The 115343-nt window shown below is 59.8% G+C and carries 95 protein-coding genes (2 of these 95 only partly in view); 61 read left to right on the top strand and 34 right to left on the bottom strand.

Going from position 1 to position 115343, the window contains the following annotated elements:
* Positions 1–494, top strand: partial view of a tRNA uridine-5-carboxymethylaminomethyl(34) synthesis enzyme MnmG gene (mnmG, locus tag HDF16_RS09160; RefSeq protein WP_184215720.1) — the end only. It extends 1519 nt beyond the left edge of the window; the window shows 494 of its 2013 coding nt (coding positions 1520–2013); the start codon falls outside the window, past its left edge; its stop codon occupies positions 492–494.
* A gap of 145 nt (positions 495–639) precedes the next feature.
* Positions 640–1260, top strand: a complete 621-nt coding sequence (msrA, locus tag HDF16_RS09155) for a peptide-methionine (S)-S-oxide reductase MsrA (protein ID WP_246408913.1) — start codon at positions 640–642, stop codon at positions 1258–1260.
* An 8-nt stretch (positions 1261–1268) separates the two neighbouring features.
* On the opposite strand, the gene HDF16_RS09150 is transcribed toward msrA, so the two are convergent.
* The gene (locus HDF16_RS09150; protein ID WP_184215718.1) at positions 1269–1811 is read right to left on the bottom strand and encodes a hypothetical protein; all 543 of its coding nucleotides are present in this window, start codon (positions 1809–1811) and stop codon (positions 1269–1271) included.
* Between the two features lie 91 nt (positions 1812–1902).
* Positions 1903–2202, bottom strand: a complete 300-nt coding sequence (locus HDF16_RS09145; RefSeq protein ID WP_184215716.1) for a DUF5076 domain-containing protein — start codon at positions 2200–2202, stop codon at positions 1903–1905.
* A gap of 190 nt (positions 2203–2392) precedes the next feature.
* On the opposite strand from HDF16_RS09145, the gene dnaB reads away from it, so the two are divergent.
* On the top strand, positions 2393–3778 hold the full coding sequence (gene dnaB / locus HDF16_RS09140) for a replicative DNA helicase (RefSeq protein WP_184215714.1): 1386 nt from the start codon (positions 2393–2395) through the stop codon (positions 3776–3778).
* Positions 3779–3800: 22 nt separating this feature from the next.
* A complete protein-coding gene (gene mnmE, locus HDF16_RS09135; RefSeq protein WP_184215712.1) occupies positions 3801–5189 on the top strand; it encodes a tRNA uridine-5-carboxymethylaminomethyl(34) synthesis GTPase MnmE in 1389 nt (462 codons plus the stop codon).
* Between the two features lie 153 nt (positions 5190–5342).
* Here mnmE and HDF16_RS09130 read toward each other — a convergent pair whose 3' ends face one another.
* The gene (locus tag HDF16_RS09130; RefSeq protein ID WP_184215710.1) at positions 5343–5624 is read right to left on the bottom strand and encodes a hypothetical protein; all 282 of its coding nucleotides are present in this window, start codon (positions 5622–5624) and stop codon (positions 5343–5345) included.
* A 236-nt stretch (positions 5625–5860) separates the two neighbouring features.
* Between HDF16_RS09130 and HDF16_RS09125 the strand changes: the two genes are divergently transcribed.
* Together HDF16_RS09125 and HDF16_RS09120 are read left to right on the top strand one after the other, a co-directional pair.
* Entirely contained in the window at positions 5861–7468 is a 1608-nt protein-coding gene (locus HDF16_RS09125; RefSeq protein WP_246408911.1) for a GH39 family glycosyl hydrolase, read from the top strand.
* 217 nt (positions 7469–7685) lie between these two features.
* Positions 7686–11030 carry a TonB-dependent receptor gene (locus HDF16_RS09120; RefSeq protein ID WP_348641280.1) on the top strand — a complete coding sequence of 1115 codons (3345 nt, stop codon included), beginning with the start codon at positions 7686–7688 and terminating at the stop codon, positions 11028–11030.
* Positions 11031–11151: 121 nt separating this feature from the next.
* On the opposite strand, the gene HDF16_RS09115 is transcribed toward HDF16_RS09120, so the two are convergent.
* Positions 11152–11349, bottom strand: a complete 198-nt coding sequence (locus tag HDF16_RS09115) for a hypothetical protein (RefSeq protein ID WP_184215706.1) — start codon at positions 11347–11349, stop codon at positions 11152–11154.
* Positions 11350–11796: 447 nt separating this feature from the next.
* A complete protein-coding gene (locus HDF16_RS09110) occupies positions 11797–16521 on the bottom strand; it encodes a protease pro-enzyme activation domain-containing protein (RefSeq protein WP_184215704.1) in 4725 nt (1574 codons plus the stop codon).
* Positions 16522–17306: 785 nt separating this feature from the next.
* Between HDF16_RS09110 and HDF16_RS09105 the strand changes: the two genes are divergently transcribed.
* Together HDF16_RS09105 and HDF16_RS09100 are read left to right on the top strand one after the other, a co-directional pair.
* Positions 17307–21293 carry a DUF1800 domain-containing protein gene (locus tag HDF16_RS09105; protein ID WP_184215702.1) on the top strand — a complete coding sequence of 1329 codons (3987 nt, stop codon included), beginning with the start codon at positions 17307–17309 and terminating at the stop codon, positions 21291–21293.
* 58 nt (positions 21294–21351) lie between these two features.
* Complete coding sequence (locus HDF16_RS09100; protein ID WP_184215700.1) at positions 21352–22695, top strand: DUF1501 domain-containing protein; 1344 nt, start codon at positions 21352–21354, stop codon at positions 22693–22695.
* 87 nt (positions 22696–22782) lie between these two features.
* Here HDF16_RS09100 and HDF16_RS09095 read toward each other — a convergent pair whose 3' ends face one another.
* The 4 genes from HDF16_RS09095 to HDF16_RS09080 all read right to left on the bottom strand — a co-directional run bounded on the left by HDF16_RS09095 (position 22783) and on the right by HDF16_RS09080 (position 27398).
* Entirely contained in the window at positions 22783–24432 is a 1650-nt protein-coding gene (locus HDF16_RS09095; protein WP_184215698.1) for a hypothetical protein, read from the bottom strand.
* Between the two features lie 129 nt (positions 24433–24561).
* On the bottom strand, positions 24562–25722 hold the full coding sequence (locus HDF16_RS09090; protein WP_184215697.1) for an acyltransferase family protein: 1161 nt from the start codon (positions 25720–25722) through the stop codon (positions 24562–24564).
* Positions 25723–25815: 93 nt separating this feature from the next.
* Positions 25816–26646 (bottom strand): 2OG-Fe(II) oxygenase, encoded by an 831-nt coding sequence (locus HDF16_RS09085; protein WP_184215695.1) that lies wholly within the window; start codon positions 26644–26646, stop codon positions 25816–25818.
* A 515-nt stretch (positions 26647–27161) separates the two neighbouring features.
* On the bottom strand, positions 27162–27398 hold the full coding sequence (locus HDF16_RS09080) for a hypothetical protein (protein WP_184215693.1): 237 nt from the start codon (positions 27396–27398) through the stop codon (positions 27162–27164).
* Between the two features lie 386 nt (positions 27399–27784).
* Between HDF16_RS09080 and HDF16_RS09075 the strand changes: the two genes are divergently transcribed.
* Both HDF16_RS09075 and HDF16_RS09070 read left to right on the top strand, forming a co-directional pair.
* Entirely contained in the window at positions 27785–28675 is an 891-nt protein-coding gene (locus tag HDF16_RS09075; protein WP_184215691.1) for a glycosyltransferase family 2 protein, read from the top strand.
* A 156-nt stretch (positions 28676–28831) separates the two neighbouring features.
* Entirely contained in the window at positions 28832–29725 is an 894-nt protein-coding gene (locus tag HDF16_RS09070) for a hypothetical protein (RefSeq protein WP_184215689.1), read from the top strand.
* A gap of 80 nt (positions 29726–29805) precedes the next feature.
* Here HDF16_RS09070 and HDF16_RS09065 read toward each other — a convergent pair whose 3' ends face one another.
* Entirely contained in the window at positions 29806–30687 is an 882-nt protein-coding gene (locus HDF16_RS09065) for a glycosyltransferase family 2 protein (protein WP_184215687.1), read from the bottom strand.
* Positions 30688–30849: 162 nt separating this feature from the next.
* Between HDF16_RS09065 and HDF16_RS09060 the strand changes: the two genes are divergently transcribed.
* The 7 genes from HDF16_RS09060 (at position 30850) to HDF16_RS09030 (ending at position 41455) form a co-directional block, all read left to right on the top strand.
* Complete coding sequence (locus tag HDF16_RS09060; RefSeq protein ID WP_184215685.1) at positions 30850–31884, top strand: glycosyltransferase; 1035 nt, start codon at positions 30850–30852, stop codon at positions 31882–31884.
* Between the two features lie 41 nt (positions 31885–31925).
* Positions 31926–33119: a glycosyltransferase gene (locus HDF16_RS09055; protein ID WP_184215683.1), complete on the top strand. Its 1194-nt coding sequence runs from the start codon at positions 31926–31928 to the stop codon at positions 33117–33119.
* Between the two features lie 470 nt (positions 33120–33589).
* Positions 33590–35845, top strand: coding sequence for a GumC family protein (locus tag HDF16_RS09050; protein WP_184215681.1), 2256 nt, complete (start codon positions 33590–33592; stop codon positions 35843–35845).
* The gene (locus tag HDF16_RS09045; protein ID WP_184215679.1) at positions 35832–36779 is read left to right on the top strand and encodes a polysaccharide biosynthesis/export family protein; all 948 of its coding nucleotides are present in this window, start codon (positions 35832–35834) and stop codon (positions 36777–36779) included. Before HDF16_RS09050 ends, HDF16_RS09045 begins: the two co-directional genes overlap by 14 nt.
* Before the next feature lie 151 nt (positions 36780–36930).
* Entirely contained in the window at positions 36931–38280 is a 1350-nt protein-coding gene (locus HDF16_RS09040) for an O-antigen ligase family protein (protein ID WP_184215677.1), read from the top strand.
* Positions 38271–39569, top strand: a complete 1299-nt coding sequence (locus HDF16_RS09035; protein WP_184215675.1) for a flippase — start codon at positions 38271–38273, stop codon at positions 39567–39569. Before HDF16_RS09040 ends, HDF16_RS09035 begins: the two co-directional genes overlap by 10 nt.
* Positions 39570–39769: 200 nt before the next feature.
* Positions 39770–41455, top strand: coding sequence for a glycoside hydrolase family 28 protein (locus HDF16_RS09030; RefSeq protein ID WP_184215673.1), 1686 nt, complete (start codon positions 39770–39772; stop codon positions 41453–41455).
* Here HDF16_RS09030 and HDF16_RS09025 read toward each other — a convergent pair.
* Positions 41452–42264, bottom strand: coding sequence for a glycosyltransferase (locus tag HDF16_RS09025; protein WP_221312617.1), 813 nt, complete (start codon positions 42262–42264; stop codon positions 41452–41454). The genes HDF16_RS09030 and HDF16_RS09025 overlap by 4 nt on opposite strands.
* A gap of 224 nt (positions 42265–42488) precedes the next feature.
* Between HDF16_RS09025 and HDF16_RS09020 the strand changes: the two genes are divergently transcribed.
* From HDF16_RS09020 to HDF16_RS08990, 7 genes are read left to right on the top strand one after another with little or no spacing between them, the layout of a single operon-like run.
* Positions 42489–43370: a hypothetical protein gene (locus HDF16_RS09020; protein ID WP_184215668.1), complete on the top strand. Its 882-nt coding sequence runs from the start codon at positions 42489–42491 to the stop codon at positions 43368–43370.
* A complete protein-coding gene (locus HDF16_RS09015; protein ID WP_184215666.1) occupies positions 43367–44734 on the top strand; it encodes a methyltransferase family protein in 1368 nt (455 codons plus the stop codon). Before HDF16_RS09020 ends, HDF16_RS09015 begins: the two co-directional genes overlap by 4 nt.
* A 21-nt stretch (positions 44735–44755) precedes the next feature.
* The gene (locus tag HDF16_RS09010; RefSeq protein WP_184215665.1) at positions 44756–45838 is read left to right on the top strand and encodes a hypothetical protein; all 1083 of its coding nucleotides are present in this window, start codon (positions 44756–44758) and stop codon (positions 45836–45838) included.
* A 3-nt stretch (positions 45839–45841) separates the two neighbouring features.
* Positions 45842–46873 carry a DUF4129 domain-containing protein gene (locus HDF16_RS09005; RefSeq protein WP_221312615.1) on the top strand — a complete coding sequence of 344 codons (1032 nt, stop codon included), beginning with the start codon at positions 45842–45844 and terminating at the stop codon, positions 46871–46873.
* Entirely contained in the window at positions 46870–48078 is a 1209-nt protein-coding gene (locus tag HDF16_RS09000) for a DUF4350 domain-containing protein (RefSeq protein ID WP_184215661.1), read from the top strand. The genes HDF16_RS09005 and HDF16_RS09000 overlap by 4 nt, the downstream gene beginning before the upstream one ends.
* A gap of 11 nt (positions 48079–48089) precedes the next feature.
* The gene (locus tag HDF16_RS08995) at positions 48090–49067 is read left to right on the top strand and encodes an AAA family ATPase (RefSeq protein WP_348641279.1); all 978 of its coding nucleotides are present in this window, start codon (positions 48090–48092) and stop codon (positions 49065–49067) included.
* Positions 49068–49073: 6 nt separating this feature from the next.
* Positions 49074–50489, top strand: a complete 1416-nt coding sequence (locus HDF16_RS08990; RefSeq protein ID WP_184215659.1) for a DUF58 domain-containing protein — start codon at positions 49074–49076, stop codon at positions 50487–50489.
* A 15-nt stretch (positions 50490–50504) separates the two neighbouring features.
* Here the strand turns inward: HDF16_RS08990 and HDF16_RS08985 are convergent, their stop codons facing one another.
* On the bottom strand, positions 50505–51215 hold the full coding sequence (locus HDF16_RS08985) for an SGNH/GDSL hydrolase family protein (protein WP_184215657.1): 711 nt from the start codon (positions 51213–51215) through the stop codon (positions 50505–50507).
* A 44-nt stretch (positions 51216–51259) separates the two neighbouring features.
* Positions 51260–52252, bottom strand: coding sequence for a stage II sporulation protein M (locus HDF16_RS08980; RefSeq protein ID WP_184215656.1), 993 nt, complete (start codon positions 52250–52252; stop codon positions 51260–51262).
* A 19-nt stretch (positions 52253–52271) separates the two neighbouring features.
* On the opposite strand from HDF16_RS08980, the gene HDF16_RS08975 reads away from it, so the two are divergent.
* Complete coding sequence (locus HDF16_RS08975; protein WP_184215653.1) at positions 52272–53138, top strand: RDD family protein; 867 nt, start codon at positions 52272–52274, stop codon at positions 53136–53138.
* 84 nt (positions 53139–53222) lie between these two features.
* Positions 53223–54710: a GH1 family beta-glucosidase gene (locus HDF16_RS08970; protein ID WP_184215652.1), complete on the top strand. Its 1488-nt coding sequence runs from the start codon at positions 53223–53225 to the stop codon at positions 54708–54710.
* Between the two features lie 49 nt (positions 54711–54759).
* Here the strand turns inward: HDF16_RS08970 and HDF16_RS08965 are convergent, their stop codons facing one another.
* Positions 54760–55095 (bottom strand): winged helix-turn-helix domain-containing protein, encoded by a 336-nt coding sequence (locus tag HDF16_RS08965; RefSeq protein WP_246408909.1) that lies wholly within the window; start codon positions 55093–55095, stop codon positions 54760–54762.
* A gap of 211 nt (positions 55096–55306) precedes the next feature.
* Here HDF16_RS08965 and HDF16_RS08960 point away from each other — a divergent pair, with 211 nt between their 5' ends.
* The 3 genes from HDF16_RS08960 to HDF16_RS31215 all read left to right on the top strand — a co-directional run bounded on the left by HDF16_RS08960 (position 55307) and on the right by HDF16_RS31215 (position 59959).
* The gene (locus tag HDF16_RS08960) at positions 55307–56050 is read left to right on the top strand and encodes an SDR family NAD(P)-dependent oxidoreductase (protein WP_184215647.1); all 744 of its coding nucleotides are present in this window, start codon (positions 55307–55309) and stop codon (positions 56048–56050) included.
* Positions 56051–56280: 230 nt separating this feature from the next.
* Complete coding sequence (locus HDF16_RS08955; RefSeq protein WP_184215645.1) at positions 56281–57582, top strand: hypothetical protein; 1302 nt, start codon at positions 56281–56283, stop codon at positions 57580–57582.
* Positions 57583–57739: 157 nt separating this feature from the next.
* Complete coding sequence (locus HDF16_RS31215) at positions 57740–59959, top strand: hypothetical protein (RefSeq protein ID WP_184215644.1); 2220 nt, start codon at positions 57740–57742, stop codon at positions 59957–59959.
* Here HDF16_RS31215 and HDF16_RS08945 read toward each other — a convergent pair.
* The 4 genes from HDF16_RS08945 to HDF16_RS08930 are packed head-to-tail and all read right to left on the bottom strand — an operon-like array spanning position 59956 to position 66547.
* On the bottom strand, positions 59956–62487 hold the full coding sequence (locus HDF16_RS08945) for a glycoside hydrolase family 95 protein (protein WP_184215642.1): 2532 nt from the start codon (positions 62485–62487) through the stop codon (positions 59956–59958). The two genes, HDF16_RS31215 and HDF16_RS08945, sit on opposite strands and share 4 nt — an antisense overlap.
* Before the next feature lie 35 nt (positions 62488–62522).
* Positions 62523–63836 carry an L-fucose:H+ symporter permease gene (gene fucP, locus HDF16_RS08940; protein ID WP_221312612.1) on the bottom strand — a complete coding sequence of 438 codons (1314 nt, stop codon included), beginning with the start codon at positions 63834–63836 and terminating at the stop codon, positions 62523–62525.
* 60 nt (positions 63837–63896) lie between these two features.
* Positions 63897–64895 carry a zinc-binding alcohol dehydrogenase family protein gene (locus HDF16_RS08935; protein WP_184215640.1) on the bottom strand — a complete coding sequence of 333 codons (999 nt, stop codon included), beginning with the start codon at positions 64893–64895 and terminating at the stop codon, positions 63897–63899.
* The gene (locus HDF16_RS08930) at positions 64892–66547 is read right to left on the bottom strand and encodes an alpha-L-fucosidase (RefSeq protein ID WP_246408907.1); all 1656 of its coding nucleotides are present in this window, start codon (positions 66545–66547) and stop codon (positions 64892–64894) included. Before HDF16_RS08930 ends, HDF16_RS08935 begins: the two co-directional genes overlap by 4 nt.
* Positions 66548–66707: 160 nt before the next feature.
* On the opposite strand from HDF16_RS08930, the gene HDF16_RS08925 reads away from it, so the two are divergent.
* The 4 genes from HDF16_RS08925 (at position 66708) to HDF16_RS08910 (ending at position 71092) form a co-directional block, all read left to right on the top strand.
* Entirely contained in the window at positions 66708–68252 is a 1545-nt protein-coding gene (locus HDF16_RS08925; protein ID WP_246408905.1) for a sialate O-acetylesterase, read from the top strand.
* Positions 68253–68385: 133 nt separating this feature from the next.
* The gene (locus HDF16_RS08920) at positions 68386–69420 is read left to right on the top strand and encodes a substrate-binding domain-containing protein (protein WP_184215636.1); all 1035 of its coding nucleotides are present in this window, start codon (positions 68386–68388) and stop codon (positions 69418–69420) included.
* 134 nt (positions 69421–69554) lie between these two features.
* Positions 69555–70796: an ornithine--oxo-acid transaminase gene (gene rocD / locus HDF16_RS08915; RefSeq protein ID WP_348641278.1), complete on the top strand. Its 1242-nt coding sequence runs from the start codon at positions 69555–69557 to the stop codon at positions 70794–70796.
* Positions 70797–70861: 65 nt separating this feature from the next.
* A complete protein-coding gene (locus HDF16_RS08910; protein WP_184215632.1) occupies positions 70862–71092 on the top strand; it encodes a DUF3606 domain-containing protein in 231 nt (76 codons plus the stop codon).
* Positions 71093–71137: 45 nt separating this feature from the next.
* On the opposite strand, the gene HDF16_RS08905 is transcribed toward HDF16_RS08910, so the two are convergent.
* Positions 71138–72175, bottom strand: coding sequence for a nucleoside hydrolase (locus tag HDF16_RS08905; protein ID WP_221312610.1), 1038 nt, complete (start codon positions 72173–72175; stop codon positions 71138–71140).
* Positions 72176–72320: 145 nt separating this feature from the next.
* Between HDF16_RS08905 and HDF16_RS08900 the strand changes: the two genes are divergently transcribed.
* Positions 72321–74168, top strand: coding sequence for a diguanylate cyclase domain-containing protein (locus HDF16_RS08900; RefSeq protein WP_184215630.1), 1848 nt, complete (start codon positions 72321–72323; stop codon positions 74166–74168).
* 87 nt (positions 74169–74255) lie between these two features.
* On the opposite strand, the gene HDF16_RS08895 is transcribed toward HDF16_RS08900, so the two are convergent.
* The gene (locus tag HDF16_RS08895) at positions 74256–77024 is read right to left on the bottom strand and encodes a TonB-dependent receptor (protein WP_184215628.1); all 2769 of its coding nucleotides are present in this window, start codon (positions 77022–77024) and stop codon (positions 74256–74258) included.
* A gap of 70 nt (positions 77025–77094) precedes the next feature.
* On the bottom strand, positions 77095–77457 hold the full coding sequence (locus tag HDF16_RS08890; protein ID WP_221312609.1) for a hypothetical protein: 363 nt from the start codon (positions 77455–77457) through the stop codon (positions 77095–77097).
* 179 nt (positions 77458–77636) lie between these two features.
* On the opposite strand from HDF16_RS08890, the gene HDF16_RS08885 reads away from it, so the two are divergent.
* From HDF16_RS08885 to HDF16_RS08870, 4 genes are read left to right on the top strand one after another with little or no spacing between them, the layout of a single operon-like run.
* Complete coding sequence (locus HDF16_RS08885) at positions 77637–78233, top strand: hypothetical protein (protein WP_184215624.1); 597 nt, start codon at positions 77637–77639, stop codon at positions 78231–78233.
* A 21-nt stretch (positions 78234–78254) separates the two neighbouring features.
* Entirely contained in the window at positions 78255–78887 is a 633-nt protein-coding gene (locus tag HDF16_RS08880; RefSeq protein ID WP_184215622.1) for a hypothetical protein, read from the top strand.
* Positions 78880–80271: a Dyp-type peroxidase gene (locus tag HDF16_RS08875; protein WP_184215620.1), complete on the top strand. Its 1392-nt coding sequence runs from the start codon at positions 78880–78882 to the stop codon at positions 80269–80271. The genes HDF16_RS08880 and HDF16_RS08875 overlap by 8 nt, the downstream gene beginning before the upstream one ends.
* A 35-nt stretch (positions 80272–80306) precedes the next feature.
* A complete protein-coding gene (locus HDF16_RS08870) occupies positions 80307–80882 on the top strand; it encodes a cob(I)yrinic acid a,c-diamide adenosyltransferase (RefSeq protein WP_184215618.1) in 576 nt (191 codons plus the stop codon).
* A gap of 13 nt (positions 80883–80895) precedes the next feature.
* Here HDF16_RS08870 and fabF read toward each other — a convergent pair whose 3' ends face one another.
* The 3 genes from fabF to rmuC form a co-directional block, all read right to left on the bottom strand.
* The gene (fabF, locus tag HDF16_RS08865) at positions 80896–82164 is read right to left on the bottom strand and encodes a beta-ketoacyl-ACP synthase II (protein ID WP_184215616.1); all 1269 of its coding nucleotides are present in this window, start codon (positions 82162–82164) and stop codon (positions 80896–80898) included.
* A gap of 2 nt (positions 82165–82166) precedes the next feature.
* On the bottom strand, positions 82167–82412 hold the full coding sequence (locus HDF16_RS08860; RefSeq protein WP_020715918.1) for an acyl carrier protein: 246 nt from the start codon (positions 82410–82412) through the stop codon (positions 82167–82169).
* A gap of 176 nt (positions 82413–82588) precedes the next feature.
* A complete protein-coding gene (gene rmuC, locus HDF16_RS08855) occupies positions 82589–84085 on the bottom strand; it encodes a DNA recombination protein RmuC (protein ID WP_184215614.1) in 1497 nt (498 codons plus the stop codon).
* 91 nt (positions 84086–84176) lie between these two features.
* On the opposite strand from rmuC, the gene HDF16_RS08850 reads away from it, so the two are divergent.
* Entirely contained in the window at positions 84177–84884 is a 708-nt protein-coding gene (locus HDF16_RS08850) for a YukJ family protein (protein WP_184215612.1), read from the top strand.
* A gap of 153 nt (positions 84885–85037) precedes the next feature.
* On the opposite strand, the gene folP is transcribed toward HDF16_RS08850, so the two are convergent.
* Positions 85038–85943 (bottom strand): dihydropteroate synthase, encoded by a 906-nt coding sequence (folP, locus tag HDF16_RS08845; protein ID WP_246408903.1) that lies wholly within the window; start codon positions 85941–85943, stop codon positions 85038–85040.
* Between the two features lie 146 nt (positions 85944–86089).
* Here folP and dacB point away from each other — a divergent pair, with 146 nt between their 5' ends.
* From dacB to frr, 10 genes are all read left to right on the top strand, one after another.
* Positions 86090–87694, top strand: a complete 1605-nt coding sequence (gene dacB, locus HDF16_RS08840) for a D-alanyl-D-alanine carboxypeptidase/D-alanyl-D-alanine endopeptidase (protein ID WP_184215610.1) — start codon at positions 86090–86092, stop codon at positions 87692–87694.
* Between the two features lie 69 nt (positions 87695–87763).
* A complete protein-coding gene (locus tag HDF16_RS08835; protein ID WP_184215608.1) occupies positions 87764–88285 on the top strand; it encodes a hypothetical protein in 522 nt (173 codons plus the stop codon).
* 177 nt (positions 88286–88462) lie between these two features.
* On the top strand, positions 88463–88816 hold the full coding sequence (locus HDF16_RS08830; protein WP_348641277.1) for a c-type cytochrome: 354 nt from the start codon (positions 88463–88465) through the stop codon (positions 88814–88816).
* Positions 88817–88837: 21 nt separating this feature from the next.
* Positions 88838–89206, top strand: coding sequence for a hypothetical protein (locus HDF16_RS08825; RefSeq protein WP_184215606.1), 369 nt, complete (start codon positions 88838–88840; stop codon positions 89204–89206).
* Complete coding sequence (locus HDF16_RS08820) at positions 89203–89697, top strand: DUF4442 domain-containing protein (protein WP_184215604.1); 495 nt, start codon at positions 89203–89205, stop codon at positions 89695–89697. The genes HDF16_RS08825 and HDF16_RS08820 overlap by 4 nt, the downstream gene beginning before the upstream one ends.
* Positions 89698–89854: 157 nt before the next feature.
* Positions 89855–90313: a helix-turn-helix transcriptional regulator gene (locus HDF16_RS08815; protein WP_184215602.1), complete on the top strand. Its 459-nt coding sequence runs from the start codon at positions 89855–89857 to the stop codon at positions 90311–90313.
* A gap of 130 nt (positions 90314–90443) precedes the next feature.
* Positions 90444–91001, top strand: coding sequence for a DUF4199 domain-containing protein (locus HDF16_RS08810; RefSeq protein WP_184215600.1), 558 nt, complete (start codon positions 90444–90446; stop codon positions 90999–91001).
* 13 nt (positions 91002–91014) lie between these two features.
* Positions 91015–91950 carry a lipoyl synthase gene (gene lipA / locus HDF16_RS08805; RefSeq protein ID WP_184215598.1) on the top strand — a complete coding sequence of 312 codons (936 nt, stop codon included), beginning with the start codon at positions 91015–91017 and terminating at the stop codon, positions 91948–91950.
* Between the two features lie 4 nt (positions 91951–91954).
* Positions 91955–92215, top strand: a complete 261-nt coding sequence (locus HDF16_RS08800; RefSeq protein WP_184215596.1) for a hypothetical protein — start codon at positions 91955–91957, stop codon at positions 92213–92215.
* A gap of 111 nt (positions 92216–92326) precedes the next feature.
* On the top strand, positions 92327–92899 hold the full coding sequence (gene frr, locus HDF16_RS08795; protein ID WP_246408901.1) for a ribosome recycling factor: 573 nt from the start codon (positions 92327–92329) through the stop codon (positions 92897–92899).
* Between the two features lie 81 nt (positions 92900–92980).
* Here frr and HDF16_RS08790 read toward each other — a convergent pair whose 3' ends face one another.
* Together HDF16_RS08790 and HDF16_RS08785 are read right to left on the bottom strand one after the other, a co-directional pair.
* Entirely contained in the window at positions 92981–93454 is a 474-nt protein-coding gene (locus HDF16_RS08790) for a YybH family protein (RefSeq protein WP_184215592.1), read from the bottom strand.
* Positions 93455–93472: 18 nt separating this feature from the next.
* Positions 93473–94099 (bottom strand): TMEM175 family protein, encoded by a 627-nt coding sequence (locus HDF16_RS08785; RefSeq protein ID WP_184215590.1) that lies wholly within the window; start codon positions 94097–94099, stop codon positions 93473–93475.
* Between the two features lie 82 nt (positions 94100–94181).
* On the opposite strand from HDF16_RS08785, the gene HDF16_RS08780 reads away from it, so the two are divergent.
* The 7 genes from HDF16_RS08780 to HDF16_RS31790 all read left to right on the top strand — a co-directional run bounded on the left by HDF16_RS08780 (position 94182) and on the right by HDF16_RS31790 (position 104420).
* On the top strand, positions 94182–96380 hold the full coding sequence (locus HDF16_RS08780; RefSeq protein ID WP_184215588.1) for a molybdopterin-containing oxidoreductase family protein: 2199 nt from the start codon (positions 94182–94184) through the stop codon (positions 96378–96380).
* Positions 96373–97383: a threonine dehydratase gene (locus HDF16_RS08775; RefSeq protein WP_221312608.1), complete on the top strand. Its 1011-nt coding sequence runs from the start codon at positions 96373–96375 to the stop codon at positions 97381–97383. Before HDF16_RS08780 ends, HDF16_RS08775 begins: the two co-directional genes overlap by 8 nt.
* A complete protein-coding gene (locus HDF16_RS08770) occupies positions 97380–97805 on the top strand; it encodes a hypothetical protein (RefSeq protein WP_184215586.1) in 426 nt (141 codons plus the stop codon). The genes HDF16_RS08775 and HDF16_RS08770 overlap by 4 nt, the downstream gene beginning before the upstream one ends.
* A gap of 38 nt (positions 97806–97843) precedes the next feature.
* Positions 97844–98029, top strand: a complete 186-nt coding sequence (locus tag HDF16_RS08765; protein ID WP_184215584.1) for a CPXCG motif-containing cysteine-rich protein — start codon at positions 97844–97846, stop codon at positions 98027–98029.
* A 196-nt stretch (positions 98030–98225) separates the two neighbouring features.
* Entirely contained in the window at positions 98226–101246 is a 3021-nt protein-coding gene (bamA, locus tag HDF16_RS08760) for an outer membrane protein assembly factor BamA (protein ID WP_221312607.1), read from the top strand.
* A gap of 130 nt (positions 101247–101376) precedes the next feature.
* Positions 101377–103227 (top strand): transglycosylase SLT domain-containing protein, encoded by a 1851-nt coding sequence (locus tag HDF16_RS08755; RefSeq protein ID WP_184215581.1) that lies wholly within the window; start codon positions 101377–101379, stop codon positions 103225–103227.
* Between the two features lie 242 nt (positions 103228–103469).
* A complete protein-coding gene (locus HDF16_RS31790; RefSeq protein ID WP_184215579.1) occupies positions 103470–104420 on the top strand; it encodes a histone H1-like repetitive region-containing protein in 951 nt (316 codons plus the stop codon).
* 132 nt (positions 104421–104552) lie between these two features.
* Here the strand turns inward: HDF16_RS31790 and HDF16_RS08745 are convergent, their stop codons facing one another.
* Positions 104553–105095: a peroxiredoxin gene (locus HDF16_RS08745; RefSeq protein WP_184215577.1), complete on the bottom strand. Its 543-nt coding sequence runs from the start codon at positions 105093–105095 to the stop codon at positions 104553–104555.
* A gap of 46 nt (positions 105096–105141) precedes the next feature.
* Positions 105142–106017 carry an LpxI family protein gene (locus HDF16_RS08740; RefSeq protein WP_184215575.1) on the bottom strand — a complete coding sequence of 292 codons (876 nt, stop codon included), beginning with the start codon at positions 106015–106017 and terminating at the stop codon, positions 105142–105144.
* 121 nt (positions 106018–106138) lie between these two features.
* Between HDF16_RS08740 and ruvX the strand changes: the two genes are divergently transcribed.
* Positions 106139–106624, top strand: coding sequence for a Holliday junction resolvase RuvX (gene ruvX / locus HDF16_RS08735; protein ID WP_348641276.1), 486 nt, complete (start codon positions 106139–106141; stop codon positions 106622–106624).
* Positions 106625–106667: 43 nt separating this feature from the next.
* Here ruvX and HDF16_RS08730 read toward each other — a convergent pair whose 3' ends face one another.
* Positions 106668–107033, bottom strand: coding sequence for a hypothetical protein (locus tag HDF16_RS08730; RefSeq protein ID WP_184215571.1), 366 nt, complete (start codon positions 107031–107033; stop codon positions 106668–106670).
* Positions 107034–107255: 222 nt separating this feature from the next.
* Between HDF16_RS08730 and efp the strand changes: the two genes are divergently transcribed.
* Positions 107256–107831 (top strand): elongation factor P, encoded by a 576-nt coding sequence (gene efp / locus HDF16_RS08725; protein ID WP_184215569.1) that lies wholly within the window; start codon positions 107256–107258, stop codon positions 107829–107831.
* Between the two features lie 111 nt (positions 107832–107942).
* On the opposite strand, the gene HDF16_RS08720 is transcribed toward efp, so the two are convergent.
* Positions 107943–108518, bottom strand: coding sequence for an AAA family ATPase (locus HDF16_RS08720; protein ID WP_184215567.1), 576 nt, complete (start codon positions 108516–108518; stop codon positions 107943–107945).
* Between the two features lie 201 nt (positions 108519–108719).
* Between HDF16_RS08720 and HDF16_RS08715 the strand changes: the two genes are divergently transcribed.
* Positions 108720–111026 (top strand): protease pro-enzyme activation domain-containing protein, encoded by a 2307-nt coding sequence (locus HDF16_RS08715; protein WP_184215565.1) that lies wholly within the window; start codon positions 108720–108722, stop codon positions 111024–111026.
* A 193-nt stretch (positions 111027–111219) separates the two neighbouring features.
* On the opposite strand, the gene HDF16_RS08710 is transcribed toward HDF16_RS08715, so the two are convergent.
* Genes HDF16_RS08710 through HDF16_RS08700 form a run of 3 tightly spaced genes read right to left on the bottom strand, consistent with a single transcriptional unit; the run spans position 111220 to position 114247 of the window.
* Positions 111220–112947 carry a hypothetical protein gene (locus tag HDF16_RS08710; RefSeq protein ID WP_184215563.1) on the bottom strand — a complete coding sequence of 576 codons (1728 nt, stop codon included), beginning with the start codon at positions 112945–112947 and terminating at the stop codon, positions 111220–111222.
* Positions 112944–113375, bottom strand: a complete 432-nt coding sequence (locus HDF16_RS08705; protein WP_184215561.1) for a c-type cytochrome — start codon at positions 113373–113375, stop codon at positions 112944–112946. Before HDF16_RS08705 ends, HDF16_RS08710 begins: the two co-directional genes overlap by 4 nt.
* Positions 113372–114247, bottom strand: coding sequence for a hypothetical protein (locus HDF16_RS08700; protein ID WP_184215559.1), 876 nt, complete (start codon positions 114245–114247; stop codon positions 113372–113374). The genes HDF16_RS08705 and HDF16_RS08700 overlap by 4 nt, the downstream gene beginning before the upstream one ends.
* Positions 114248–114502: 255 nt before the next feature.
* Between HDF16_RS08700 and HDF16_RS08695 the strand changes: the two genes are divergently transcribed.
* Positions 114503–114994 carry a GreA/GreB family elongation factor gene (locus tag HDF16_RS08695; RefSeq protein WP_184215557.1) on the top strand — a complete coding sequence of 164 codons (492 nt, stop codon included), beginning with the start codon at positions 114503–114505 and terminating at the stop codon, positions 114992–114994.
* A gap of 74 nt (positions 114995–115068) precedes the next feature.
* Positions 115069–115343, top strand: the 5' end (the start) of a protein-coding gene (locus tag HDF16_RS08690) for a CDP-alcohol phosphatidyltransferase family protein (RefSeq protein ID WP_184215555.1). The gene runs 364 nt beyond the window's last position; 275 of the gene's 639 nt are visible here — the first part of the coding sequence; it begins with the start codon at positions 115069–115071; the stop codon falls past the right edge of the window.

The following is a 115343-nucleotide window of genomic DNA, read 5'->3' as shown; positions in this document are numbered from 1 at the left end:
CTCCCCTGGTGGAAAGACTCGACGGCAATACCTCCACTATCTCCGGGCAGACATTTGCCCAGTTGCTGAAGCGGCCCGAGCTCGAAATCTCCGATATGGCCCCCCTCCTGCTCCCGCGCCTCGAAATCGAGGGCCCGATCTTTGCCGAGTGGACTTCGGCGATGCAGGGAGCTGGCCGCTTGCGCGCCTGGGTGCGGAACGAGATGAAGTCCGTCGAGACGGAGATCAAGTACGCCGGGTATCTCGACAAACAGCGACGCTCGATCGAGAAGATGAAGAAGGCGGAAGACCGCCGCATTCCCGAGTGGTTCGACTACAAGGTCGTGAGCGGGCTCTCTCGCGAAATGCAGCAGACGCTCGAGCGGGTGAGGCCAATGACGCTCGGACAGGCGAGCCGGATCGCAGGAGTTACCCCGGCGGCGGTGACGCTGGTAAACATCTTTATCGAGATCCAGGGCAAAGGTCGGCAGGCAATCCAGCGTCAGACTGCCTGATCCGAATCTGCGATGTAACCTCGCGCGTCTTATCAGAGTCAGAGTCAGAGTCGGTGAGGTTGCGATGAGCGATATGGTTTCAACGGGGATCAAGCTGGCAATTGGAGCGCTGATATTGGGCGCGGTTTTCATAGGAGTAAGGCAGATGGCAATTGGACAAGCAACACGCAAGGCGCCGATTCCGGCTCCATTGGTCGATGAGGCGCATACTGCGGCGAAGCAGGAGACGGCGGTCTTCGCCGGAGGATGTTTCTGGGGAGTGCAGTCGGTCTACAACCGTGTGAAGGGCGTGGAACACACGACGGCGGGCTACTCCGGCGGCGATGCCCATACGGCGACCTACGGTCAGGTGACGACTGAGACCACAGGCCACGCCGAATCGCTGAAGATCGTCTACGACTCGTCGAAGATCAGCTATGGCACGCTGCTGCGCATCTTCTTCAGCGTGGTGCATGACCCGACGCAGCTGAATCGGCAGGGGCCGGATGTGGGCACTTCGTATCGCTCGGCTATCTTCTACACCAGCGAAGACCAGAAGAAGGTCGCGGAGGCGTATATCGCGCAGCTCGACTCGGAGAAGATCTACCCGGCGAAGATTGTCACCCAGGTGGTCCCGCTGAAGGGGTTCTACGATGGCGAGGCCTACCACCAGGACTACGCCGACCATAACCCGAACAATCCGTACATCCAGGTCTGCGACGTGCCGAAGATGGCGGCGTTGAAGGTGCAGTTTCCGGACCTTTTCAAGGAATACAACGGGCACTAAATAAATGCCTACTGCTGGGCAGGTGTAGGCGGCGGAATCGTCGCCTGTCCCAGAAGAGTCTGAATATCCGCGACCAGGAGCTTTACCGAATCGGTAAAGGCAAGGTCGCGGTTTTTCTTTCGGAACTTGAAGTCGACCTGTTCGACGAAACCCCACAGATTGATGTGGGTCTTGGCGTCCATGATGCCAACGCGAATTTGAGGTACGACGCCCACCGGATCTACGAAGCGAACGGCGAAGACGACATCCGCATCGTTCGGGTCGGATACGAGGTCGTACCGGCCCCAGGTCTTCATCGCCGAGTAGAACTCGCCATAGGCGCGCTCTGGACCGCCGCTGTAGGCGTCCGGAAAGGCTGTGACATCGCCCAACTCATAGGAGATGAATGCCTTCTTCCCCGCGACTAGAGGTGTGGGAACGGGTGCGTGGACGGAGTTGACTCCTACGTCTGCGGAGCTCTTCTTCGGTGTTCCGATACGGATCTGTGCCTGTGAGGAGAGGGCAACGACGAGAATGAAGCTAGCAGACAATATCTTAGGCGGGCGAAGCATGATGTCTCCAGGGCCAGCAAATGCGGTGCGCTGGCTGGCTTAGAGACGCAGTCCTAGTCGGTGAAGCCGCATCAATCCGGAGCGGCTCCGCCTACTGTGTGATTTCGCCCTCGGGTTCATCCGTCGGGTTATCGATCTCCGCCTGAAAGCCTTCGAGCAGCCTCTCCATGAACGCCTCGGGATCCACCTTGCTGTTCTGCATCTGGTGCGACAGCGCAATATGCCGGGCGAGGTCTGCGAGGACGATGCCCCAGGCGAAGGGGTCGTCCCATGCTCCGCTCTGGATGGAGACATGCTGGCCATGCTCGGCGATCCAGACGCGCATTACCTCGAAGGAGGCCTTATCGCGCTGTGCAGCCGGCGGGATGTCGAGGATCTTTTGCGAGGCCATGGTGTCTCCTGTGGGAAAAGCTCGGCTGGGATTTGTCGATTATGGCATCTGGAGGCCCGGTGGCGCGAACCCACTCATCGCGAAAGGTAGGAGTCCTATGAATAGGAGCGGGTTGTGCGGGTTTTCCGCAGATGGCCTCTATCTCCACAGCAGGCGATCGCGTCGTGACAGATAAACTCAGAGAGTCCCTATGGCTTCCTTCGCGCAAATCTCGGCAAACGACGATCTCCCCGCATCGCTGCAGGCGGAGACGGCGATCCTGGGCGCGATGATGCTCGATTCGGTAGCGATCTCGGACGCGACCGAGAGGTTGCGCGCCGATGACTTCTCACTCGACTCGCATCGCCGCGTCTTCAACGCAATTCTGGAGCTGACGCAGACCGGCCACGGCGTGGACTACATCACCGTCCGCGAGGTGCTATCGCGGCGCAAGGAACTCGACTCGATTGGCGGTCCGGCTTACCTCGCCTTCCTGAGTGAGGGAATTCCGCGTAACTTCAACATCGAGAGCTACGTCCGCATCGTCAAGGACAAGAGCCTACTGCGGCAGTTGATGACCATCTTCCACGACGGAGCGACACGCGCGTCGGACCAGGGCGAAGAGGCGATCAATGTTCTCGGAGACGTCGAGGCGAAGCTTGCCGAAGTCGCTGACAGCGCGATTCAGCGCGGCTTTTCTGGGATTGCGGAGATCGTAGCTTCGAGCTTTGGGTCGATCGACAAGCTCTACGAGCAGGGCCGAGAGATCACCGGCCTGAAGACGCACTATCTGGAGTTCGACCGCATGACCAGCGGGTTGCAGGACTCCGAACTCATCATCATCGCCGCCCGTCCCTCGATGGGCAAGACGGCCTGGGCGATCAACATCGCTCAGAACGCATCCGTACACGACGGCAAGGTGGTGGCTGTCTTCTCACTCGAAATGTCGAAGGAGAGCCTGCTGCGACGCATGCTCGCGAGCGAAGCGCTGGTGAACTCGCGCAAGATCCAGACGGGCTTTTTGCCCAAGGAAGACAAGGGCAAGCTGCTGGCGGCGCTGGAGCGGTTGATGGAGTCGAAGATGTTCATCGATGACACGCCAGGGATCAGCCTTGCCGAGATGCGGGCTAAGGCCAGAAGGCTCAAGCAGCAGGAGGGGCGGCTCGATCTGATCGTGATTGACTACCTCCAGCTGATGACCGGTTCCGTTGGAGCTAATCAGAAGAAGTTCGAGAACCGGACGCAGGAAGTCTCGGCGGTCTCGCGTGGATTGAAGGCGCTGGCAAAAGAGATGAAGGTTCCGGTGGTCGCGCTGTCGCAGCTCTCGCGTGGATCGGAACAACGCACCGGCGACAAGAAGCCGCTATTGAGCGACCTCCGAGAGTCGGGATCGATCGAGCAGGATGCCGACGTGGTCGCCTTCATCCACCGCGAGGAGTACTACGACCGCGAGAATGAAGACCTCAAGGGCAAGGCCGAGATCATCATCGCCAAGCAGCGTAACGGGCCGACCGGCAGCGTGCAGATGGCGTACCTGGCGGACTACACGCGATTTGAAAACCTCGCCGAAGGCGGCGGAGGCGGCGGAGAGTACTAGTCACTCGCGCTAGTCTGGATCGATGACGCACGTAAACGACACGATAGCCGCAACCTCCACACCGCCGGGACGCGGCGGTATCGGGATCGTTCGACTCTCCGGGCCAGAAGCGAAGACGATTGTCGAGGGAATGGTGCGTCTGAGGCGGCCTCTTGCTCCCGGACGAGCGCGGGTTGCCGAGATCTTTGAAGTGGGTGCGGAAAGCATACTTGATGAGGCCGTCGTAACGTGGTTTGCTGCGCCCAACTCCTATACCTCCGAGGATGTTATAGAGATCGCCGCTCATGGCTCCCCTGTACTGTTGCGGACGCTCCTGAAGCAGTGCATTGCGCTCGGCGCGCGCCTGGCTGAGCCGGGCGAGTTTACCGAGCGCGCCTTCCTATCCGGACGCCTTGACCTGACGCAGGCCGAGGCCGTGCAGGGGCTGATCGACGCAACCACTCTGCAACAGGCAAGAACAGCCGCCCAGCAGATGGGTGGCGCACTCTCGCGGCAGATCTCACCGGTGAAGCGGGACTTGATCCAATTGATTGCGGCGCTCGAAGCAGGAATCGACTTCGCCGAGGACGATCTCGATCTGATGGACGACCTGGAGATCGCACGACAGCTAAAGGCAATCGCGACTCCTCTGGCCGCGCTCGAGAAAAGCTTTGCGTATGGCAAAGTGCTTCGGGATGGCTTCCGGCTTGCGGTTGTCGGCAGACCGAACGCCGGCAAGTCATCTCTTTTCAATCGTCTGGTCGGTCACCAGCGCGCCATCGTGACCGCGCAGGCTGGAACTACGAGAGATACGGTTTCGGAGCGCGTGGATATCGGCGGAATCCCAGTCGAGTTGGTCGACACTGCGGGCCTTCGCAAAGAGCTGGCGGAAGGCGGCATGCTCGATGAGGCGGAGGCAATCGGGGTTGCGCGCTCGCGGGAGGCAATGGCCGACGCAGATGTCCTTCTCCTGGTCGTAGCGGCTGATGGAATGGATGGCGGCATGCTCCACAGCGACGATCAGGCGGTGATGGCCGGTGCCGCGGGCCGAAGACTGATCGTCGCGCTAAACAAGATCGACCTGGTAGGAGATCAAAGAACTCCGATGAGCCTCGAAGCAAAGTTCATCGCCACCTCGGCTCTGAACGACACCGGGGTTGAAGATCTGAGGGGGGCAATTCTGGAGGGGCTGAGAGCATCTTCAGGAACGACGGACAGCATCACGGTGACCAGCGCGCGGCAGCAGGATGCGATTGCGGAGGCCTTAAAGGCGGTTCGGTCGGCTCAGGAGGGATTTGACGGTAGTATGCCTCACGAGATGCTTCTACTGGACTTACATGAAGCTCTCGGAGCGCTCGATAGACTCACCGGAGCCACGCACACAGAGGACATTCTTGGCGTAATCTTCGGGAGTTTCTGCATCGGTAAATAGCCGAGACCAAGGTTCGCTCGGCGTTCGCAGGAGTTGCGAGCGCTCATCAAAATCAGTCCGCTTCCGATCAGAGGAACTCTCGCTAGTGCAATTCCTTGTCGTAGATAGCGGCGGTACAGCGTATTCGAATAAAGGACGACTCGACGCGTTTCGTTAGTCGATGAAATAGCCGATGCCTTGAAGAGTTTCGTCGCTAAGTTCAACACCGAGCAGCCGAGCCTTGGCCTTGGCGCAAGCATCGCTTAGAAAGCGCCACACGACAGCATCGGGAAGATCGGTTCCGTTCTTCAATAGCTGGCGAAGGCTGCTGCTGTCGGTCGGGAACGTATAGTCGCCGAGGATGCCACAGGCTGGACGAAGGGTGAGGGAGAGCGAAAGTGCTCCGGGAATTCCAGGCGTCTGAATTGAGGGCTGAGTTACAAGATTGAATCGCATGCGGAATCGTGACACCCGGATTTGGTGGTCGCAATGACCCATGCGAGGCTTTTCGCGATACAAGTTGGTCATGCCTGCTCCCGGGGTAGAGGCCGGCTATGACCCGAAACCTTTTGTCTTGTACCCCCTCCGGGGAAGAGAGCATGATTCTCACTACGAAAGCGGCCTCGACCGTGTGCCTCTCCACGGCATCCTAGAGAGTGGTGTAAAGTTCGGGGCAGGTCTCAGGAGAGAAGATGAAGTCTCATTTGCTACGTCGTTGCGTCACTACATTTGCAAGATCGATGGCGGTCGCGAGCGCGCTTTCAATCGCTAGCCTGATGGTTGCCCAGAATCCGGCTGTCGAGGTGAGCGTGGACGCCAAGGCGCCTGCCACACCGTTTCCCCACTTCTGGGAGCAGACCTTCGGATCGGGACGTGCCATTCTCTCTTTGCGTGATGAGTATCGACAGGATATCGACGCCGTCCACGAAGCCACGGGATTTCAATCCATACGGTTCCACGGCATCTTCAACGACGAAGTCGGCCTCTACGATCCAGCGCGGAAGTACACCAATCCCGGGCAGGCGACCCAGGCAGTCGCGACGGACGGCATCTACAACTTCTCCTATGTCGATCAGATCTACGATGGCCTCCTCGAGCACCATGTCCGGCCATTTGTCGAACTGAGCTTTATGCCGAAGGGCCTTGCCGCCGATCCGAACGATTTCCACATCTTCTGGTACCACCCCAACGTCTCGCCTCCTGCGGACTACGCGAAGTGGGACGACATGATGTCCGCCTTCGCGCGGCACCTGATCGCCCGCTACGGAATCGAAGAAGTCTCTACCTGGAGCTTCGAGGTATGGAATGAGCCGAACCTGGACTTCTGGGACGGCAAGCCGAAGCAGGCAACCTATTGGGAGCTCTATGACCACACCGCGAAGGCGCTGAAGGCGGTCAACGCAAGGATTCGCGTAGGCGGACCTTCGACAGCGCAGGCCGCGTGGGTGAGTGAGTTCCTTCAGCATTGCCACGACAACAACATCCCCGTGGACTTCGCATCGACCCATGTCTACGGCAATGACGACAATGTGAACGTCTTGCATACCGATGCGAAGATCCCGCGTGACAAGATGGTTCCGCTCGCGGTGGCCAAGGTTCATAAGGAGATCCTGGCTTCGCCGTATCCCCAGATGCCGCTCTACTTCTCTGAGTACAACGCCAGCTATGCGAATGAGCCGAACGTGACCGACAGCTACTTCATCGGGCCGTGGCTGGCAACGACGATCTCGCAAGTCGATGGTCAGGTCCAGGCGATGAGCTACTGGGACTTCGCGGACGTATTTGAAGAGCAGGGCGTGACCCGCACGCCGTTTTACGGGGGCTTCGGTCTGATTGCCGAGGACCGCATCCAGAAGCCGGCGTTTCATGCCTTCGCGATGCTGCACAAGCTCGGAGATCAACGAATCGCTGTTGCAAACGACTCTATCCTTGCGACGAAGACGAAGGAGGGTGGTCTAGCCTTGGCGCTGTGGAACTACCTGCCTCCTATCGGCGAGGGTGACAAGTACACGCCAGAGCCCTCGGTAGTTGGGGAGAACAAGACCTTTGAGGTCGAGATGAAGGGGCTGCCCTCCGGATCGAAGGTGGAGTTGTGGCGCGTGGACGGGACTCACGGCAATGCGATTCCTGCTTTCGACGCAATGGGAAGACCACAGACGCCAACCCGGGAGCAGCTTGCAGAACTCCGCAAGGCGGGCGCAGCCAGTCCTCCGGAGAGTCTGAAGCTGAAGAACGGCAAGGTCACAGTCTCTGTGCCTGCGCGAGGCTTGGTGGTACTGGTCGCCGGACCAGCGCTCTGACCTCGCGGGGTGTGGGGGCGATCTTCCACACCCTGTCTTTCGATTCATCCCCCGTACACAGTGTCTTCACTGCGTGTTGATGAAGTCGGCTTGCTGAATACCTATCGTTTTAGGTATGAGAAAAATTGGGTTTCTACGCGCTGGCAGTTATGTGCTTGCCGCGCTTCTAACAATTATGGGAGTGTCAGCAAGAGCGCAGTTTGACAATGGCAGTCTTGTGGGCACGATCCATGATGCAACCGGCGCGGTGATCCCCGGAGCTGCCGTCACTGTAACCAACGATGCGACCGGAATTGTAGCGAAGACGACGAGCAATGGCTCGGGCGACTACGAGCTTCCATCGCTGCGCGTGGGAACCTACACCATCGCCGCCTCCGCTTCGGGATACGCGGACGCGATTGCCAAAGATATCGCCATCTCGGTTGGCGGCCGCCAGCGCATCGACCTCTCGCTTAGCGTCGGCGCGACCGCGACGACCGTCGAGGTAAGCGGCACCGCTCTACAGCTTGAGACCGAGAGCAGCGAACGTGGCCAGGAGATCTCTGGCTACCAGAGCGCTGCCCTGCCTCTCGTGACCCGCAACTACGCCGATCTCCTCGGCCTGGTCACCGGCGTCCGCCAGGCACCCACCGCCGCGACTACTAGCTCGATCAACAGCCTCACCCGCGCCGGCGCGTACAACGTAAACGGCCAACGCAGTATGTTCAATAACTTCCTGCTCGACGGCATGGACAACAACGCCTACGGCGAGAGCAATCAGGGCTTCGACAACCAGATCATCGCCGTTCCGCCAGACTCCGTCGCCCAGTTCCAGGTGGTCACAAATAACGAGAGCGCCCAGTTTGGCCGCAGCTCCGGCGCGACCGTCAACGTCGCTACCGCCAGCGGATCAAACCGTATCCACGCCACCGCCTACGAGTTCATCCGCAACACCGACCTGAACGCTACCGGCTACTTCAAGCCGACGCTCGGCAACGTGGCCTTCAAAAAGCCCACCTTCAATCGCAACCAGTTCGGTGGCAACTTCGGCGGCCCCATCATCAAGGACAAGCTCTTCTACTTCGTCGACTACGAAGGATTTCGCCAGACACTGAAGCCCCTCAGCGTGCTTACACTGCCCACGCAGAACGAGATCAACGGCATCCTCGTCGTCCCGGTCAAGAACGCCACCACCGGCGCTACCTATGCGGCCGGCACGCCGATCCCGACGGCGGCGATCAACCCTCTCTCCGCCCAGGTGCTTACATACTTCAAGCAGATTGAGAGCGTTCTGCCAGTCTCTGGTTCCGCGACTACCGGTCTGGCCTCCAACGACTACTCCGTGCAGGTGCCCTTCACCGACAAGTCCGACAAGGGCGACCTTCGCCTCGACTTCCAGCAGAACCCCACCACCTCCTGGTTCCTCCGCGTCAGCGACCGCAAGGAGACCGGCGTCAACTTCCCGGCGATCGTCGCACCGCTTGATGGCCAGACCAACGGAACGATTCGTGTGCTCGACCAACAGGTTGCTGCCGGATTCACCAAGCTGATCGGCGCAAACCAGGTCATTGAGGGCCGCCTCGGCCTCTCCCGCACCAAGGCCGGCAAGTACTCGCTCTCGATCGGCAACAACGCTCTCAACATCCCCGGCCTTCCCACCAACCCCATCGTCGCTGGCGGCTTGCCTACGACCAGCGTCTCCGGCGGCTTCACCGGCTTTGGCCGCCAGAGCACCAATCCGCAGTGGCAGGACCCCGCCCTGCTCGACCCCAAAGTCAACTACACCTTCATCAAAGGCAAGCATTCGCTCAAGTTCGGCTACGAGTACGAGCACGTCTGGATGGCCGTCAACGACAATAACCCCCTCTACGGGGCTTTCAGCTACGGCGGCGCCTACAGCGCCGTCGGCACGGCGGTCGCCGATTCCTACTGGGCTGACTTCCTTTTTGGAACCACCAACTCCTACCAGCTGGCAAACTACTTCGTAGCCCACGTCCGCCAGACGATGCACAGCGCCTACATACAGGACGACTGGAAGCCCACTCCTAAGCTGACTTTGAATCTTGGCGTCCGTTGGGAGTACGGCTCGCCTTACTCTGAGCAGAACAACTACATCTCCAACTTCGACCCCACCACCCAGACCGTGCTGACGACCACTCCCGGCGCGACAGCGGGCAACGGCATCACGCCTTTCTCGGGCGGAGGTGTCTACGGCAAAACTCTCGTCAATCCTGACCTGAGCGACTTCGCTCCCCGCGTCGGATTCGCCTACGCTCTCACACCCAGGACGGCCCTGCGCGGCGGCTTCGGCACCAGCTACATCCACTACACCCGCGCCGGCTCGGGTGATATCCTCGCTATCAACGCTCCCCAGGCGCAGTTCGCCGCAGTCACACAGATTACCCCGACGACGACCAACCAGTGCGGCACCGTCCCGGCGCAGATTATCGCGGTCGGCTCCACGACCGAAAGCTGCTACGTGACTGCCGACAAGGGCTTCCCTTCGGCCCTCACCTCGACCTTCAACTCAGCCACCGACAACATCACCTGGGTGCCCAAGGACACCCGCGACAGCTACGTCGAAAACTACTTCCTTAGCGTGCAGGAGCAGCTCTTCAAGAACTCCGTCCTCGATATCGCTTACGTCGGCAACCACGGCCTGAAGCTTCAGGGCTTCGTCAACGGCAACCAGAAAAACCCGTCTAATGGATTCGCCCGGCCTTTTGCTAACTGGCCCAGCGACATCACCTTAGCGAGCAACGAGTTCTACTCCAACTACAACGCGCTTCAGGTCCGCTACGAGCAGCGTATGGCCGCCGGCCTCACCTTGCTGAACTCTTTCAGCTGGGAGCACGCTCTTGATAACGCCAGCGCCTCGCTCGAAGGCAACACGCCTTCGCTCCAGGACGCCAACAACCCCCGGGCCGACTACGGCCAGTCAGACTACAACCTGCCCATCGCCAACGTCACCAGCCTCGTCTATGAGCTTCCCGTCGGTCACGGTCGCCGCTTTCTCGCCAACAGCAACGGCGTCGTCGACAGCCTCCTTGGCGGCTGGCAGTTGAGCGGGATCAACACCATGCAGGCCGGAACTCCCTTCAACCTCACCTACACTCCCAAGAGCGGAAACGCGGGCAATCAAGTCTCGCAGCAGATCACGGCGAGCTATCGCGGCGCGAACCTCTATCGTCCTAATCGCGTCCCCGGCCAGCCGATCACGGAGCATGTGAAGATCGCGGGCACCGGCTACATTCAGTACGTGAACCTGGCCGCGTTTGCACTGCCGGCGACCGCTGTCGGCGGTGTCACTCAAAGCCCCTTCGGCAACGCCGGTCGCAATCCCGGTCGCACCCCGGCCTTCTATCAGACCGACCTCTCCCTCAACAAGAAATTCTCGACGCCGATCGAGAGCCTGAAGGTCGAGTTCCGGACCGAGGCCTACAACATCTTCAATCACACCAACCTCTATCTGCCCGGTGGTGCCCTGAGCGGAACCCTCGGCGGAGCGCCGACCAGCGGCGGTGTGGTCAACAGCACCTTTGAGCCACGCATCTTCCAGTTCGGCCTGAAGGTTCTTTACTAGGTCGAAGCAAGCCGCTATACCCCTTGGCCCCGTGTCTCGATCACAGAGACTCGGGGCCATTTTTGGTGGCCTGCAATAGAAGAATCCGCTCAGGATCACACCGTTCACCGCTTCATTGAAGTCACCTACGGAGTGCGAAGTAGCGATCATCGGCGGCGGCCTGGCGGTGATCGCCACTGCCGCGCGGATCCAGCGCATAGCTCTCCAACATCGTCCTTGAACCAGTGTTCTCCGGGTCGTCGGAGGTGAACTGCCCTGCGAGATAGGCATCGCATCTGTCGAGGTGAGTCAGTACCGCTCTGTAATGCTGTCGACCCACTGCAGCGTCGAAGAGTGGAAGGGACTGGATAGGGAGACATCTGGCTCGCGAAAGGCGGAGATTGCGGAGCGCCTGCTTGGCTTAGCTCGACGAATGTATCGAACCTTGGAGAGAACGGCACTCTTTGAAGTCGCGACGCCGCAAACCTATGAATGCTACACCCGGCGCCCGCGAGGAGCGGGGGCAGGCTCCCGGCTGTATCTCGGCAATTGCAACCAAAGAGCGATTCCGCACGATATTGGCATCGAAGGGTTCTGGTTAGGCGAAGATCCTACCTGGCCGGGTCTCGTTACCGTTGCCTGTGTGTTGGGAAGTAAGGCAATCAGCAGGCGCGCGATGAAGCTCAGTCGAACGTGATCTTTCGCGCCGCAAAATAAATCGCCCCGGGTGCATGCGATGAGGCTTCGATCGCATACGCCCGGGGCGCTTGTTGACTTGCTGTTGCGGTTAGTTCACGGTGACTGTGATCATCGTGTTCGCCGTGGTCGATCCGCTGGTACCGGTTACGGTGAGGGTGTAGGTGCCGGTGGTCGTTCCGCCGCTCGGAGGAGGAGTGCTCGAACTGCCGCCGCTTCCGCATCCGATCGCCGCGCCTGCCGCCAAGGCGAACAGAACGGCCAATGACAGCATACGCAGCGCTCGCAGCGACTTGATCTGCTGTTTGCGCCGCCGTCCGAACGGTACGCCGAAGAGCAGGATCGCCCCCAGGGCTACTCCGCCCCCGGCAGTGAAGACGCCCTTACCGTTCAGCTTGAACGACGGCAGATCGAGCTTCGCGGTCTGAGCGGTGGTGTTGATTGTGAGGGTTGCAGTCGCAGCGCTCGCTGCGGTAACGCTGGCCGAGGCAGCCGAGCAGGTTGGGTTATCAGCAGTCAAGGCTCCGCTAGGAGACGAGGTTACGGAGCAGGTGAGAGCGACTGTGCCGGTGAAGGCATTTGCCGGGGTTACGGTGATGTTTGAGGTTCCAGTCGCTCCTTGCGAGGCGATCGTGACCGCTGTTCCCGCCAGCGTGAAGCTGGGTGCCGCCGGTGTGCCTACGACAAGTGAGAACGGGGCTATGGCCTCCAGGCTTCCAGAGGCTCCGTTGACGACTGCGGTGTAGCTCCCGGATGTGGTCGAGGCGTCAGTGTTGATCGTGATGGTTGTGGTGACAGTGCTGGTTCCGGTTACGTTGACAGAGGTCGCGGCACAGGTTGGATTGACGCTTGTGGTAGGGGCGCCGGTAACACCGGAGATGGTGCAGGTCAGGGCTACCGTGCCGGTGAAGCCATTTGCCGGGGTGACCGTGACCGTGGAGTTTGCGGAACCTCCGGGTGCGGCGATGGTGACCCCGGTGGCCGTGAGTGTGAATCTTGGTATCGACGCAGTCTGCGTGGTTACGGCCGTTAGACCGAGGGTGTGGATGATGGTACCCGCGGTATTCTTTCCGGTCACAACCACTTCATAGCTTCCAGGAACGGTTATGGAGCCCGTGTCGACGAGGAGGGTTGTGGTGGCGCTTCCGGCGCTTGACAGGGTTGCCGAGGTGGGACTCAACGAGCAGAGCACCCCCGACGCGCCCGTGCAGCTAAGTGAGACCGCATCGGCGAAGCCGTTGACAGAGGAAAGGTTGATGACGTCAGTCTGAAATCCAGCACCTGTTCCGGTTGCCGGCACACTCAAGATGGTCGATAGCGGCACCATTGTAAAGTCGCTTAGCGGGTTGGTGATCTGTACTACGGCCGCCGAAGATTGGAAGTTGCTGGTGGTGAGCGGAATGTACTGTACCGACACCTGATTGACGCCTTGGGGAAGAAGTGCGCTGTTGACGCCGAGTGTAGCGGAAGAACTGTTCCCGGAACCCGTGGCAAGCAGCGTATAGGTGAGTTGTTTTCCCGACGCAAACAGTACCACGTAACCAGTAGGCGCGGCGCTGTTGGAGCTGGTGACGGTAGTAGACACCAGGATCTGGCTCGTGGGTGAGGTTGCGGCGGCCGATACATTTGCGGTGGTGGTTGTTGCTACACTGCCCGCGCCTATGTCGAAGATGACGGAAGTGGTTTGTGTGACCGCCTTATAGTTGGTGTCTCCTGAGTAACTGAAGGTGATGTTGTACGTATTCAACGCGGAGGAGGGAACAGCGAAGTAAGCGGTCCCCTGTGGAGAGTGTGTGAACGGATCTACTCCCGATACCAGAGTCGCCGAGGTGGGCGTTGTGCCGGAGGGTGCTCCCGACAGGATGGAAAGGGTTCCAGTGGGAGGGAGTGCCAGACCGCTGAAGCTAAGAGAGTTCTCCACTTCCATTTGGATATACGTCACTTGGCCGTTGACTGGGTTGCCGCTAGCGTCCGCATTGGACTCGGAGATATAGATGACAGGCGTGTTCTGTATCACCGTGAAGTTTGTAGACGCCGAGTTGGATGCACCGTAGCTAGCGTCACCGGAGTACTGCGCCTTAACCGTGTGTGCGCCGATCCCGAAGGCCCCATTATATTCAGCGTAGCCATTGGCCGTAACCACCGCCGTGTTGACCGTGGCGCTTCCGTCGAGGAAGGCAACGCTTCCCGTCGGGGCGGTCGTAGTCTTGGTGCTGTCCGTGGAGCCCGGCGCCGCGTGGAGGATCGTCGGCTCTCCGTATTGCACGGTGCCTCCTGATGCAACTGCGCCTTGAGCGGTAAGGACAGTCAGCACAGTCGCACTGCTTTCAGGTGTTACGGTCAGGGGGACTGGAGTCGAAGAACTGGGGCCATTGGTGCTATTGCCCGCGTAGTAGCCGGAGATGTCGTAGCTGCCTCCAGGCAGATTGCTGGCGCTGCCCGTAAAGGCACCACTACTCAGCGGGAAGGCCGCCTGCGTATTAGGAACGGGTGAAGTTGTTACCAGCGCTACATCTCCGGTCGGAGTCGAGCTACCGGTTACAGTGCCCGAGACATTGATGGCTGTGCCATGCACGAAGCTTGTCATCGAAGGAGTCAACGTCGTTGTTGTGGAAGCCAGAGTGATCTTGCCCCAATTGGTAACCAGGTTGTTCGCGTCGAGGGTTCCGAGACCGGTTGCGTAGTCGTAGCCAGTGCCAGCGTTGTAGGATGCGTTCGTTCCGTCTACGCTGATTTCGCCTTCCGTTGTAATTCCAAATTCGGGATCGGCGTTACTACTGCTAAGCGTGATGCCTCCGCTGACTGACTTGCAGTCGACCGGAGCGATTGGAAGGTTATTGTTATAGGCGTCAAACACAGTCGTAGTGGCGCAGGGCACGGTGTTCGTTCCTCCCGTCACATCGTGGAATGTGGTGGGATACTGCGCGGCCAGTGGATAGAGGATGTAGTTGGCCTGACCTTGCGGTCCGTACTTTTGATTGACGAGTGCCATCATGCCCGCGAATGCGGGCGTGGCACCCGAGGTTCCACCGACACCGGTGATCTGCACGGTTTGACCGCTCGACACGGGCTGGCAATCGCCGTCATCGGAGCAGATCGGGTAGTAAGTAAGGTTTATTCCATCGGCGGCGAACAGCGAGACGTCGGGGAGGTCACGCGCTCCGTCTGCCGGAACGCCGACGCCGCTCTGCCAGGAGGGTTTGGGATACGGGCCGTAGGTTACGTTGCTTCCGCTTCCCGTTGCGAGTCCAGCGGTGCTTGGACCTCCGCTTCCCGCTGCGATGGTGGTCACGCCGTCATTGTCGTAGACGCTGATGAGGTTCTGCCCATACTGGCTGTCATTCCAGGGTTGCTCTGGGACAACGGACTTCAGGGAGACCGTGGGTGTCGTGTTGCTCACGGTGGTATTCCAGTAGGTGCTCAAGGAACTTTCACCACCGCTGTAGTAAAAGTCTGTGCCCCCCACCGCCACGTTATAAGGAGTTGAAGCGAGCCCATTCACCGCCTGTCCGAAGACGGCGAACTCCGTGTTGCCGTCGCAGCCCGCTGATCCCTGGTCGCCGGTCGACACCATAACTGTCTGTCCCTGCGCCGCTGCCTGCTCCCAAAGTCCGCTGATAAAAGTGTTGAAGCTGCCCTGGTTAGCTTCGCAGCCGCCAAAGCTCAGACTGATGACGGGGGCTACGTTCGAATAAACGGCATGCTCCATCGCCAGGGTCAAACCGTTATCGACCGCGGTATCGTTCGCGATCACCAGATCGATCTGCGCGTTGGGGGCGACAGAGCCCGCGACCTCGACATCCAGATAGGCCTCGATGGACGCGCTATTCGGCCCATACGGGCTGTTGATGCCGTCGACACCAGGGTCACTGCCGTCGATGATGACCTGTGGTGTATTGGCGGGGAGCCCAAAGAGCGACCGGTAGTTGTTCACCAGGGCGACGTTGATGTTCGATTCGTTCACGATGGCGATCGTTTGACCATCGCCCTTGACCCCGGCGGCATAAAGCGGATTCAAGTCATATTGCACCGCGAAGTCGCCTGGTGCCAGGGGTAGCCGGAAGTTGGTCGAACTGCCCCGTGTCCACTCCGCCTTTGACTCATGCGTGACGGAATTGAACTGAGCCTTGCCCAGGAGCTTTGCGTGCTGCTTCAGGGGGAAATTGTTCAGAGAGACGAATCCGCCAAAGACCGGAGCCAACGCGGCTGGAATCTCCGGGGAGTTCGCATTGGCATAGCGCGTCACTCCCTGTATCGAGTATTGGTGCATCTCCGTGTTGAAGGTGCTCTTCAGCTGGTTGGCCGTGCCAGCGACTTCCAGAACCTGCCGTCCGGGAGCAAGCTTGGTCACCGTGAAGCCCTTCGCCTGAAGCCAGGTCTCCAGCTTGGCCAAGTCATCGTCCGAAGGTCCGAACTGTTTGCCAAATTGCTCCGGCGTCAGCCACTTGTGATAACTCGCGGACCCGGGGGAATGGAGATCATTCACCAGGCGCTTCAGGGAGCTCTCCTGCTCGTCGCTGCGCTTGAGGACGATCTGCATCCGCTCCAGCTTCGTGCCGTCCGGTATTAGTCCGCGATCATTCGCCTTGTTCGCAAGCGGGTGTACCGCACCCTGGAGGGTGACACGCGAAGCTTCAACGATCGGGGAGGTGAGACGGCTTGCAACACCCGTAACGGGACGCACTGCATCCGCTGTCTGGGCCCGGGTGGGAGCCGCAATGGCCAGCGCGAAGCACAGAAGTGCGGATGCGGCGAGTTTCAATAAGGAAACTTTCGACGAAGTAGCGGCGACGGAGACTAGATTCTTGGGCAGCATGGGTCATCCTGAAGGGTGTAAGGGGAGAGATATGGAGAGACGCCTATTTATATAGGTCAATCTCCGCACGGAGGCCGAATGGTGAGAGCAGACTATCACCGCCATGCGAGGCGAAGCATCCTAATTCGCTTGCCTGACTCAACCTAGTGTTCGCAGCATTGCATCGACGAATGTCGGGACTCAGGCGTGCCGGCACTTGATCCTCGCCTCATCTCGCAACGTCAACCAGCCGTCGGAAATCTGCTTTGGTGTGCAACGGATGTCAGTCAGGGGGGACCGTGACCGTGCGGGAGTTTCAGACGGACTTCGCTTACGGATCGATCACGAGCTAAATTCTTCAACTTTTCTCTGCCCAGATCTCTGCTTTGAGCTCGAGACTTGAAAGCTCACGGAGTCAGGGAAGAGTTGCCAAAATGGGGAAATTATTTCCCGTTGTCGAATGCCGGTGCAGTCGATAGCCTTCAGGAACAGACAATCACCAAGAGCAATCGCCGCCGGGAATCCACTGGACGCAGTTCGTCCGGAACTCGCGGAGTCGTGTCTAAAACCGGTTCTAGCAGCGCATAAAGCCTGCTCGATCCCGTATCAGGCCAACAATTCCTCGGAAGTTGCAGAGGTACACCGCAAGGTAGGATGTCGGCGCTTGCCGTCAATCTGTAGAACTTTGAGTACGGGCTGCCAGATAGAGAGCTCCGGAAGAGCTGGATGCACGTGATCAGCCCTGTACGACTAAGTTTCAAACCTTGTTCATTTTTCAGATCTCGTCTTTTTTTCGGGAGATACGAATGCTTGCTTACCTGAATCGTTTTGGGTTTTCTTTTTTCTTTGGGCTCGTTGTATTACTGGGCTGTGGCAGTGGGGTTTTGCAGGCAAGCGGAGCATCGCCTGCGGCAGCGACAACCAGCAGCGCCTCCTCTGCGATCGCCGTCGCTGTAATCGGGTCTTCCATCGCGACCGCCGGAACACCCGTGCAATATGCGGCCTCGCTGACCGGAACCTCGAACACCAGCGTCAGTTGGTCGATCCGCGGCGCGTCCACAAGCGAAAACTACGGCACAATCTCCGCTTCCGGTGTGTATGTCCCGCCAGCCGTGGTGCCGGTTCATAACGTCATATCGATCGTTGCAACCAGCACGGCCGACCCCACCAAGAGCACGGCAACCACCGTCACCATCATGAATCCGGTTCCCGTTGTCTCCACGGTAACCGCGACCCCCGCATATCACAGCACCTTCCTGGTGAACGTTTCGGGCAGTAACTTCCTGCCGTCGTCTGTCATCCTTTACGGAGGTTACGGAGTTACGACTACTTTTGTAAGCTCAACCAATCTGAAGTTCACGCTGTCGAGTCCGCCGGCTGCGGGCACCCTTGTGTCCATCTCGGTTGCGACACCAGCTCCGGGCAAGACTGTATCCGCCAACTACAGCTTCTCCGTTCCAGCGACGGTAGGCGTCACGGTTACTGGTCCCGCGCAGTCTACCGTCAGCTCGCCTGCGCAGTTCAAGTCGGCCGTAACCGGCACGGACAATCAGGCCGTGACCTGGGCAGTTGCGGGAGCCAGCTCCAGCGAAAACTATGGCACCATCAGCGCTTCGGGCGTTTACACCCCGCCAGCCGTCGTGCCGTCACACAACATTATTGCGGTGATCGCCACCAGCGTGGTCGATACCACCAAGACCGCGACAATGACCACAACTCTTTCTTCCGCAGTGCCAACGATCTCCTTGGCATCGTTGACGGCAGCTGCGAAGGGCACCTTCCTGGTAGACGTTCAAGGCTCCAACTACATCTCGACTTCGTATGTTCAGTACCTCGGTTACGGAGTTCCCACGACGGTCGTCAGCGCCAACGAAGTGAAGTTCACGCTGACCTCGCCACCCGCTGCAGGCAGTTCCATCTCTCTGATCGTCGTCAGCCCGGGAATCGGGAAGACTCAGTCCGCACCATATACCGTTACGATTCCAGGTGCGGTTGCCGTATCCGTAACAGGATCGGCTACGGTTGCCATTGGTACGCCAGCGCAGTTCAGCGCCGCTGTAACCGGAACTTCAAACACCGCCGTCAACTGGAAGATCACAGGGGCTTCGGCCAGCGAGAACTACGGGAACATCTCTGCCGCAGGACTCTACACTCCGCCGCCTGCAGTACCTGTTCATGGTCTGATTTCGATCTCTGCCACCAGTCAGGCAGACACCAGCAAGAGCAATTCTCTGACCGTCACGATCAGCAATCCGGTTCCAGCGATCACCTCTGCAAACCTGACGCCTGGCAGCAAAAACACTTTTCTGGTCGACGTATTAGGAACTAACTTTATGTCGGGCTCGGCAGTTCTCTATGGAGGCTATGGCGCGGCGACGACCTATGTGAGCTCCAGCCACCTTCAGTTCACCATCACGAACAACCCGCCTGCCGGCTCGGTCGCGGTCCTTGGCGTCATCAACCCCGCTCCAGGGCGGACGCAGTCGGCGAACTTCAATGTGACGATTCCGGGCGCTGTCGGAATCACGGTGAACGGCAATACGACGGCCTATCTCGGCAATCCGATTCAATACACTGCAACGGTTACCGGCACGTCGAATACGGATGTAACCTGGTCGCTCGCCGCAGGTTCCGCAGCAGACAACTATGGGACGATCTCCTCTACCGGGCTGTATACGCCACCACCCACGGTACCCATACACCCCGGCGTGACCGTCGTCGCGACCAGCAAGGCAGATACGACAAAGAAGGCTTCGCTGGCTGTCGGGCTGCTCAACGCGATCCCAGTCATCACCTCAGCAACAGCGGCAACCAGCGGCAGGAACATCGCCCTTGTTGTGAATGGCAGCAACTTCATCCCCACGACGTTTCTGCAGTTCGAGGGAGTCAATCTGGTCACGAAATACGTGAGCCCGACGCAGATCAGCGCGACGGTGACAACGTCTCAGACAGCAGGTGGAACCGGTCCGGTCATCGCGATCACACCCGCTCCCGGTATGACACAGTCATCCATTTTCACGGTTCAGCTGCCCGGCGCGGTCGGCGTAACCATAGTCGGCGCAAGTCAGGTCGCAGCTGGAGAGACGACCCAATACGCCGCAACTGTGACCGATACCACCAACACGGCGGTGACCTGGTCGGTAGCGACTGCGAATGGCGCAAATCCCGGCACGATCTCTTCGACGGGCCTTTACACGCCGCCGGCTACGGGAGGATCCAATCTTCCTGTAACCATCACCGCAACCAGTCAGGCGCAAGCGACAAGCTCCGGATCGGAAGCCGTTACCGTGGTCGGTGTGTCGGTAGTCGCTGCGGGCCGTCTACTCGATCAGAGCACCTTCGGCCCCACTGAAGACCTTGTCGCTCACGTTCAGGCGGTTGGCTTGAGCAACTTTATCGATGAACAACTGGCGATGCCAGCAAGCCTCCTGCCGGTGCAGAGCCAATTCCCCGCAGCTTGCTTGAGCAACCCGTACATCTGCATCGATGAATACTGGTGGGCTGACGCGGTGGCCGGGCCAGATCAACTGCGGCAGCGGGTTTCGATGACGCTCATGGAGATGCTCGTCGTGAGCTATGAAGAAGCGAACGCAGCCATGGTCGGCGGCTATTCGAACGTCATGACCCGTGACGCCTTCGCAAACTGGTCGACCATCCTGCACGATATGACGCTATCGCCTGCAATGGGACAGTACCTGAATATGGTCAACAGCGGAAAGCCGGCAGCTGGTGCCATTGCGAACGAGAACTTCGCTCGCGAGAACATGCAGCTCTTCAACACCGGCCTGTACCTGTTGAACCAGGACGGGACACTGCAGATGGATAGCAGCGGAAATCCGATCCCGACCTACAGTGAGGCCCAGGTCGAAGCGTTCGCCCGCGTCTTTACGGGATGGACCTATGACATGGGAACTGGGAAGACGGTATTCCCCAACTGGAGCGGAAGTCTCTACAACCCGATGGTGGCTGTCGAATCGGCGCACGTCACCTCGGCTAAGACCTTGCTGAATAGCACGCTTCCGGCAGGGCAGACCGCGGAGCAAGATCTTGACGCGGCCATCCAGGATGTCTTCAATCATCCGAATGTGGGACCGTTTGTCACCAAGCAGTTGATCCAGCACCTGGTGAAGAGCAACCCATCACCGGAATATGTGGGACGTATCGCCGCAGTCTTCGCGAACGACGGTAAGGGAGTCCGCGGGAATATGGCAGCGGTGATCAAAGCTCTGCTGCTCGATCCCGAGGCCCGCGCGGGTGACACCGCGGAGTCGGCGACCGACGGCTACCTTCGCGAACCAATTATCTGGACAGCAAACATCCTTCGCGCTCTGAATGCAGTTCCGAAGGCTGGGTACAACGACTACACCGCCTACACCGCGATTGATACCTTCGCCAACAGCCAGGGACAGAGGGTCTTCAACTCTCCAACCGTCTTCAACTTCTATCCTGCGGAATGGCCGCTGATGAATACCGGGTTGAATGCTCCCCAGTTCGCGCTGGAGGACACGGCCACCATCATGCAGAAGCTGACGCTGTCGAGCAACGTGGTGAACAACCAGCTCGGCAGGCTCACGATCGACCTAACAGCGACGGGCCGGCTGGGCAAGATGGCTGCGGCAAGCAACGACGTTCTCATGCAGGAACTGAGCAATCTCTTCCTGCACGGAAATATGTCGAGCCAGATGCGCACGACTATCATGAACGCGATCTCCGGAACCAGCGATCCCGCACAACGGGTTCGGACCGCTGTCTACCTGATCATCAGCTCGCCGCAGTACAGAGTCATCCACTAGAAACACATTGCGCCACCTGTCAGCTTTTTGTCCGCAGTTTATTGGGAGGATCTGAATTATGCATATCCAGCGCAGAAGCTTCTTACGCTACATCTCTCTTGCCGCAGCCGGCTCAGCGGCGGGAATCGGGCCATTCGGCGCACTCAATGCGTTCGCACAATCTACCTCGTCGGACTACAAGGCGCTGGTCTGCATCCAGCTCGACGGAGGGAACGACGGCAATAATCTCCTGGTGCCGACCGATAGCGCCGGCTATCAGAACTACGCGAAGCTGCGTGGACCTTTGAGCCTCGCGCAGGGCAGTCTGCTTCCGATGAACGGTCTGAGCTATGGGATGAACGGAAACCTTCCCGGAATTCAATCACTGTTTAACAGTGGCCATGCCGCTGTGCTTGCGAACGTTGGAACACTAGTCGCACCCACCACGCGCCAGCAGTACATCAGCGGAACCGCGGTAACTCCGCACAATCTCTTCTCGCACATCGACCAGGAGACGCTCTGGCAGAACTCTGCGCAGAATGTAACCTCGAGCACCGGCTGGGGTGGCCGCATCGCGGACCTGCTTCAGGGCGGAAACTCAGCGGCAAAGTATCCGGTGGTCACTTCGGTGACCGGATCGCATGTCTTCTGCAACGGTGTCAGCACTTCGTATGCGTCTGTCATTCCCGGCAACACCGGCAACGTGTTGTGCACAGAGAAGTCCGGATGCGACATCCGGCTGCAGGCGGCACAGGATCTGCTTACCTTCAATAGTGGTCTGACGCTGGTCCAGGCGGACGATACGCTGACGCAGAATGCCTACAACTACTCCAAGGTATTGCAGGATGCTGTCTCTTCAGCGCAGCCCATCTCCACCGTATTCCCAACGGGCCCCGTGACCTCCCTGGCGGCACAACTCAAGCAGATTGCGCAGATCATCCAGGTGCGTTCGGCGTTGGGAACTGGCCGACAGATCTTCTTCGCGACCCAGACCGGATACGATCTTCATGCCGACCAGGTCTCGCTGCACCCAAGTCTCCTGCAGGACATGAACGCGGCCATCAGCGCGTTCTACCAGGCCACGGTGGAACTCGGCGTCAGCGAGCAGGTGACGACCTTCACCACCTCCGACTTTGGCCGAGCCTTGCAGCCGAACTCTGCTACCGGCAGCGATCACGCCTGGGGCGGTCACCACATCATCGTTGGCGGAGCGGTCAAGGGTGGCAAGCTCTACGGGACCTATCCCACGCTTGCTCTCGGTGGTCCGGACGACGCTGGAGTCAATGGCCGGTGGATTCCTACCACCTCGGTTGCCCAGTATGCGGCGACTCTCGCCAGCTGGTTCGGTGTCGCCGATGGAAACCTCAACAGCGTGCTTCCCACGCTCGAAAACTTCCAGACTCGCAATCTGGGATTCATCTAGGGCCCTCCCTCGTACCAAGGCAAAGGCCGCAAGGATCGCGAGAGTTTCGCGATCCTCGCGGCCTTCAGCTTTTGCGCCTCTAAGTGTTCAGCGGTAGGGACAGTCGTTGCGATAGAGCGAGGTCGACGTCACCGGCACCACGCTCAGCTTGTCCGGATATTTCTCGGCTACGTCCTTTCGTATGAACAAAGCGCGGTCGAGATCTATGTACGGAGCATTCGTCACAAAGACATACTGCTTCTGGAAGGTGGGGTCATCCTTCATCTCGTCGATCATCTGCGCACGGTCGTTGTTCTCGAGCGGGCACTGTCCGTCCACGATCCTCTGGCCGCTGATGTATCCATCGATGAACTGCGGATGCTCTGACATAACATAGCCCATATCGGACTTCGAGTCCACGATGCCGCTGGTTAGTTGCAGATGTCCATGCTTCGCGATGTACGCATCGTTGAGGCCGAGGTTATCAATGTAGTTTCCGGGAACGTAAAAGGGCCACTCTCCGGCCAAGCTGACTGAAGAAAGGGCGTCGGGAGCAGCAAACTGTCTCAGCCACGCGTAGAAGGGGTTAGGTGGCTCGAGCTTGAAAGGGCCATACCGCGCAAGCACCTTCTCCTGCCGCGGGATGAGTAGCTTGTGCCGCAGCGCGAGCATCTCCGCGTCGGTCAGCAGGATGAGACCGACCGCGAAGATCAGTGCCTTGCGCCGGTCAGGCACGAGCAACACCAAGCTCACTGTGAGGTAAAGGATCCAGATTGGGGCAATGTGGGCAAACTGTCGTGAGAATGGAAATGCTGTCTCAGGATCTCCGCCAACCTTCAAGATGTAGAACGCATACAACGCGAAGAATCCGAGCAGGAATACGTGCAGGCTCAGGGTGAACTTACGCCGCACCGCCGCAAACGCGCCAAGCAAGAACACGATCGTGAACGGAGCCACCGCCATAAAGAAGTGCCGCACGTAGCGGACTCCCAACATAAGGCGATGCGAGAGCGTGCCTCCGGTGGCCTTCGCAAAATAAGTGTTTGGTACGAGTTCGCCGAAGTGATGAACGCGGTAGGCGGTCATCGCCGCAAGCATGGCAATCGCGCTTCCAATGGCGAACGCCGGCCACTGGCTCTTGCGGCGAAAAGCGTACAGCCAGTAGCCATTTACCAGCACCGCAATCACGATCCCCTCCGGCCGCGTGAAGACGAGGGATAGCGCCAGCAGCGACGACCAGATCGCGCGACTGCTGTTGCTGCGCCATAGAAATGGCGTCAACAGCGTTGCGGCTACCTGCACGCACACGAAGGTCACTTCCATGCCGGTCATCGAGTAGTAGAGCAGGGGAAGATAGAGAGCCGAGATGATCGCAGCCAGGAAGAGCGACTGCTCCGCGTTCTCAGCAAGCGCGCTCTTGTCGCGCTCACGGATGGAGGCGATCAGGAAGAGCAGAGAAGTTAACGCGTAGCTCAGATAGCCGGCGAGCTTTGAGACAAAGAAGGGCGTGAGTCCAGCCTTCTCCCCGAAGCCGATGAGAAACATCCAGAGGCTGCTGCTGAATCCCTCGACCGGAGGCTGGCCCACATTCCACGCACCGATGCCTTCACCCACGGCGAAGGCATGGGAGTAGTGAAAGGTTATGTAAGCGTCCTCGAGCGTCAGCGGATAAAAAAAGATGACCGCGAGCGTCCCAGCGAGCAGGCAGGCGAAGTAGAGCAGCAGGGGATTGGCGCGGGGGCGTTCTACATCTTCCATCGGGATCTCCTGCGAGTTTAGAGTGTGGCTCGTATCATCCGCCGGGCAGTCTCAGCCCACTGTGCAAAGCGTATCGCACAGGCGCAGAGCGAGCTTCGAAATCAAGGAGCACAGCGTGCCTGAACTTCTTCATTGAGCAATCGATGCCGCCTCTAAAGACTCTCGAGGATGCCTGTCGAAGCTTGCGAGAATCCATCGGCGTAGCGGCGCCTCCACGAAATAAAAGCTTAGAACGCTCAAGATAATTGTCAGCGCGAGGTACAGGGCGTACGCCCACGGCTGGGCGATGGAGTGAACCGATTCGAAGATGTGCAGCACGGGAATGTGAAGAAGATAGAGGCCGAAGCTTGCCTCACCCAACACTACGAGCCAGCGGACGCTGAGCATTCGCGAAAGCCCCGTAGCGCTGCTCGAAAGCGCCCAGATCAGGAGCATGAAGATGGGAGCGAGAATGCCGTCTCCGAGATTGTGCAACGGTATCCAAGGCGACGTTTCCACGGCTGCAACCATCACGATCGCCGCAGCTACCAGGGCAGCGTAAGCCTGCCATGGCTTCGGACTCTGCCTGCGTGCATCGAACTGCCAACTCGCCAGGAGAATGCCGAGAGCGAAGGTGGATAGATGCAGCAGCGGAATGGGCTGAAGCGGCGAGAGATCAAAGCTCGTTGACCACGCGAAGACAAGAGCCTGTCCCCCAACAAATAGAAGAACCGCCGCCGTCCAGCGCGCCTTACCTCGCAAACGCCACAATGGCAATCCAATGAACGGGAAGCTGAGGTAGAACACAGCTTCAGCGGAGAGAGACCAATTGGGAAAGTTGATACCCGAGAACTTTACCAGCCACGCATGCAGCATCAGCGTCTCCACCACGAAGTTAATGGGAATCTTCAACATGGCGTGGTGCATACTGGAAAGCCGTGCCAGCATCCGGAAGGAGAATGGGAGATCCATCAGCAGTGTGATGAAGAAGAGTGGGTACACCCGCGCGAAACGCGCAATGAAGAACTTGCGCCTATCGATCGGCTTCTCTCTGCGTAGATACACAATCGCAAGGATGTAGCCCGAGAGCAGGAAGAAGAAGCTGACGGAGACAAATCCGATCGAGAGAAATCGGCTGCCGAAGTTCGGCAGCGCATCCGCGGGATGCGGGGTATTGATATTTGCTGGAAGAAACCGTCCGCGTACCAGGTTCCCCAGTGTGTGGTAGATGACGACGAAGAAGGCCGCAAAGAATCGAAGCGAGGTGAGCGGATGAATCTTGTCGGCACTGGAGTTCGGCGCGGCGCTCATACGTGTCCTCTGGGCTCCCAAGGAGTTTGCGTTCGTAGCCTGCGCTGTGTCGTCTGCCGCCCACTACTGTCAACAACCGACGCCGCGGTTAGCCTACTTGACCGATTTGAGCGCCCGAAGCACGATCGGAGGCAGCAGGTCCTTGGCCAGGCGACGACCCAGCGGTTCTTTCTGCTGGTAGAAGGTTGGCGCGTAGATCGAGCTGTGCGCTTTGAAGTCCTTCTCGCCGACCGTGTGATAGTAGGTGGCAAAGGACATCCGTGAGCGCGTATCCGAGAGCACCGGGCGAACGGCATGGAAGTTCTTATCGCCGATCTCCATGATCAGCGTCCGGTTGAAAATCGGTTCCACGACTTTCTCACACTTTGTAGCATCGTCGTTGTAGAGTTCGAGTTGTCCGCCCAGCGCCGGATCCCAGTCGTGGTTCAGGTAGGTGAGCATGGCCAGGCGGCGGAAGAGTCCCGTGTTCATGTCTGTGTTACGGTCCGCGTGGATCTCGAATTTACCACCCGCCGGAACAACATGGTATCCCGCGCCTCCTAGGTAGGGATCGCCCAGCAGGCCCCAGATTCCAGTCATCTCGGAGAGGAGGTAGAGGAAGCCGGCAGAGTTCAGGAACGCTGCGAACTGGTAGCCGCAAGGCCCAAGGTCTACGGCTGAGCGAAAGTTCGATTTGACCGACTGCGCATTCCGGTCATGGACCCACTTATCGTCGGTCAGGGGCGGCAGCTCCTCGAGCATGTCTTCGAGCGTTTCTTTTGGGAAGAGATTGTCGATGACGAGGTGAGGGAAGGGAACCGCGTTCTTGTACCTCTGGTACATCTCCGTGGTCGGCGCGGGAAGATTGACTCGATCAGTGAGCATCGAAGCGATACCTTCGATGTGACCAATGTGCGTGGTTTTTATAGCGGTCTCGGTCTGCATGAGTCACCCCGGTCAAATCTGTGTTGCCAAAGGATTCCCGGAGCGATTCAGCTATCGCTCGGTCCGGCACCCGCTAACTAATTGTAATTGCAGAAGATGCTGGCTCCTGGCAAGCGTTAGCCGCACCAGCATTCTAGCAATTGGCAAAAACTTTGACAATCGGAGATCTCCCCGTCATCAGGCTGGCGTCATTCCATATCGAGGTCTTCCAAAGTCCTCGGGAAGCAGAGATTGGAGGCGAGTAGAACAGCGAACAGAAGATTTAGCCAGACATACCTGTAGAGCAGCCTGCAGGGATAGGTCAAGGCTACCTCCGGGGCATGTTCGTCTGAGGGCCGCTCGGGTTCAGGGGTGGAAAACATGGACATAGAATAACGAACGATAGTTGACGAGTGCGTCAGGACAAATGGAATTCGGTGCGATATGTTGTCTTGCCTGATTGCGTCTTTTCGAACCGCACCATTGTCCTGCGGAATTCCGAGCAGCCTGAGCGTCGGAGCTACGAAGAGAAGAGGCTAAACCGAATCCATTGCGGCAGCTGCCCCGGAGAGGACGGCCTTTCTACGGAAGAAACGTTGGCGCTCCATCCAAACCGAGGCACCGATCGCATCCTGTTGCTCAATCGAGTATTTGACGATGGCGGCGGCAGCGTTCGCAGCAGCCTCAAAAAAACGCGCTCGCCAGGTAGGTGCGGAAAGAATTCGCTGCAATTTCAGATCGTTCGAGTGCTTCTCAATCCGTGGAGGGGGCATAAGATCTCCGAAAGCGGTACAGGATTCAAATTGATATAAGTCGTTCTCGTTGGTAGCCTGAAACAGACGACGGCTGAGTCGCACTATTCGTCGGCTTCCTGATCTTAGATGCCAGCGCATGACTGAGTACATGGCGCGTTGGTGGTACCGCACTTGATGAAACTGCTTCTCGCGCTCCGCCTCCCTTGCCGGGAGATCTGCGTGCCGCCCATAATCTCCAAACGAGCGCCTTGGAGCCACCATGCAAAGGGTGAACCGGCTCCGGCACTCGATCACCCAAGCAATGAAGAGTAGACACGCCGGACCGAAGAACCGACGTGTGATCCGGACTAAAAGACCTGGGCAAAATCCCGGATAAGGAGAGACTTCTGCCTACGATCAAACGCATGATGGATTTGAAGCCTGGGGAGCTATTCCACAGGCTTTGGCTGAAGCTTGCCTCTGAGGATATGAGGAGGTCAAGGTTTCTGCTAGCGCGGCTGCAGAATCGCAACGCGGCGTCGCATGAGCCGGTCTGCGCGGCCGGGGGGCCGGTTGTGTCTCTGACAACTTATGGAAAGCGGGTGGATACGGTCTATCTCACCCTGGAGTCCATTTCCCTTGGCTTGCTTCGCCCAAGCCGCTTGATCCTCTGGCTCGATGAGATCGACAGGCTGGAAAATCTCCCGGCGACGCTTCGCAGGCTCCAGGCGCGGGGGCTCGAGGTCCGCCAGACCCCGAACTATGGGCCGCACAAGAAGTATTATCCCTATCTCGAGTCCAGTACCTTGCTGGATGCCCCGCTGGCGACCGCAGACGACGATGTGGTCTATCCTCATGGCTGGCTCAAAGGACTTGCGGACAGCTATGGAGAGTTCCCCTCACTTGTTAGTTGCTATCGTGCCCATGTCGTCCGTTTTGAAGGGGACAAGTTTGCCCCCTACGTCACTTGGAACCGCTGCCGGTCGACGGAGCCGAGTTTCCTGCATTTTGCTACCGGGGTCTCAGGCACCATCTATCCGCCGGAACTACAGGAAAGAATCAAGGCGGCCGGACGAGGTTTTGAAGATCTCTGCCCTCGTGCCGACGATGTCTGGTTACACCAACAGGCATTGCGTGGAGGCTTCCGCATTAAGCAGTTGAAGGCATGGGAACAGAGTTTTCCGGAGCTGCCCGGAACCCAGGACATCGGCCTCGTGGTCGAAAACGTCCATGGCTCACAGAACGACCTGCAGATTGAAAAGACCTACAGCCCTGACGATATTGGGTTCCTCATGGCCCAGACCCAGCCGGATTAGCTCAGGACGGATTGCCCAAGTTGTGTTTCAAGCGTCATAAACCGGGACCTGCGCGTCAATCAGCCGCCAAGTAATCTTTTGCGGAGCTGACGAGGGATTAGAAAGGAGAGTCTACTGCCGAACTACCACCCAAATTCGGGACTGAGACCTGGGGCAGTGACGCACCGGCTCTGGCTTGAAATGGCCGGCCTGGATCTCCGCACGACCGGCCTTTGTCTGCGGAGGCTGAAACGCCGCAACCGCGAAGATACCGCATCTGTCATCTCAGCGGACGGGCCGGTCGTTTCGATGACCAGCTATGGAAAGCGGATCGATACGGTTTATCTCACCCTAGAGTCAATCGGCAGGGGAGTGCTGCTTCCAAGACGGCTGATCCTCTGGCTTGACGACGAGACAGCCTTCAAGAATCGACCAGACTCGCTGCGAAGGCTCGAGGCCCGCGGGCTCGAGGTCCGACTCGCCGGCAGCTACGGCCCGCATACGAAGTACTATCCATACCTAGAGTCCCAGACTGCTCTGAATGCTCCTCTGGTCACGGCCGATGACGACACGCTCTACCCGGCCGGATGGCTCAAGGGGCTCGCCGATGGATTCACGCAATACCCGGGGCTAGTCTCTTGCTGCCGCGCGCACAAGATCCTGCTCGAAGGCCCGGGCTTCGCTCCTTACGTAACCTGGGAGAGGTGCGCTTCGACTGAGCCGAGCATCCTCAACTTTGCCACCGGTGTCTCCGGTGTCATCTATCCACCAGCGCTGCAGCGGCAGCTGAAGGCCGCAGGCCTGGACTTCGTGGGACTCTGTCCCAAGGCAGACGATGTCTGGCTGCATCTTCAAGCCCTGCGCGGCGGATTCCAGGTGCGGCAGGTGAAGCCATGGGAACAAAGCTTCCCGACATTGCCGGGAACCCAGGGGACGGGCCTGATCCAGGGCAACGTACATGGCTCTCAGAACGACGTTCAGATTCGCAGAACCTATACCGCTGCGGACATCGCTTTGCTCCAGTCGGCCTACATCCTCCAGGAGTCCGCAGCCGCACCGCCGAAGGACTAAATCCGACCGCAAAACCAAGAGCGGAACCGAAGTTCCGCTCTTGGTTTTGATTTGTAAGTAGGCCATGAAGACCGGCTGCTTTATACGTCGTCGGCGTCGACCAGCAAGCGACGCTTTTCAATCGCGCTGAAGTCGCCAATCAGGGCCGCCTTCATGTATCCGCGGGTCAGGCCGCGCGCATGGGCCACCACGATCGAAGCATCGTGCATCCGGCCGCGGCAGGCAACGAGCGCTGCGCGGAGAAGATCGTAGGCGAGCAGCGCGAACCACAGCACAACGGTAGCGTGACGCCGAACCAGAACCCCCATGCCGCTGCCATACTTCACGGCACGGTCGGCAGTGACGGTGCCACTCAGCATGTCGCGTACTGGATGGTAGATGTTCATCTTCGAATCGAGCCTGCCCTTTATGCCCGTCTTCAACTGGCGGAGGCAAAAATCCGTGTCCTCGCCGTAGTTGAGAGACTCATCGAAGAAAACCCTGCGCATTTCAGGCGTGCAATCGAAGAACATCGTCGGACACATCGTGGTGCGGAGAGAGTTCGAAACCTTCAAGTCGCACTCTTCCTGAAACCAGCGATTGCCGCTGCGCACACCGTCCTGGTCCGTGCAGCCTACAGCTAGAATCTTGTAATCAGGACGGTCATTGAACCAGGCTTCAACATCCCGCACCAGTCTTGACGGATACCAGCAGTCATCGTCGGGGAAACTCACGATACGACCACGCGCCGCTCTGAAACCCGCGTTGCGCGCTGCGGATACCCCACGCGGCTCCATGCGCAGATGGTTGATGTCGAGTCTGTCGCGGACTGCCTCGATGATCGGTACCAGGCGGTCATCCTGATTTTGATCAACGATAATTACCTCCATCGACGCATGTTTTTGCGCGACGAGGGAGTCCAGCAACTGCTCCACTTCTCCGGTCCTTCCTTTGGTAGCGCATACCAAGCTAATGATCGGCATATATCGATTAGATCATGGATCTCCGCGCGAAGTTTACGCTAACGCATCAAAAAAATATCTGTGGGGGACTTTTTAGTGGCGGACGATGAAAAAACCGTATCCAAGTCTTTGATAAAACAGCCAATAGTATTGCTGATCGACCTGGGGGCCCACTTCGGAGGCGTGGAAAATTACCTGGTGAGCCTTGCAGGGCTTCTCGCCGGCGAGGTGGAGTTGCGCGCTCTCTGCGTGCTGCCGGAACTGGCAAAGCGGCTTGAAGCAGCTGGGGCTAAGACCATTCTTCTGCCCACTTTCGGGGGGGGCTTGAAGCCGCTCAGGTTCCTGTTGACCGCATTGATTCTCCCCTTCATTCTGCTCCGCGACCGGATCGACATTATCCAGGTAAACGGCTTTCTGGAGGCGACTCTGATGCTGGAGGCCCGCCTACTGGGCCGCCGCGCGGTCTATACCCGGCATGGGCCCTTCGAGATGGAGCTCTTTCCCTGGTATCGCGCCCCGCTGAAGTTTCTTCCCCGGGCGTTGGCGCGCATCAGTGTTCATTTGGCCACCCAGGTGGTCTGCGTCTCCGAGACGGTGGGGATCGGCGTTCGAAAGATCCGGCCCGCAGTCCCAACCGTGGTTATCCCAAATTGGCTGGCTGGGCAGAGTGCGCCGCAGATGGTCCGCTGCGAAGCCGGACGCGAGGTCGTCATCGTGTGCGCAAGCCGCCTCGAGCGGTACAAGGGAATCCATCTCGCGATCTCAGCCGTCCGCGAAGTCCCGGGCGCGAGGCTGGTCGTCGTGGGTGACGGACCCTACCGGGGCGCGCTCGAAGAGATGTCGACCGAACTCATCGCCTCCCGTAAGGTCGAGTTCGCCGGCTTTCAGAAAAATATGCAACCTTATTATGAGTTGGCGGACGTCTTCTGTATGCCATCGCTCGGACCGGAGGGGTTGCCGATGTCGAGCCTGGAGGCGATGGGCCGGGGACTTCCGTGCATCCTGAGCGACCTGCCTGTGCATCGGGAGATCACAGACGACGGCGTCGGAGCGATGCTCTTCGCGTCGGGTGACGCGGGTTCGCTGGAGGGGGCCATGACGCGAATGGCAACGGATGTCGCGGTGCGAGCAAAGCTTGCAAGGGAAGGCTATCGCATCATCGGCGAGAGATACACGGCGGCGAGGGTCAGGGTGGCGTATCTGAAGGTATTCGCCTGAGCAACGCATGCGACTTCATTTGATCGACTAGGAGGAGAGTTTTGGAGAGCCGGGACAAGAAGGTGCTGGTCTTTGCGGAGCGCATGCTGCCTTCGACACAGACGTTTATTCCGCTGCAGGTGAACGCGCTTACGCGGTATCAACCCCAGTACGTCGGCTTGATCCCAGCGGACAAGAACTACCCCCTGGAGCATGCCCCGATCATGCTGACCAGCGATCGAACCAGAGCGGCGCGCATCCGGCGCGAAGCCTATCGCTGGACAGGAGTCGCTCCGGGATTTCACGCGGCAGTATGCTCGGCGAGGGCGGATATCCTTCATGGACACTTTGCCGAGGGTGGACCGGCAGCGGTCTTTCTTGCGGATGCGGCCAAGCTCCCGCTCATGCTGCATCTTCGAGGCGGCGCGGAGTTGATGGCCGACGAAGCCTTGCAGAAACAGCTATTTCAGCGCCCCTATTTGGCGTGGCGGGAACGGCTCTGGAAGCGCGCATCCATGTTTCTCTGCGTCTCGGAGTTCATCAAGAGCAAAGCTATCAAGGCCGGATTTCCCGAGGCCAAGCTGCGAGTGCACTACACGGGGATGAATCTGAAGAAATTCACCCCCGTGCTCCCGGTCGCAGAGATGGACCCCAGCCTCGTCCTCTACGTCGGCCGCCTTGTGCCTTATAAAGGGTGCGACTATCTGTTGCGGGCTATGGCTCAGGTTCAGCAGCGGCAGCCGGATGCCCACTTGGTCGTCATCGGGGATGGCACCTTCCGGCCGGAGCTTGAACGTCTGGCAGGAGAGCTCGGCATTCGTTGCCGGTTTCTCGGAGAGCGACCGCAGTCGGAGATTCACCAGTGGCTGGACAAGGCCCGGGTCTTCTGCGCTCCCAGCGTCACCCTCGCCGACGGAATGAGTGAAGCCTTCGGAAATGTCTTTTCGGAGGCGCAGGCAATGGGTGTCCCTGTCGTCAGTAGCCGTCATGGAGGCATCCCGGAGACTATGAAGGAAGGGGTGACCGGGCTGCTCGCCGAAGAGCGCGATGTCGAGATGCTCGCGGCTCACCTTCTTCGTTATCTGGAGGATGACGGATTCTGGGCCGCCTCGAGGGAAGAAGGGCTACGATGGGTGCGGTCTCGGTTCGACGTACAGAAGCAGACGGCATGTCTGGAGAACATTTACGACGTTGTCCGCGCAGACTTCCGGCCCGGAGAGAAGTCACAGGAGGCGGTTGCCGTCGAAGATTCTTAGGGCAGCCGAAGCTGTTTCAGGCAGCCGGATCGACAGCCCGACCATCTCACGGGTAGGTCCCAGGCTCAATCTTCCCTTCCCCGGTTGCGACGGTAAGTGGCTGCAAATTCAGGTGTTTCTTGCGCCAGCAAGTTTGTTCGTTCAGGCTGTATGACGTAGTTTCTAAGTGGGTGCGCAAGGCTGGATTTTCTTGACACTCAAAACCCCGGATGGTAACTTTCGGTCAAGTTAGCTTTGCTAGGAAGAGAGAGAATCCTTACTCGATAAATTGCATCGGGCAGGGCTAGGGGTGTCTCCATTCACACGGTTTCTCGACCAGGCAAAGTGAATACCGAGGGTATTATCCCTCCGAGCCAACAACCATCCGAACCGTCCAGACACAAAAGAGGCGAGTCCAAGAGCTAGATAGTCTGATCCCAGGGATCTTCAGACACATCGCACTGACCCAAGTGTCGTAATGAAAGAGGAAAATGGCAAACTACGCGCTCGACACACCGCAGGCCGTTGAAGCGGGACTTACTGTAAACGATCTGGTTCGAGTGCTTCGCAGGCGCCGAAATGTTGGGCTGATCATTCTCGGGGCATTCGTTTTTATTACCCTTCTTTACTGCATGGTTGCGACGAAGCGCTACGCGGCGGTTGCCGTGGTCCAGGTTCAGAAAGAAGGTTCGACCGCGATCGATCTCTCCGATCTCGGTGGGCCAGGAGCTGCCCTCGGCGGTGACCTTGCTGCCGCTAACATGAATCTTGAGACTCAGTCCCAGATACTGCAGTCGGACACGCTGGCGCTGAACGTGATTCGCGACTTGAATCTCGAGGCTACGCCCGACTTCGTGTCTAACTGGAACCCGATCAGCGCGGTTATGGGGCTCTTTACTCCATCCGGCAAGACCGACCCCCAGGGGGCTTCGCTCGAGGACTCTCCCCGCCGCCGGGAGCGGGCAATTCGCAAATTCGAGAAGAATCTCCAGGTCAAGGTGCTGACCGGAACCCGTCTCATCCAGGTCAGCTATGCTGATCCGGATCCCAAACTCTCCGCCGCGATTGTGAACCGGCTCGTCCAGGGACTGACCGACTTCTCCTTTGAGTCGAAGAACGCCTCATCCTCCGAGGCCAGCGAGTTTCTCCAGAGTCAACTTGCCGACCTCCGCAAGCAGAGCGAGGCCGATCAGGCCAAACTCGCGTCGCTTCAGAAGGGGACTGACATGTTCAGCCTCGGCACGGACAGCAATGGTCACGAGCAGCTTTACTCGAGCGTCCTCGACAAGTTGCAGCAGTCCACGGCCGCTCTCTCGGCCGCCAATCAGAGCCGGATCGTGAAGGAGGCTGTCTACAAAGCGGTGAGGACCGGAAACGCAGAGTTGATCTCGGAGTTGAGCGGCACGTCGGGCGCGGCGGCATCGGCTCCCGTCGCGAACTCGCTGGTGCTAATCCAAAATCTACGCCTGCAACAATCGACCCTGCAACAGCAGATTGCCGACGGAGAGCTAAAGTACGGGACCGCCTACCCGAGGATGGCCGAATACCATGCGCAGTTGGACCACGTTAACAGCGCGCTGAACGATGAAGTAGCGCGTGTGGCCAGCAGGGCTAAAAATGACTATGAGATTGCTCTGTCGAACGAAAATCAGATCCGTGCCGAGAACGAAGCAAACCATCGTGCCGCCGACAACCTGAAGGACAAGGCAGTCGACTACACGATTCAACGTGACGAGGCCAACCAGAGCCGAACGCTCTATGAGGACCTGCTGAAGAAGTTGAAGGAGACGGGAGTCCTCAAGGGATTGAAGGGCGGCGACCTCTCGATTGTTGACCCGGCTCGGGTTCCCGCCAATCCCTCTAAGCCTAACGTCCTGCTCCTGCTGGCGGCTTCGATCGCCATCGGCCTGCTCTTTGCCTTTGGCGGAATGCTGATCGCGGAAGGACTCGACCGCAGCATCCATTCGACAGCCCAGGTCGAACAGATGGGTCTCCCGCTGATTGGCATCCTTCCCAAGTATGGAAGCGGCCAGCCTGCCCTCGAAGGTATGCGCGGGCTGCGCACCCTCTCAGCTCCCCGATCGGCATACAGTGAAGCGGTCCGCAGCATTCGCAGCTCACTTGTGAATGCAGGCCTTGCGCAACACCGGGTCATCGTCGTGACCAGCGCCAACGCTCACGAAGGTAAGAGCGTTACCGCCCGCAATCTTGCGGTCAGCGTTGCACAGCAGGGCAAGCGCGTCGTGCTTGTAGATGCGGACTTCCGCAGCACAGCGGACGCTAGCCCTGAGTTCACGGCAAAAGAGGGACTCTCGACCCTGCTCTCGGGACCGCCGGTTGCGCCTACACTTTTGCAGGTGCCTAAACAGCCAAATCTGTTTCTCCTTCCTGGGGGAGCTACGCCGCCAAACCCCGCCGAGCTGTTGAGTTCGCCTCGGATGAATCTCCTGATCGATGAGCTGAAGCAGCAGTTTGAACTCGTCCTAATTGATTCGCCTCCGGTGCTACCAGTCGTAGACGCTGCGATTTTGAGCAGCCTGGCTGACTCTACGGTCCTGGTGGCGCATCAAGGCGTCACGGACGAGGCTTCGCTGGCTCGCGCCTACCAGATTCTGGCAACGCGATCCAAACCGGACAGTATCGCGGTTGTATTGAACGGAGTCAGCACCAGCTCTGATCTCTACCAGAGTTACTTCGGCAAGACGACCGCCAACTACTACCAGGAGGACGCGCATGAGACTGTATAAGACCTTTTCATCGGCGAAGATTGTAGCGATCTTCCTGTTCTTCTTCGCAGTGATTGGTGCCCGCGCGCAAGAGAGCCTGCTGATCGGGCCGGGAGATCTGGTCCACGTCGTTTACTTCGACGCTGGCGAGTTGAATCAGCAGAGCCGGGTCACTGATGCCGGTGATTTCCCCTTAGTAATGGGCGGCAGCATCAAGATCGCCGGCCTCACGCCGGAGCAGGCAGGCGCCAAGATTGCCAACTTCATGTCGAGTTCGCACTATCTGGTGAATCCCCGAATCACAGTGACGGTCGATAGCTACGCCACGCAGTCGGTTTCGGTACTAGGTGCGGTTCATCTTCCCGGCGCTTATCCGATCACGACCGGCAGGACGATCTCCGAGGTTCTGGCTCTAGCTGGTGGACTCACTCCGGACGCGGACAGAACAGTCGTCGTTCAGCGCCGCGTAACGGGGGAATTGCTCACCTTCTACACAGCTAACTCTCCACTGACTACTCCTGACTCGAGCGCGCCAGGAATCAAGCGGACCGGAACCACGCTTCTGAGCCGCGATGTCATGGTCTTCCCGGGAGATACCGTCCGGGTCGCTCATGCTGAACTGGTCTATGTCCTGGGCGATGTTGGCAAGCCCGGCGGATTTCCGATTGTGAACAACGATGCTCCACTAACGGTGCTTCAGTTGATCGCTCTGGCGGGCGCAACCAACAGGACGGCATCTCCTGCCGCTGCGCGACTCATCCGTAAGCTGCCGGACGGAAAGTATGAAGATATTCACTTACCTTTGTCCGCAATGCAGAAGGGAAAGCAAGCGGATCGCTCTCTCCAGGCGGGCGACATTATCTACGTACCTTTCAGCTACCTGAAGAACGCTCTCCTTGGCGTGACCGGGCTCGTCAGTGCTGCGGGCGGTGCCACTATCTACGCCTTCCACTAAACTTCGGTCAGCGGGCCGTTCCAATGATCGGCCCGCCGCTCGGGTATGAAATGCACCTGGTCGACTTGTGACGCTCGCATAAAATGGGACGACTGCCGGACCGAACGCACGGCGTAAGCGGAGCGAAAGGCTTTCGCAGAGGAGGGGACGAATGAGCACACTGGCTACCCCTCAGGGCGTCTTCACAAAGCCCGTTCCCCGGGCGGCTAAGAGTACCCAGCCATCGGATTCCATCTTCGGACTGATCGTCACCTACGCGATCCTGGGGCCAATTCTCTTCATTGCTGCCCGAGGCGCGTTTTCCATCCAAGGCATGAGTTTCAATAGCAGGGTGGGCGGCCTGGTCACTCCAGAGACCGGCCAGGGTTCAGCATTACACTCCGCAGAGTTGATTGTCTGTTACGGCATCATGGTGCTGGTGATGTACCCCGTTATCAATCGCCTGATTGAGACCTGCCGCGCCAACTGGCCACTATTTCTCCTGCCGATATGGGCGATTTGTTCCACGCTGTGGTCCTCGGAACCCACTCGTACACTCTCCTTCTCGATCCTCTCTCTGGTGCTGACAGTATTTGGAATTTATCTGGCGGTACGGTTCAACCCGCGCCAGCAGTTGCAACTCGTCCTCCTATCCGGTCTCGTTGCGGCCGTTGTCAGTTTTGTGCTGATCATCGCCTTGCCTATCGCCGGAATCGACTACAAAAATGCGACGGTAGGTGCCGAAGGTATCTATCCCAGCAAAAACGCATGTTCCGGCATCACCATCCTGTTTCTGCTTCCCGGCTTTTTCTACCACTTTCCTGGAAAATGGGGCGGCGTCAAGCGGATGACGTATATCGGCTTGAACCTGGCGTTGATCGTCGCCGCGCTGGCGAGAACCGGCTGGGGCGTCTTGATTATCCTCGTCCTGTTCATCCTTCTGTTGCGATTCATGCATCGCCTTAGGCCGACTGAGAGAATTCTGGTAGCGGGCTTCACGCCGGCAGCTATTGCTCTGGGATTATGGCTGGTCTATGCGAACAGCGGCCCGATCCTCAAGTTCATCGGCAAGGATCCTACCCTCAGTGGTCGCACGGTTATCTGGGCCATTGCCCCGCTCGCGATCGTGAAGTCGCCCATTGTCGGCTTCGGATATGACGCGTTCTTTACCGTCCGGAACCCCGAGGCGCATCGGCTTGCCCTGGCGGCAGGCGATCCCTTTCTCGGCAACGCTGAAAACGGCGTTCTTCAGATGCTTCTGGAACTTGGATTCGTTGGCATGTTTGTACTCTCCTGGGTGCTGGTGAAGGGGACTGTGAATGCAGTTCGTTGCTTCCGCAGCAATACCCCGAACTACGCTCTCTGGTATATCGTGCTCATCTTTTACACCCTGCTCACATTGGTAGACGGAAACAAATTTATGTTCCCAAACGCCATTGAGTGGCCGATCTTCATGATGGCCTATGTAGGACTTGAGAACGAAGCTCGCAGGATCAAGTCGCTCGGGGTTGCATGGACCTGAAGGCGGAGATTGCAAAGCTCAAGCAGAGCAGGCTGGCTCGAAATGCTGGTTGGATGTTTCTGGGCCAGGGACTTGGTCTTATATTCCAGACGACGTATTTCATCGTGCTGGCACGACTTCTCGGCAGCCGCGAATACGGTATCTACGCTGGAACCTTCGCCCTGGTATCCATGGCGAGCCAGTACAGCACGATCGGTTCCGGAACTGTCTTTCTTCGCTACGTAAGCCCGGACAAGAGCAAGTTCCCCGTCTACTGGGGCAACATCCTGCTGATCACTTGCACCGTCAGCTTCCTGGTCTCGGCGGTGCTCTACTTCACGGCACGCTTTATTCTCAATCCTCTAAGCGCGGCATTGATCTTTCCAGCAGCCGTCAGTGTCTGCTTCTGTACGCAGATCGCAGTTGCCGCCGGACAGGTCTTTCAGGCGTTCGAACAGCTTCGCGTCACCGCGATGATGAACCTACTGACGAATATCATGCGTGCCATCGCCGCCGTCGCGATGCTGGTCCTGCTGCACCATGCGACTGCGTGGAACTGGGTTGTCGTCTCGCTCTTCGTCTCTCTTGCTGGCGCATTGATTGCGGTGATCACCGTGACCGTGCGGCTTGGCCGGCCAAAGTTCGACTTCAGCCTGATGCGACGTCATGCCGCTGAAGGCCTACAGTACTCCTTCTCGCAGTCAACCTCATCCGCTTACAACGATGTCGATAAGACGATGCTTAGCCATTACGGGATGAACGTGCAGAACGGCATCTACTCCATGGCTTACCGTGTGGTCGAGATCGCCAGCATCCCTGTATTTTCAGTGCGCGATGCCGCTACGCCAAAGTTCTTTCAGCAGGGAGCTAAGGGCGTTACCCACGCGGCCGCACTGGCAAACTCGCTGCTGAAGCGGGCGATGCTGTTGGGAGTCTTCTCCGCTGCGTGCATCTTCCTATTTGCCCCGATCATTCCCCACATCATCGGCAAGGACTACGCGGAGAGCGTCTACGCTCTTCGCTGGCTCAGCCTCATCCCCTTCTTCCGCAGCATCCACCAGATGACGGGAACAGCTCTGATGGGCGCAGGACTTCAGAAGTACCGCACTTATACGCAAATCGTGGCTGCTGCCGTGAACTTCCTGCTCAATCTGTGGCTTATCCCTCGTCACGGCTGGCAGGGAGCGGCCTGGTCCAGCCTGCTGACCGACGCGGGCCTGGGCGCGATGAACTGGTTCATGCTGAAGTATGCCTGCCGTAAGGCAGAGCAGAACGCCCTCGCCTCCGGCGTGCTGCTGGGCGAGCAATAGCCCTGCACCCCGCATGAATGAAGAGTGAAGCCCTGCGGCCTCAGGCTTTTGGCTGCAACTTTAAGCGGGGCTGCGGGTTTCCTCAACCATTCCGTCGACATCCTACAGATAGCGGCGGTGGCTTCACCATGCCGCGCTCCCGCGCAGCCGCCAGGACATAGCGACCCATACAGACTACGAGGACACTTTTGAAGAAGAGCTTGAGTCGCAGATCCATGATGAAGACCGCAGCCGGAACCGCCGCCGCTCTGGCCGCAAGCACTCAAGCATGGGCGCAGCCTCTCTCCGGGTACGGAGGGCAGGCAGGGCGGGTCTTCGATCCACGCCGCTATGGCGCAAAGGGCGATGGCGTGACGCTCGACACACAACCCATCCAGCAAGCCATCGACGACTGCACCGCTGCGGGCGGAGGCACTGTCCTGTTAGGCCCGGGCACCTATGTCACCGGCCTGGTGCGGCTTAGGAGCAACGTGACCTTCCAGTTGCAGGCCGGCGCGAAGATCCTGGCAAGCCCCAACTACTCCGACTTTGTTCTCCCGGCCGACGCCGTCGCCATCACCAAGGTCTCTGTCGGAGCTCATCTCCTCTTCGCATTGAACGCAGAGAACATCACGATCCTCGGCCCCGGCACCATTGATGGCAATGGCCCCAACTACTTCGCCCCCAATCCGCGTCCTCCCGTCGCTCCCCAGGATCAATGGCGCGATGTAGCTGCCTTGGGCAGACGGAGAGTTCACCAGATCTCGCCGATGGTTGAGATGGGCAACGTGACTAATCTGCACGTCGAGAACATCACGCTGCAGAACTCCGTCGGCTGGGCCATGCGTCCCATCGGGTGCAAAAACGTGCTGATCCGCAAGGTCACCGTCAGGAACCCGATCGATGCTTCCAATTGTGATGGCATCGACCCGCAGGCCTGCGAAGACGTTCTCGTCGATGGTTGCGATATCATCACCGGCGATGACGCAATCTGCATCAAGAGCGGCAACTTCTACCAGGGCAACCAGGCCTCGCGCAACGTGAAGATCATGAACTGCCGGGTCACCACCTGCTGCAACGGGCTCATCATCGGTCCCGAAGGGCCCGCCCCTATCGTGAATACGACCTTCGAAAACTGCGAGGTTTACGGGACCAGTGGGCCGGAGAACGAGCGACCGATCTCTGGAGCTCAGATCATGCTATGGGACAACTCTTACGTAGATGGCGTCACCTACTCCGGGATCAAGATGACGAACGTCCGCGCGCCGATCTGCTTTCGCCTTCAGACCGCCGCCGGCAAACAGAAATTGGCCGAGGAGGGCAAAATTCTCCTCACTGGTGCGGTCCGCAATGTCAGGGTCACCAACGTGCAGGCAACCGGCGCGACCGTCACCTCGTCGATCACCGGGATTCCGCAGCTTGAGATTCAAAACATTACCTTGCGCGATGTCTCGATCAGCACGGTCGAACCGGGAAACCTTGCCTGGCTCCAGGCACCTGTGCCGGAGGTAGCCGCAAGCTATCCGAAGGCCACGATGTTCGGCCGACTCCCGGCCTACGGACTCTACGCCCGCCACGTTCAGGGGCTCACCCTGCAGAACGTAACCATCAACTCGCAGACCCACGATCCCCGCCCCGTGCTCGTCTGCGATGAGGTGAAGCGATTGTCGGTGCAGAATGTAACCGGCACACCCAGCGATCCCTCACAGCCCTTCATCGATCTAAGGAACACGCAGATAGCGCGTATTCAGGGCAATCGCGCACCCGCCGGCACAGGAGTCTTCGTAAAGGTCTCCGGAGCAAACTCGCACGATGTGCAGATGAAGGGCAATGATCTGTCGCAGAGCAAGAGTCCGGTCATGCGCACCCCCGAGGTCCCGCAGGAGGCCGTGGGATCGGCCAACTAGCGCGCCACATATCGCCGGTAGATGCGAAGGATGTCGAAGGCCGCATAGAAGAAATCGAACGGCCCGACCTTGGAGCCGGCGACGTCTTCCCAGGAATCCAGCGGGAACTCGTAGATGGAACGGAAGCAAAACTCGCGTCCACGCAACTGAATGTAACGGGCCACCAGTTCCACGTCGAAGATCCACCGGGAGATGAACGGTGAGGCAATCACCTGTGCGAGATCGGGTGTAGCCTTGAAGATCTTCGCTCCGCACTGCGTATCGTAAATCGGTAGCGAGAGCGTCTTCGAGGCGGCTGTCGCGAAGATCCGGCCCAGGTAGTGCCGCGCTGGATTGCGACGGATCGTCCGGCCCAGCAGTCGAATCCGCGACCCAAAGATCATATGGAGATGAGGCCGGCCCTCGATCACCTCGAGGAACTGCGGGATCGCCGAGAGCGGCGTGGCCAGGTCCGCGTCCCAGAATCCGATGTAGTCGCACGCGGGTGGCTGCTCTTGGCCGGTGGGCGAAAGAGCCGCCGCAATCCCGTCGCGAATCGCCTCACCCTTGCCGCCATTGCGTTTCTTATCGAGTATCGCGATACGGTCGGGATGTCCCATCCTCGCGGCTTCCGACTGCAACGCTTCAAGCACGGACAGAGTCCCATCGTTGCTGCCATCGTTCACGAAGAGAAAGTCCACCTGCCGGGAATAGGCACCATCGTCGGCTAAAAACGCGAGAAAGGGCTCTGGACGAAAGCGGGATGCTTCGTTGTAGCAGGGGACGACGATCGTCGAATGACAGCGATTTGTTTCAGTAGCCGAGCTCACGCATCTCCATGGTTTCATACTTCACCATTGGCCGAAACTGGATGGAAGCGTCGAGCCTTCGACCTGCCGCAGAAATAGAACGTGTTCAGAATTCCTTGACACGCGTTCGGGTCGGGCGCATTATTTGATCGTGTTCAAAAATATGTCGAGTGAGGTTGAGACACATGGCCGACAACGAAGAACCCAGCCACCAAGAGACATTACTAGATCCCTCCAGATATAAAGTGATTGCACTCGCAATCGCCTTCTCTGCAGGTTCGTTCCTCTACCGGTTGCTGCGCCACACGCACCTTGGCCAAAGCTCGGCTATGTTCCTGGGAGTTCCGGCGGTACTGGCCATCCTCGTTGCGCTGACGCCCAAGGCGAGGACGGTGACCGGCGGCATCGTCAAGGGAATCACGCTCGCCCTGCTCATCATCGCGCCTCTGCTGGGCGAAGGATATCTCTGCATCCTCTTCGCGGCACCCCTCTTCTACATTGTCGGGATCGTCATTGGCCTGCTCGTCGACTGGCTCCGCGCGCGGCGGTCCACCACGCTGGGTTGTGTCGCCATCGTCCTGCTGCCGCTGTGCCTGGAGGGAGTAGTCCCCGAGCTGACCTTTGATCGCGAGCAGTCCGTCACCGTCTCGCGCGTCGTCCCGGCGTCGGCCGCGGATGTGGAAGCTTCGCTCTCCCTCAGCCCGAGAATCGATCAACCCTTACCGCGCTATCTCGCCATAGGATTTCCTCGCCCTCTGTACGCGCAGGGAAGCGGCCTCGATGAAGGCGCGACCCGGACGATTCACTTCTCAGGGGCCGAAGGCGATCCTCCGGGAGATCTCATGATGCGCGTGACCGGCCGCGATCGCAGCTCCGTTCGCTTCGAAACCGTAAGCGACGCCAGCAAGCTCACCCAATGGCTGCGCTGGGAAAGTTCCGATGTTTCGTGGATGCCGATCAACGCGGGAAGCACCCTCGTGACATGGAAGGTGACCTTCGCACGTCAGCTCGATCCGGCATGGTACTTCGTCCCGTGGGAGAGGTTGACCGTCGGCGAAGCCGCCCGTTATCTCATCGCGGTTAACGCCGAGCCTGCTACTAGCATGCCGACAGGGATGACGAAATGAACGGGGTAGCGTGGACCAGGGCGGCGGCACTCTACATGCCCCTGATGGCTGCAGCCTTTTCGTTTCTGCTTACGTCCAGACGTCCGCGCAGGTTCGCCGCTCTGCTTCTGAGCTTTCTCTGGGTAGCGACAACACTGCTGGTGATGCAGCGCCTCAACCAGATGGCGGGCTGGTGGACCTTCCCGAACGCCGGTGCCAGCCTCTGCGGCATGCCGCTCGAGCTCTATCTTGGCTGGGTCATCCTGTGGGGGCTGGTGCCGCAGATCGTCTTCTCTTCTTCGGGAATCGCATGGCCGTTAGCAATCTTTGCCCTAATCGACCTCTACCTCATGCCGCTCTGCAAAGCGATCGTGCACCTGCAGCCAACGTGGCTCGCCGGTGAGGCTTTCGCCATAGCCCTCGTCCTCTTACCAGCGCTCTGCATCGCCCGTTGGACTGAGCACAACACCCACCTCAAGGCACGTGCCGCTCTACAGACCATAACCGCCGGTCTTCTCTTCCTCTTCCTCATTCCAGAGATCATCTTTGCCCTGCGCTCCGGAGATGGCTGGCTTCCCTTGCTACGACTTCCAGAATGGCAACTCCAGCTAAGCATCCAGCTAGTCCTTCTGTTGGCTTTGCCCGGAGTCGCCGCCGTGGTGGAGTTCGCCACGCGCGGGGACGGAACTCCGATCCCTTACGACCCGCCGACGCGCCTGGTCATAAGCGGTATTTATCGTTACCTTGCCAACCCGATGCAGACCTCGTGCACGCTCGTCATGTTCTGTTGGGCCGGTCTGTTGCGGAACGGATGGCTGCTGTTGGCGGCGGCCATGTCCGCGATCTACAGCGCCGGAATCGCCGACTGGGACGAGCGTCGAGATCTGAAACTCCGCTTCGGCGATCCGTGGCGGGAGTATAGTGCCGGGGTTCGCAACTGGCTCCCGCGATGGCGTCCGTTTCACTCCGGCGAATCCGCAAAGCTCTACATTGCCGCGACTTGCGGTCCGTGCTCTGAACTGCGTCGATGGCTGGAGGCACGCAACCTCGTCGGTCTGGAGATCCTTGACGCCGAGACTCTGCCGCCGGGAACGATTCGCCGAATGCGCTACGATCCGCGCGACGGCTCCCGCAGCGTCGAGGGAGTTCGAGCTCTTGGCCGCGCTCTCGAACATCTCCATCTGCTCTGGGCGCTTGCAGGCGCCGCGCTGCGACTTCCACTGATCTGGCAAGGAATCCAGCTCGTGATGGACGCGAGCGGCCTGGGCCCGCGCATAGTCCCTGCCTATACCTGTGCCGCGCAAGGGAAGACACTGACCGAAGGAGGTATGCCTCAGACCAAAGCCGTTGTGCTAACATCTGCCTCAACCCCGAACGACAGATGAGATGTACATCGGAGAACGACGATGGCCGATCAGGCTTGGTTCACAGCGGATGGATCGGGCGGAGATGGCCTCGTAGCCGCGCCTCCTCCTCCAGTTACTCCAGCGCAGTCACGATATGAGCTTCGGCCCTTGACAACCGGTGAACTCCTCGACCGGACGTTTTTCCTCTACCGCTCGAACTTCTGGCTCTTTGTCGGCTTAGCCTCCATCGCAGCCGGGATACACGTTGTGATGGAGCTTTTTAAACTTCTCTTCCAGTATTTCTTCGGAGTCGTCGCGCTGGGAAGTGTGACCGGACCCGCGGCCAACGCGGGAAGCATCGGCCGAAGCGCCGCGTTCGTCGCCCTGTCTCTGGTCGCGAGCGTCCTTTACTTCGCCGTATACGGGGTCACGCAGGCGGCGACCACTTCCGCAGTCTCTGCGATCTATCTCGGCGACGCGACTTCGATGAAAATCGCCTTTCGTGCCGTCTCCGCGCGGTGGGCGAGATTTTTCGGCATCTCTCTCTGGCAGCTATGGAGCGCTGGCTGGATCTTCACCCTGCTGATCATCCCTCCTCTGGTCATCTTCGGACTGGGGATGAGAAGCAAAATGGGGATCGCTGGGTTGATGTTCTTTCTGGCCTCACTGAGCCTTATCTACGGCACGATCGCCTACATACGGAACTCCTTTGGGGTGCCTGCCGCCGTAATGGAAAACCTCAAAGCAAGAGTGGCGATGCGGCGCAGCAAGGTGCTGACTGCGGGAAGCAAGGGCCGCATCTTTCTGCTCTTCGTCTTCATCATGGTGCTTTACTTCGTTGTGCTTGCCATTCAAAGTCCCCTGCTGGTTCTTCTTGTGCAGACCAAAGGCCCACTGCAACTGTTACTTGGCCAGGCTCTCGGGCTGGTCATCGGATTCTTTGCCAGCGCTGCGATCGGACCCGTAGGCGCAATCGGACTCTGCCTCTTCTATATTGACCAGCGAATCCGTAAGGAAGGCTTCGATATCGAGTTCCTCTTGGAACGTTCGGGGCCTCCTCCGGTCGTGGCTGAATTTACTCCGCCGCTCGAGTCCATCGAGATGCCGGTTGTCCACGTGGCGGACTCTGCGGAGCAACTCTGAAGCATGGATCGTAGGCTTGTCTATCGGAGTTCCGCAGCGCGTCTCTGTCTTCTACTTGTGCTTAGCATAGGTGCCGTGCGCGCGCAGACTCCTTCGACACTGACCGTCGGCCAGCCCGCAGATCGGCCAGCTGCAAAGCCGCTCGATGGCTACCGCGCGCACCTAATTGCGTTGCGGGAGCTGGTCGGTGCTTGCGAACACAGCCCCGCCGCCTGCGATCCGGCTAAGGCGGGCAGCAATGACCGCATTCCACCCCATGATGACAAGCCTGCATTTGACGTGCGGTGGAGTTGGCTGTGGGACCTGATGCTCAAAGCCAAGGATGCGAAGCTCGCGGACCGGACGGCCTTGTTGCAGCAGGCTGAGGCGAGGTTGGGCGACCAGCTTCGCGAGGCTGGGGTCGACACCGGTCAAGGCGTAGCGCACGATCCCGGCACCAATTTCAAGCAGGCGCGCAGGGATGCCGATTCGATCCTGGCCGGCTCAGAGTTCAAACACGTCACCGGGAACGGCATCTGGGAGCAGTTGAGCGCAAAGCTCATCAATTGGCTTGGGCGCATCTTTGGCGGCGTCTCGAATTTGGGCCAGCGCGCGCCGTGGCTTGGCCCGGTCATCATGTACGGCTTCCTCCTGCTCGCGTTGGCTGGCCTGCTGGTCTGGGTACTGCGCATGCTGGATCGCCAGCGAATGGCGGTCCGGCTGCAGCATCCGGCCGCGATCACTGCCTCGCAGGAGACCGCGAAGGTCTGGGCATCGTTGGCCGAACAAGCCGCCGCCGCGGAGGATTGGCGCGAGGCCATCCATGCGCTTTATTGGGCAACTGTAACCGAGCTTGAGGGCCGGCGTCTGTGGCGGCAGAACAGCGTTCGCACGCCCCGCGAATACCTGCGGCTGGTGCCGCCGGATGCGCCTCAGCACCGACCTCTGCGAGCGTTTACCCAGCAACTTGAACGCATCTGGTACGGTCTTGACCCGGCGGCGCGGGCCGACTATGAGCAGGCCCGCGCGGTCTACGACGAACTGAGGTCCTCGTGAGCACAGTCGATGCCGCGCCTTCCGGCGTAACGGTTCACGTCAGCCGCCAACAGAAGCGCTTCGTGCTTCTTCTGTCGGCGGCCATGCTCGCAGCCATTCTGCTGGTCAGTTTCTTCGCTCCGGCGGCAGAAGATGACGATCTCTCTCCGTCTTCGTACAACAGCGGATCGGCCGGCGTGAAGGCGGCCTTCCTGCTGCTGAAGAAGCTAGGCTACAACTCGGAGCGCTGGGAGGGATCGACCAGCGACCTCGGCGGCGTGGATGCGCCGCACACGACGCTCGTGCTCGCCAATCCAGTGGTTCCACCCGAGGATCAGGCAGATGTCGCGGACGCGATCGAGGACTTCCTCGACCGAGGCGGCCGGGTCATCGCCACCGGCGTCAATGGAGCGTACCTGATTCCCGGAGGAGAGACGGCGGAGCCCACCGAGTTCTATAAAGGCCTCTGCATCTCGACGCCCGAAGGGCAGGGACGGCTTGCGCTTGCAGGGCAGGTCTCGATGGAAGATCCCGTCCGCTGGAAGAGCGATACCGTCGCGACACGAGTGCAGCAGCGCTGCGGCGGCGATGCTGTCGCCGTTACGCTGAAGGTGGGACAGGGCGAGGCAGTCTGGTGGAGCACGCCACTACCCATGAGTAATCGCGGCCTGAAGGAGGACGCTAGCCTGAAGCTTCTGCTCGCCAGCGCTGGAGAGCCAGGCCGACACGTACTCTTCGACGAATCGCTGCATGGCGGTACCACCTCGGTGTGGGACCAGGCGCGCGGGCTGCCTATTCGGTCGCTGCTGATTCAATCCGGCATCGTGGCCCTGCTGCTGGTGCTGAGCTTCGGCCGCAGGAGCGGCCCTGTTCGGGCCACCGCGCAGGTGGTGCGAAGCTCGCCTCTGGAGTTCGCGGAATCGATGGGACATCTCTACAACAAGGCCGGTGCGACGCAGGTGGCTACTTCCGGTGCCAGGCGCCGCCTGCTTCGCTATCTGCACGAACGCTGCGGCCTGTCGCACGAAGCGCTTCGCCGCCCGCCGGTGGAGATCGCGGAGGCGCTCAAGCACAGGCTGGGTGGGAACTGGGACACTGTAGCGGAACATCTGGCGCAGTCGATGGATGGCGGAGACAGAGCGCTCTCCTCGAAGACTGTGCTGGCGCTGGTGAAGGCCCTGGACAGCGACATGGAAGCGTTGGGTAAGCATTTGAAGTCACAATAGGAGAGCACGCGGTGAGTGAGTTGCATTGGGGCGAGGGAGAAAGAAACGTCGCAGCAGGTCTTTTCGAGCAGGGGCGGCAACAGATTGGACAGGTCATCGCCGGGCAGCACGAGATGGTCGATCAGGCGCTCCTGACGCTCCTGTGCGGTGGGCATGCGCTGTTGGAAGGCGTGCCCGGCGTGGCCAAGACGCTGGCCGTCAAGACGCTCTCACGCTTCCTTGGACTCGAATTCAAGCGCGTGCAGGGAACGCCCGACATGATGCCCGCCGATATCCTCGGCACGTCCATCTTTTCGCCCCGGACCAACGAGTTTTCGCTGCACAAGGGGCCGGTCTTCACGCAATTTCTGTTGGCCGATGAGATCAACCGCATGCCGCCGCGTACGCAGGCCGCGCTTCTCGAAAGCATGGAGGAGCGGCAGGTAACGATGGACGGTGAGACCCATCCACTGGACGGATATTTCACTGTCTTCGCGACGCAGAATCCGCTGGAGTTCGAAGGCACCTATCCGCTGCCCGAGGCGCAGCTCGACCGCTTCCTGCTGAAGATTCGAGTCCCGTATCCGACGCTCGCGGAGGAGCGCCTCGTCCTCGAACGTCACCACGGCAGCGTTGCGGCGAAGGACCTCGAACTGACGCCGATTGTGGGCGTCGACCCTACGTTGCTGGCCGCCGCGCGTCGCGAGATTCGCGCTGTCCGCGTCGAGCCGGAGCTCTTCGACTACGTACTCGCGCTGGTCCGCCGCACGCGTGAGTGGCCGACGATTACGCTCGGTGCATCGCCGCGCGCTTCGGCGAGTCTACTGCTCGTAGCCAAGGCCTTCGCGGCGAAAGAGGGTCGCGATTTCCTCATCCCGGACGACGTGAAAGATGCCGCGCGACCTGTCCTGCGGCATCGCCTCGTGCTCCGGCCCGAGGCCGAGCTCGAAGGCTTCGACACCGACCGCGTCGTCGCTGACCTCCTTTCAGCCACGCCGGTACCGAAGTAGATAGCGATGCAAACGCTCATACCGCAGCAGATCTCGGCGAAGGGCCGAACGTTTGGCCGCATGGGCCGCGTCGTGGGCTTTGGCATCACGGCCCGCGGGCTGTGGCTCCTGCTTGCGGGGCTGCTGTTCTCCGTGCCGGAGTTCTTTCACCCGCATCGCCTCTGGATCATGCTTGCGTGGGACGGACTCATCGCGCTGCTTATCTTTGTCGACGGTGCGCGCCTGCCCTCCCCGGCGAAGATCGTTGTCTCGCGTCGTTTCGTTCACTCGCCCGCGATTGGCCAGGCTACCGAGATCGAATTTGAGGTCGTTCAGGAGTCGAATACAGTTGTAACCATTTCAGTTACAGATGATCTGCACCCCGCGCTCATCGAAACTCCGAGAACCGTGACCTTGACGGCGTTTCCCCGCGATGCGGCCAGAGCGTCCATTACGGTCACTCCACGCGAACGTGGAGATGTCGATCTGGGCAGGATTTATCTGCGCTGCAAAGGTGCTCTGGGGCTGATCGAGCGATGGGCCGTCTGCGACTGCGAACAGAAGATCCGCATCTTCCCCTCGTCCGAACAAGGTGCTTCCGACACAGAGCTCTACCTCATGCGGGCCCGGCAGATTGAGCTGCAGAAGCGCCGCCTGCGCCTGCGCGGCATCGGCCGTGAGTTTGAAAGCCTGCGTGACTACCAACGCGGCGACGAGCTTCGCAACATCTCGTGGACCGCGACCGCGCGCCGCGCCAAGCTGATAACGAGGCAGTTCACGGCAGAGCGCAGCCAGCAGGTCTGGCTCATCATCGATGCCGGCCGCCTCTCGCGAACCGCCTTCGAATTGAAGTGTGGCTCCGGCCAGCAGGACCTGATCGTCACGCAACTCGACCAGGCCGCCACAGCCGCTCTCATGCTGGCCCAGGTGATCTCCAGCTCAGGAGACAAATTCGCGCTGCTAACCTACGGCCGAGCCATCCAGCAGCAACTACTTCCGGGCAATGGCCCGTCGCATCTGCGCATCATGATTGATCTGCTCTCACAGACTAAAGGCGAGCGGTCGGAGGCGAATCATCTCAACGCTGTCTCACGCCTAAAGAATCTGCAGCGCCGCAGAGGCCTGGTCCTTTGGGTCACGGAGATGGCGGACAGCGTCGGTCGTCCGGAAGTCGTCACTGCGGCCTCCGAACTCGTGCGCCGCCACCTAGTCGTGCTTGTCCTGCTGCAGCATCCGGAGCTGGAAGCGCTCAGCACGCGCGAGCCAAAGAACGTGGAAGAGATGTTCGCATCGACTGCGGCGCAGGAGATCCTTGAGCGGCGTAGAACAGCCATCCTAAAGCTGCGTCAACAGGGCGTGCTTGTAGTCGAGACGACCCCAGGCGAAGTCGGAGCAGCCGCGATCACCAAGTATCTCGAGGTCAAGGCACAGGGGCTGATCTGAGCGCTGCGCGTTGTCTTACTTTGCCAATGCCTTCGCGATGGCAGCCTCCGCAAGCGGCGCCATGATGGCGTATCCCGCTGCGGTGGGATGTACGCCGTCCTTTGACAGCCCCGGCTTCATCGCGCCCTTCTCATCTACCAGAGCGGAGTAATAGTCCAGGTAGACGAACTTTTGCACCGCACAGAAGTCGCTCAGCCACCCGTTCACTTCGCGGATGGTAGCGACCGGCTCGATGCCCGGCTTCCACGGATAGCTGAACGCCGGCGTAATCGAAGCCAGCACCACCTTAATGCCGTTCTGTCGAGCTATGGCCGTCATCGCGCGGAAGTTGTCTTCGATCATCGCTGGCGTGGAAGGGCCGGTGTTCCCGGCGATATCATTTGTCCCCGCAAGGATGACGACCACCGCCGGATGCAGGTGGACGACATCCTGCTCGAAACGCACCAGCATCTGTGGCGTCGTCTGCCCGCCGATGCCACGATTAACGTAAGGCTTGCCCCGGAAGAAAGCGAAGGTATTAGCAACGAGACCCCAGGCATTGGTGATGGAGTCTCCGTAGAAAACTACGCGCTGCTCGCCGGGCTCAGGTGCTGCCAGTGCGGCATTGTCCGCTTGATAGTGTGCCAGTTGCGGCCAGTCGGGAGAGGACGCGGGCACCTGTGCAAACAGATGTCCAACCATGAGGCCCAGTCCAACTCCGGCGGCGATCTTGCAGACGATATGCATGAGTACTCCTTACTTCGAAAAGATTGATCCTGACCGTTTGATGCTTACGCCATAGCCTTAACCGCTTCACTAGACTCCGTGCGGATCGGCGTCGTTCGCCCACCTTCGCTGAGCCAGAACGATAGTCCGACGAGCAGGAGAGCGCAGACGGAGAACTTCAACGCCACGGGTGCGCCCGAGGGCGATAGGAAGGCCTCGAGAATTCCGGCTATCGTCAGCATGGGGATCGTCCCCGCAAGCAGACGGATCGACTCGCCGCCAGCCAGCGCCAGCGCGTCCTTGCGGCGCACCATGCCGGGGAAGAGCAGTCCCGTCGCCAGCCGCAGTCCCGCTCCGCCGGAGATGAAGATGCTCGGCAACTCCAGCGCCCCATGGGCCGCGACGAAACTCCATATGCTCAAGGCCATGTGATGCTGGCCGCAGGCCGTGCTGATGACGCCCATCGAAAGCCCGTTCTGAAAGAGAAGCCAGATAGTGCCAAGACCGGCAAAGATGCCACCCGCGAAGGTGGTGAAGCAGACGCCGATGTTGTTGGTCATGATGGCGCTGGAGGCTTGGGGCTTGGCGGACAGGATCGAGTCGGTCCACATCTTGTGATGCTCGATCGTATCGACCATCTGCGGCCCGAGCATAGCATGCATGAAGTTCGGTCGGACTGCGGTCAGGATCGCGCCAAGCACTCCACCAGCGAGAAAGATGAGCAGGGCCACCGCCGTGTAGGGGAAGAGTTGCCGGAACAGCCGGGGGTATCCAACCGCGAAGAACTGCCAGATGGCGCGGCCATTCAACCGTCGGCCGGAATACACGAAATTATGTGCCCGGCTCACCAGCTTGTTAAGGTACGCTTCGAGTGTGCGGGAGGCGTCGTCGGCGCGGGCAGCGGAGAGATCGGCTGCGGCTTGTCGATAGAGCAAGCCGAGGTCGCGCAGTTCATCGCCGGACAGCACCTTCAGACCACCCGATTCGATCTGCTGCAGCAGCATTTCGAGGCGGCTCCAGTTTTCCTTGCGCAGCGCGATCCAGCGGTTCGAGATCATACGGGGTGGACGTTTCCAGATGAACCAGTACGGCAGCTTTACCGACCAGCTTAACATCGAAACGCCAGAGCAGGTGGAGCTTCGGTTCCCTGTGGCCGGAATCGGCAGCCGCTTCCTCGCCGTCCTGACGGACTCCATCATCCAGTTTGTAGCGGTCATCGTCACTATTCTGCTGTTCGTGGTGGTAGGCGCCGCAGCGGTTCATGGCGCCGGTGTGGTTGGTAACGCCCTCACCAAACCTCGTTCCGAGACCGCTCAGAAGTGGTTCGTCGCTGTCATCATTCTCTTTTACTTCCTCCTTTACTGGGGTTACTTCTCGCTCTTCGAGGCCTTATGGAACGGCCAGACCCCCGGCAAGAGACTGCTCAAGATTCGCGTTATCAAGGACTCCGGTCGCCAGATCACCTTCTTCGAGGCGCTCGCGCGGAACCTGCTGCGCGTCGTGGACTCCCAACCGGCCTATCTCATCGGTGTGATCACGATGCTCTGTAACAAGCAGCAGAAGCGGCTGGGAGATTTCGTCGCGGGAACCATCGTCGTACACGAGCGCCTGGATGAGCAGCCAATGCTTGCCCACAACAGCCGGACGTTTACAGCAGCGCTCTACACTCCGTCGCAGTTCGGGGAGATATCGCAGCCACAGCGCCCAGGACAGGTGCCACTTGCCGCAGACGCAGTAGCTCGGTTGCAGAAACAGGACCTCAACGTGATCGATGCGTTCCTGGCGCGGGCGCTCGACCTCGAAATGACTACCCGCGAAGAGATGGCCGCAAAGATCGCCGCCCGCATCGCAGCCAGGATGCAGATTACGCTCTCCGAAGGCGTCACCCCGGAGCGTTTCCTCGAAGCCGTAGCCTTTGATATGCGGGCAGGTTCGAGAAGGTAGTCGCTGCACAAGCCATTTCCCACTCGCACTCGCCGCTTGGCGGCGGCAGCTAAAACGTGTAGTTTGCCTAGCAGGAGAACATCTTTGGCCCCCTATATTTCCAGAAGATCATTCGCGCGCCTTCTCAGCGTGGCCGCAGGAGCTTTGTCTCTACCCGCCGGAGCTGCAACGCTAGACACTGGCACTCAACATGCGGCACTTGGCGCTGCCATGGGCGCAGCGAGCATGGAGAAGAAGTTCCCCACCGGCTTTCTCTGGGGATCGGCAACGGCCTCCTACCAGGTGGAAGGCGGCGTGAACGAGGGTGGTCGTGGGCAGACTATCTGGGATACGTTCTCGCACACTCCAGGCAAAGTGGCGAACGGCGACACTGGCGACGTATCCACTGATAGCTATCACCGCTACAGAGAAGATGTTGCCCTGATGAAGGCACTTGGTCTGCGAGGCTGTCGCTTTTCCGTCGCCTGGTCGAGGATCTTTCCGACAGGCGTTGGCCAGCCCAATCAGGCTGGACTCGACTACTACAACCGGGTCGTCGACGAATTGCTTGGCTCCGGGATTCAGCCTTTCTGCACGCTCTTCCACTGGGACCTTCCCCAGGCGCTCGAAGACAAGGGTGGGTGGCAGAATCCTGATACTGCGAAGGCGTTCGCGGACTACGCGGGCTACATGGGCGGCAAGCTCTCCGATCGCGTCAAGAGTTTCATGACGATGAACGAGATTCGCAGCTTCACCGAACTCGGATATCAGAATGGCATGCACGCCCCCGGCCTGCGCGTCGACGCACAGAAGTTCGCGCAGGTAAACCACATCGCTGTGCTCGGTCACGGTCTCTCCGTGCAGGCGCTTCGCGCATCGACGAAGCCTGGGACGAAGATCGGCCTCGCCGACAACGCGCAGGCCACCTGCCCGGTGCTCGAAACTCCGGAACACATCAAGGCGGCGGAGATTGGAATGCGGGAGCAGAACGCTCAATATCTGACTGTCATCATGGAGGGCAAATACACGGACGCCTACCTCAAGCGTCTCGGCCCGAATGCGCCGAAGTTCACGGCGGAAGAGTTGAAGATCATTGGCAGTCCGCTGGACTTCGTGGGCCTCAACGTCTATCAGCCCACATGGGTTCGTGCGGACTCGACGAAAGAAGTGGGCTACTCAGTCGTCGAAGGCCCGGCATCTTACCCACACATGCTCAGCCCCTGGCTCACGATCGGCCCTGAGGCGCTCTACTGGTCGCCCAAGCTGGTCTCGAAGCTTTGGAGGCCGAAGGAGCTCTACATCACTGAAAATGGTTGCTCTTCTTCGGACGTGCTCAACGAAGAGGGCCAGGTTCTAGACACCGACCGCGTGATGTATCTCCGCAACTACCTCACGCAACTCCATCGCGCCATCTCTGAAGATGTTCCAGTGAAGGGTTATTTCCTGTGGAGCCTGCTCGACAACTTCGAATGGGCCGATGGATATGGCAAGCGATTCGGCATCACGTATGTCGACTTCAAGACGCAGAAGCGCACGCCGAAGCTGAGCTCAGAGTTCTACAAGGCAACCATCGCGAAAAACTCCATCGCATAAAAGCGATGTGAAAGATCAGGGGCGCGATTATTGTTCAATCGCGCCCCGATCACTTTGCGACAGCGCGGATCGATTTCTTTCTGCCCGTCTTAGCGGTATGCTGCCGTGCATCATTCTGAATCTTGTGTGCCGAAAGAATGGCGGGAAGCAGCCCAGGAAAGCGCTTGTCGATCTCACCGCATCGCGACAGGTTCTGCATCTCGACCCCAAGCCGCTCGCTCCGGATCAATCCTGCTTCGCGTAACGACTTGAAATGCTGCGAGAGGGTCGACTTCGGAATCGCCTTGTCCTCGACGCTAGAGAAGCTTGTGCAGTTCTGTGAACAGTTCGACATCGCGATATCCGCGAAGATGGCCACGCGCACCGGATCGGACAGTGCGTGCATGATGCCTTCGACTGATATGTCTTCGATCGCGGGATGAACGAGAGGCCTCATTCTTCTGATGTTACGCCTCGGTGAACTATTGTTCAATAGTTCTTATTTTCAGAACAACTGAATCTTCCGCAGGCACTCGCCCATCTTATCGACAGCTACAGGATGAGGCCGGCTGATCCGGTCCGCCAGGCGAGAAGTAGAGAGTCACAGGAGATTTGAAATGAGCAAGCTTACAGGTAAGGTCGCAATCGTTACGGGCGCATCGAAGGGTATTGGCGCCGCTATCGCAAAGGCATACGCCGCAGAAGGCGCATCGGTCGTTGTCAACTACGCTTCCAGCAAAGAGGGAGCGGACAAAGTCGTCGCCGCCATCACCGCTGCCGGTGGCAAGGCAGTCGCAGTAGGCGGAGACGTCTCGAAGGCCGCTGAAGTACAGGGCATCATCGACGCCGCCGTCAAGAACTATGGCAAGATCGACATCCTCGTCAACAACTCCGGCGTCTACGGTTTCTCAACCATCGAAGAGGTCACCGAGGAGTCCTTCCATAAGCACTTCAACATCAACGTGCTCGGTCTTCTGCTCACCACGCAGGCAGCGGCGAAGCACATCAGCGCTGGAGGCAGCATCATCAACATCGGCTCTGTCATTAGCCGCCTCAACCCTGCTGGCACCGTGATCTACACGGCGACCAAGGGTGCAGTCGACTCGATCACCGCTGTGCTCGCGAAGGAACTTGGACCCCGCAAGATCCGCGTGAACTCCATCAACCCCGGCCTCGTCGAGACTGAAGGCACGCATACTGCCGGCGTCATGAAATCGGACTTCGAGACCGGCATGGTTGCGCAGACCCCGCTCGGCCGAGTCGGAGCCCCTGACGATATCGCGAAGGTGGCTGTCTTCCTCGCGTCTGACGACTCCGGTTGGGTCACCGGCGAGTTGGTAGGTGTAGGCGGCGGTCTGTAATCCAGTCTGCCGACCTGCGGGTGTCCGTTCGCAGGACATCCGATTCACCAATCATGGCACCGGGAACGCTTTACAGCGTTCCCGGTGCCTTTGTTTCGTAGGCCAAGAATATTCCTGAAGATTTCGTTGCTTTCCGGTCTGCGATGCGATAACGTCTCGCGACTCGACTTTTCTGTTCTGAGCGCACGTAGCGAATCGGGGCCCACGGAAATCAATCTTTGGAGGTATTCATGCGTTTCAAACTGGCAGCGGCCATCTTCCTGGCGTTATCGCCTCTGTTCGCTGTAGGACAGAGTTCGAATGACGATCAACTCTCGTCGGGTTTTCTTCTTAACGGCCATATGCGATCCATGCATAGTAGTCGAGCGGACGGTGGCAGCATCGGCGGCCGTTCCAATGGAAGCCTGCTCGGCATCGACACCATCCCGAACTGGAGTGGATCATTTTATTACCCGGGCGCGGACTCCAATAACTTCGCCCAGTATGCGTGGCAGTACACGATGGTGGGAACCAGCCCCTTCTCATCGGATCGCGACTCAAAGCATGACGACGACCGGGATGGATCGGGAGATCGCAAGACACTCATTGGTGCTCCCATTGTTCCGGTTAATCTCGATTTGAGAAACTACGATGGCTCGCCCCGTTACGTAAACGGCCAGCGCCTGTACGTGGATGCAACACAGTACGCCGTACCGGTTCTGAAATCCCCTGTTTTCTCAAACACCTACTACGATTCGAGCGAGCGTCCCACGCAGTTTCCCGACGCCGTTCAGCGAGCGGAATTCTTCAAGAAGGCCGGTGACGACTGGCATACTCTCCTCGTCCCCAGAATCGTTACGCCGCGCACCATGGTGCTTATCCGCGGAACCTATCGTTATGCCCTCAACTCCGACGGAAGTTGCTGTGCGTACGTTTTGATTGACGAGGGTGCCTTTGGCAATGCTCTTTTCCCGGCAACCGCCTCCGATACTTCAACTCCCGTAGGCGCGGCCGAGAACTCCGGCGAGTTCAAGACAACGGAGATTGCAAGCTTCCTCTTTCCCAATGCCTTCCTCTACGCAAACGGCGACCCAAATCAATGCTGCGTCATCGGGTTTCACTTCTACGATGTAGAGCCCGGCGGGCCGTCGAACGGAAACCGGGAGAAACGGTTTGTCCTGAACTACTCGAGTTGGGTTTCGCCGGGGCTATTCGGTTCTTCCTTCCAGGACATTACCGCCCTTAGCCATGAGATGAGCGAGACGTTCAATGATCCTTTCGTGAACAATGCGACTCCCTGGTGGCTCTCGCCCAATGGCAACTGCCAGAACAATGAGGAAGACGGCGATGTGATCGAGGGCCTGCCGAACGCCGAAATCGCCATCACTACCAACGGCACAACCTACCATCCGCAGAACGAAGCCTTGCTGCAGTGGTTTGCCGGCGTCACGCCGTCTACTGCGATCCACCACGCCTATAGCTACCCGGACACCACAGTCCTTACGTCAGCCTCGGTCTCCCAGTTAGCTGGGTGCACCGGGCCGCTGCCGTAGGTCGCGCTCAAGCCTTGGCAGAGTGTCGGCGCGATCCGTCGCGCAGGCGCTCCGCCAAGTCGAGGTCCATCCCGCACTGTGAATCTTTTGATGTATAGGGAACATTCCGGCACGATCCATGGTCTAAGCAAGCAGAGCCGTATCCGGAGACCCACCCTTGCGCGCACCCCTCGTTCTCCTTGCTTTCGCTGCCTCTGTCTTCGCCCAAACGAATCTTCAAGTCCGTAAGACTCTTCCCAAGTCGGAAGCCCACAGTGGGGAGCTGCCTATCACTCGCGTGGCGCTCTACAAAAATGGTGTCGGTTTCTTTGAGCACGTCGGCCATGTCATCGGCGATCAGTCGGTGACCATCGACTTCACCTCGCCCCAGTTGAACGACGTGCTGCAATCGCTGACTGCCATCGACCTGAACGGTGGCAGAATCTCGGGTGCTGGCTACAACTCGACCACTCCACTCGACCAGCAGTTGAAGACGCTCCCGCTAGCGCTCAATGGCGATCCCTCCGACGTCGACTTCTACAATGCCATTCGAGGTGCCCGCGTCTCAGTGACCGGAGTGGGAGCGGGGATCACGGGGCGGCTCCTCTCGATCGACCTGCGCGCCGCAAAGTCGAAGGACACGGACCCAAACGCGACCTCCTCCAATGACGATCGCCGCTTCGTCACTGTTATCTCCGAATCCGGACAGGTCCGCACCGTCGAACTCACTCCTACCGTCTCCGTCGCGCTGCTCGACACCGCGCTGCACACCGATGTGACTCGCTATCTCGAACTCCTCGCCAGCACCCGCAACCAGGGGCTGCGTCATCTGACGCTGCTTGATCGGGGCACCGGCTCACGCGAACTCCGCGTCTCCTATATCTCCGAGGTTCCGGTCTGGAAGTCCACCTACCGCATCCTCTTCTCGCAGACCGCCGCTGGCACCACCACCGATGCGACGCTGCAGGGATGGTCTGTGGTCGATAACACGACTGGTTCTGACTGGACCAACGTTCACCTCGACCTGATCGCGGGTGCTCCGCAGTCTTTCATCCAGCCTCTATCGACGCCCTATTACACGCGCCGACCGGAGATCCCGCTTCCGGCGGAGGCCCAATTGAGCCCGCAGACGCATGAGTCGGGAGGCATCACGCCCCAGGATGCAGTCGCTCCAGCGCCACCCCGGGGGGTGGCCGAAATGTCCAGCACCGTTGAGGTGAACGGGCCGCCGATGGCCATGGCGGGGCCGATTCCAATGTCCAAGCGCGACCGCTTTTTCGGCGGCGGTGTGGGCAGCGGCAGTGGTAACGGGATGGGGCCTGGCTCAGGTGGCAACACCGGTGGGGGCATCTTCCGGCCAGGGACTGGGGCTGTGAGCTACGAACAGGCGGCCACCAACTCCAACTCCCCGCAAACCACAACCTCTGCCTTCGACGACTTCTTCGAGTACTCGCTCACCGACCCCATCACCATCCGCAAGAACGAGTCCGCCCTCGTTCCCATCCTTCAAACCAAGCTTCCCATCGAGCGCGTCACCCTCTGGTCTCCGTCAGAGCCCGTCGCCCTCCGCGCTCTCTGGATCACCAACTCCTCGAACCTCACGCTCGATCGTGGCAGCTTCTCTATCGTCGAAAACGGCAGCTTCGGCGGTGAAGGCCTGCTTGACCCGATCCATCCCGGCGAGAAACGGCTGCTCTCCTACGCAGCGGACCAGGCCGTCCGCGTCACCACTGACCACACCAACAACACGCGCCGCGTCATCCACCTCACCATCAAGAACGGCATGCTCACCGAGTCATCCACGGACGTCGCCGAGGTCGAGTACCTCGTCCGCAACGCCGCTCCCGATGCGCGCCTGGTCATCGTCGAGCAGCCCGTCCGTCAGGGCTGGACCCTTGACTCTGACCCCAAGCCGGCCGAGACTACGCCCACCGTCTACCGCTTCCGCGTTGCCACCAAGCCGCAGGAGACTGTGCATCTGCACATCGGCGAGCGCCACACCAACTACGAGTACATCCGCCTCGTCGACCGTTCCATTGAGCAGATCACGCTGCTCATCAAGAACGCCAAAGCCAGCCCCGCTGTCCTCGCTGCGCTCCAACCTGTCTTCGACATCCACAACAAGGTGGTGGGGCTGGACGAACAGATCCGCGCCCGCGAGGCCGATGTCGCTGAGATCGCGAAGGATCAGGACCGCCTTCGCGAAAACATGAAGGCCCTCAAGGGCAGCGCTGAAGAACGCGACCTCCTCAAGCGCTACACCGGCGGACTTAATGCTCAGGAAGATAAGCTCGCCGCATTCCGTAGCGAACTCGCTACGCTCCACGCACAAAGGACCGCGGCCGATGCGGAGTTCCAGGCCAAGCTCGGCGCTATCGATATCGACGAGGCGATTTAGCTTCGTCGATCGTTGAGTCTGAGCGGATATCGCTGCCCTGCCGCTAACTCTACGGTAGTCGTCTCTCCGCTCCCGGCAACTCCTGCGATCTGCGTCCCTTTGGGTACACGGATCGCGTGCTTACCGGGCCGCGTTGCGAAGAGTTCTGCAACGACGAGTCGGCCTTCCTTCCAGCGAAGAGACACCTCCACGCCACCCCGCGCCCTGAGGCCGCGCACGCTACCGTCCTTCCACGCGGCGGGCAGCGCAGGTAACAGCGAGATCTCTCCGTCATGCGATTGCAATAGCAGTTCAGCCATGCCGGCGGTCGCGCCGAAGTTGCCATCGATCTGGAAGATCGCGCCGCCTTCCGCTGGATGCGTATCGAAGAGGTTCGCCCCCGTGCTGTGTTCCATGAGCAGCTTCAGCGACTCCCATGCCTTATCGCCATCCTCAAGCCTTGCCCAAAGGCAGATCGCCCATGCACGACTCCATCCCGTGTAGGCTCCGCCGTGATCCAGCCTGCGTTGCAGGGAAGCCCGAGCCGCAGTCGCTAGTTGAGGGTTGTTGCGCGGCGTGATCTCCGCCCCCGGATAGACAGGGTAAAGATGCGACATGTGCCGTTGATCGGGTTGGTCTTCTTCGAAATCGACAGACCATTCCTGTAGTTGATTCCAACGGCCAATCTTGTACTCGGGCATGCGCGCCTCGGCGGCGGCTAACTTCGCGGGGAATGCCGTATCTATGCCTAGTATCTTGCTTGCATCCGTCACCGTCGCGAAGATCTGCCTGATCACCGCAAGGTCATAGGTACATCCAGCGCTCGTCATCGCTGCCTTGCCGTCGGGTGCGCGGAACGTGTTCTCGGTCGAAAGGGAAGGACACGTTGTGAGTTTGCCCTTGCCATCTTCGATCAGCCAGTCGAGGCAGAACTCCGCAGAACCTCTCAAGATTGGATATGCGGCCTGAAGGAACGGCTTATCGCCGGTAAAGAGGTAGTGCTCCCATATGTGCGAGCACAGCCACGGTCCGCTCATCGCGAAGTTCGCCCACGTCGCATCGCCAAAGGCCATGCCCACCGGTGCCGACTGCCGCCAGAGGTCGATGTTATGGTGCGAGACCCATCCCTTCACGCCGTAGTTGATCCGCGCTGTCTCCGCGCCATTCTTACTTACATCCGCGATCAGGTCCATCAACGGCAGAGCGCACTCCTTCAGATTGCAGGTCTCCGTGTGCCAGTAGTTCATCTGGATGTTGATGTTCGAGGTCCAGTTGCAGCTCCACGGCGGACGCAGGTCCGCGCACCATATGCCTTGCAGGTTGGCCGGCTGCGTGCCCGGACGTGAACTCGCGATCAAAAGATAGCGGCCCAGGTTGAAGTAGAGCGCCAGCAGCGATGGATCGGGATTCTTCGGGAATGCGAGGACCCGTTTGTCCGTAGGTAGAGCGGGAGAGTTGATCTCCTTGCCAAGATCGAACGCCACTCGTCGATAGAGCTTGCGATGATCCGCCATGTGCTCGGCCACCAATCCCGCATAGCCCTTGGCCTTTGCTGCCGCGACAGGCTCACTGGCCTTTGCCAACACTTCTTCCAATGGCATGTCCGGAGCACTGCCATAGCCCTTGTAGCCCGTAGCCATACCGATGAAAATCAGCACGCTATTTGCGTCCTCGATCACGAGGCTACCGTCCGGCTGCGGCTTTATCGTACCTCCGATGGTCGTGGCCTCAAGCGCCGCGACGAAGTGCATGCCCTCGCTTTCAAGCTCGCTGTATCGAATGGGATTGTCTGAGTTGACATAGCCGGGGATCGACTCGCTGGGTGCCTTGCCGGTCAGATGAATTGCGCCTCCGCTCGCGGTGCTTGTCGCGTGAAGCAGGCTCTTCAGGCGGATCGTGGCCGAGATGCCCGCTCTTCCATCGCTCGACAGCCGAACCGCCATCACCTGCGCGGGCGCGGAGACGAAGCTATCGCGCCGGTATCGCCTGGCTTCAACCTCGTAGCTCACCGTGCCAACCGCTGAATCGAGATCGAGTTCACGGCGATAGTCCGTCACCGCATCGCCATGCTTCATCTCAATCTCGAGATCGCCCAGCGGTTCGTACGACTGGCCAAACGGCCCTTGCATCTGCTTCATCTCTTGATCGGCAGCATGGTAATCCTGATTCTCAAGCACTAGCTTGCGCACCTTCGCAAGGTGAGCCGGCGCATCAGGGTTGTTCCATGTTCCAGGCCAGATCGACGCGCCGGGTCTCTCCGTATCTTTGTAAAACTCAAACTTACCCTTGCCGCGAGGGAAGCCCGACCACAAGGTGTCTTCGTTCAGCGCAATGCGTTCCACCTTGTGGTAACCGTAGACCATGCCGCCTATTCTTCCATTGCCGATAGGCAGCGCATCGGCCCATTGCGCCGCAGGCTCGGTGAACCAGAGGGTCTGGTTGGTGTCGGGATGCGTCTCTCTCGTCTCGGCGAGCAGGCTGACTTTGCTCGATGCAAGGGCGGTGCCGGCAAGTGCGAGAAACGTACGTCGAGTGGGCCTAAGCTTCATTCAAAACTCCATGTTCATGGTCGGGGAAAGTAAGTTCAGGTTTCCTTCGGTCTGGGCGCGAAGAAGCCGTAGAGTGACACTCCGGCGAATCCCGTAAGCGGCACCAGATAGCCCAGCGCAAGGCTGCCTGTCTGCCGCGCGATCGCGCCAAGGAAGAGCGGAAAGATTGCGCCGCCAACGATTGCCATCACCAGCAGCGATCCCGCCAGCTTGGTGTTTGGGCCAAGTCCCTTCAGGCCAAGCGCAAAGATCGTCGGAAACATGATCGACAGAAAGAAGCTCGCCGCGACGATGGCATAAGCTCCCAGCATCCCCGGACGAGTAACGGCCAGCCCCATCAGCGCCACGTTGATCAGCGCGTAGAGCCCGAGGATGCGATTCGCCGCAACATACTTCATCAGCGGAGTCGTAGCGAAGCGGCCAATGGACATCACGATCAGCGTCGCCGTAAGGTAGTGCGCCGCACTCCGCTCGGTCACCGGTGTGTATTGCTTCATGTACGGAATCAGGTTGCTCCACATACAGATCTGCGCGCCGATGTTGAAGACATTCGCGACCACAGCAAACCATAGCTGCGGATAGTGAATCAACTCGGCAAAGCTTCCGGTATCCTCGCCGCCGCTTCCCGGGCCTGCGTTGGGATCGCTCGAGACGACGGGAAATTTCATGCGCGAAAGAAGCAGCGCGAACAGCAGCACCGCCGATCCAAGCGCAAGATATGTCGGCACGACGCGCATGATCTCGCTATGCAGATAGCTCGCGTACGTTCCTGCCGCCTTCATCTTCGCAACCTGCGCTGAGGTCAGCTCGACTCCCGAGAAGATGAACTGCCCGCCAATGATCACGCCGAGAATCGTGCCCGGAGGATTGAACGACTGCGCAAAGTTCAACCTGCGTTCGGAGGTCTGCGGCGGACCGAACTGCGCCATAAAAGGATTCGCCGCAGTCTCCAGCACCGAAGCTCCACAGCCTACAGCGAACAACGCGATCAGGAAAGGAATGTACTGTCCACTGACGGCGGCTGGCCAGAAGAGCACCATTCCTGAGCCGAAGAGCACCAGCCCCATCACCATGCCGGTCTTGTAGCCCCAGTGCCGCATGATCAGCGCCGCTGGAATTGCCATCACGAAGTAGCCGGTGAAGTTCGCGGTCGAGACAAGTTGCGCGCTGAACGGCGACAGCTCGAATGACTTCCGGAACTGCTGCACCAGGATGTCCGTCAAGTTATTCGACATGCCCCAAAGAAAGAACAACACCGTGACGAGAACGAACAGCGCGATCTGCTCTGGAAACACCGGTATGTTGCGCGTGTCTGATTTTGACTGCGTCGAGGGTACTGCTGCCTGCATGTGTGTTCCTCTGAGCTAAGACGAATCCAGCCTACTCCAGGTCACATCTCCTGTTTGGGGCTACATCTCCACCATGATCTTTGTGAACTTACCGGGGGCGGCAGACCACGCCGCAAGATAGCGCGCTGCCTCGTCCATAGAGATGATTGCACTCACTGCATCTTCAACTGGAAACCGCCCAGCTTCAAGCATCGCGATCACTTCGCGGAAGTCCTCCGGCAGAGCATTGCGGCTGCCCATAATATCGAGCTCCTTCTGAACGAACAGTCGAGTCTCGTAGGCGACAGGCTCCTTCGCGTAGCCGATATAGACGACGCGCCCGGTAAAGGCGACCTCTTCCACCGCAGCTCGAAACGTAACTGGAAGCCCAATCGCCTCGATCATCACATCGGGTCCGCGGCCTGCGGTGATCTCCTGCAGCCGCGCGTGCAGATCATCCTTGCCAGTGTTGATCGTATGCTTCGCTCCAGCACGGCGAGCGGTCGCCAGCTTCACATCGTCCATGTCAATGGCGATCGTCTCAGCACCGCGAAATGCTGAAGCGGCAATCGCTCCGAGCCCAACGCCGCCGCAGCCGAAGACTGCCACGGCATCTTCGCGAGTGACGCGTCCGCGCGCGGCAGCATGAAATCCCACCGTAAGCGGCTCGACCAGACACAGCTCCTTGATCGAAAGCTTCGCCGGATAAAGCTTCTCGCGCGGAACACGGATGTACTCTGTCATCGCCCCGTCGCGCTGTACCCCCATGGTCTCGTTGCGCTGACAGGCATTCACGCGGCCACACAGACACGCCGGACAGATACCGCAGCTTGTATACGGCGACATGGTGACAGCCGTACCGGCGGCAAGATCGCCACCAGCCTCAACGACTATCGCCGCGACCTCATGCCCAAGGATGCGCGGAAACTGCACCATCGCATTGCGTCCGCGATAGGTATTCAAGTCGGTGCCGCACATGCCCACCATCTTGACTTGCAACAAAACTCCATCGCCGCTTGTGAGTTCGGGGATTTCAACCACCCCGGCGATCTCCGCCGCTTCGACTCGGAATGCCTTCATGGACGCGTCGCTCCGCCAAAGGAGATGCGGAACGCACAGGCCGGAGCCTCCGTCGGCTTCGAGGGAAGCTGAATATGCAGGCCATCCGTCTCCTGTTTGAATGGCAGCGCAGCATCCGATCCCAGCAGATGTACAGCTTCGATCTTTCGCATCTCCGGTCTACCTGCGGCGCTTAGCGTCTTCACCACGGCCTCATTGCCAGAGGGCCATGCAAGCTCAATCGCGAAGAGATCGCTGCCCTTGGTCGTGAAGCGGAAGTCCTCCGCCGTGTAGTTGACCGTGTCCGTGTCGTGGAACGAGCCGGGCTGCACCTTGGTGGGGCCTTCGCCATAAGTCGTCCAGGCACGCGTGCCATAGATCGCATCTCCATTGACCTTCAGCCATGCGCCCACGCCCAAAAGTGTTTGCTGCACTTCGTTGGGGATGGTGCCATCGGAGCGTGGTCCAATGTTCATTAGCAGGTTGCCGTTCTTGCTCACGATGTCGACAAGCTGGTGGACGATGAAACCGGAGGTCTTGAACGTGTCGTTCTCAATGTAGCCCCAGCTCTTATTGCTCACAGAGGTATCGGTCTGCCAGTAGGTCGGACGGATATCGGCTAATTGACCGCGCTCAATATCGAGCACGCCCGAGTGTTCCTCCATCGCTTTGAACTTGAAGTTAATCAGGCCCTGCTGACCGTGCTTCGCGCTTTCGTTGTAGTAGAAGGCCGCAAACTTCGCGAGGTAAGGCCGTACCGAAGCCTGCCCGATCCACCAGTCGTAGTACATGATGTCGGGGTGGTACTTCTCGACGATCTCTGCTGATCGCGCGAGCCAATCCTCGGCATACTTCGGGTTCACATAGGTCCAGTCGTCGTCTAGTTCGGCTCCGCCAGGCTCGGTAACATTCTTCTTCGCAACCTGCGCCGGCCCATAAAACATGGCGTACTTCGGATCATTCACGTCTGACGGTTGCTCGCGTCCGCCATCGAGGAACCAGTCATGCTCCACGCGATGCGAGGACGCTCCCAGGTGCAGGCCCTCCGCGCGAACCGCCTTCGCCAGGTCGCCGACAAGGTCCCGCTTCGGTCCCATCTTCGCCGCCGTCCAGTCGGAGAGCCCGCTGGCATACATCGTGAAGCCGTCATGGTGCTCGAAGACCGGAACGACGTACTTCGCGCCGGAGTTCTTGAAGAGCTCCGCCCATGCCTGCGGGTCGTACTTCGCCGCCGTGAACTTCGGAATGAAGTCCTTGTAGCCAAACTCCGTCAGCGGCCCGTAGGTTGCGACGTGGTGCTGGTTGATCTCGCTGCCCTTCCGGTACATCTCGCGCGGATACCATTCGCTGCCGAACGCGGGCACGGAGTACACGCCCCAGTGTATGAAGATGCCGAACTTGGCGTCCTTGTACCACTCCGGCACCTCGAATCCCGAAAGCGAGTTCCAGTCCGGCCTGAACTTTCCCTCGTGTCCTTCGCGTTCTACATCCGCCAGCAGCCGGTTGCGCTCGCCGTCGTATTTGGAGCTTGCCTTGATCCAATCTTCCGCCAGAGCCTCGGGACGTTCGGAGGCCGTCGTGGCCGTCGCCTGCGCCTGAAGCTCCGTCGAGCACGGAGCTGCGGTTGCAATTAGCAGAAGAAGTAAGGAGAGATTGCGGGTCAGCTTCATCATAGGCGTACCTTTTTGTCGGAAGTTAGCCAGACAACTATAGAGACACTCACGCACTTTTGAAAAGCAAAGGTCTGACCAATAATCGATTTAGCCTTGCCGACACACTCTGTCACCACGTACAGTTCCAACAAGTAAAAAGGTCATGCAGGAGAGCCGCTGAATGAGGTTGCGTCAATGGATGTCCCGGAGTCAGGGTACGTTTCTCTCGGTTGCAAGCGCAGTCATGTTGATTTCAAATGCTGGCCCGCTCCCCGCAGAGGTCGTACTTCCGCACATCCTCTCCGACCACGGCGTCCTTCAGCGCGAAGCTCCAATCCACATCTGGGGCTGGGCTTCCTCGAATGAGAAGATTCAAGTTGAATTTCACGCCCAGAAGCGGGGCGTCACCGCGAACCAGTATGGCGAATGGGGCCTCTGGCTCGCGCCTGAGTCCGCCGGTGGTCCGTTCACTCTCAGCGTAAAGGGGCAAAGCGGGACACCCATCGTCTACTCCGACATGCTGGTCGGAGACGTCTGGTTCGCCTCTGGCCAGTCCAACATGGAGATGCCACTGAAGGGCTTCGGCGCCGACACCCTCGTGAAAGACGGCGACAAGGAGATCGCAGGCGCAACCAAGCCGCAGATTCGCCTCCTGCTCGTCGGGCACAAGACCGCCAGCTTCCCGCAGCAGGACTTCAATGGCACTTGGACCCAATGCACGCCCGAGACCGCGAAAGACTTCTCCGCCGTCGCTTACTTCTTCGGCCGCGAGATTCAGCAGAAGGAGCACGTCCCCATCGGTCTCATCGACTCAACCTGGGGAGGAACCCCAGTTGAGGCATGGGCAAGCTTGGATGCGCTTGCAGCCGATGCCTCACTGACGCCCGCCTTCGCCTCATGGGCAAAGTTCTCCGACGGCCAGACCCGTCTGACATCGATTGCGGCAGAAGAGAAGCGCGAAGACGCCGCCGCAGAGGCTGCCCATCAGCCGAAGCCAAAACACCCGTGGCATCCCTTCCCGGAGTCCTGGGAGCCGGCGCAGCTCTACAACGGTATGATCGCCCCAGCCACACCGTACACCATCAAGGGAGCGATCTGGTACCAGGGTGAGACGAACAGTCCGCCGGAGCGCGCCCCGCTCTACAGCAAGCTCTTCTCGACTATGATCCACGACTGGCGTGAGCGGTGGAACCAGGGCGCTTTCCCCTTCCTCTATGTCCAGATTTCGAGCTTCAACTCCCCCGGCGAGAACTGGGGACTGCTCCGCGACCAGCAGCGGCGCACGCTCTCCGTCGCCAACACCGCCATGGCGGTCTCCCTGGACTACGGTCTCGCCGATAACGTTCACCCACCAAACAAACAAATCGTCGGCGGCCGGCTCGCGCTCGCTGCCGAGGCGCTCGCGTACAACAAGCCTGTTGAATACTCCGGTCCTGCCTACCGCACGATGACGGTCGAGGGATCGAAGGCTCGCCTCTACTTCGACCACGCAGGCACCGGCCTCAGCGCGAAGGGAGGCAAGCTGGTCGGCTTCGAGATCGCAGGCAAAGATCACAACTATGTGCCTGCGGAGGCCGTCGTCGAAGGCCAGAGCGTTCTAGTGTCAACCGATGCTGTCGCCGAGCCCGTATCCGTACGTTACGCTTGGCAGGGCTTCACTTCCGCCAATTTGTACAACTCGGCAGGGCTTCCCACGTCCACCTTCACCACTGAACCGAGCTACTAACTCAGGAACTCCGGTACATTTTTTCATTGTGCTTTGAGAGCAAGCGGTGAGAGTGTTCTAACAGCCACGCTGCTCACTCTCCATGCCGAGCCAAGTCAGCCGTGCGTTATTTTCGGCCCGGCAGGAGGGTACAGTGAAAGCACGCGCTCGGATGCGCGATGTGGCGGAACTCGCGGGTGTTGGAACCATGACGGTCTCGCGAGTCATCAGCGGCAGGGTACCTGTCTCCGACGAGACTCGCGCCCGCGTCCTTGCCGCAATCGCCAGCCTCGACTATCAGCCGAACGAGGTCGCCCGCTCACTGCGCGAGGCACGCACCCGATCCATCGGAATCATCGTTCCGAACTTCTACGACAGCTTCTTCGCGTGGTGCGCACACGCTGTCAGCCAGGTCGCACAGCGCCAGGGCTACTCGGTGATGGTGACAACTTCATCGGAAGACGCCGCGGCGGAGTATCGCGAAGCCAGTCTGATGGTCCGCAGGAACGTCGACGGTCTCGTCGTCATTCCCGCGTGGTTCGGTGCGAGCCAGCTCTCTCGCCCGGAGTTTGCAGCCGTGCCCATGGTAACGATCGACCGGCCGTTCGACCTGCAACCGATGGACTCCGCATTTCGCGGGAACGTGACGGTGGATAATGCTGAAGGCGCTCGCCTTGGCGTAGAACACCTCATCTCTCACGGCCACCGGCGGATACTCTACCTCAGCCTCTCGAACGATCTCTTTACCCTAAAGGTCAGGCACGCCAGTTATGTGCAAAGCATGCGTAAGGCGGGTCTCAGCCCGGAGTGCTACTTCACTTGCGCGACGCAGGATTCGACCCTCGCAGTTCTAAAAGAGGCGATGGCCGACCACAGCGCACCTACCGCGATCTTCAGTTCAAACAATCTGGTTACACAGCACGCGCTCCACGCTCTAGACACGCTCAAGTTCAGTATCCCGAAAGATGTCGCCCTCATCGGCTTCGATGACTTGAAGATGTTCGACATCTTCCGTCCCCCGGTCACCGTTGTGAGGCAGCCGCTTGAAGACCTCGGACGCAGGGCGGCGGAGATGTTGCTCGAACAGTTGCACTCACCGCCGCGTCGCGAAGAATCAATTGCTGAAGTCCGCAACATCGTTCTACCCGTGAAGCTTGTCGTACGGCGCTCCTGCGGCTGTAGCGATTGAGCTGTGCGATGCCTGTATTTTTATGCACCGCTTCTGCATAATCAGCCCATTCCAGGAATATCCATCCATTTCCATCGGTAACCTCAGAGCTTGTGATCTCGCCGTGTAGCATGGAATTATCTGCAAGGAGCGAGGTGCTGTTCGTGATTGCATCCCAATTAATCGGCCTGGAAGAGCGCTATGGTGCGCACAACTATCATCCCCTCGATGTCGTCATCGAGAGGGCGTCAGGGGCATGGGTCTATGACGTTGCCGGACGCCAGTATCTGGACTTTCTCGCAGCCTACTCGGCAGTGAACCAGGGCCACTGCCACCCGGCCATCTATAAGGCGATGTGCGAACAGGCACAGAAGGTCACGCTCACCTCGCGCGCCTTCCGCAACGACCAGCTCCCTCTGCTCTATAAGGAGCTGAACGAACTCACCAGCTTCGAGATGGCGCTTCCGATGAACTCCGGCGCAGAAGCAGTCGAGACCGCGCTCAAGGCTGCTCGCAAGTGGGGCGAGATCGTCAAAGGCATTCCCGCCGGACAGACCGAGATCGTCGTGGCGGAGAACAACTTCCACGGCCGCACCATCTCCATCGTCGGCTTCTCTTCGGACGCCCAGTATCGCGAGGGCTTCGGCCCGTTTCCCGCCGGCTTCAGCCGCGTTCCCTTCGGCGATGCGCAGGCGCTGAGAGAGCGCATTACGCCGCACACCTGCGCCTTCCTTGTAGAACCGATCCAGGGAGAAGCGGGCATTGTTGTTCCCCCTGAAGGCTATCTGCGCGAGGTCGCTGCCATCTGCCGCGAGAACAATGTTCTGCTCCTCTGCGACGAGATCCAGTCGGGCCTAGGTCGCACCGGTAAGCTCTTCGCCTACATGCACGATGGCATTCGTCCTGACGTCGTCATCATCGGCAAAGCACTTTCCGGTGGCTTCTATCCTATCTCGGCAGTGCTCGCCTCGAAGGAGATCCTGGGCGTCTTCTCTCCCGGCGATCACGGCAGCACCTTTGGTGGCAATCCGCTGGCCTGTGCCGTCGCTCGTGCTGCGCTCCGTGTCATCGTGGAGGAGAGCCTCTCTGAGCGCTCGGCCGACTTGGGCGAATATGCTCTCAACCGTCTGCAGCAGATGGATAGCCCGAACGTCGCCTCCGTGCGCGGTCGCGGCCTCTGGATAGCCATTGAGTTGAATTCTAGCGCGCGGCCATTCTGCGAAGCGCTCAAGGAACTCGGTGTCCTCTGTAAGGAGACTCACGACACGGTGATTCGCCTTGCCCCGCCATTGATGATCTCGCGCGAAGACCTCGACTGGGGTCTGGATCGCATAGAGTCTGTCCTTGGCTTAGCGAACGGTGCCGCCACGGAGACTCTGGTCTCCGCGCACGCCTGAGTTCGAAATACATCCCCACCCCGTGGTTCCTCATCTCTCTAAGAGAACCAATGAGGAAATAATTGATGTCCGAGCACCACGACACCCCGAAAGCCCACGAACCACACGCCTTCCACGAGGAACATTTCAAAGGCCCTCACGATCCTAAGGAAATCAACCCGAAGATGGCCTCCGACATTGCTTACTGGTCGAAGGAGTTTGGCGTCACGGGCGACCAACTTCACGAAGCCATCCGTAGCCACGGAACCCATGTCGAGAAGGTCCGCGCTGCCCTTCACACGCACAAAACCGCCTAAGGGCTCGGCGTAGCGACTTCTGGCGTCTGCAAAAGCTGGAAGTCGCTATTTCGCCACGCACACTTTTGTTCCCACCAGCTTCTGGCTTAGGAGTCGCGGCATGGCCAAGGAGTAGAACGCATCCGGCTTTGCCGTCAGGCACGCCTGCGCGTTCGGCGATCCAACGCCGGGGCGCGTGTATCCATTGGCATCTACTTCGATGTGCTCGGGTGTGGTGGGACACGTCGCTGAATCAATTGCGTAGGCCACTGCCACCGGATCAAACAAGGTGGGCGCGTTGCGCTTCGTAACATGAGACCACTCCGCCGTCAGCACCTCGATCGAGTCCGTCAGCGGCGTGCTGATTTTCGTGAACTCTGTGCTGTGCTGTGCATCGAAGGCAATCTGGGTCGAGTCCAGGGGCATCATGTAAATCGGTACCCCGGATTGGAAGAGCTTCTGCGCCGCCGGGGGATCCATCGCGATGTTGTACTCAGCCATCGGCTTCGTTGCCACGCCGGGAGCGTTGTCCGCGTCGTAACCACGCACCACCGAGCCGCCCATCAGCACGACTCGCTTCAGCTTACGGAACCCAGTCGGGTCGCGATCGATCGCCGCGCCGATGTTCGTCAGCGGAGCCACTGCGATCAGCGTAATCTCGCCCGGATGCAGACGTGCTTGATCTAAAATGAAGGCGACAGCGTCATCCTTGCCGTGCGCCTTGTGCGGCAACCCAGCCTTTGCCCACGGCGCCTGGGAGAACTCTGCCGCATCTTTGCGATGCGTCGCAACTCCGGTAAGCACGGGGATGTCGCTGCGTCCCGTCTCGCACAGCACGCGGTCGACCATGCGAGAGCGCAGCGCTGTATCACCCCACGCCGAGGTGATGCCAACGATCTTCAGTTCCGGGCTCGCAAGCGCGATCCCGAGCGCAAAGACATCGTCGATATCGTCGCCGATGTCCGTATCGAAGATCGCTAACTCCGGCTTGGCTGCCTGAGCGGCAGAGGTTGAACCGGCTTGCGCGAAGCCGATCGTCGGAACAGCGAGCATGCCCACCAACAACACGCTCACTCCGATTTTTACTAGTGACTTTCTATGCATCGAATGGTCCTTCCGCCTCTTAGGCTACCGGCTTTGGAGTGCTAGGCTCGTGCTTTCGATGTAAGGGGAATCACCCGTTTGTGTCAACGCGTGCACGCCGATAGGTTCATAAAGTTCTTTATACTCGAACCATTCAGGAGCCTGCGTGATCGCGAATTCGGACGGGTTGAAGTCGAATGCATCGGACACGCCGACTCTCCTGCGTCTACTGAAGGTCGGGTTCGCGCTTCTGCTCCTCTCCACCTTCGCGTCCGTGGTCAACGAGCGCAGCCGGATCATGGGCGGCGTCTCGATTATCTGGCTCTCGAACGGCCTCCTCATCGGCGTTCTCCTGTGCGCTCCAAGGAAGCATTGGGCAAGCTATCTCGCTCTCGGATATCTCGTCGACTTCGGAGTCAATGTGGGCCTGGGCAATCCCGCCGGCATCTCCGGCTACCTTTCCTTATGCAACATGGTGGAGGTCGCAGTCGCGGCACACCTCACCTGTGACGCGATCTCAGAACACCCGGACCTGACCGAACTCCGACAGCTTCGAAGCTTCCTCCTCTATGCCGTTCTTTTTTCGCCACTGCTCGCCTCCGCCATGGCGATCCTGGGATGGGGAGCCATGAGGAGGGGGGTCTTCTTTCATTCCCTCCTGATATGGTTCGCTGCCGATGTCTTGGGAGTCGCGACAGTGACCCCGCTTTATATCTCCTTTCATCACCGTAGACGATTCTCCAATCTGCCGATGCTGGAGACAGTCGGGCTCTTCCTGGGCCTCATCGCCGTATCAATCTTCGTCTTCGACTTCGCCAAGGTCCCGCTTGTCTGGCTGGTGCTGTTGATGCTCATCCTGATTGGGAGCCGGGTTGGTTTTACGGGCTCGGCGCTCGGACTTCTGTTGGTCCTCTTTATCGGCGGCCTATCAGTGCTGTTTGGGCGAGGGCCGCTCAACTTCGCCTTGAACGGCTCTCTATCCTCGAAGATCTTCATGTTCCAGGTCTTCATCTTCGTCTCGATGCTTGCGCTTTACCTCACCGAAGTCGCCATGGCGCGCAGTGCCCGTACACGGCTTCGTCTCGAAGCCAGCGAGACCCGCTTCCGCCTTCTCGCCGAAGCCTCGCGTGACATGATCGTCCTCGCGGGTCTCGATGGCGAACGCAAATATGTGTCCCCCGCAGCGACCGAGCTCCTGGGCTGGTCGCAGGAAGAGCTGCTGAGGGGTAGCTATCTGGACATCGTTCACCCCGAGGACATAGCAAAGTTTGTTGCAATGCTCGGCGACTGCCGGGAGGGAAAGGAGACGGGCTCTCTTTCTTACCGCTGTCGCAAACAGGATTCGACCTATCTGTGGCTGGAAGCTAACGTCCGTCTCTTCCGCGACACGTCCACCAACGAACCTGCCGGCTTCGTCTATGTAAAGCGTGACATCTCCGAGCGCAAAGTAGCCGAGAGCAAACTCCAGGATGCGTTCAACACGGTCGAACAACTTGCGCTCGTCGATGGCCTGACCGGTGTGGCAAACCGCCGTCTGCTCGACGAGACCCTGGGCAGGGAGTGGGCACGCGCTATCCGCGACGGAACCCTCTTATCCGTCCTGTTGATCGACGTCGACTACTTCAAGCCCTATAACGACCTCTATGGCCACCTGGCCGGAGATACCTGCCTCAGGGCCCTAGCCAATGCGATTCAAGTCATCCTTCGACGTCCCCCGGACCTGCTAGCGCGCTATGGCGGCGAAGAGTTTGTCGTGGTCCTGCCGAATACTCCGCACGCCGGAGCGGAGGCTATGTCCGAACGCATCCTGCAGGCGGTCGAGCAGTGTTGCATCAAGCATGCCGGCAGTCCCTACGGCAACGTCTCGGTTAGTGTTGGCTGCGCGACCGGCTTCGCCTCTCTCGAATCTGATCCGAATGAGCTTCTGAAGGCGGCTGACCTTGCTCTCTACCGCGCCAAGGCCGCAGGCCGCAACCGTGCGGAGGTTGCCACGACGGAATTGTTGGTCAACTAGTCCTCCGGTGCCCGATCAATAAAAATCGATGGGTGCACTGAGAATCGGCGGCACCCATCGACTCATTCCTTCTAATCGACTTCAGCGCTAGAAGTGGAACCCGACCTCAGCCGTCATAGAACGTGGCGTCACGTAGTGCGTTCCGCTGAACGTCGAAAGGAAGTTATACAGCGCGTACTTGTTGGTGATATTCACCGCAGTCAGACGAAGACTCCACTTGTAGCGATCGCCGCCCAGCAGATTGTCCTGCCCCAGCGAAGCATCGAAGAGATTCCGTGGCGCGATCCGCGGCGGATTCTTGTCGTCATCCTCCGTGCCCGGCGCCGGAATCTTGACCAGTTGCGAGGTCAATTGGTTTGCCAGGCAAAGATCCCCTAGCCCTGCTGTCGGAGTCGCCTTCACCCCTCCACAGGTCAACCCGGCCTGGAACTGCTCGTCAGCCGTTAGCCCGCTCAGGTCGATGTAGTTCTGGCCGTTCAGTGCCACGCCGCCGCACGGGCTGTTCGCTCCGGTGGGATTGAAGCAGGGAACCGATCCCGCTGTCAGACCCGAGTCATAGCGCCAGTTGATGCCGAACCAAGGAGCCTCGATCTTTCCGAACTTCTTCGGGAGCTGATACTGAGCATGCGTGGTCTGGTTGAACCGTTCGTCGTGATCGATGCGGAACGGGAATCCACTCTGGCCAACCGTCGCTCCGGCTCCCGCAACCTGCTGCGGGAAGAACCGCGCCGCGACTGAAGACATCACGACGAATGCCGAGACGTTGTGAAAGTTCGGAACGTCAGCCCGCAGGGCGAATCCGGGGATCTTCGAGTTGTGCCAGTCGATCGGAAACGTGATCGGCGTATTGCCCAGCGTGCTGAAGTCGAACGCGTTGTGCGTGTACTTCCAGATGTAGTCGCCGCTGAAGACGAAGTTCTTGCCGAACGCCTGTTGCAGCCCCGCATGAAATTCGTTGCGGAACCCCGGCTGCAGTGTTCCTGAAACTCCGGGAGTGCAGAGCAGGAGTGGCGAAAGTACAGCGTTATCGCAGCCCTGGCTTGAGAGTACGAGGTTCTCGTTGAACGGAGACTCCAGCGTCCGAGCATAAGAAGCACGCAGCACGGTATTCGTCTGTTTGATCGTATAAGCCACGCCCAGCCGGGGCTCTGCCTGGCTCGCCTTGGTCAGTCCGTTGTAAAGGTCGCCGCGAATGCCAACGTTGAACAGCCAGTTACCGGTCTTGATCTGATCCTGGATGTAGAGTGCCAATTCCTTCACGTCTGTATGGCCGTGGTACGTAAACAGACTTCCACCACGCGTCAGGTCATACGGCAAAAGCACCGGCAGGAACGGATTCGTCGCATTCGGATTGTCTGCCGTGTTCGGGTTCGCACCCTGGCACTGTGCCGTGCTGTTGTATCCCGCAACTGGCGCGTTGTTCTCGTCGAGACACGGAGCATTGAACGTCGCATTCACGATGCCCAGGCTGTCGTTCTCATTCAGGAAGGTGTGCTGATAGAGCGCGCCCACCTTGATGTTGTGGATGCCCTTCACGTAGGAGAAATCCGTGTGAACTCCTGCGTTAAGCAGCGATCGCTGCTGCGCGATCGACTCATTCTGGATCGGCCCCAGATCGGCCAACGGGTTGCCGCTCGGATAGTAGTTGTAGCCGTCGCGGCGCACGAACGGCCCGAAGTTGAAGACCGAATCCGCGCCGGTAATCCGCGTGTAAGTCGGAGCGATGTTGAAGGTGACGATCTTCGAACGCTGATCAGTATCGCCCACCCCGCCGAAGACCGGGCTGTTGCCCGCCCCGCCGCCGACCACATTCTGCACGTTCAGGTTGTCGTAGGAGTTCGGATTCTGGAACCACGAGCGGCTCAGGTTAAAGTTCAGATGAACCGAGTCCTTCGTGGTCAACTGGCGATCCACGCGGTCGAAGAGGTTCTGCTCGTTGCCCTTGTCGTGGAACACGGCAAACTCCGCAGGATCGAGAAACCGTCCGGTATCCAGACCGTCCACTTCGATGAAGTTGCCCCACTTTGCCCCACCGTAGCTAAGGTCCACCGACCCAGTCGACGACCCAAACGCCCCATAAGAAGTCGTCACGCTTCCTGTCGGCTTATTGATGCCCAGCCCGGACCGCGTCGTCACCTGGATCACCAGCGAAGTCTTGCCGCCATACTCAGCCGGCGGAGCACCGGAAATCACCTCCAGCGACTGGACCGAGTTCGACGGAAGCTGGTTCGAAAAGACCTTGCTCTGCTGGTCGGTGATCGGTTGACCATCGATCGAGAACGAGTTCGAAGCATGATCGCCCAGCCCGTGAAAGAGACCATTCGAGTCTGCCGCGACACCCGGCGAAGCCAGCGTCACCAGTGAACTCAGCGACGACGATGCACTCTCGAGCGGCAGCTTGTTGAACAGGTCGCGGTCCACGTCCGTGTGCATCATAGAGTCGCCTTCAAGCAGGTCGCCCGCGTCGACATTCACCACCGTCGAAGACGTACCCACTTGCAGCACGATGTTTGCAGCGACAGGCACCAGGGAACGAACCGAAACATCTCGCGAGTAAGGAGCGAAGCCCGCCAGCGTGACCGTCAGATGATAAGGATTTTGCGGAATGTTCGAGAGTTGGAAGTGCCCGGCGGCATCGGTGATCGCGGTTCGGCTAAGGCCGCTGACCGCGTTCACGACGGAGACGCTCGCTCCGGGAACGACCGCGCCGGTGGCGTCTGTAACCGTGCCTGTAATGGTCCCGGAGTTGCCGGCTGACTGTGCCAGGAGAGACGGCGAGAGGAGATCCTGCGCCAAGAAAACAGAAAATGCTGCGAGAAATGCTGCGAATGCGACGCGCCGGATGGACGTGTTCATGCACTACCCCTTTGTACGATGGACGTACCGCTATGGAACCTGCTGATTCAAAACCCGAAACCAAAAACTGCTAGGCGAGTGTTGAAACGGCAGGCGGGGGGCGGGTAAACAGGGCGAATACCGAGACTCTTACCGGGTGCGGCGCGGCCTTGAAGGTCGGTGCGGCGGCGACTGCCAGCTCCGCTGGAACCGGAATCGGGTTGCTGACAATCTGAGCGACGACGTGGGCCGTCACGCAAAGCGAACAGTCCGAGTGCGAAAGATCGCCGCCCGTGTGCGTGTGCGCAACCTGGAGCGTTCCGCCAAGAAGCACCAGCGCAATGCAAAGCAGGCCGAGGAGGACTCCCCAGCGCCTCGGCTTATGCGAAGACCTGTGCGAAGACAAGCGCGACTTTGGCAGACTAAGGATCACTCTAAAGTAAATATATCGCATGGGTACCGCGTTCATCCCCGCGCCGCCTCGATGCTATGATTTCGCCGTTCATAAAGAAGCACTTCGCCGCGTTTTCTAACTGCTGAGCTGTAACGATCCTCCGTACCCCTGCACTGCTTCACGGGCCCGATCTTTCGAATCTGTGACACCCGGCCACGTCTGCGGTGAACTGGAGCGGCATGAGCAACATCAACGGCAAAGTCTACGCCATGAATGTCGTCACCCCCATGAAGCCATGGAAGACATGGTTTCTGCGGCTGATCTTCTTCCTGCTCGGTGCCATCAAGTCCAAGCAGCAGGACCTCATCAACCTCTCCTTCATCGAGTTCGCCCGTTGGGTCATCGTCCCTCGCAAGAGCTTCCCACGCCCCGACGAACGGATGGACGCCGAAGAGCTTCGCTACGACTACCTCCTTTTCTTCTCGAACTTCAACGGCACCTGGAACCAGTACATCGACGCCTTCTCCGCCGTCCTCTTCCAGGGGCTGAACCTCATCTGGATGTGGAGCGAAAAGTTCCCCGGCTCTGTCCCTGTGACCCCGTTCAAGGAGTACATCTCCCGCGTCCAGTTCGACACCGACTACTACTACACTGCCTACCCCCACGCGACCGCGAACGACCTTAAGGCTGCGCATATTGTCCAGGCGTCCTTCGACCAACTCGACGCCACTACCGCGACCTGCACCCCGCGTGAGTTCGAAGCCGCCTATCTGAAATTCATGCTGCAGGTTCAGTCGCACCTTGGAGAGACGGGCGAACCGCCCGTCGTCTTCTAAAACTCATTTCGGAAGAAGATCATGCCCAACCAGAGCGGAAGTTTATACGGCCTCACGATCCTCTCGCCGATCATCGACGACGAGAGCGCCACGCCCTCGCACGATCTCCAGATCCGCGAGTATCTAGCCAATCTGCCCACTGACTGCAAGGGCCCCTTTGCCCTCGCGCCCTACACCCACCTCACCCGTCTCGCCGTCATGGACGACGTCATCTACGTCGGCATGCCCTCCAGCGAGGAGCACCTGAAGTTCAAATACCTCATCTGGGAGGCCAACTTCGACGGCGATCTCGACCGCTACCTGGTCGCCCTTGCCAAGACCGTCCCCGACCAGATCAACGCCATCTGGAGCCACTGCGTCGGCTACCCAGGCACCGCCAATCTCGACAAGTTCCTCACCTACATGAAGTCCTGCCAGCTCGAAACTACCTTTTACTTCGCCGCCGTCAACGACAAGTCGCTGACCCAGACGCTCACCGCACTCCAGACCCAACGGGCCGTCGCCGACTTTATCGCGAAGCACCGTGGCACCCCCGCCCCGGAACTCCAGAGAGAATTCCTCAAATTCTCCGCGAGACTGAAGGCAATGCCGACTCCGCTGCCCGCAGCGGTATCGCATCCTCGTGGAATCAAGACGGGTGGCCGCAATGAGTAAACTCAACGTAACCGACATCCAGGGCTTCACCCTCCGTGGATATAACCTGCCCTTCGCGCGCTACCTTTTCCTGCACTTCGCCGAAGACCCAAAACACACCCGCGCCCTGCTGCATGAACTTCTGGGCCGCATCACGACCGGCCAGTGCTGGGACAACGGCAAACCTTCCAGCACCCTGAACATCGCCTTATCGCACCGGGGATTAGCAGCTCTTAAGCTGCCCGCAGCGACGCTCCTCACCTTTCCTGTCGAGTTCCAGGAGGGCATGAAAGCCCGCTCGGAGATCCTTGGCGACACCGGCATCAATGCCCCGAAAAACTGGGACGAGATGTGGCATAGCGGTCACGTCCACGCGTGGGTCGCCATCAACGGCCAGACTCCCGCCGACATCGATGCCTGCCACGCGGAATTGACCGATTTGATCGAAAAGACCGGCGGAGCCAGAGAGCTTGGCCATCAGGACGCCGCCGCCATCGTCGTGGACGGCGGTGCCAGCACCATCGAGCACTTCGGCTACACCGACGGTTTCGGTAACCCCGACTATGTCGGAGTCGACCGCAAATCGCAACCCGGCCACGGCAAGCTCGCCAAGGATGGCAAATCCTGGGAACCCCTCGCAACCGGCGAGCTCCTGCTCGGCTACGCAGATGAGGCCGGAGAGCTCCCCGTCGCTCCAATGCCGCACCTCCTCGCCAGCAACGGCACCTTCATGGTCTACCGCAAGCTGAAGCAGAACGTCGCCGCCTTTCGCGCGTACATCGACCACGAAGCTAAGTTCTACACCGGCGGAAAGGCCAAGCTTGAAGCCAAATTCATCGGCCGCTGGAAAGACGGCACACCGCTCGAACTCTCGCCGAATTATGAGAACCAAGCCATCGTCAAAGATCCCGACCAGAGCACGAACTTCACCTATTCCGGCGACCCTGAAGGCACCCGTTGTCCCATGGGAGCGCACCTTCGCCGCGTCAATCCGCGCGACTCCTTCGGCTTCAAAGGCGGCCTCGTCAATCGCCGCCGCATCACCCGCCGCGGCCTCCCTTACGGCCGATACGTCCCCGACGGCCAGCCCGTCTCGGACACGGAAGATCGCGGCATCGTCTTTATGGTCCTCAACGCCAGCATCTCCCGCCAGTTCGAGTTCGTACAGCAGCAGTGGATCGAATACGGCAACGATAACCACCTCGGCAACGATAAAGACCCGCTACTCGGCAACCATGGCGGTCACGGCAAGTTTGCCATCCAGGGCGACGCCACCGCCGCAAACCCGCCTATGATCTGCAGCAAGCTTCCGAACTTTGTCGAATTGAAGGGCGGAGAATACTTCTTCCTGCCCAGCATCACCGCCCTAGGAATGCTTGCCATGGATCTTGTCGACCCCCGCTGAGCCTTGAGGATGCGAGGATAGAGCAGGAGCAATCGATGAGCATCGCAACCAAGACCGGCGACGCCGGCAGTACAGCTCTCGCTGGCGGAACCCGCGTCTCGAAGGCAGACGACCGTGTCGAAGCCTATGGCGCAGTGGACGAGTTGAACTCGTCCCTCGGCTTCGCCCGCAGCATCTGCACCGACGCCGAGATCGCCGCATGGACCGAAGAGATTCAGAAGACCCTCTTCCGCGTCGGCGGTAGCCTCGCCTCTGATCCCGAAAAGCGCAGAGGCACTCCCATCACCCTCATCGAGGACGCCACAAAACTCACCGAACTTGTCTACAAGATTGAAGCGACCCCAAGCATTCTTGCCGACTGGTCGCTGCCCGGAGCGCACCGAGAGTCCGCTGCCTACGAGGTCGCGCGAACCATCTGCCGCCGTGCGGAACGGGCATCCGTACGTTTGATGGAGAGCGGGGAAGAGGTGGACGTAGACGTGCTCGCGTACCTGAACCGCCTGTCGGACGTGATCTGGTTATTTGGAAGATTGATCGAAGTTCGTGCTGGAGTCGATGCGAGGCTCCGGGACGATACCAAGGGTGGGCCAAACTTCTCCCGCGCCTGGTAGTCGTAATGCTGCTTTACTCGGCCCAGCGTTTGAAGATCAGTGAACCATTCGTTCCGCCGAACCCGAACGAGTTCGACAGCGCATAGTCAATCTTCGCCGCCTGCGGCTTATTCGGCACGTAGTTCAGCCGGCAAGCTGGATCGACTTCCTCGATGTTCATCGTTGGTGGAGCGATCTGGTTCAGCATCGCCATAACGGTGATGCCCGCTTCGAGTCCGCCCGCCCCACCCAACAGGTGGCCGGTCATGGACTTGGTGGAACTCACCAGAAGCTTGTGGTTCTTCGCTCGTTCGCCAAAGACGTTCTCGATCGCTTGCGACTCCAGGGCATCGCCCAAGGGAGTCGAAGTAGCGTGCGCGTTCACGTAGTCGATCTTGTCAGGCGAAATAGCGGCGACCTTCAGAGCGGCATTCATCGCCCGAAAGCAGCCTTCGCCTTCAGGAGCCATGCCAGTCATGTGGAAAGCGTCGGCCGACATGCCGTAGCCAACTACTTCGGCAAGAATCTTCGCACCCCGCGCCTTCGCAAACTCCAACTCTTCGAGGATCAGGATGCCCGCGCCTTCGCCCACGACAAATCCGTCGCGGTCCTTGTCCCACGGACGGCAGGCATGCTCCGGATCTTCGTTGCGCGTGGAGAGCGCCTTCATCGCGGCAAATCCACCTACGCCCATCGGCGTAATCGCTGCCTCGGTGCCGCCAGCGATCATCGCGTCGGCGTCGCCCCGCTGGATGATGCGGAAAGCATCGCCAATCGAGTGTGCGCTTGAGGTGCAGGCAGTCGCCGTGGCCTCGTTCGGCCCGCGAGCGTTGAAGCGGATCGACACATGCCCGGCAGCGAGGTTGATGATAGAACCCGGGATAAAGAAGGGGGATATCTTTCGCTGGCCGCCCGCCAGGAAGTTGGAATGCTCCCGCTCGATAACATCGAACCCGCCGATACCGGAGCCGATATGAACGCCAACCCGCTCCGAATTTTCGGCCGTGATCACTAGCCCGGCGTGCTTCATCGCCTCATCCGACGCCGCGATCGCGAAGTGAATGAAGCGGCCCATCTTGCGGGCCTCCTTCTTCTCGATGAAGAGAAGAGGGTCAAAATCCTTCACCTCTGCGGCGAACCGAACAGGGTGGCCCGTAAGGTCGAAGGCCTTGATCTCTGCCATGCCGCTGCGGCCCGCAAGCAGACCCTCCCAGACCTCGGGAGCGGTCTTGCCCACGCCGCAGACAAGCCCGATACCGGTTACAACGACGCGCCGCTGCACGTAAGGTTGCTGCGATTGCATTGTTACTTTGCCGCCTTCTGGTTCTTTTCGATGTAGTCGACTGCGTCCTTGACCGTCTTGATCTTCTCGGCGTCTTCGTCCGGGATCTGGATGTCGAAGGCTTCTTCGAACTGCATTACCAGCTCAACTACGTCGAGAGAGTCCGCGCCGAGGTCTTCCTGGAAACTCGCGCCGGGGGTGACTTCAGCCTCATCCACCTGAAGCTGTTCGACAATAATCTGTTTGACCTTCTCGTCTACTGCTGCCATGAATTTCTCCTGTCTTCTCTAAAACAAAACTGAATGGGTGCGGAGCCTGCCGCGAAAGCCCGAATCTCAAGGATACCGAGCGCCTAGGTGAGTGTAAAGCAAAGTGGCGATGCCGTGGGTCAATCTGAGGTTGGATTCCCCTGTAATAGACGCACGCCGGAGGCCGGAGACTCGACTTATTCTTCGTCAGTGGCAGCAAGAAGGGGAAGAATTCTGTCTTCAAATTCGATTGCGTTTGTAGCTTCCCCGACAGAGGCTGGAAGGCTCTCAATGTTTTTGAGTGCTTTATTGATTGCTCGGCTTCTCACTCCCAGATCTTGAAGCGTGCCCTGTGCCCGTCCGATGTGCGTCTCCATCGTTCCCAAGAGGTCGCCAAACTTGCCGAACTGAGTCTTCGCCTGAGATAGAAGGTTGCGTATCTCGTGGCCCTTCTTCTCGAGCTTAAGTGACTGAAAGCCCATCTGGAAGCTCGTCAGAATCGCCATGAATGTCGAAGGCCCCGCGATTGTGACGTGGAATTGCGTCTGGATTTCTGCCTGCAGACCAGGGCGGCGTACTACCTCTGCATAGAGGCTTTCCGTAGGCACCACCATAATCGCATGCGGCATCGTCACAGGGGGATCGATGTATTTGTCACAGATGCTCTTCGCCTGGACGCGAATGGCGCGTTCAAAGGCTTTCACCGCAAGCGCAATCTCTTCAGATGTCCCGTGGTCATGAGCATGTTCGAGCCGCTCCCAATCGGCCGTTGGAAATTTGGAGTCTATGGGGAGAAGGACTGAATCGCCTAGCTGTCCGCTGGGAAACTTGAGTGCAAAATCCACGGCTTCGCCCGTGTTTGGCTTAATGTTGACCTGTTTCAGGTACTGTTCAGGGGAGAACATTTGCTCAAGCTGTTGAGCCACTAAAAACTCGCCGACTCCACCACGGCGGCTTACGTTTGAAAGCACCTTTTTGAGATCGCCAACGCCGGTCGCCAGCTCTTTCATCTCGCCCAGGCCTTTCTGAACGTCACCCAAATGCTTTGTCACCTGCCCAAACGACTCCGTCAGCCGCGTCTGCAAAGTCGCATGCAGCTTCTCATCCACCGTGACTCGCATCTCTTCAAGCTTCGCGGCGTTGGTCTCGTTCAGCTTGTCCAGCCGCTCTTCAACTGTCAAACGCAGCTTCTCCTGCTGCGCCAACGCCGAGCCAGAAAGCTCATTCAGCCGCGTATCCAGGGCCGTTCGCGCCGTCATCTGGTCGCGATTCGCATCTGCGATAAAGCCCGACAGCCGCTGCGAGATCGCCTCCAGATTTTTCTCCACCGCCGCCCGCAGCGCTTCAGCCGATTCCTTGTTGTCACCACGGAAACTATTCAGCCCCGTGTTCAAAGTCTGGCCCAGCAGCGCGATGCTCGCTGACACCTCTTTCCGCAACGCAACCGCATCTGCCGCGCTCGCCTCACGGCTGCGCTGAGCCTCGGTCGCCAGCGTACTCCGCAGCGCTTCAAGCTCTTCGCGGAAGTGCCTGTCCAGCGCATCGGCCCGGGCGTCCACGCGCGTCAACTGATCCGGCAGTTGCAACAATCGCGTGTCCGTAAGCGGTGTCTCCGGCTTGCGAACAAGCAGTATTACGACCGCAATCAGGATCAGGAGCGGCAAGACGAGTTCGGCGAGCACGAGCGGATTCATTTCGTTTTTCCTTCGCCAAAAGAATAGCATCGACACCTGCGGAACGCGCTCAGCACCGGCGAATCCTGCAAGAATGCTGGCAGGAGATTCCATGCCGATCACAAACTACAGCGTCCTCGCCGGAGACCCAACCTCGGGCAAGGTCGTCACCGGCAAGAGCACTCATTACCAGATCACCATGAATGGTGCAGGGGGCCCCTTCACTGTCGCCGTCAACATCGAGTCAGTTGACGGCTCCGAAGTCCTCTACGCCATCAAGGAAGACTTCACCCCGCCAGACCCCGACGCGCTCACCGCTCTACCTCTCGGCATGCACCCTCTGCCGTCAGCGCCAAACGGCCTCGCTCTCGACTTCGTCCGCAGCGAAATCGACGGCGAGCCCATGATCACAAGAGAAGAGATGACCTTGCTCCCCAAACTGCAGAAGCCCGCCAAAGGCGCGACCGCCGAGGCGGTCATGATCAACAAGGCCCGCGCAGCCGCTCTGAAGAACGCCGTCACCACCCTCCTCGACATGACCATCGCCGACAAGAGCGGCGTCATCTACGCCTTCGGCAGCGCCTTTGCCGATTCCGGCAGGATCGACGGCATCCACGACATCCACATGAACCAGGGCAATCCCCTGAAGAACCACGGCGGCGACAACGGCATCTGGCAGGACGGCGCACTCTTCATACACCTGCCTGCGAAACAGACGTGGACAGCGATCTTCATCGCCTTCCAGACGCAAAGCTGGAACACCGATGCCAGCGGCAATCCAGCTCGAGCCGGTCTGATATACGAATATCCGTCATCCTGAGCGAAGGCTCTCGCGGTCTCATCGCGCGAGCCGCAGTCGAAGGACCCGCCATGCTGCCCGCACACCCACAACTGTTCGGACCTTTTCTCCCGCGACCTTCGCCGGGTGCCCCACATCTTGCTTCTGAGATGTGGGATTTCCTCCACGGAACCGCTATCCCGCGACCACTGCCGCCGCCGCCAGAATCGCATCCGCGATCGCCGCCGACTCCACCGCTGCCCGCACATCATGCACCCGCAGAATATGCGCGCCCGCCAGCACGCTCGCAACATTCGCCGCCGTTGTAGCGTTCACCCGTTCGCTCAACGGGGCGGGTTCTCCGTCGTACAGATGCTTCAACGAAGCCCCGAGAAATCCCTTCCGCGAAGTCCCGCTCAACACCGGCAGCCCAAGCTGGCGCAGCTCCTCCAATCCCGCCAGCAGCGAGTAGTTCTCGTCGCACTTCTTGCCAAAGCCGAATCCCGGATCAACCACGATCCTGTCGTTCGCCACGCCCGCCATTTGCGCAGCTAAGATCGACTCCCCCAGCCCGGTCAGCACCATCGGCACAACGTCATCCTTAGCAATCGCAGGCAGTGAAGCCCATTGCTGCGACCTCCCTCGCGTGTGCATCAACACCACGCCGCAGCCCATCTCGCCGCAGATCTGCGCCATCGCGGAGTCCCACGTAAATCCACTCACATCGTTCACAATCTCAGCGCCAGCGGCGACCGCTCGCCGAGCCGTCGCCGCGTGAAATGTGTCGATTGAGATCACCGCGTCCGTCCGCTCCATCAGAATCGCCTCGATCACCGGCAGCACCCGCGCCTGCTCCTCATCCGCAGAAATCGGCACCGCATTCGGCCGCGTCGACTCGCCGCCAACATCAAGAATGTGCGCCCCCTCGTCCAGCATCTCCAACGCCCGCTCCATCGCCGCCTCTACCACAACAAACCGCCCGCCATCCGAGAACGAATCAGGCGTGACATTCAGAATCCCCATGATCTTCGTCTCAACACCTAGCGCAATCGAGAGCGTACGAAGCTGCCATTCAAAACGAGTACGAGGAGTCAGCGGCATCCATCAATTCTAGTTGTCAGCAGCCAGTTGTCCGGTAGACACAAATCCGCGTGCCTCATCCATGCAGTCTCACCGCATGGGTGGGACATCCGAGCGAATGCGCGAACCGTACTCTTCGCCCGGCCCTCGAATGCTAGACTTCGCCCATGCCCCCGGCATCCCTCCGCGCCCTCATCCTCGCGCTCTCCCTCTCCGCCATCCAAGCGCCCGCGCAGGACCTCCCGACCACCATCGCCACCCTCACGTCCGGCCCCGCTGTGGCCCGCGCCAACTGGGGCATCATGGTCACCACGCTCGACGGCGCCCCGCTGTACGCATTGAACGAGAAGAAGCTCTTCCAGCCCGCCAGCAACGCCAAGCTCTTCACCACAGCCACCGCCCTCGCTTTGCTAAATCACGACACCTTCGAGACCCGCATCGTCGGCAAAGGCCACTTCACCGGCGCCGAATCTCTGGTAGGTAACCTGGTCATCATCGGCGACGGCGACGCTAACCTCTCCGGCCGACCGATCCCCTACGTTACGCCCCCACGCGAGAAGCCAACGCTCGCCCCGGCCCTTCGTTATCTCGAAGGGATGGCCGACACCGTCGCCAAATCCGGCCTCAAGACCATCAACGGCGACATCGTCGGCGACGATACCCTCTTCCCCTGGGAACCCTATCCCATCGACTGGTCCGTCGACGATCTCGTCTGGGGGTACGGCGCTCCCGTCTCCGCCCTCACCATCACCGACAACCAGTTCAAAGCCACCGTCACTCCAGCCGCACTTCCCGGCACCCCGCCCACCGTCACCCTCGACCCCGCCGTCCCTTACTACACCCTCGACACCTCAAACCTGACAACTGGCCGTGCAAAATCTCCCAGCCACATCGAGTTCGAACGCGCCCTCGGCTCAAAGCTCCTCCGTATATACGGCTCGATAGCCGTCGACTCGCCGGCTGATGTTGAAGAGATCGCCATTGCCGATCCCGCCGAGTACGCCGCCGTCGCCCTCAAAGCCATGCTCGAAGCCCGCAGCATCTCCGTCACCGGCACTGCCCGCGCCGAGCACCGCCTTCCTGCCGCAACTGGCAGCTTCCAGCAAGTCGCTCACGAACCCGTAAAAGGGCTGGATATCTCCGGTCTCACAGGTCATGGGCGAGGCTCTGGTCTAACAAGTTACGCTTGCGATCACTGCGATCCCAAGACTCTTCCCGAGGACAGACTCATTGCCTCCCACACCTCCGTCTCAGTCGAAGAAGACATCACTGTCACCAACAAAGTCAGCCAGAATCTCCACGCCGAACTCCTCCTTCACCAACTCGGCGCAGCCGTCGTCAACGACGGCTCAACCGCCCAGGGAGCCCGAGTCATCCGCGCCTTCGCCGTTCAAGCCGGCGTCGACCCCAACGACTTCATCTTCTACGACGGCTCCGGCATGAGCGGCCACGACCTCGTCACCCCCCGCGCCATCGCCAGGCTCCTGCAGTTCGCCACCAAACAACCCTGGTTCGCTGACTACAAAGCCTCCTTGCCCATCGGCGGCGTAGATGGCTCGCTCGAACACCGCTTCACCACTGCTCCACTCAAAGGCCACGTCTTCGCGAAGACCGGCACACTCGGCGAAGCACGCGCCTTATCTGGCTATCTCGATTGCGCCAGCGGCCGCACCGTCATCTTCTCCATCCTCGTCGGCAACCACGACCCCACCACCTCCTCCGACCGCGACGTGATGGACAAAATTGTTGCCACCATCGCCGCCGCCGAATAATCCCCGGTCCTCTCGATGCCTCCTTTGCGTTATTGGCCGCCGCCTGCCCAGCAGGTACGCTAGCCCGATATGGGGACCGGAAAGGAGCGCTATCAATACACGGGTCAGCTACGCTACCTGTCGATCCATCCGGGATTCGATCCGGAGATCGAGCGGCCCTTTCCGGTCACAGTCATCGCCCACTTCCAGTTCGTTAAGGCGGCTTTCCTCCTGGGAGTAGCAGCCCTGCTTCAGTTCGTTCCCGATGCCATCCATTCCATGCCGCTCCTCCCATTCCTTCTCTACGTTGCAGCCCACGGCCGCGACACGCACGGATTCCTCCTGCCCATAGCCGGCCTTTTCGTCGGCTTCGTCGGCTTCGGCCTCTGGCGTCTGAAGCCTTGGGCGCGGCGCAGCCTCATCGTCAGCACCGGCTTCATGCTGGTTATCTGGGGTCATCGCTTCTTCGCCGATCGAATGGACGGCGTCGTCACCCTCAAAACGCCGCATGAACAGCAGACTGTTGCCATGGTCCTCTTCCTCGATGCCGTCGTTTTCCTCTACATGGTGGCCTACGACGACATTCCCCGCGCCTTCGGCAAAAGGAAATAGTTCTCGCTACGCGCGGGGCGGTCACTTCGTGACGTGTATTGGGCTTCGGTTGGTGCTCGCGCTGTTTGCAAGCTGACCAACGGAGGGGCCGTGCGAAGCGATAAAAAGGCGTGTGAGCGCTCACCCCGGGCGTACCGGGCCCGTCCGGTAGGACATCTGTCTGCGAAAATAGAAGTCGTGAGCAAACTCTCCTCTTTGATATTGCTGGCCGCCGCGTCGATCGCAGTCGCCGGCTGCAAGACGCTACCTCCGCCCATGCCACTTTCGCAGCTCGACCCCCAGCAGGCGCACGGCCACGATCTCTTTCAATCCCGCTGCGCCGCCTGCCACTACGACCGCAAGGACGGCTCTCTCCACGGGCCGTCCATGCTCGGTGTCTTCAAGAAGCCGTCTCTGCCCAGCGGAGCTGCCGCTACCGACGAGCGCGTCACCGCGACGATCATGCACGGCCGCGGCCTGATGCCGGCTCTCGGCAACACCCTTGACCAGCAGGACGCCGACGGCATCCTCGCCTACCTCCACACCTTGTAACCCGGTATCCGAAAGATTGAAATGGCAGACGAAGTAAAGCGCGCTTCCACCAAAGGCCAGATGCTTCCCGGCCTCGCAGGTATCTGCATGTTCCTCATCTTCCTCACCATGGTCAACGTCTACGCCGGTCTGCAGGGTTTCTACGGCGGCGGTCCCACGCGCTACGCGATCCTCACGCTTTGCACGATCCTTGCCGCAGGAATCTTCGGCCTGCTGCGGCTCAGAAAATGGGGCTGGGCCATCGTCTGCGCCGGCTGCCTGCTGCTTAGTGCAGGCGACTTCTTCCTCTTCACGAAGTTCCACCAGACTTTTTTCCTCGTCCGCGGCATCTTCGTCCTCGTCTTCTTCCTCTACCTGGTACGCCCCGAGACCCGCGAGCGCCTGCTATGAGCATCACCACGCCGGGCAGCGGTGCCATCTGGCGTCTTCGCGTCCTACGCCGCCTGCACTGGTGGCCGCCGCTGCTCGGCGCGGGTGTCAAGGTCACCCGTATGGACCCCGACTTCCGCGCCATCGACGTCGAGATGCGCCTCACCTGGCGCAACCGCAATGTGATGGGAGCGCACTTCGGCGGCTCACTCTACGCCATGACCGATCCTTTCTACATGCTCATGCTGATGGAAAATCTGGGTCCGAAGTACATAGTCTGGGATAAGGCCGCCGTCATCCGGTACAAGCGCCCCGGCATCGGCACCGTCCGCGCCGAATTCCGCCTGACCCAAGCCCAGATCGACGAGGTTCGCGCCGCGCTCGAATCTGAGGAGCGTTATGAGCCGGTCTTCCTCATCGAAGTCAAGGATGATGCTGGCAAAGTCGTCTCCGAGGTGGATAAGACCATTTACATCGCCAAACGCTCCGTCCACGAAGCCCGCCGCCGATAAAGGGGGCGGGTAAGGTCCAACTTCCCCGGGCCTCTGGCTCTGCTTGTCATTCCCGGAGGGAATCTGCTTTTTGCGCAGCACATCATTCAAACTAGGACGATACTGCGACGAGATATGCCTAGCGATACTATGGAAGGCAACTTCCAAAGGCAGGGGCATGCGTAAACAGGTGCTGATCTTCGGGTTGGTGGGCGGCGTCCTCGTCGCACTCCTTCAGTGGATTGAGTTCCACTTTCTCGTCCTCGAGCACTCGGTAGCGATCTACGGGGTCCTCATCGCAATCCTCTTTGCCGGTGCCGGCATCTGGCTCGGGACCAAACTCCTCGCTCCCCGGGAACGGATCGTAGACCGCATCGTCGAGATCACTACTCCGGCCCCTCCGGCTCCCAGCGCCACCCCCGAAGACAACATCCGCGAGCGCCTCGGCATCACCCGCCGCGAACTCGAGATCCTCGAGCACGTCGCCCGCGGCCTCAGCAACCGCGAGATCGGCGAAGCCCTCTTCGTCAGCGAGAACACCGTCAAGACGCACTGCAGCCGCGTCTTCGACAAACTCGGCGCCCGCCGCCGTACCGAGGCGGTCCAGCGCAGCAAGGAACTCGGCCTGCTCGCATAAAACATCACCCTCCGGCATGAATCCGCGGATTTCGGCAAAATCATGCGAAAGTATGACGCGCGGCGACCCGAATATCCTGCAAGGTGACGACATCGCGCCGCTCAATCACCTCGCGAACAGGAGAATCATTATGAAGAGAAATGTTTGGAAGTACGGTCTGCTCAGCGGTCTAGCCCTGGCCATCCCCATGGGGTTCGCCGTGCCCCTCGAGCATCAAATCGGCGCTCGCTGGAGCATGGTCTTCGGCTACACCATCATGGTGCTCAGCTTTCTGATCATCTTCGTCGGCGTCAAACACTACCGCGACACTGAGTGCGGCGGCGTCATCAGTTTTGGCCGCGCACTCGCCGCCGGGACGCTGATGATGCTGATCTCCTGCGCCTGCTACGTCGCCATGTGGGAGGGCCTGGTAGCCACTGTCGAAAAGCACTTCGCTCATGACTACGCCGTCAGCATGGTGAAACACGCCCAAAGTTCTGGCCTCCAGGGCCCCGCTCTCGACTCAAAGATCGCCGCAGCCCATGACTTCGAAGTCATGTACTCGAACCCGATCTACCGCATGGCCATGACCCTGCTCGAGCCGTTGCCGGTCGATCTCGTAATGGCCCTGGTTACCGCTGGCATCCTTCGGCGCAAGCCCGAAGACGGAGTGTCAGCTGCCGCCAGTCCCGAAGCTCTGGCGAACTAGCTACAATAGATACATGACGCCGCCGTCCGCCGAGGCCACCTCCGACCTCATCCAGATCGATCTCAGCCCGCGCAAGCCCGCCAAGAAGCCCGAGTGGCTCAAGGCTAAGGCCCCGATGGGCGAGACCTTCCACAATCTGAAGAAGATGGCGCGCGAGCTCAACCTGCACACCGTCTGCGAGAGCGCCCAGTGCCCCAACATCGGCGAGTGCTGGAACCAGAAGTCGGCCACCTTCATGATGCTCGGCAATCTCTGCACCCGGCGCTGCGGCTTCTGTGCCGTCCCCAAGGGCAAGCCCGAGCCCATCGACTTCGACGAACCGCGTCGCGTAGCCTACGCCGTCGCCCAGCTTGGCCTCGCCCACGCCGTCATCACCAGCGTCAACCGCGACGACGATAACCTCGGCGCAGCGCAGGCTTTTGTCTCAGTAATTCAGGAAATCCGCCTCCAAGCCCCCGGCTGCCGCGTCGAAGTCCTCACTCCGGACTTTCAGGGCAACGATGAAGCCCTCCGTCTCGTCGTCGCCGCCCGCCCCGAGATCCTGAACCACAACATCGAGACAGTTCCACGCCTCTACCGCGTCGCCAAATCCGGCGGCCGGTACCCGCGCTCGCTAGCCTTCCTTGCGAATGCGAAAGCCATCGCCACCGAGACTGGCGAAAACATCGTGACCAAAACCGGCATCATCGTCGGCATGGGCGAAGAGATGCACGAACTCCTCGCCGTCTTCCGCGACCTAGCCGACCGCAAGGTCGACATCCTCACCATCGGCCAGTATCTTCGCCCGAGCCGCGACCACCTGCCGATGACCCGCTACTACACGCCCGACGAGTTCGCCTTCCTCAAGCACGAAGCTATGGCGATGGGCTTCAAACACGTAGAAAGCGGCCCCTTGGTCCGCTCCAGCTATCACGCGCAGGAACAGGCGGAGTCAACGGGGCTGGCGTAGTCCCATGCCTCCATTCTCCGAAGTCCGGCGCATCGAAGCCGCCATCAAGAACAAGAACGCGAAGGAGCTCGAGTGGTCGCTCTGGTACTGCCGCATGCGCCAGACCGTCCCCTCGGCTCGCCCCGCCGACATCCGCTACTGGAGCGGCGTCGAGGCCCAGGTGGAGGCGGCGCTTGCTCCTCCGCCTGCCGAAAAATCCTACCCCACAAAGAAAAAGAAAGCTGATCGCGGCCTAGGCTCGAACCTCCCATCCGACAACTCCTAGCCCCGCGACTATCCAATGCACCCCGGGATCGTCGTAAACTGATAGGCGGTAGAACGGCATCGTACAAGTTCGCGCAACCAGCGAAGGGATCGGAAGAATATGGCATCGGCAATGGCAGCAATCGAAGCTCTCAAGGGCACACATCAGGAACTCAAGTCGCGCATGGAAAAGTCCGTCGACGACTTCCGCGCGCATCTCCTCTCTGCGCGCACCGGTCGGGCAAACGTCCACATGCTCGACCAGATCAAGGTCGACTACTACGGCACAGACACGCCGGTCGCGCAGATGGGCCAGATCAGCACCCCCGAGCCGACCATGATCCTCGTCCAGCCCTACGACCTGGCCATGGTCTCGGCCATCGAGAAGGCCATCCGCACATCCAGCGTCGGCCTCAATCCCATGACCGACGGCAAGGTCATCCGCGTCCCCGTTCCTCCCATGACGGAGGAGCGCCGCAAGGACGTCGTCAAGCAACTCCAGAAGACGCTCGAAGACCACAAGACCGCAATCCGCAACATCCGCCGCGACGGCAACGAACAGATCAAGAAGGCGGCCAAGGACAAGCTCATCTCTGCCGACGACGAGAAGCGCGCTAACGACGAAGTCCAGCAACTTACCGATCAGGAGATTCGGCGTATTGAAGATCTCTGCAAGGCCAAAGAAAAAGAGATCATGACTGTCTGATCTGACCGAAACCCTGCTCCAAACGAAGAGAGCGGGCCGCAATGGCCCGCTCCTCCACGTTTGACGATAAAGCGAATAGCCCTACGTCGTATGCGCCACGACGATCTTCCACCCCGCCTCAGTCTTCTCGAACACCATCGAAAAGATGCTCTCCGCATTCCCGCCGTTCTTCTTCGACCGCTCAATCTTGTACTTCCCAATGCACACCGCAACCTTCTCGTCGATCGGGTGCACCTCAAGCTCCGAGAACGAAAGCTGCCCCATCGTCTCCTTGTTTGGATAATTGCGGTGATAGTCCGCCTTCATCCCCTCAAACCCTCGCTGGATCAGGTTGTTGATGAACAGCGTGTCGGGCGAGTCCTTATAGCCTTCGGCGAACCCATCGATGTCGCCACGGTTCCACGCCGCCTCCTGTTTCAGAAGCACCTTGATCACATCCAGCTCCTGCTGGCTGGCGGTCTTCAATTGACCCTGCGAGAGCACCAGCGATGGTGACATCACGGTAAAGGCAAGAAGGGAAGCGAGAGCTAGCTTGCGAAGACAGCAATACAGCATGGCGGAACCTCAATGAAATCAAGTCTGTTGATGCTTCTCGGTATGTACATCGATACAGTGTTCGATCGGATCGATCTTTGAAGTCGGTAAAACCCATACCACCATCACCAGCGCGACGATGCCCAGAGCAATGCGCGGATATGGAAAGCTGCACAGCGCCGCGACGATATAAAGCCCCAGCGAGATCCAGTGCTTCCGCTCGGCCTCCGCATCCTCCTGCTCCAGCCTGCCAGTCTCCCGCAGATACCGCCCAATCGTGAGCCGCAGCCACATGAAGCTCGCTCCGGTCATGATCATCAGCAGCACATAAAGCAGCACCGAGAAAGAGTCCATCTTCTTATCCAGAAGGTAGCCGGTGAAGAAGGGCAGCAGCGACAGCCAGAAGAGGAAGAACAGGTTCGCGTAGAGAGTCCGCTCATCAGCCTGGTCGGTCCGGTGAACGAGGTGGTGATGGTTGATCCAGTAGACGCCGGTGAAGCTGAACGAGAGCGCATAGATCGCCAACGTCGGCAGCAGGGTAGCGAATCCGGCGAATCCATCGTGCACCGGCACCTTCAACTCCAGCACCATGATGGTGATGATGACGGCGATCACTCCGTCGGAGAAGGCTTCGAGTCGGGCCGGGGTGGCGTGCTTTTTTGACATGGTGTCTACGTGGAGAGCTTGGCAGGTAGCATACATGGCCTACCCCGGAGATGGTACGCAAGATCGCAGTAGAATTTACCGCATGGAGAAAATCCCCGCAGAACTCGCGAACGGTGCCGCAGGTGGAGCGACGCGCGTAGTACATGCGGTCTGCTCGCACGACTGCCCGGACTCCTGCGGCGTCCTCATCACCGTCGACAATCTCAGCGGCAAGGCCACCAAGATCCAGGGCGACCCCGCCCATCCCGTCACCCGCGGCTTCCTCTGCGGCAAGGTGGCGAAGTACCTCGACCGCGTCTACTCCCCGGATCGCCTTCTCTATCCCATGCGCCGCAAGCCCGGCATCGCCAAGGGGCCGCTCGCGCAGGGCAGGGAGCTCGATGCCTTCGAGCGCATCTCCTGGGACGACGCCCTCGACACCATCGCCACCCGTCTCCAATCGATCTCCGACGAGTTCGGCCCGGAGAGCATCCTCCCCTACAGCTACGCAGGAACCATCGGCCAGCTAGGCTACGGGTCGATGGACCGCCGCTTCTTCCATCGCCTCGGAGCCTCGCAACTCGACCGCACCATCTGCGCCTCGGCAGGCGGAGCCGCGCTGCTCTCGGTCTACGGCGTCAAGCTCGCTCCCCCGCCAGAGGACTTCGCCCGCGCCGGCCTCATCATCGCCTGGGGCGCGAACATCCACGGCAACAACATCCACCTCTGGCCCTTCATCGAAGAAGCCCGCCGAAACGGCGCAAAGCTCGTCGTCATCGACCCCTACCGCACCCGCACCGCCGCTCTCGCCGACCAGCACCTTGCCATCAACCCCGGCACCGACGCCCTTCTCGCTCTCTCGCTCATGCACGTCATCCTGCGCGACAGCCTCGAAAACTCCGCCTATATCGCCGCCACCACCCACGGCTTCGCCGAGCTTCGCGCCCACGCTTTGAAGCCCGAGCACGCTCCCGAATCCGCCGCGCGAATCACTGGCATCGATGCCGAGACCATCACCGGCCTCGCCCACGCCTACGCCACCACGCAGCGTCTCACAGGCAAGCCCGCGGTTATCCGCCTCAACTACGGCATTCAGCGCAGCGAGAACGGCGGTACAGCCGCCCGCGCTGTAGCCATGCTCCCCTTGCTCACCGGTGCCTGGAAACATCGCGGCGGCGGCGTTCAGCTCTCCGTCTCCGGCTCCTTCCCCTTCAACAATGATGACCTCCAGGGCCCTGACCTCATGCTCTCCAGCCCTCTCGGTCGCCCCGCCCGCGTGGTTAACATGTCGGAACTCGGCCACGCCCTCACCACGCTCGGCGAACACGAAGAAGACGGCCCGCCGGTGAAGGCGCTCTTCGTCTACAACTCCAACGCCGCCGCCGTCGCTCCCAATCAGAACGCTGTCCTTCGCGGCATGAAGCGCGACGATCTCTTCACCGTCGTTCACGAACAGTTCTTCACCGACACCGCCGACTACGCGGACATCCTTCTCCCCGCGCCCACCTTCTTCGAGACGAAAGACGTGCAGGGAGCCTACGGCCATCTTTTCGTACAGGTCTCCAATCAGGCCATCGCCCCGCTCGGCGAAGTCCGCAACAACGTCGCCGTCTTCAGCGAGCTTGCACGCCGCATGGGCTTTACCGAGGCCTGCTTCTCGGACTCCGTCGACGACCTCATCGACCAGACCCTTGCCCCCCAGCCGCACGACCCCCGCGCGCCATGGTTCGCCGGCATCGATCGGGCCCGCCTCGAACGCGAAGGCCATGTCCCTCTGCAATTTCCCGTCGACGCCAACGGCGATACGCTCCCCTTCAGCGACGCGAGCTGGTTCCGAACCCCCAGCGGCAAGGGCGAACTCGTCCCCGTCCCCGTCTTCCGCGCACCACAGGAATCCCGCGCCAACGCCTCCGACTATCCGCTCGAATTCCTTCCGCGCAAGGCCGACAACTTCATGAACTCCACCTTCGCCAACCACCCCACCCACCAGCGCATGGAGTCCCGCACCGCCGGCATCCTCGAGATGCACGCGACCGATGCTGCTCCGCGTGGAGTCGTCAACGGCGACGAGGTCGATATCTTCAACGGCCGCGGCCGCATCCGCCTCCTCGCCCACATCGGTGACAAGGTCGGCGCAGGTGTAGTCGCCGCCCGCCTCGACTGGGCCAAGCTTGGCAACGACCTCTCAGGCTCCGGCGCAAACGTCAACGCCCTCACCTCGGAGACTCTTACCGACATCGGTGGCGGCGCTACCTTCTACTCCACTCTGGTTGAAGTCCGAAAGGCTCCAGCTCATGCTTGATACGCCCGTACTTCAGCTTGAGGCGATGCTGCCCACGCTCGCCGAAATTCATCAGGCAGCGGAGCTCGTCTACCACTTCATGCCTCCCACGCCGCAGTACCACTGGCCGCAGATCGACCAGCGCGCCGGCGCCGAAGTGTGGATCAAGCACGAGAACCACAACCCCGTCGGCGCGTTTAAGCTCCGAGGCGGAATCGTCTATATGGACTGGCTTCGCCGCGAGCACCCCGAGGTCACAACAGTGATCTCCGCCACCCGTGGCAACCACGGTCAGTCCATCGCCTTCGCCGCCGCCCGCGCCGGTCTGCGTTCGGTCATCGTCGTTCCCCACGGCAATAGCGTCGAGAAGAACCGCGCCATGTGCTGCCTTGGCGCGGAGCTTATCGAACACGGCGACGACTTTCAGGCTGCTGTCGAGCACGTCAAATACCTCGCAGCGGAGAACGGCTGGCACCGCGTCCCCAGCTACGACATCCGCCTGGTCGCCGGCGTTGCCACCTGGGCGCTCGAATTCTTCGTGGCCGCTCCCCCGCTTGAAGTCCTCTACGTTCCCATCGGCATGGGCACCGGGATAGCCGGCGCGGTCGCAGCCCGCGATGCCCTCGGCCTGTCCACCGAAATCGTCGGCGTCACGTCAACCCTTGCGCCAGCGACAGCGCTCTCCTTCGCCGCCCGCCATGTCGTCGAGTACCCCGCCACAACCAAAATCGCCGATGGAGTCGCCTGCCGCACGCCCGACCCCGCTGCCCTCGCGGTCTTCCTAAAAGGCGTCTCCCGCATCGTCGAGGTCGCCGACGAAGAGGTTGCCGAGGCCATGCGCATCTACTTCTCCCACACCCATAACGTGGCCGAAGGTGCTGGCGCAGCCGGGCTGGCCGCCCTGCTCAAGGATCGCGCCGTAGGCAACACCCTCGGCGGCAGCCGTCTCGGCACAGCCCTTTGCGGGGGCAACGTAGACAGCAACGTCTTCGCCGCCGTGCTCGCGGGCGCGGAGATCAGGTGACGGAACAACGACCGAAGTTCTCCTTCGCCGTACATATCTATCTTTGGGGATTCTTTGCCCTCTTATGCCTGTCACCGCTTGGCGTATTGATCGAGCTGAACGACCGGGTATCGGTTCCGACAAGTTGGTGGGTCGCCTCGCTGTCGTGGCCAGTCATATTGGCCGCGTTGTTCTCCTACTCGATGCGCCGTTGCTCCAGCGGGTCAATGACTTACACCGACGGGCTGCTCTGGATTACCCGCTCGATGATGACGGGCTGGTCCACGATCTCCTTTGTCGTCGTGCCCCCGGCCCTCTTCACGGCGTTCCTCGGCTCTGTCGCCATCGCTGCATCGGGCGACCTTCAACGCCGACCCCACTACGCAAGGACAAAATGGGCGAGTCTCGTCACCTACTTTTATCGTCAACGGATGCGGCGCTAGCTGCTGCCCGAGGCCGCGCTATATGGAGGAGATGACCCATGCATGAAGCCGGATTCCAGTGCGCAGGTTGTGGCGAGTGGATCGAAACCACCGTCGACGAGTCCGGAGGCTCGCGACAGCAGTACGTCGAAGACTGTCAGGTCTGCTGCCAGCCCAACGTCCTCAGCATTCAGTGGGACATCTCCGCGCAGGCCTATACCATCTCCGCAGAACTCGAAAGCTGAGCCGTATCGCTTTCTCTTTTGACGAGTCAAACTCTCTGCGAACTACCGGAGGCGTCCGGACAGGCTCCTACCGCCTATACGCCTCCTCTTCCACAGGTATAATCGAGACTTCCCCGGGAATTGGTCTGGGCGCGATTTCGAGAGCAGTGAGGGTGTGCGTATTTTTACCGTGAAACGAGAGAGCGGAAGCTCCCTGATGAGCCCGATAAGCCTGATGAATCAGACCCATGTAGCGTGTGACCGCCCCGCCGTCTCCCGCATTCTGTCCCGTCTCCTGATGCCTGCCGCCGCAGCCATTCTGGTCGCCATGGCGATCCCGGCAGCGCTGGCCCAGACTGGTGCCCAGGCCGGCAGCCCCACCAGCAATATCTTTAGCCCCGCACCGGCCACGCCGCAGGTTCTCTGCCAGCCGCAGGTCATCGGCAACCGGCGCATTCCCAAGGAGTCCGTCCTCGCCCGACTCTTCAGCCGGCAGGGTGACCCCTACGACCAGCCCACCGTCGAGCGCGACTTCAACTCCCTCTGGAACACCGGCTACTTCGAAAACGTCCGCATCGAGCGCGTCGACAGCCCCGCCTGCATCCAGTTGATCGTCTACGTCCGCGAGAAGCCCACCATCCGCGAGATCAACTACAAAGGCCTGAACGCGGTCTCTCTTTCTGACGTTCAGGAACGCTTCAAGAAGGCCAAGGTCGGTCTCACCGTCGAGAGTCAGTACGACCCCACCCGCATCAAGCGCGCCGAAAACACGCTTAAGGATCTGCTCTCCGAGCACGGCCACCAGTTCGCCACCATCAAGACCGAAGTGAAAGACATTCCTCCGGCCGCCGTCGCCCTGACCTTCACCATCAAGGAAGGCCCGACCGTCAAGGTGGGTAAGATCGCCTTCCAGGGCAACAACAGTCTGAACGACCGCACTCTGCGCGCGGCGATGAAGAACCTGAAGCCCATCGGCATCCCGCACTCGATCATCCTCGAGAATCTCTTTGCCAAGACCTTCGACGCCAGCAAGCTCGATGAAGACACGGAGCGCGTCCGCTTCGCCTATCGCGATCGTGGCTACTTCAAGGCCCAGCCCAGCGAACCCGTCACCAAGGTCCGCGACGCAGGCGGCCTGAACTTCTTCACCCTGCGCCCCTCCACCGGCAAGCGGATCGACATCCTCATCCCGCTCGAGGAAGGGCAACGCTATCGCCTCGGGGGCATCACCTTCACTGGCAACAAGGCCGTTCCGAACACACGAGTCCTTCGCGCCCAATTCACGCAAAAGGATGGCGAGTGGTTCAACGCCACCATGTTCGGCAAGGGCGTAGATCAGCTCCGCAAGGCCTACGGCGAACTCGGCTACATCAACATGGTCGGCAGCCCGGTCCCGCGTTTCGACGAAGCCAAGAAGCTCATCTTCCTCGATATCGACATCGACGAAGGCAAGCCCTTCTACGTCTCGCGCATCGAGTTCACCGGCAACACCATCACCCGCGACAAGGTCATCCGCCGCGAGCTCCTTCTCGAAGAGGGCCAGGTCTACAACAGCCGCCTCTGGGACCTCTCCATCCTGCGCCTGAACCAGCTCAACTACTTCGACACGCTGAAGGCGGATCAAGACTCCGAGAGCCGCCAGAACGCCGACGACGGCACCGTCGATCTTCTCCTGAAGCTCAAGGAAAAGGGCAAGAACTCCATCGGCCTTAACGGCGGTCTCAGCGGCCTGTCGGGAAGCTTCATCGGCCTCAACTATCAGACCAACAACTTCCTTGGCCTCGGCGAAACGCTCTCGGTCAACGCCAACATCGGCGACCTCTCCCGCCAGCTCAGCTTCGGCTTCACCGAGCCCTACCTGCGCAACAAGCCCATCTCGGTTGGTCTGCAGGTCTTCAGCAGCAAGCGCGACTTCAACCCCTCGAAGAGCTATGGAGCCACCGGCAGCCAATCCACCAATCTGACCCAGGCGCAGCAGTCGCAGCTCCAGAACTACAACGAGTCGCAGACCGGCCTCACTCTCTCCGCCAGCGAGCCTCTCCGCCATCTCTTCAGCCGCTCCGGCGTCGCCCGCGTCGGCGTCTCGTACTCGCTTTCAAGATCCAACATCACCACGTTCAACGACAACACCCGCAACGTCTTCCAATCGCTCTCGTTCCGTTCCGGAATCCAGGGGCAGAACCAGCTGAACGGCATTATCACCTCGGTCATCACGCCGAGCTTCACCTTCTCGACTCTTGACCGCGCAGTCGGTCCGCACAACGGTAAAGACTTCAACCTCGCCGTCCAGGTCGCCGGTGCGGGCGGAAACATCAAGTACTTCCAGCCGGTTGCGAGCTATCGTCAGTTCTTCCCGATGAAGGGTCTGCGTGTGAACCGCGAGGGCCACAACGTACTCGCTTACCGCATTCAGTTGGCTCACGTCGAAGGCTTTGGCGGAGAAGTTGCGCCGCCGTTCAACCGCATCTACGGCGGTGGTGAGAACGATGTTCGCGGCTTCGACATCCGTGCCGCATCGCCCTACACCTTTATCCCGAATCGCGTCCTCTTCACGCTCACGAACCCCGACGGAAATCCCGTCCCGCGCGACCCGACCAACCCCACGCTCGGCAACGTCCAGATCCCCCTCCCTGTCTACCGTCTCGTCGCCATCGGCGGAGATACCAGCTTCACCAGCAACGTGGAGTACCGTATCCCCATCGTGAACCAGGCGACCTTTGCCTTCTTCACCGACTTCGGCCTCGTCGGCGATGCTCTGAAGAGCCAGTTGCGCGAGAGCGTTTCCGGCTCCGATGCTGTCACCAGCGCCTCTTATGGCTGCCCGGAGATCGTCAATGGAGCGTGCTCGGGTGGAACAACTCTCGTGAATCAGACCGTCAACGGTGTGAAATATGGTTTCAACCCAGCGCCGCTAGACCACCTCCAGACCGTGGCGCACACCAACTTTGTGCCGCGTATGTCGAGCGGAGCCTACCTCTCGGTCGTTCTGCCGATCGTCAACGCACCCTTCACCATCTACTACGCGTACAACCCCCTTCGGCTCTACGAGAATCTGCCCCAGAAGCTCGCTGTGCCCAACACCTGCAGCGCCACTGTGACGCAATGCTTCCAGAAGTTCTTCCCGAACGATGGAGCGGGTCAGTACAGTTACCAGCAGGCGTTGCAGTTCTACGGCGCTGACTACCAACTCCGCGAGCCGCGTAAGACCTTCCGCCTAACGGTTAGCACCACCTTCTAGGCGAATGGGATGACAGTCAAAGGACCTGCACATGAGCGTGCAGGTCTTTTGCATGTCGCAACACCGTCGAGCGGACGAGCCATTCCAATGAATGGTTCGTCTCAAAATGAGCAGGGCGCAAAGGTCGCGGATGACTCTGGAAAATTTGCTGCAGCGATTCGGAATAGTCTTATGCCTTGGCCCGCTCGTCATGCTCGCCGGCTGTCCAAAGCAGGACGATGCCACCTCCGCGAAGCCGCCAGCATCCGCCACTGCCCCTGCTCTACCGGGTCCAGCAAGCGCGTCCTCTGCTGCGGTTCAAGCCGTCTCTCAGGCTAATGACGCGGCACGGTCCATGCGCGCGGAACGCCTCATCGCGCAGGTTGAAAAGGCTTATCAGAGTGGTGTGAGCAACTACCGCGCCGGCCGTCTCGATGCAGCCCGGCAGGACTTCGACCTTGCTGTCGACACCATGCTCGCCAGCGGTCTCGACCTGAAGAAAGATCCTCAACTCTCCGATGAGCTTGAACGCCTTCTCAACCAGATCAACTCGCTCGAGATGGATGCCCTGAAGCAGGGCAACGGCCTCTCGCCAGTGCTGGAGGCCGCGCCTCTCGACGAGGCCGCGAATGAGGCCACCTTCCCGGCGAATCCGGAGCTCACACAGAAGCTGAAGAAGGAACTTACCATCTCCACCTCTGACCTGCCTCTAGTTATCAACGATCAGGTCGCGGGCTACATCGGTTACTTCGCCAACTCACCCTCCTTCCATGCCCACATGCTGCGCAGCATGGAGCGGGCCGGCAAGTACAAGACGATGATGCAGCAGGTCCTCAAGGAAGAAGGTGTTCCGCAGGACCTCATCTATCTCGCTGTCGCGGAGTCGGGCTTCCAGCCGCAGGCGATGAACGCAGGGTCAGGCGCGGGCGGCATCTGGCAGTTCATGCCCACCGGAGCTTACGGTCTCGCACGCAGCGGTTGGGTCGATGAGCGCTTCGACCCCGAGAAGAGCACGCGTGCCTATGCGAAGTACATGAAGGCGCTCTACAGCCAGTTCGGTGACTGGTACCTCGCCATGGCCGGATATGACTGGGGTCCTGGCAACGTGCAGAAGGCCGTCATGCGCACCGGCTATGCCGACTTCTGGGAGCTCTATCGCAGGAACGCAATGCCTAAGGAGACCAAGGCTTACGTTCCTCAGATCCTTGCCGCAGTCATCATGGCGAAGAACCCCGAGAAGTACGGCCTCGACAAGATGGTGCCCATGCCCGCAGTCGTCTACGACACCGTCACCACGGACTATCCCGTTGACCTTCGTCTAGTGGCCGATCTCACCGACGCGACTGTGCAGGAGGTCGTCGCTCTCAACCCCAGCCTGCTTCGCGTCAGCACGCCAAGCTCCTCCGACTTTGACCTTCACATCCCCGTCGGAACGAAGGATGTCTACCTCGATCGCATCAAGGCCATCCCGGATGACAAGCGCATATCATGGCGCTTCCACACCGTGAAGCCTGGTGAGTCGCTCGAAGGCATCGCCACTTCGCTACATGCGCGGCCATTGGAGATCGCAGAGACCAACGGCATCGGTGTCGCCGAAGCTGTCGCTCCCGGCGATGAACTCGTCATCCCACTTGCCGCTGTCTCTGGTGGAGTCGGCCACGCACAGCGCTACACCATCAAGCACGGCGATACGATCGCTATCGTCGCCGATCGCTTCAACGTTTCTCCTGAAGATCTTCGCGGCTGGAACCATCTCTCTTCGAGCGCACTCAAGCCAGGCCGTGTGCTCTCTGTCTCCGCACCTCTTCGTCTCGCGCCAGCCATGCGCTCGCATGTGAAGCGCGGCCGCGTTGCGGCTGCAGGGCGCACAAAAGCCGCGTACAGCAAGGCGATTTCTAGCAAGGCTTCGCGCGGCAGTGGAGCAAAGAGCAAAGCTTCATCAGCTCATGCGACCACTAGGACGAAGAGCACAGCAACCTCTTCGCATCGCACGAAGCACTGATCATCACATAGCGAGCGCCTCATCGTGTGCCCTGCACGATTCCATGTGGTGCTGTACAAGCTACCTCTTCAAAAAGATTTCTTGCTATCGATGTGTCTGCAAGGCAGACTGATGCTAGATTCTCATCACGATGTTTTGTCGCTGTGTGTGACATGTGCATCCTACGGAGAGAGTCATCATGAAGAGGTTGTCTTCGACTCCCTCTTCAGATCGAAAAAGCAAAGTCAGCAGGGGAGAGCGGAATGAAGTTCGATGGATTCAGAGAGCCGGAAGCGTTGGAACAGATGACGGGCATGAAGGCCGCTGCGGACCACGATGACGCTGACCTCGATGACTACGAGGACGATGATGAAGACCTCTCCATCGAAGATGAAGACGACGAAGAGGAAGAGGTTACGCTTAGCTCCGGCGACGATGAAGACGACGAAGACGATGATGTCGACGAACTTCTCGTGAAGTCCACGCACAAGGAAGAAGCTGATCTCCCCGCTGCTCCCTCGAACCCTGTCGATGGTTATACGCCCGCCACTGAGTTGGCCGCAGAGCCGGAGCCCGCACCCATCGTTGAAGCTGCTCCGGCGAAGGCAGCGAAGAAGACCGTAAAGAAATCCGCTCCCATCAAGGCCGCCGCGAAGAAGTCGGCTCCCGCGAAGGCAGCTCCTCTGAAGGTTGCTGTGAAGAAGTCTCCGGCTAAGATCGCGAAGAAGGCGGTCGTCAAAAAAGCCGTTGCAAAGAAAGCTGTCGCGAAGAAGGTAGCCAAGAAAGCTTTCGCTAAGAAAGCAGTGGCCAAGAAGGCAGTAGCGAAGAAGATGGCTAAGAAAGCCGCAAAGAAGACGGTCGCGAAAAAGGCTCCCGCGAAGAAGACCGTCGCCAAAAAGATCTCAAGTTCTGCCGCGAAGACATCCAGTGCTCTGCGCGGCGGTAAGGCTGCCCCTAAAAAGGCGGTTGGCAACAAGAGCACTGCGAGCAGCAAAATTCCAATTAAGAGAGGTATCACCTTGGCAACTAAGAAAGCAGTAGCGAAGAAGGCAGTCGCAAAGAAGGCTGTTGTAAAGAAGGCAGTCGCGAAGAAGGTCGTCGCGAAGAAGGCCGTCCCAGCAAAGAAGACCGTTGCGAAGAAGGCTGTCGTGAAGAAGGCTGTTGCGAAGAAGGCAGTCGTCAAGAAGGCCGTCGCGAAGAAAGCCGCCAAGTAGTCTTCCTGCAGCCGGTCATGGCAACCTGATCCGGCTCGCACAACCGTAGGTAAGGCAAGCAAAAAGGCCCGGTCTCCTCGATCCTGAGAGCCCGGGCCTTTTTGCGTCTGCAGCAATTGCTTGCGAGAGCGACTACTTCTTCATCGACGAAATCGCAGCCAGCACTTCTTCGCTATGAACTGCAGGATCAACCTTGTCCCATGTTTTCGCGACCTTGCCTGAAGGAGAGATCAGAATCGTCTGCCGCGCTTCGAACTTTATCCCCGGCATGTCATGCACCGTCACCCCGTACGCATCGCCCACCTTGTGGTCCGTATCCGCCAGCAGCTTGAAGGTCAGGCTCTCTTTGCTGCAGAAACTCCGATGGCTCTCGGCGCTGTCGAGTGACACGCCAAGCACGACGGCATTCAGCGCCTTGTACTTGTCAAGATCACGCTGGAAGTTGTGCGCCTCGATCGTGCAGCCCTGTGTCTTATCCTTGGGATAGAAGTACAGCACCACCCATTTGCCCTTGTAGTCGCTCAGGCTCACGGCGGGTGTGTCCTGCGAGGGAAGCGTGAAAGCCGGCGCGGGTGTCCCGGCGGCGACAAGGTCGGCGGCATGCGAGCGCGTGGCGAAGACGAATGTTCCGGCGAGCAGTACGGCCGATGCGGCCAGGATGGCAGAGCGTTTCATGTTCGATCTCCTGAGGTGCGTTCTAAGTATGACGGATTACCTGCGCCTAACGGATGACTGCAATTGAAATATCAGCTTTGTTGGCCGCATCCACAACCGCCTCCCCATCGAAGACTAGCGTCCGTCCCGGCTCCAGCGCCAGGCAAGTAGCGCCGGCCATTGCCATCGCCGCAATTGTCGCCACGCCCACCACCGGCACATCGAAACGCATGTCCTGGTTCGGCTTAGCCACCTTCACCACCGTCAGCGACCGGGTCAGCGTTGAAGCTTCGCCCTCGTGATCCATCGCGCGAAACAGTGCGCCGGCCCGATCAATCGTAGCGTCGGTACCTTCCATTGCCTCTACCGCCACACACGCCTGCGCCGCGATCACCACGGTCTGTCCGAGGTCGAACCCCGCGATCCCCCGCGCCACTGTCCGCCCGTAGACAATATCCGCTGTCTCGGTCTCGTTCGGCGAGCGCCGTGTCATCACGCCCTCTTTCGTCAGCAACGGCTCAAGATACTGCGTCGATGAGATCAGCTCGATCCCCTCATCGCCCAGCACCTTCGCAATCGCTCCCAGCAGCATGTCCGTGTTCCGCGTCCGCAAAGAGAGCAACAGCTTCGCCAGCCGCCAGTCGGGCCGTATCGAAGAGAAGATCTGCTTATGCTTCACCTGCCCCGCCATTACTGCACGCCCGACGCCCTCGGCATGAAACGTCTCGATCAGCCGTGACAGCTCTCCCAGCGACAGCCAATGCACGCGAATGTCAGCGTCCTTCGCCGCCCGCTCATCTATCTCCGCGTCAGTCTCTTCCTTGATCGCCGCGACCACCACAGTCAGCCCATGAGCCCGCGCCGCATCCAGCAGCAGGAAAGGGAAGCGCCCATTACCCGCAATCAAACCCAGCCGGTCTTTGAGTATCGGGGCACGCGCCATAGGCTTGAGTTTATTGCATCCCTACCCTCAGACGGCGGGTAGGAGTTGTGCCCCATTCATCGCGCCCTTGTTTCAAGCGATGAGTGGGTCAGCCACCAATCCCCTTAGGTACACTTTCCTAGTGGCCCAAGACACACCCATCGCCGAACCAGCTACTCCCGATCTCCCCTACCGCATCGTCGGCTTCGACGTCGGCGACCGCCGCATCGGCGTCGCACTCTCCGACCCCCTCGGCTTCACCGCGCAGCCGCTCTTCACCCTCCACCGCACCAATCGCCGCGCCGACATGAAGGCCGTAGCTCGCGTCCTGCGCAAGCACGCCGTCACCGAGGCCGTCGTCGGCAACCCTCTCTACATGTCTGGAGATCAAAGTCCTCAAGCCGCCAAGGCCCAGGCCTTCGCCGAAGAGATCCGCGCTGAGTTCGGAATCACGATCCACCTCTGGGACGAGCGCCTCTCCACCACCCAGGCCCATCGCCACCTCGACGATGCCGGCCACGCTGCCATGGGAAGAAAAGGAATCATCGACCAGGTGGCCGCCGTTCTTATCTTGCAATCCTGGCTCGACGCCCGCGCAGCACGGCACAAAAGGGAAGAGGCACTGTAACGCTAGCGCCCGCCGCCATCATCCGCCAACATCTGCACTGAAGCTACTTAGGGACCGTCGTGGACCCAGACTTCGATTTCCCCTTTGACCCTGTTATGGTGCCGGAGGCTGTCGTCGTCGATCCATTGTTTGTAGTTGTTCCGCTCGCCGTTGTGGTCCCACCCTTAGGTCCTGTTATTGAAGCTGTATCCGACGTTCCCGTCCGCGTCCGAGTTGCGCTCGCGGTTTCGGAGACGGTCTTGCCCTTCGCGCCAGTGGTCGTTCCTGTCGCGGTAGCGGTCGCGCCCTTTTGAGACACTGAGCCCGTGGCTGTGCTGCCATGCTTCCCGGTAACCGTCTTCTGCGCAAAGGCACTGGCAAGCGGAAGTGTGAAAGCCAGGGCCGCGATGGCGATGCGATGGATCTTCATGAAGAACTCCTTGCTTTCAAGATTGAACTTCTACGGCGCGCACGATGAGCGAAGCCTCGCCCCGTTCATAGCTGCAGAGTCTGCGGCACACCACAAGGAACACCATCCCGGCGCGAAAGATGCGCAAGCTGTACTTCTTGTATACAGCTTCTCCGTCCCAGTTTCGCCCTATACTTGGAGCAGGCCCGCAACCAGCATCTGGCCTAATTTTTTGAGGAATCCATGGCCGCACTGATCGACGCAATCAACGTAAAACGCAAGATGCTCTTCGAACTCGACAACGTACCCTACGCCTGTCTCGACTCTGACATCAGCTCTCCCACAGCGCGCGGCGGCCAGACCCTAGTCCGCCTGAAAATGCGCAACCTCCTCACCTCCGCCGTCTTCGAGAAGACCTTCAAAGCGCAGGATAAGTTCAAGGAGCCTGATCTCGTACTGGTTCCTGCCTCGTACCTTTATAGCGATGGAGAAGGCTCGCACTTCCTTGATCAGGAGAGCTTCGAGACGCTCACGCTCACCGAAAAGATGGTCGGCAACGCCCTCGACTTTCTCATCGAAGGCGCGTTGCTGCAGCTCCACATGTATAACGGCAATCCCATCGGTCTGCAGCTCCCTATCTTCGTAGAGCTCGACGTAACCCGCACCGAACCCGGCGTGCGTGGCGACACATCCAGCGGCAGCGTCACCAAGTCCGCCACTCTCGAGACCGGCCTGGAGATCAAGGTCCCCCTCTTCATCAAAGAGGGCGAAAAGGTCAAGGTCACTACTGAAACCGGCGAATTCTCGGGACGTGCTTAGAAGCTGGAAAGACCCGATGCGCGCGGGGCGGTCACTTCGTGACCTGTATCGGGCTTCGAGTGGTGTTCCCGCTGGTCGCAAAGCCGACCAGCGGGAGGGTCGAGCGAAGCGTCAAGAACGCGCGTGAGCGCCCGCCCCGCGCGTAGCGGGCCCGTCCGGCAGGACAAGCGCCTTTGCAATCGACTCTGACGCCTCTCTCGGCGAGCACGTCCCCGTATCCACCGTCACCCGTGCCTCCGGCATCCCACTCGCCTCAAACGCCCCCTCCGCCAGCAACTTATCGAACATCTCCAAGGAAGTCAGCTTCCCGTAAGCCCGCCGCGAGGCCTCGTCCATTCGCGCTCGCAACTCTACCGTCGGACACACGAGCTGGACGAATTCAATCTCCCCACCCATCCTCGCCACCAACTCCACAACGCTCCCGATAAATCCCTCGGTCACCGTGCGCTCTGGAGCGAAGGTAAAGATCATCCCCGGAACTCCACTGCGGCAAGCCTCCGCAAAGACCAGCATCCACATCTCCTCGCGCAGCCGTACAAACTCCTCGCTGCCAAACTCGAAGACCGGCAGCAGAAGGTCGACCACGAGGTGATTGTGAAACAACTTGTACCCGGTCACGGCGGCTAGCTCTTTTGCCACCGTCAACTTGCCGGACGCCGGCATCCCGTAGACAAAGATCAACTTCATCTCATCTCCAACATCTTTGCTTGGAACTTCGCACGCTTCCTTAGAAATCAGACTGTCTCAACGCCTGTCAGTTAGGGAACGGTATCACACGAAAAGCGCGTAACTTTTGTAACATTTCGTTGACACTTGGTAACTCCCCTGACACAATCGACGCCTGTTCGCAGAAAGAAAGCATCTTCGCACCAACACAAGGAGACCCTCGTGATTCGGAGATTTTGCTCACTTTTTCTCGCAATCGTAGCGATTGCTTCGGCACTCCCCGCCGCCTCCCCGGCCCAATCCGTCATGACGCACCACACGCGCGAGGTCACCCGCACCGGTGAAGCTCGCTTGGTAGGACGTAAGCCATCCGCAGAAGTTATGAGCCTCGACCTCGTTCTTCCGCTGCGTGATCCCGCCGGCCTCAAGGCCTTCCTCGCCGATCTCTATAACCCCAAGAGTCCCACCTTCCACAAATACCTCACGCCCACCGAGTTCACCGCGAAGTTCGGCCCTACCCAGGCCCAGTACGATGAGGTTCTCGCCTTCGCGAAGAGCAACGGCCTCACCGTCACCGGCGGCAGCCGCGACGGTATGGAAGTCCAGGTAAAAGGCAGCGTCGCCGCCGTCGAATCCGCGATGCACATCGCCCTCCATACCTACCAGCATCCCACCGAAGGCCGAACCTTCTTCGCTCCCGACCGGGAACCCGCGCCCAGCCTCTCCTTCAACCTCTGGCACGTCTCGGGCCTCGACAACTACTCGCTGCCTCACGCCCTCCGCGTCAATAAAAACGACTACGCCGCCGCCAATGGCATCTCGCCTCGCGCCGTCGTCTCACACGCCACTACCGGCTCCGGCCCGTCAGCCTCCTTCCTTGGCAGCGACATGCGCGCCGCCTACTACGGCAACGGCCCGCTCACCGGCGCAGGACAAAACCTGGGCCTCTTCGAGTACCTCGGCACCGACCTCGCCGACCTCACCACCTACTTCAAAAACGTCGGCCAGACCAACAACGTCCCCATCACCCTCGTCTCCACCGACGGTACCAGCACCTCCTGCGTCTACACCCGCGCCGGCGGCAACTGCGACGACGGCGAACAGAACCTCGACATGACCCAGGCCATCGGCATGGCCCCCGGTCTCGCCAGCCTCACCATGTACGTCGGCTCGCTCGACACGGCGATCATCTCCGCCATGACCACGCACTCCCCGCTGCCCACCACCATCGGCTGCTCCTGGGGATGGACTCCCGCTGACCCCAGCACGCTCGATCCCTATTTCCAGAAGATGGCCGCGCAGGGGCAGAACTTCTTCGCCGCATCCGGCGACTCGTCCACCTGGTCCACCCGAAACGAAGCTTGGCCTGCGGACGACGCCTACGTCGTCTCGGTCGGCGGCACCGACCTTGTAACCTCCGGCGCTGCCGGCCCGTGGGCTTCTGAGACCGCATGGGTCGACTCCGGCGGCGGAATCACCCCGGACAAGATCGCCATCCCCGCCTACCAGCAGCTGTCTGGCGTCATCAACTCCAGCAACAAGGGATCAACGACGCTCCGCAACGGTCCCGACGTCTCCGCCAACGCCAACTTCACCTTCTACACCTGCGGCGACCAGACCGCCTGCCAGGCCAACGTCTACGGCGGCACCAGCTTCGCCGCTCCCATGTGGGCCGCTTACATCGCCCTCGTCAATCAGCAGTTAGTCGCCAACGGCAAGCCCACTATCGGCTTCATCAACCCCACCATTTACTCGCAGAACGTTACCTCCGCTTACGCCACCAACTTCCACGACATCACCAGCGGCACCTCCGGCAGCTACTCCGCCACCACCGGATTCGACCTCGTCACCGGCTGGGGCAGTCCTAAGCCGGCTCTCGTCGCCGCCTTGGCGGGTACTACTACTGCTCCCCCAACCAATGACTTCAGTATCGCCGCAACCTCCCCCACCATTGCAGCCGGAGCCAGCGGCACCTCCAGCATCACCACGGCCATCACCAACGGTGCGGCCGAGACCGTCACCCTCAGCGCCTCGTCCCCAACCGGCATCTCGGTAGCCTTCAGTCCTGGCTCGGTTACGTCCGGCGGTGGCTCGACCGCGACCATCACTGTTGCCTCGACAGTCGCCGCCGGCACTTACGGCATCATCGTCACCGGCACGGCTGCATCGGGTAGCCATACCGCAACGATCAACGTGACTGTTACCTCAACCACCGGAGCAGGCACCTTCACCGTCGCTGTCTCTCCAACCTCCGGCAGTCTGCGTAGAGGAACCTCGGGTACCGCCACTGTCACCACGGCCGTCTCCGGCGGCTTCAGCGCCCCGATTTCCTTCACCGCCACCGGAATGGAGACGGGCGTCACTGTCTCTTTCTCTCCGAACCCAATCGCTGCTCCGGGATCAGGAAGTGTTTCGATGCTGGTTACAGCGAAGTCTACCGCGACCCGCACCACCTTCCCGATCACGATCACGGCAACCGGAGGCGGTAAGACCGCCACCGCCACCCTCACCCTGACCATCACCCGCTAACCATCGCACCAAAAGCGAACGGCCCGGATCTGAAAAGATCCGGGCCGTTCTTATCCCCACCCAAACTCCGTCATCCCGAGCGAAGTCCCTTGCAGCTTCATCGCGAGGGACGCAGTCGAAGGACCCCGAGATCGCAAGCACAGCCCATACCGCCCGAGCCTTTCAACCCCAGACTCAAAGCCAGGCCACTACCCTACGCGTCGTCGTAGTCCTCCGTGATCGACGTTAAGAACGCCACCAACGCCTGCAAATCATCCGCCGACAGCGACATATTCGCGAACTGAGCCGGAGCATTCCTCAACCCACCCGCCTTCGCCAGCGCCGAAACGCGAATGTAGTGGTTCACCACATCGTCGAACTTCGCAGCGCTGCCGTTGTGCTGGTACGGTGCAGAGTCAACGAGATCCCGCAGCAACGGAGTCTTGAACTGGGCGATCGTCAAAGCCAGTTCCGAATCGACCGAACAGTCCGTCCCCGTCACGCACACAACGGACTTCAGGTTCGCCTGCGGGTTCGGATAGTCGTCGTTTAAATAGATGTTCCAGAGCCCAAGGTCCGCATAGTTCGCATTCGATCCAGCAGGCCGCCGCAGAGCCTCGGTCGCGTTCGGATGCGCAGGATTCGCCGGCAGGTACTGGTCGTAAGCCGCATTTCTCTCCGCGAACCCCGGAACATGCAGCGCCGCGAACGCACCCGACCCGTGAACCCCGTCGTACTCCTCCTGCGAGACACCCGTATTGTGGAAGACGAAGTCCGAGAAGTTCGGTGGCGTATGGCATGCCGCACAGTTCCCCGCATGTTGGTCCGTCCCGCTCCCGGACGCCGCTGCCTTCAGGAAGATCTTCAACCCCTGTAATTCCAGCGCGCCAAACTTGAAATCGAACGAGTGATACGCGTACGTCCCATCCGCAGGAGTGATGTACTTCGGATTCGTCAGAGCGACGACCTGCAGGTACAGTCTCTGGCTGTACGCCAGGTCCGTCTCTCCCACCAAGGGAGCCAGGGGCAGATGGTTCGCATTCAGGAATAAGTCGTACGGAGAAGTATCGTACCGCCCGACGTTGTCCGTCTTGAACTGCAGGTCCTCGAAGTACTGCGCGATGCAAAGCGCAACCTCGTTCACGATCTGGATGTCGGTCGCCGTCGTCACATCGATCCGTTGCGAAGCCGGCAGCAGAATGTCCGAAGTAATCTTCGGGTCCGTCCCCTTGAACAAAGTGCCGTAAGAAAGCCCATCGCTCCGATCAGCCGCAAGCTGGTCCGAGCCATTATCCTCGCGGATGATCCGCGCGATATGCGCCACCGCCGCCTGATATTCAGTTGGCTTCCATCCAAAGTTCCGCCCCGTAATCGTCCCCACCACCAGGTCGTTGCCCGTCGCGAACTCGCCATCGAAGTGTAGAAATTGCGGCCCGCTGTGAGGCGCAAATGTCCCCACCATCTGCATCGAATTCCGTGGCGTCGTATCGAATCCGCTCTGCGAGATCGGCAGCGGGCTCCGCGTCGTAAAGTCCGCATACGTCCGATTCCCCGCATTGGCCACGCCCTCGAACTCCGTCACAAAGTGGCAGCTTCGGCAGTTGATCGCCTGTCCCGCAAACGGCCCGGGCAGCGGCCCGTCCGCCGTCTGCACAGTCGCCACCACCGGGTCACCCGTCGTCAGCGGAGCGTTTACGCTCGTCATGTGCGTCGCAAAGTACTCCGAGAACCGCGTATCCAGAAATAGCCGCTCGCCAATCGGATCGGCCGCAGGCGTTACTCCCTCGTCCGCCTCGCCGCCCAGGTTAGGCGCCGTCCCCGAACCGCATCCAATAAGGACCGCACACGAGAGCATCGTCAGCCCGCTCATCGCCAGCATTATCCGTCCAACCCTGCGCCGAATCGTCTTCACTTCCTTGTACTTTGCCTGCGGGTGCTTCACTGTCCTGCTCCGTCAGATTTCCTCGCCTCAACTGCGATCCCAGCAGCCGTAGCCGGCGTATTGATGCTCCGCATGTACGCAACTAGCTGCCACCGCTCGCCGTCCGGCATCACGCTCCACGAAGGCATCCCCTTCCAGGAGTTTCCATTCCGCAGCAGCCAGGCCAACTCGCCGTCCGTTGTCGTCTTCATCCGCTCGCTGATCAGAGTCGGCCGGTTTCCCTTGCCTTCAGCCTGCTTCCCATGGCATCGCGAGCAGGCTTCTTCGTACAGGTGTTCTCCCGCCTCGGCCGCCTCTTTCTGGCCGGCCAGCGGATTTACCTTCGCCTTGTCGCCTGCTGGAACCCGCTTCAACCAACTTCCATCCGCCGCGCCCATCAGCACGCAGGCTCCCAACATCACCGCTGCTACTCCTGAAACTCGCTTCATCGTGACCTCCGGAACAGGTCGCGAACCTGCGGAAACTCGTAAGAAGCCTTCAGCCGCCAGAGCACTGCAGCGCTGTTCGCGTTCAGCCCAAACTCCGGCCCAGCCGTAATCGTGTAGTTACGCGGCGAGTTATACGCAACCGTCGGCCCCGCATAAATCGATGTGCTGTCGAACCCGAAGTCGTACCTCGTCCCGAGCCCGCCAAACAGCTCCCCGCCCACCGCAAAATACTGCCGGCAGAACTGGCAGTTCGAAGCGCTCGCATGTGATGCCAGCGCGTGGCTCCCGCCAATTGCATATCCGAACTCCCACGGCTCGTTCGAAACATTCTTCTCGGCGATAAAGTTCTCCGAGACATTGAACCCCTTGAAGTTGCTCGACAGGATCAGCTTGCCTTCCACCGACCGTTCCACGTCACTACGCAGCAGCCCATTCGCAATCGCCTGGTCCGAGATCACATGGCGCCCCGTGATCTCAAGGAAGCTCTTGTCCGCGTGGCTGATGTCCTCGTACTCGACGTAGATCACGGGGTTGATCCAGTGCTCGCTGCGAAGGGGCCGGAACCGGTTCTCCAGCCGCCATCCGGTAAAGATGGTCGAATCGTTCAACGTCGTCTGCCCCTGGAAGTACACCTCGGCCGTGTACCAGGCGGTCACGCCGTACTCCAGCTCGATCGTCTGCCCATAAAAGGCACTGGCATTCTTAGGCGAAGCCCCGATATTCTGACTCGCAACCTCCAGATTCCCAGGCTCCTCCAGCACATGCGAGTAAGTAACGAAGTACGGAGGTTCCTGGGCATTCAAGGCCATCGGACGCAGCCATAGAAGCACGAGTAGAAGCGGTACAAACAGAACGGACGTGCGGACTTTCACCTGCGGATACCTCGATCATCGGCGGCATTTGATACATTAGCCGTTCAACTCGGACTTGTTTAGTCTTTGATATATAAGACCATAAGAGTCTTTGTTCGTCTAGCCGTTTGCTGCTTCCTGGCGAAGCATCTGTGCGGACAATCTTCGCAATCCCTCGCGCCCTGGCTTCCCCACGCCGTCGTCGTATAATCAATGTTTCACCACAGGTGCGCTGCTCCAGGCTTTTATCACGGCTCGCAGCGAGTCGGAAGGTCCATGCCAGAACAAGTAAAAAAACGGCTCGAAGAAGAGATCAGGCTCCTCGAGCACGAACTCACCACCGAACTTCCAGCCGAGATCAAGAAGGCCGTCGCCCTCGGCGACCTCAGTGAAAACGCCGAATACCACATGGCCAAGCAGCGCCAGGTCTTCGTTAACGCCCGCCTCGGCCAGCTCAAAAAACGTATGGGCGAGCTCGCCATGGTCAACCTCGTCAACATCCCTCACGACAAGGTCGGCTTCGGCGCAACGGTAGTCGTCTTCGACTCCAGCAAGAACGAAGAGCTCACCTATAAGCTCGTCACCAGTGAAGAGTCGGACGTCGCTCAGGGCCTCATCTCCACCACCTCGCCCATCGGCCGCGCCCTGCTCGGCAAAAAACTTGGCGAGATCGCTCTCGTCGTTACCCCAAACGGCAAGCGCGAACTTGAAGTCCTGAAGCTCACCACCATCCACGATGTGAAGGAAGTCTCTCCCGAAGCCGTCTGAACTCGTCTGCCGTGTGTACGGCAGCAATTTGAACAATAGGCAGCGTTGACTGCCGCAAAGTTGGCGTTGAAGAAATGACCTGGACGAACGCATTTGGTAAGGGCAGCGGATGGCTGCTCAATAAGATCGTGAACGGTCTTGCGCTCACTCGCATCTCGCCGAACGCTCTCACCTTCATCGGCCTGCTCATCAACATCGTCGCCGCGCTCTTCTTCGGCTTCGCCCGCGCCCAGAATGCCGACCGCATGTTCGTTTACGCCGGCCTAACCATCATTGGTGCCGGCCTCTTCGACATGGTCGACGGTCGCGTGGCCCGCCTCACCAATCAGGTCTCGGTCTTCGGAGCTTT

Source organism: Granulicella aggregans (assembly GCF_014203275.1).
Classification (GTDB): domain Bacteria; phylum Acidobacteriota; class Terriglobia; order Terriglobales; family Acidobacteriaceae; genus Edaphobacter.
This window is presented reverse-complemented; position numbering and strand designations above follow the sequence as displayed.

Excerpts from the sequence above, each read along its gene's own strand:
- msrA (WP_246408913.1), top strand. The coding sequence starts at position 640 with ATGGCAATTGGACAAGCAACACGCAAGGCGCCGATTCCGGCTCCATTG.
- HDF16_RS09150 (WP_184215718.1), bottom strand. The coding sequence starts at position 1,811 with ATGCTTCGCCCGCCTAAGATATTGTCTGCTAGCTTCATTCTCGTCGTT.
- HDF16_RS09145 (WP_184215716.1), bottom strand. The coding sequence starts at position 2,202 with ATGGCCTCGCAAAAGATCCTCGACATCCCGCCGGCTGCACAGCGCGAT.
- dnaB (WP_184215714.1), top strand. The coding sequence starts at position 2,393 with ATGGCTTCCTTCGCGCAAATCTCGGCAAACGACGATCTCCCCGCATCG.
- mnmE (WP_184215712.1), top strand. The coding sequence starts at position 3,801 with ATGACGCACGTAAACGACACGATAGCCGCAACCTCCACACCGCCGGGA.
- HDF16_RS09130 (WP_184215710.1), bottom strand. The coding sequence starts at position 5,624 with ATGCGATTCAATCTTGTAACTCAGCCCTCAATTCAGACGCCTGGAATT.
- HDF16_RS09125 (WP_246408911.1), top strand. The coding sequence starts at position 5,861 with ATGAAGTCTCATTTGCTACGTCGTTGCGTCACTACATTTGCAAGATCG.
- HDF16_RS09110 (WP_184215704.1), bottom strand. The coding sequence starts at position 16,521 with ATGCTGCCCAAGAATCTAGTCTCCGTCGCCGCTACTTCGTCGAAAGTT.
- HDF16_RS09105 (WP_184215702.1), top strand. The coding sequence starts at position 17,307 with ATGCTTGCTTACCTGAATCGTTTTGGGTTTTCTTTTTTCTTTGGGCTC.
- HDF16_RS09100 (WP_184215700.1), top strand. The coding sequence starts at position 21,352 with ATGCATATCCAGCGCAGAAGCTTCTTACGCTACATCTCTCTTGCCGCA.
- HDF16_RS09095 (WP_184215698.1), bottom strand. The coding sequence starts at position 24,432 with ATGGAAGATGTAGAACGCCCCCGCGCCAATCCCCTGCTGCTCTACTTC.
- HDF16_RS09090 (WP_184215697.1), bottom strand. The coding sequence starts at position 25,722 with ATGAGCGCCGCGCCGAACTCCAGTGCCGACAAGATTCATCCGCTCACC.
- HDF16_RS09085 (WP_184215695.1), bottom strand. The coding sequence starts at position 26,646 with ATGCAGACCGAGACCGCTATAAAAACCACGCACATTGGTCACATCGAA.
- HDF16_RS09080 (WP_184215693.1), bottom strand. The coding sequence starts at position 27,398 with ATGCCCCCTCCACGGATTGAGAAGCACTCGAACGATCTGAAATTGCAG.
- HDF16_RS09075 (WP_184215691.1), top strand. The coding sequence starts at position 27,785 with ATGATGGATTTGAAGCCTGGGGAGCTATTCCACAGGCTTTGGCTGAAG.
- HDF16_RS09065 (WP_184215687.1), bottom strand. The coding sequence starts at position 30,687 with ATGCCGATCATTAGCTTGGTATGCGCTACCAAAGGAAGGACCGGAGAA.
- HDF16_RS09050 (WP_184215681.1), top strand. The coding sequence starts at position 33,590 with ATGGCAAACTACGCGCTCGACACACCGCAGGCCGTTGAAGCGGGACTT.
- HDF16_RS09045 (WP_184215679.1), top strand. The coding sequence starts at position 35,832 with ATGAGACTGTATAAGACCTTTTCATCGGCGAAGATTGTAGCGATCTTC.
- HDF16_RS09040 (WP_184215677.1), top strand. The coding sequence starts at position 36,931 with ATGAGCACACTGGCTACCCCTCAGGGCGTCTTCACAAAGCCCGTTCCC.
- HDF16_RS09035 (WP_184215675.1), top strand. The coding sequence starts at position 38,271 with ATGGACCTGAAGGCGGAGATTGCAAAGCTCAAGCAGAGCAGGCTGGCT.
- HDF16_RS09015 (WP_184215666.1), top strand. The coding sequence starts at position 43,367 with ATGAACGGGGTAGCGTGGACCAGGGCGGCGGCACTCTACATGCCCCTG.
- HDF16_RS09010 (WP_184215665.1), top strand. The coding sequence starts at position 44,756 with ATGGCCGATCAGGCTTGGTTCACAGCGGATGGATCGGGCGGAGATGGC.
- HDF16_RS09005 (WP_221312615.1), top strand. The coding sequence starts at position 45,842 with ATGGATCGTAGGCTTGTCTATCGGAGTTCCGCAGCGCGTCTCTGTCTT.
- HDF16_RS08990 (WP_184215659.1), top strand. The coding sequence starts at position 49,074 with ATGCAAACGCTCATACCGCAGCAGATCTCGGCGAAGGGCCGAACGTTT.
- HDF16_RS08985 (WP_184215657.1), bottom strand. The coding sequence starts at position 51,215 with ATGCATATCGTCTGCAAGATCGCCGCCGGAGTTGGACTGGGCCTCATG.
- HDF16_RS08980 (WP_184215656.1), bottom strand. The coding sequence starts at position 52,252 with ATGATCTCGAACCGCTGGATCGCGCTGCGCAAGGAAAACTGGAGCCGC.
- HDF16_RS08975 (WP_184215653.1), top strand. The coding sequence starts at position 52,272 with ATGAACCAGTACGGCAGCTTTACCGACCAGCTTAACATCGAAACGCCA.
- HDF16_RS08965 (WP_246408909.1), bottom strand. The coding sequence starts at position 55,095 with ATGCACGCACTGTCCGATCCGGTGCGCGTGGCCATCTTCGCGGATATC.
- HDF16_RS08960 (WP_184215647.1), top strand. The coding sequence starts at position 55,307 with ATGAGCAAGCTTACAGGTAAGGTCGCAATCGTTACGGGCGCATCGAAG.
- HDF16_RS08955 (WP_184215645.1), top strand. The coding sequence starts at position 56,281 with ATGCGTTTCAAACTGGCAGCGGCCATCTTCCTGGCGTTATCGCCTCTG.
- HDF16_RS08945 (WP_184215642.1), bottom strand. The coding sequence starts at position 62,487 with ATGAAGCTTAGGCCCACTCGACGTACGTTTCTCGCACTTGCCGGCACC.
- fucP (WP_221312612.1), bottom strand. The coding sequence starts at position 63,836 with ATGCAGGCAGCAGTACCCTCGACGCAGTCAAAATCAGACACGCGCAAC.
- HDF16_RS08935 (WP_184215640.1), bottom strand. The coding sequence starts at position 64,895 with ATGAAGGCATTCCGAGTCGAAGCGGCGGAGATCGCCGGGGTGGTTGAA.
- HDF16_RS08930 (WP_246408907.1), bottom strand. The coding sequence starts at position 66,547 with ATGATGAAGCTGACCCGCAATCTCTCCTTACTTCTTCTGCTAATTGCA.
- HDF16_RS08925 (WP_246408905.1), top strand. The coding sequence starts at position 66,708 with ATGAGGTTGCGTCAATGGATGTCCCGGAGTCAGGGTACGTTTCTCTCG.
- HDF16_RS08910 (WP_184215632.1), top strand. The coding sequence starts at position 70,862 with ATGTCCGAGCACCACGACACCCCGAAAGCCCACGAACCACACGCCTTC.
- HDF16_RS08905 (WP_221312610.1), bottom strand. The coding sequence starts at position 72,175 with ATGCATAGAAAGTCACTAGTAAAAATCGGAGTGAGCGTGTTGTTGGTG.
- HDF16_RS08895 (WP_184215628.1), bottom strand. The coding sequence starts at position 77,024 with ATGAACACGTCCATCCGGCGCGTCGCATTCGCAGCATTTCTCGCAGCA.
- HDF16_RS08890 (WP_221312609.1), bottom strand. The coding sequence starts at position 77,457 with ATGCGATATATTTACTTTAGAGTGATCCTTAGTCTGCCAAAGTCGCGC.
- HDF16_RS08885 (WP_184215624.1), top strand. The coding sequence starts at position 77,637 with ATGAGCAACATCAACGGCAAAGTCTACGCCATGAATGTCGTCACCCCC.
- HDF16_RS08880 (WP_184215622.1), top strand. The coding sequence starts at position 78,255 with ATGCCCAACCAGAGCGGAAGTTTATACGGCCTCACGATCCTCTCGCCG.
- HDF16_RS08875 (WP_184215620.1), top strand. The coding sequence starts at position 78,880 with ATGAGTAAACTCAACGTAACCGACATCCAGGGCTTCACCCTCCGTGGA.
- HDF16_RS08870 (WP_184215618.1), top strand. The coding sequence starts at position 80,307 with ATGAGCATCGCAACCAAGACCGGCGACGCCGGCAGTACAGCTCTCGCT.
- fabF (WP_184215616.1), bottom strand. The coding sequence starts at position 82,164 with ATGCAATCGCAGCAACCTTACGTGCAGCGGCGCGTCGTTGTAACCGGT.
- HDF16_RS08860 (WP_020715918.1), bottom strand. The coding sequence starts at position 82,412 with ATGGCAGCAGTAGACGAGAAGGTCAAACAGATTATTGTCGAACAGCTT.
- rmuC (WP_184215614.1), bottom strand. The coding sequence starts at position 84,085 with ATGAATCCGCTCGTGCTCGCCGAACTCGTCTTGCCGCTCCTGATCCTG.
- HDF16_RS08850 (WP_184215612.1), top strand. The coding sequence starts at position 84,177 with ATGCCGATCACAAACTACAGCGTCCTCGCCGGAGACCCAACCTCGGGC.
- folP (WP_246408903.1), bottom strand. The coding sequence starts at position 85,943 with ATGCCGCTGACTCCTCGTACTCGTTTTGAATGGCAGCTTCGTACGCTC.
- dacB (WP_184215610.1), top strand. The coding sequence starts at position 86,090 with ATGCCCCCGGCATCCCTCCGCGCCCTCATCCTCGCGCTCTCCCTCTCC.
- HDF16_RS08835 (WP_184215608.1), top strand. The coding sequence starts at position 87,764 with ATGGGGACCGGAAAGGAGCGCTATCAATACACGGGTCAGCTACGCTAC.
- HDF16_RS08825 (WP_184215606.1), top strand. The coding sequence starts at position 88,838 with ATGGCAGACGAAGTAAAGCGCGCTTCCACCAAAGGCCAGATGCTTCCC.
- HDF16_RS08820 (WP_184215604.1), top strand. The coding sequence starts at position 89,203 with ATGAGCATCACCACGCCGGGCAGCGGTGCCATCTGGCGTCTTCGCGTC.
- HDF16_RS08815 (WP_184215602.1), top strand. The coding sequence starts at position 89,855 with ATGCGTAAACAGGTGCTGATCTTCGGGTTGGTGGGCGGCGTCCTCGTC.
- HDF16_RS08810 (WP_184215600.1), top strand. The coding sequence starts at position 90,444 with ATGAAGAGAAATGTTTGGAAGTACGGTCTGCTCAGCGGTCTAGCCCTG.
- lipA (WP_184215598.1), top strand. The coding sequence starts at position 91,015 with ATGACGCCGCCGTCCGCCGAGGCCACCTCCGACCTCATCCAGATCGAT.
- HDF16_RS08800 (WP_184215596.1), top strand. The coding sequence starts at position 91,955 with ATGCCTCCATTCTCCGAAGTCCGGCGCATCGAAGCCGCCATCAAGAAC.
- frr (WP_246408901.1), top strand. The coding sequence starts at position 92,327 with ATGGCAGCAATCGAAGCTCTCAAGGGCACACATCAGGAACTCAAGTCG.
- HDF16_RS08790 (WP_184215592.1), bottom strand. The coding sequence starts at position 93,454 with ATGCTGTATTGCTGTCTTCGCAAGCTAGCTCTCGCTTCCCTTCTTGCC.
- HDF16_RS08785 (WP_184215590.1), bottom strand. The coding sequence starts at position 94,099 with ATGTCAAAAAAGCACGCCACCCCGGCCCGACTCGAAGCCTTCTCCGAC.
- HDF16_RS08780 (WP_184215588.1), top strand. The coding sequence starts at position 94,182 with ATGGAGAAAATCCCCGCAGAACTCGCGAACGGTGCCGCAGGTGGAGCG.
- HDF16_RS08775 (WP_221312608.1), top strand. The coding sequence starts at position 96,373 with ATGCTTGATACGCCCGTACTTCAGCTTGAGGCGATGCTGCCCACGCTC.
- HDF16_RS08765 (WP_184215584.1), top strand. The coding sequence starts at position 97,844 with ATGCATGAAGCCGGATTCCAGTGCGCAGGTTGTGGCGAGTGGATCGAA.
- bamA (WP_221312607.1), top strand. The coding sequence starts at position 98,226 with ATGAGCCCGATAAGCCTGATGAATCAGACCCATGTAGCGTGTGACCGC.
- HDF16_RS08755 (WP_184215581.1), top strand. The coding sequence starts at position 101,377 with ATGACTCTGGAAAATTTGCTGCAGCGATTCGGAATAGTCTTATGCCTT.
- HDF16_RS31790 (WP_184215579.1), top strand. The coding sequence starts at position 103,470 with ATGAAGTTCGATGGATTCAGAGAGCCGGAAGCGTTGGAACAGATGACG.
- HDF16_RS08745 (WP_184215577.1), bottom strand. The coding sequence starts at position 105,095 with ATGAAACGCTCTGCCATCCTGGCCGCATCGGCCGTACTGCTCGCCGGA.
- HDF16_RS08740 (WP_184215575.1), bottom strand. The coding sequence starts at position 106,017 with ATGGCGCGTGCCCCGATACTCAAAGACCGGCTGGGTTTGATTGCGGGT.
- HDF16_RS08730 (WP_184215571.1), bottom strand. The coding sequence starts at position 107,033 with ATGAAGATCCATCGCATCGCCATCGCGGCCCTGGCTTTCACACTTCCG.
- efp (WP_184215569.1), top strand. The coding sequence starts at position 107,256 with ATGGCCGCACTGATCGACGCAATCAACGTAAAACGCAAGATGCTCTTC.
- HDF16_RS08720 (WP_184215567.1), bottom strand. The coding sequence starts at position 108,518 with ATGAAGTTGATCTTTGTCTACGGGATGCCGGCGTCCGGCAAGTTGACG.
- HDF16_RS08705 (WP_184215561.1), bottom strand. The coding sequence starts at position 113,375 with ATGAAGCGAGTTTCAGGAGTAGCAGCGGTGATGTTGGGAGCCTGCGTG.
- HDF16_RS08695 (WP_184215557.1), top strand. The coding sequence starts at position 114,503 with ATGCCAGAACAAGTAAAAAAACGGCTCGAAGAAGAGATCAGGCTCCTC.